Genomic DNA, 113,948 nt, shown 5'->3' with positions numbered 1-113,948 from the left:
TTTCCGCCTGGCGAGCGTTCTTTTCGCCAATAGCCGCCGCGACGCGGGCCCGGTCGGCACCCCACAAATCGATGTTCAGCGTCGCGCCGACGCCCACGGTATTGAGCGTGTACCACGGGCCGTTTTTATCAACCGGCAGAGAATAGGAGTAGGGCCAGCTAAAGGATTTATCGGTTATACGCATCCGATTCTGCGCCGCCACGGCGGTCGCCTGCACGCCCATTGCCGACTGCGCCAGCTCGACGGTGGATTGCGACTGTGAAATGCGTAGCCGCGCCGCCTGCATGGTCGGCGAATTTTGCAGCGCGCGGTTTACCAGCATGTTGAGCTGGGGATCGTGATACCCCTCCCACCAGCGGGCCGCCGGCCAGCCGCTATTCGCCAGGTGGATCACCTGCGCCAGCTGCGCCTGTTGCGGATTAACAATGGGCACTTCGCCAGGATCGTCCTGAATCAGCGCGCATCCTGTCAACAGGCTGATGACGAAGGCCAGCGGTGAGTAGCGCAGAAAACGTGCTGCGGCATTCATTTTTATCATGACGGTTCTGCCTGTCGCGTAAATTCAGAAGGTTTGTCTGACCAGTCCGGCAGGGTGGTCAGTAAAGCCGCCAGCGGTGCGCCGAACGGATTAGCCGGATCGACAACCAGCGGCGCGACGGGCGCCGTCGGCTGCTGACGTTCAATATCATCGGCATACGCCTGTAACTGTTCGGCACAGCGGCTTAAGAAGGGATCTCCCGGCGCGGCGTACAGCCGGTAGCCCTCGCTCAGGCGGACTATCTCCTGCGCCTGCTGCCAGGTGGCTTTGCTCGGCCAGGATTTCGCCTGCGGCCACGGATGCGCAAAAGTGCCCAGCGGCTCGGCGGCGACCCGATGCAGCAGCGTTTCGCTGGTAGTCAACGCCTGGAACAGCGGCACCATCTGCGGCTTATCATCTTTTGTGCGCAGGAAGTCGGCTATCTGGCGATAGAGTTGCGCTAGCCGCGATTTCAGCTGCGGCGCTTCGCTATCCGGCCATAGATAAAGATGGACGATCGACGAGACCAGTACGCCGAGCAAAATACCGATGACGCGGTCGCGCAGTTCCGTCAGGTTGGTCAGTGGACCAAACCAGCTGAGGAATGCCAGCGAGAAGGTAAAGCCGATTTGGATCCCGGCGTAGGCAATACGCTCTGAGCCGGCGGCAATCCACGCCGAGAGCGCCATTACCGGCAGAACCATCGCCAGCAGGCCGACGATGGACTCGGTCCACGGTTGCACGAAGACGATCAACAATAGCGCCAGCAGCGTGGCGAGCAGCGCGCCTCCGATACGCAGCCAGGTTTTTTGCATCGTCGCCCCCAGCCCCGGCTGGGCGACAATCACGCAGCTCAGCATGATGGTGTGGATCCCTTGCCAGTCCGCGGCGGTATAGAAGACGTAGCACAGCAGCGTCGCCAGCAGGGTTTTCAGGGCGAAATGCAGATAAGCGGGATTGCGCCAGGCATCCGGCAGCAGCAGCGGCGACTTCTCGGCTTCACCCTGCGGCAGGTCGATGGCTTCACCGCGCGCCAGTTTCGCCAGCACATCAGCCATCTCTTGTAAAATCCGCGTATTGGCGCCGCGATCATCAATGGCCGGCGCGGAGAATGAAAACGGCGTACCCTCGTTCATCGAGGGCGGCAGCGCCTGTAACGCGGTGGCTATCTGCTGGCGCGCCGCGGCGCGATCGTCGCCCGGTTGCAGCAGCGCCGCGAGGTGATAGCAGCGCAGGGTGGTCGCCATCAGCGCCTGCCAGCGCGACGGATCGGCGGCAATTTCCGGCGCCGCAAAGCGCGCCTGCTTAAACAATCCTTGCAACTGATTAAAACGCCCGGCGATCTCTTTGAAGGTCGGCGGCGCGGCGTTCCGCGTCAGCACGTCAGCGACCTGCCGCTGCATCACCACCAGCTGAGCGCGGAATTGATAGCCGGGAAAGGCCTGGCGAAAGCAGGCGTTGACCAGGAGCGTGACCAGCGTTGCGGTATTGATCGCCACCCAAAGCCACAGCAGCAGGCGCACCAGAACTTCACTTTGGCTGGTCATTGACGGGAAGGTCTGGGCATAAATCACCGCCAGCGCCACCACGAAAAACGCCAGCCCGAGTTTGCCCAGCACGCGCATCAGATACATCGCGCCAAAGAACAGGCATACCGAAGCGACCAGGCGAATCAGCGGGAAATCATAGGTCCACTTGATGATCAGCAGCACCAGCCCCAGCGCCACGCTGATGGTGACAAAAAACAGGACGCTGCCCAGCTTAATCATCAGGATGTTCGGCTGACTGACGTAAAACACCACGATCAGCGCTACGGCGAGGAACGGGATCTGCAGGGTCATAAACAAGGTGATCAGCACCGCGCAGCTCAGCGTCAGGCGCAGGGTATAGTTGGCCCGCCCCGGCGCGTCGGCGAGTTCCCGTTGCAGAAACAACCAGAAGTTATGCATGCCGGACCCTTATTTCGCCTTCAGCACGGCGCTGGCGGAAGCGCCCATGCGGAACAGTTCCGGGTCGGGATCTTTCACCGCAATTTTGACCGGGAAGCGCTGCGACACATGTACCCAGTTGATGCTCTTCTGAATCACCGGCAGCCCGCCAATGACGCTACCGCCTTCCGGCAGTACGCCTGAGCCAACGGAATCGACGACGCCGTCAAAGGCGCGACTGTGGTTGGTCATCACCGTCACGGTTGCCGGCACGCCAGGCTGAACGTTTTGCAGGTCGGTTTCGCGGAAGTTCGCAATCACGTACCAGTGGTCGTTATCCAGCAGCGTGAAGACCGGTTTCAGGGCGGATGCATATTGTCCGACGGTGGTTTTCAGGGCGATAACCACGCCGTTAAACGGCGCGCGAACTTCGGTGAACTCCAGGTGCAGTTCCGCCAGGGCGATTTGAGCGACGATCCCGGCGCGCTGCGCGACCATCGCATCGACGCCGGTGACCGCGGCATCAGCCTGTTTGGCCTGCAGCAGCGTGGCTTCCAGTTCGGCGCGGGCGGCTTTTTCCGCGGTGCGCGCCTGATCGAGATCTTCCTGCGCGGCGAATCCCTGCGGCACCAGCGGTTCCAGGCGGATACGGGTCGAGGTGGTCTGTTTCACCAGCGCCTTCGCACGCTCTACCGCGGCGCTCACTGACTGGGCGTTATACTGCTGGGCTTTGATGGTGCGCTGGGTCAGCATAATCTGCGCATCAAGCGCCGCCAGCCGTGATTTGGCATCGTCCAGCATCGCCTGGTAGGGGCGCGGATCGATGCGGAACAGCAGATCGCCTTTCTTCACCTGCTGGTTATCGCGGATCGGCATTTCAACGATCCGCCCGCTGGCTTCCGGCACCACATCGATGGTGTCGGCGTAGACGTAGGCGTCGTTGGTTTCCGGCGAAGTCTGCAACTGCCAGATAACCACGATCAGCGCCACAATGGCGGCGAGGACGAGAGCCAACAAGGGCCATTTTTTCCGTAAAACGCTTGGGCTGGATTGAGTCATAGGTATTTAATGTGCGAAAAGAAGAAACCACAGAATAGTGGCAAATAGAAACATTAACGCCAGGTAACTTAATACCAGCGGGGAAAAGCGCGCCTGCCAGCCTTTACGGGCAATCAAGATATGGCAAGGGATCAGCAGTAATGCGCCGCCTAAAAAGCAGAAGAACCAGCCGGGGAATGCTGCGCCTAATACCGGTATGGCGGGGGATAAAGAGCAACCGGAGACCGCCAAAAGAAGTAATAACAATGCCGGGCGCGCCCGTTTTACAATTTGCTTCAAAGGAAGATACCTGAATGTTCATGCCATTGAACAATTGAGTTTATTCGTTGTTAGCGAAATAACCCCTCATACACCGCCTAAATTATAGCGCTGATGGTTTGCTTAGCCGAGTTATGGTTATCCTCTGATAATAGTTTAATTTCGCGTAGGTATTAAAAAGTCGCTTTATCATTAGCGATATAATTGAAATAGGGCGTTTCTCATTTCTCCATAGTCAGCGGCTATGCCGCGAGCTATTCTTAGAGCCTATCCCAGTAGGCGTAATTGGCGCAGCCAGTTTGAACACGGACAGCGCGCAGAAACCGGAGCGTACACGTAGTACGTGAGGATTTTGAGCACTGCCCAGGTTCAAAATGGCAAGCAAAATAGCCCTAATGAGATAGGCTCTTAGGTAAACATAATAAAAATACTGAGGCAATGTCATGGATAAAGAACTACTGGAAGCGGGCTACCGGGTCTATACCGGCGAGAAGATAGATGTCTATTTCAATACCGATATCTGTCAGCACTCGGGTAACTGCGTGCGCGGCAGCGCGAAGCTGTTCAATCTTAAACGTAAACCGTGGATCATCCCCGATCAGGTGGATGTGGCGACGGTGGTCAAAGTGATCGATACCTGTCCCAGCGGCGCATTGAAGTATCGCCACAAATAAGCGAGGAAATGATGGAAATTCTGGAAGGCCATAACAAGTTCTACGTTAATGACGCCGAGGGAAACCAGGTGGCGGAAATTGTCTTTGTTCCAACCGGTGAACATCTGAGTATTATTGAGCATACCGATGTCGATCCCAGCCTGAAAGGCCAGGGCGTGGGTAAACAGCTGGTAGCGAAAGTGGTCGAGAAAATGCGCCAGGAACAACGCAAAATCATTCCGCTGTGCCCGTTTGCCAAACACGAATTCGATAACACCCGCGAGTACGACGACATTCGCGCCTGAAATACGGCGCCGGCTGTGGCTGGCGCCTTCTTTATGAACTGTGGAAGCGTTCTGCTACTTCTGAAAAATAGCTTAAAAGGCGATTATCGTGCGCTGGCATTCTTTCATGAGCTGGCGTGACAACGCCCATGAGCAGATAGCGTCCGGTCTCCCACATATGTTCGGTGTAGACTAAGTAGTGATTTGACGTACGACGAAAGTTTTCCTGGCGTTCTGTCCAGGTTCGTTCGTAACGTAGATTTATATGAACATGATGGACATTTGCGTCCGATGCAAATGTTGGGAAGTCAAAAGGGGTATCTCGCCCAAGAAGATTCGAGGGTGAGCCTGTTTGTTTGAAGGTAAGGAACTCTGTTAATAATTGTTCTTGTAGTTCAGGGAACTCTTGAAAGGTTGGGGCAAAAAAATCGCCCCATGTCTCCTGGCTATATTCAGCAGTTATAGCCATTTACGGGCAGCCTCTTCTCCTGTTTTTGCGAGGTGAGCCACTGCCGCTGAATTGATACCTGAATCACGCACTTCAGTTTTATGGGTTAGTTGTTCAATAAGGCTGATGTAGTTTTTAGCCTCGTTATCCATCTGTTTTACAGCTTTGAAAAGCATAAATTCAGGCGAATTCTTGCTGTAGGACAGAATGATGTGCTTTTCTGGCAGCATCACGACTAACGAATCAGTTAGAGCAGCCATATGAGCTGCATCATTTTTTGTCGTTTCCGAGACAACGATCGCCTTTTCCAGATTTGCACTGGCAAAGTTTGAAAGTTGCATGCGCGCATCACGTAGCTGTCTGACCAGATCGTTAAGCGCAATAGTAACTTCCAGAATGTCTTTGTGATTAAAGGTCGCACCCATCTGAGTGACTTTTTCAACAATCAACGGCTGGCATTCAGCCGCTTTGGGCTGTGGCTGTATGCCGGCAAGTACCAGCACTACAGCAGCATGTAGGTACTGAATGTTGAATTTCATAATTAACTCCAAAGACCCCGTTTAACTTTTGGGGGCGCGTTATTTTACTACCCGATTTGACTATAATCTAACACATTTACTGTTACCATCGTTGGCCCCTCTTTTCCAGGGCATCACCCGGCCAACCGACAGGTGGCATGATCCGGTAAAAAGCGCTGAATGATCTCTCCCAGATGCTCGCGAGTGACCGGTGGTGAGAACAGATACCCCTGGAAACGATCGACCCCCAGCGCTTTTAGCTGATTAAATTTCTCCAGACTATCCACTCCCTCGGCAATACAGCGGCTCTGCGTCAGCTGGCAGTAGTAGACCAGGCTTTTAATCAGCACCAGCGCGTGCGGGTCGCGCTGAAAATCATTGACGATACTCATATCCAGCTTATAGCCGCTAAAACGCGCCGTGCGCACAGGGAACATGACGCTGCTGTGCGAGAAGCAGTCGTCGAGAAAGATGCGAAAGCCTTGCTGCTGAATATTGCTCATATTCGCTACCGCGTTTCCTTGCTGCTGTAAATCGACGGTTTCAGCAAATTCCAGCACCAGTCGGTCGGCCCACAGTGGGTTCTGCAGTTGTTGCCAGGCGGTTTCCATCATACGGGCAAGATTATCGTGATAGGCGATACAGGGAGGGATATTGACCGAAAAATAGAACTCGCCCTGATAGCGATTGATATTCTGCACCGCTTCCTGCAGGACAAAGGCGGTCAGTAATAGCCAGGCGTATTCGGAGTGGATATGCGGTAGAAACTCGCCCGGCGGCAGTACCACGCCATCTTTGCGCCAGCGCGATAATATCTCGATGCCCTGCAGGCGTATGCGGTCGTCGACAATCGGCTGAAAGACCGGAAAGATCTGCCGTCCATGAATGGCATGAATAAACTCACGTTCGAAGGGAGTCAGCGCAGTGATGCTCTGACCGGCAACGCGTTTGCTTCGGCTGCCCGGAAACCGGCTCGCCAGATGCGGATGATACTCCACCATCTTATTTAGTCCTGAGGTTCTTTGGTTGTAGAGCGTTTTCTGACTGACGCCGCGGATCTGCGCCTGACTGGTGATGCTGTGGCCATACAGCAGGGCGAGGGTGGCGTTAAGTTCGATTTTGCTTAAGCCCGACGGCGGCTTGCCGCGCGCCAGTGCCTCGATGGTAGAAAGCTGTTGCAGGCCGGGGTAGCCGACCAGGCCGCCTTTCAGCAATGCCGCCAGACGGCGGCAGGGTAGATCGGAGGAGACCGCCTGTACGGCGGCCAGCAGGCGGCGGTCGTTGACCTGGTGCAGTAAGGTTTGCCACAGCCACGGCGCCGGGCTGCGGCTTAAGATCACCATGGGCAAAGGCCGTTTGGCCTGGTTGAGTAACCAGGCGGCTTCGCGCAGGACGAACAGTAGCCACCAGGGATCGTCGGGCAGAAAAACCACAATTTTCCGGACGTCGGCGGGCGCAGATATCGACAGCATGGTCTGCATCCGCGGCTGTAGCCATACCAACTGGCGGCAACCGTCGTCGACCATATCAGCTAATCCCGCCGCCGCCATGGCGCAGGGCGACAGGATGTAATCCGTCGTCGCCTGCGGGGTATCGACTTTACTGGTAGACAAACGTCACCCCAATAATCGACTGTACATTACCCGCCGTCACCTGACCGCTGGTGCGCGCATAGGTGGCGGTCAGCCCGAGATTCACCGGCGAAGTGCCAACTGTACCCAGTGAGACATTGCTGTTGGCCGGAACGACGGTACCGTTGCGCGTCATCTGGACGCCAATACCCTGCGCCGGCGAAGCGGAAGCGGTATTGGTGAAAATGGAGTTGGCGCTATCGGCGGTAGTGCCGGAAAGGTAATAGCCAAGATTCTGGTTTTGCGCGCAGTGGACGGTGACCGGCACCGCCATCGAACCCGGATAGTCGGGTAGGGTCACGGTCACATCGCGTGCGGAGACATCGCAACCGCCGGTCGGCACGACAACGTCGTTATTGGCGTATATATTCCACACGAACTGGAAGGAGTCGCTGTTGTAGTTGTTGGTTTGATGCAGAATCAGCACGGCAATCAGCGATCCGGCGGTAATCGCCACCCCGCCCGCGGTACTGACCGGAGTCAGATAGAGTACGGTCGGCCAGGGTTTATCGGTGGTCGAATCGTAGATTACCCGCGAGGTTTCCGTGGTGGTCGGAAACGGATAAGAGGTACCGTTATATTTTACGGTACCGGAAAAGCTCGATAGTACGCCGCCGTAGGCGGATCCGCGCTGTAGCGTCACATAGTCGGTAATGGTTTGCGGGTAGTCGTTATGGCAGAAAATTTGCGTCGACAGGTCGACCACCAGGTTTTGCCCTACGTTGACGGCCGGGGTCAGGTTGACGTAAACGTTGGCCGAGCCGCCGCCGATGGGGATAGTTGCGCCGGTGGCGGTCTTACAGGCGAAGGACCAGGCGTTAATCGACCAGCCCATCAGCAGCAGGGTGGTTAACAGAGCGATGGCTTTTTTCATAAACAAACTCTCCTGACTCAGGCGTAGGTATAGGTGACGCTTATCACCGCCTGAATGGTTCCCTGGGTGGCGCCGCCGTTAACCGACAGGGCCCTAACCTGCAGCGGAAAACGCGCCGACTGCGAGCTATCGTCGACCTGAACCGACTTTTGCGCCCCGTTATTGAGCGTGGTGCCGCTGTCGTCCTGTAGTTCGAGCTGGATATTTCCTGCGGTACCCTGATTCTTGTAATAGCCGGTGCTGTCCGCGGTGCCGCTAAAGGTGGCTACGACGCGCGATGTGCCGACCGGGCAGTTGCTTAAATCAAGCGCGGTGCTGTGCCAGGCCGAAGCGGAACCCGCCGACACCAGGCTGAAGGTATAAAGATCGCCGAGGTCAACGTTGGCATTGGTCGTGGAGACCGTACACGGCTTGGCTACCACTTTGCCGTTCACCGTGATGGTGATGTCGGCGGCCTGCAGCGGGATAATGTTTAACGCCAGCGCGCCTGCCAGAAGCCATCCTGCGTAGTGTGCTTTCATCTCAGCCTCCGGTTACTGGAATTCAAGGGTAAAGGTGGCGGTGGCATAGACGTGACCGGCGGTCACCGGTACGCGGGTTGCCATCAGCCGGGCGTAAAAACCGAGGGTGTTGGTCTGCCCCGGCGTTAAGGTGGTCCAGGCGATCGACGAAGAGGGCGCGTTGACCGGCAGCATCGTCTGCTGGCCGTTGAGGATCTGCACCGCCATCCCCGCCGCCGCGGAGGCGCCGCCGTCGATTTTTAACAGATCGTTATTGTCGCTATCCGGAGTGCCGTTAAAGCCGACTTTGACCGCCGTCACCGAGCTGCCGCAGGGCGACAGCACGATACGAAACGGCACCAGCGGCGTGGTTGCGCCGACGGCGTTAAACTGCTTCGCGGCGTTATCCATCAGATCGACGGTAAACTCTTTCGATTCGGTGGCCACCGCGCAGGCGTTGTCGCGCACGTAGCCGCTGATGGTGATGGTGCTGTCCGCCGCAAAGGCGTTGGCGCAGACCAGCGTCAGGATGGCGCCGAACAGGTTAAGTGGTTTTTTCATCATCATGCGTTCCTTAACGGCACTCTGCCGATAGCTGGCTCAGCGCCTGCCGCTGACTCTCTTCCGGCAGGCGGTAGCTGGCCACGCAGCTGGCGTCCGCGCCTTCGCCCCATTTCACCTGCACGCTGCCGGCGAGCGGCATCCCGCTCAGGTAGACCTGGCCATTATCGGCCACGATACTGCCGCTCTGGTTGCTGCCTGAGGTGACCATCGCGCCAAACGGCACCGGTTTGCCGTTATGGTTCAACGTCATCAGTAACTTGACCCCGACGTGGGCTTTGAAGTCCGCCCGCACGATAGCGCCGTGGGTAGGGACGACGCTCACCACCGCGTCATCGAGATCGACGTTATCGGCAAGGGTATTGGTATCCAGCGCCACCCGGTTTTCGCGATATTCGGTGGCGTAAGGCAGTACCGCATAGCCGCGCCAGTCGGTACGTACCCCGGTCTGGTTTTCCACTTTTACATCACCGGCGCCCGGCGCTTTCACCAGCACCACGGTGTCATTCAGCGGCTGGCTCAGGGTCACGCCGTTAGCGTGGGCCAACACCCCGCCGCTGACGCCGTAGTACAGCTGTTTGAAACCGTCGCTGCGGCTGTAACCGACGTTGGCGTTGCCGTAGCCGCCGCGATAGTTCAGCGCCGCGTAGCCGGTGCCGCTGCTATCGCCTTCGCCGCCGCTGGCATAGCCGGTCTGCACGCTATAGCTCAGGTTATTGTCTTCCAGCAGGGTGCCGTAAAGTCCCGCCAGATTGGTCATCCGGCCATTAAGATCGTGCGACATGCTGTAGCTGGCGCTGGCGTGCCGCCATACCGATTTGCTGTCGGAGCGCAGCCAGTGGCTGAACGGAATATTGACGTTGACCGCCAGCATCTGGTCGCGGCCCTGCTGCCAGGCGTTTTTAGTCAGGCTGTAGCTCAGCGTCCAGTTGATGTCGTCCACCGCCGCGTTGAGTCCGGCCTGCAGCTGCTGGTCCGCCTTGCCGGTCGACCAGTAGGTCTGATGACTGCCGCTCAGATAGAGCGTGGCGGTACGCCCCAACTGTTGGGTCACGCTCAGTTGCACTTTGCCGCGCTTGTTATAGGCGAGGTTGTAGTAATCGGTGAATTTCGGCTTCACCTGGATCACGCCATCCTGGGTCTGTACGTCGTAACCGCTCATCCGGCGGTAGGTAGTATCGGCAAAGCTGTAATAACCTTTAGTGGAGTAGCGATAGCCCACCAGTTGGATATTGGTGCCGACATCGCTCAGCGACTTGTTATAGAGGAAGCGAATCGACTGCCCCTGATGATCGCTGTCGTCGGGTAGGGTGGCGTTGGCCTGGGTGACATCCAGCGAGACGGCGCCGAAATCGCCCATGTTTTTCCCCACGCCGAGATTAAAGGCGCGGTAGCGGTCGGCAAGTTGCGTACCGCCATACAAAGTCCAGCCCGCAGGCAGGCCGTGTAACAGGGTGCTCTGAAAGAACTTCGGCTCTTCCTGCTGATCGTTGCCGCTGCGATATTCGCCGGCGGTCAGCGCGTACCGGGTATGCCCTTCGCGCTGCAGTACCGGCACCGTTGACCACGGCACGCTAAAGACCTGGCTGGTGCCGTCGTTTTCTTTAATCGTCACCTGCAGATCGCCGCCGTTGCCCGCAGCATAGAGATCGTTAATGGTGAACGGGCCCGGCGGGACCGTGCTCTGGTAAATCTCATAGCCGTTTTGTTTGATCGACACCTGCGCGGTGCCGCGGGCGATACCGTGGATCACCGGCGCAAAGCCCTTCTGGCTATCCGGCAGCATGTTGTCATCGCTCGCCAGCTGGGCGCCGCGGAAGTTAATGCCGTCGAAAACATCGCCGTTGGTGTAGCTGTCGCCGAGGGTCAGACGCGAGCGCAGCGGCGTGATGTCGCGCTCAAGCCAGGTGTTAACATGCTGCCATTTGTTCTCATTGCTGGAACTGCTGCCGCCGCTGCTGTAGCTCCAGGTGGTGTTATCACGCAGTCGCCAGGCGCCAAGGTTAAGGCCGCTTTGTAGATTTAAATAGGCGTAGTTGCTGCTGCCGCCGGTATCGTTATGGACGTTGTTGCCGGTGAAGTTGTAGTTCAGCAGTCCGGCGTTGATACCGTCATCCCACATTTCTGGCGGAATATAGCCGCGCGCGCGGTTGCCCATAAAGGCCTGCGGTACGGTGAGATACAGGCGCTGCTGGCCGACGTCGAAGCGCGTCGTGGCATCGGTGATAAGTTCGGTCAGCGGCACGCAGGCGTCGGCGGCGAGGGCGTTCATCCCGGTCACCGCCGCGGTGTTGACCCCCATTCCGGCCAACTGCCCGCGGGTCAGACACGGGCTTAGCCCATGGCCTTTTTCGCCGCGGTTAAAAGTGACATCGCGAGTGGTCATAAAGCCGTCGTTAAGATAAATATCGACTCGGTAGGTGCCGGGCGGCACCTCTTGCCCGTTTTCGAAACCGGAAAGATCGGCCACCGCCGCAGGGTCGTCAGCCAAAAAACGCGGGTTAAAATAGAGTTCAGCCTGCGCGTGGCCCGCCTGCAGGACAAAACAGAGCGCCACGGGGAATTTCGCCATGGCCAAAATAGCGCGTGGGCGGAGCCTGGCGCTGCGGGAACCAAAACGGTCCAGTCCATATTTGAGATGTGACATAGTCCCTCCGGTCTCAATTCGCCCGGCTGTCAGTTCTTATTGTTATGCGCGGCATGGCCCGCCCGGCGGGCCAAACCTGTGTTAACGCAGCACGCCAGTCATTTTTGGGGTCAGCGCGCCGTAATCATTAATCGTGCGATAAGTTATGTTGCTACCGGCATCCGGCGGCAGCTTGACGGAGGTTTTACCCATTGGCGGCACCAGCGCGTTTTCCAGCACCCGAGTGCCGGCGTTAAGTTCGGTGACGGTCAGGTAATAAGGGGTAGGGTTAGTCAACGTTAACGACGAACCGCTGCGGCTAAAGCTCAGCTTTTCCGCCGCCTGATCCGGCGGTAGCGCCAGCTTCGCCGGGCGATAGTAGAGCTTGATGCGGCTGATAATCGCCAGTTGCAGGGTATTTTCGCTCAGCTTGGATTTATCCATCGACGGGATGGCTTTCACGTTAATCCAGAACAGGCTTTCGCGATCCTGCGGCAGTTGTTTATTGGTGGCGTCAATGATGCGCAGGGTATTTTCTTTTTTGCCCTGCATGGCAAACAGCGGCGGCGTAATCACGAAGCGGCCATCTTTGCCGCCGTCAGCGTTTTCCACCCAGGACTGAATCAGATAGGTGCTGCTGTCATCATTATTGGTTACCCCTAACTGTACCTGTTTTTGCCCGGCCGGATAGATAACCCGCGTGGCGCCGAGCGCAACGCCGGCCTGAGCCCAGGCGGAGTAACCGCTTGCGGCCATCATCAATAATCCCGCCAGTAGTCCGCGCGTCATCCCCAGTCTCTTTTTCACGTTTACCCCTTTTGTACTCACCGTTGTTTCCTGTTTCCGGATGTCTGCTGGTTAATTACTGATAGGTCAGAGAGAACCAAACTTGCGCGTTTGCCGCTCCTCCGGTGACCTGATTGCCGGTCGCCCGATATTTGGCTACAAAATGTAGCGTGGTGGGGCCGGTATACAGCCGCCGCCAGGCGCCCGGCGGGCTATTCAGCGGAATCAATTGATCTTCATTATCAAATAACGCGATGCCTACGCCGGTGGCGATACCCGGTCCTTCGCCAACCGAGAGCACATCCGGATTTTTGCCATCGGCCACGCCGCGAAACGACACGCCGACATGCTGGCTGACTGCGGTGCTGCAATCCTGAAGGTGAATATCGAATGGCACGGGGTTGGCATCTTCCCCGGCTGAATGAAAGCGATTGCTGCTGATCTGCCCCATATTGACGGTCATCTGCTGGTCGCCGGCTTCAACGCGGCAGGACTCGGCGATGATGACGCCCTGAAAACGCATGTTTCCCCCGGCGACCGTGACGTTCCAGTGGTTGCCGGCTTGCGCCAGCGGCGAAAGCAGAAACATCAGCAGACCTGTCTTCACTCCTTGCATCGTTATCACCCCAATCCCGTAGTGGATAACGGGCCATCCTGGCCCGGAATGCTTCCCTGTCTGATGTTTGAATTACTCGTATTGCACTTTGAAGGTGGCGTCTGCGTTAGCAGTACCGGCAGTAGCCGCGCCAGTGGCGTAGTAACGCGCCTGGAAAGGAATGATGTTGGTGCCGTCGTTCAGCGTGGTGGCCGCGCTGAAGGTTGCGCCATCCAGGCCCAGCGGAGTGCCGGTTTTGTCGAGGATCTGTACGCCGACGTTGGTCGCGCCGCCAGCAGCGGAGCTCTGCAGTGCCAGAACGCTGGTGTTGGTGCTATCAACCGCGGTACCGGAGAAAGCGACAGAGGCTTTGGTCGCGACAGTGGTATCACAGTCATCTAACTGAATGTTGAAACCGACTGCGGAGCTGGTGCTGCCCGCGGTAGCCAGTTTTGCCGAACGAACCTGGCCTAACTGAACGGTCTGATCGATAGAACCGGCATCGACTGCACAGGCTGCGTTGACGATTTCTCCTTTAAAATGCACTGTACCGCCATTTACCGTGGTGGTATCGGCCAAGGCCGCCGCGGAGCTCAGGGACAGAGCTGACAGAACAACGATTGCCAGTGTTTTGATTTTCATGCTGTTTTCCTTTAAACAAAATCGATATTACGAACCAAAATTGGCAGCCGTTTTGCCTTCCAGGCATTCCATAAATCAGCCGAATGGTGCGACTGCCGGTTCTGCACAGTTTTCGCCCCTACTGATGAGTCAATTGGGGCCATTTTGACTCGTCGGGATTTATGGCTTTTATTTTGTTTATGTTGGTGTATTCTTGGATTTATATACTGATTTTTTTTATTTAATGGATTTAAAAACTACAGCTCTGCCGGGTATGGAAAAACGACGTGCTTGAGTTCAATGCTGAGAAGTGAGTGTGTGGTAGATAGTCGGAGGAGGATAAGTAAAGAAAGGTCGTTATAGAAGTTAATGTAAATCAATAAGATAAGATTTTTTTTGATGAAATATGCACTTGTCAGTTGCAAAAGATTACAAAACATTTTTATGATATAGACAGTTTGGCCCCAATTGACTTGTTCAATCTTAAAAATTTTCATTTTTATCAATTGGTTATCCTATTTCTTCCTCGCTTGTAGATTTTCCTCTAAAAGGTTGTTTCTTTCCCATATCCCGGCAAAACGCGCTGCATTACTGGCGGTATAACGGACAGTGTGGCGAATATTACGATGTCCGAGATAATCCTGGATCAAACGGGTATCAGCCCCTCTTTCAGCTAGCTCATAGCCGCAGGCGTGGCGCAGCATATGTGGATGCGTATGCGTCACGGTTCCTGCCTCTTCCCCGGCGGCGCGGATAATACGATAGGCCTGTTGCCGTGAAAGCGGAGTACCGCGGCGTGAGATAAATAGCGCGTCGCTTTTACCTGCTGCTTTCCAGTTGGCCCGTTGTTGCGTCCAGCGTTCTATCGCTTCGCGTTCATCAAAACGCAGCGGATGTACGGTAGAGAAACCGTTCTTTAAGCGGCGGACATTGATGCGTCCTTCGTTAAGGTCGAGATCGCGATAGTGCAGATCGAGTAATTCGCTGATACGCATCCCGTGACGAAACGCCAACAGGATCAGACAGTAATCTCGTTCGCCGGTTGGGCCGTGCTGGGCCGCCTGCATCATTGCCTGTACTTCTTTGGCGGTGAGAAAACGACGTCGGTTCACAATTTTAAGCTCCTGAATTTAAGTTTACTCGCAAGGAACAGCCTGAGAAAAAATCTCAGGATGCATAAAAAATAATCTGAATGGAAAGCCCGTATTATTTGAGAGGGATAAAGACCAACAGGTATCACATTACATTTACACAAACATAAATTACCGCTACGCGATAATTCTTATTTTTATCTATTTTATTGTTTACCACAATAGAGCTGTGCCAGGTCGCGGGCAGGTGCATAAAATAGCAAGGAAAAAAGTTAATGCCAGCTATTTATTGAACGGAAAACATGTGCTGAAAGGATTAATTTAACAATAAATAACGAACTAATATCCTGATGGTTTACAGGTGCATAGGAACGTTTTTTTTCATGTTCTAAATAAGAACTTTTAAGAACAATAAACATATTTAACGTATGGTTAATTTTTATTAATGTTTCGCAAGAAAAAATCTATATATGAGGAAAGCTGCATTTTATCGCAGCCTAAACAGAGCAAATTTGCAACAGCCAGACCGTGGGAAGGGTTTGCAATGTCTGCAGGGGGAAATGCAATGCACCGATAACGAAACGCCATCCGTGGCGTAAGGTTACCTTACTGGAAAAGCGACGTTCTCTGCTTCTCGCGGGATTTATCCCAAATCCCGTAAAAGCGTCCGGCGTTACTGGCCGTGTACCAGACGGTATGGCGAATGTTACGGTGGCCGAGATAATCCTGGATAAGACGCGTATCGATGCCCATATTGGCCAGCGCAAAGCCACAGGAGTGACGCAACATGTGCGGATGAATTTCCAGCGGTAGTCCTGCCTGATCGCCAGAGGCGGAAATAATCTGGTAAAACTGTTGGCGTGAAAGCGGGTTACCCTTACGTGATAGAAATAACCACTCGCTGGTGGATTGTGGATATTCATCACGAATATCCAGCCAGCGCTTTAGTGCCAGAATCTCTTTATTCAGCAACGGGTGTGTCGTTGAGAACCCTTTTTTTAAACGGTGGATGTAAATACATTTTGAACGCAAATCAATATCCGAAATTCGCAGTCGGCAAATTTCACTGGCACGAAATCCATGAATAAAGCAAAGCAATGTCAGGCAATAATTACGAGCAGCATGTGGTCCACTATTGGCAGCGTTAAGTAGTGACTCGATTTCATTCTGAGTCAGGAAGTTCCTTTTTTTTATTTCGCTATTATTCTTCATTATGTTCCCTTTCTATTGCAGGCGTACATTACTATCCCATAGGCTCTGGTTGGCCTATTACAGGATCCGAAGATAGGTTTCGCATTTTATAAGTAAGCATGATGCGGATCGTTTTTAATATTCCTCAAGTAACAAGGACCGTGTCGCGGTAACGCTGCGCGAAATCCAGTGGGTATAATGAAGTCTCCCCGCCGTCGGAGTGGAGTGCGCTGGCGAATTTTTGATGCGATGCGCTCAGGCATTTGATGTATATCGATTTTCCTGGGGGGTTACACGTCCTGTTCATCCTTTCTCCTCTTGAGTATGCGCGCTTACAGCAAGGTCATTGACTACCGGCTGATAAACTGAGTCCTGGCTGGATAACGCTATGACCGTTATCCATGAGGATAATTGCCTCAATAAACAGGTTGGTATTGCGTAAATGTTTTACCGTAGGCAAACAGCGTCCGGCGATTGTTAGCATTCACTGCAACACTACAACAGCGATTAAACCATACTGCAAAAATCGTAGGGAGAATAGCGTTAATAAATGTGCAGACGTTTCAAAGAGAGATTTTACTTATTATCGAGCAGTCGGAATTTTCCGCTCAAGTAATCAGTTAACGGGGGGCTTAATCGGAGTTTTTCAGCAATTTTAGGAAGTTATCGATGTTGGTCACTCAGCCGTAACCGCTTATGATGCATAGATAATTCATCTTCAGGAGCTCATGAAAATAGATGAGCTAGCTTCCCTGGTTTAGCAACATAATAGCTACCTGTAACCCACGATTATATTAGTTGGTAAGACGGTGCGGCGCTAAAGAAGTTACCCTATGAGCGCCGTCGCTTACGAATTATCTTAACTGCTGGTAGAACAGGATAATAGCGATGGCAATCATGATAAGCCCTGAAACCATGCTTACTCCCTTCGCCGCCTGCGGCCGGGCTGCCAGTACCGCGCGTGAACCGTATCCGACCAACAGATAAATTAGCGTACAGGTCATCAGATGCATCGCGCCCAGCGCCGACATCTGCAGTGCCAGCGGCCAACTGCCGTGGGGATCGGTAAACTGCGGTAGCAGGGCGAGGAACAACAGAAAGACTTTTGGATTAAGGCCGCTAATACATAACCCTTTAACCGCCCATCTATTCCAGCTGCCAGCCGATTGTTTCGCCGCGCTCGGCGCCGCCGGATGGCGTAATATCATGACCCCGAGCCACAATAGATAGACCGCGCCCGCCAGCGTGATCGCTGATAGCGCCAGCGGATGGCCGGCGATCAACACGCCGACGCCAGCGACGACGACAATGGTCGCCAGCAGATGACCTGACATCAGCCCCATCACTGCCGGGACCACGCGACGACCGTTGATACCGGCGCTAATGGCATAGGCCCAGTCGGCACCGGGAGTCATAATCAACAGAAACGAGACTACCCAGAAGCTGGCGATCAGGCTCATTTCCATCAGCAACGCTCCTTAATGATATTAGACATCACACACTCGCAAAATTAGGTTATCGTGTGAGAAAGAATATCGACATAGAAGCGAAATGAGCTTTCAATGTTATGTCCTGAACCGGCGTTTAAAGAGAAAATCTTCCAAATGGATAGCATAGATCGAAAAATTCTTGCTGAGCTGCAGGCGGATGGTCGTCTGTCGATAACTGAACTGGCGGAGCGGGTAAACTTGAGCCTCTCTCCCTGCCACCGGCGACTACGCGCGCTGGAGCAAGAGGGGGTGATTACCGGTTATCGCGCCAATCTCGATCCGGGAAAAATGGGATTCAATTTTCTGGCTATCGTTTTCGCCACGTTGAAAGAGGGCGATAAGAAAGCGGTCAGCGCTTTTGAGGAGGCGGTGGCGGAGATCCCGCAGGTTGTGCTGGCGCAACGTTTGTTTGGCGATCCGGATTATCTGATGCATGTCGTTACCCGGGATCTTCCCGCATTTCAGAAACTCTATGATGACAAACTGTCGGCGATGCCCGGCGTGCAGCATTTACGTTCGACGCTGGTGATGAAAACCGTGGTGCAAGATCGCCCTTTTCCACTGGAAACGTTAAACGCTTCCCGCTAACGCCCTGCGGCCAGGGCATTGCAGTATGGTGATTACCACTTCTCATCACGCGCGTCGCGGCGGCCTTCGCGCCGATTTTCTCGCTTATCTTCGCGACAGCGCATATTGCTCTTGTCGTCATTTCTCACGCATTCACGTTTTTCTTCACGTCCACTCTGGCGCGCATCCTGACGGATATCGCGAGCATCCTGGCGTTTTTCCGCGCGGTAGGTGGCGTGCGCGGTGAGGGTCGGCAGCAACAGGGCGGCGGTAAGCAGAGGCAGGATTATTTTTTTCATTGTCGGAACCTTAAATATAAAAATAAATCACGGAAGGTTATAATTGTGGTTCGTAATCTTATGTAAATCGATACAAAATGTGCTGAACTCTCTTTTTTTTAGTTTATTATTAAACAAGCCCGGTAAGTTCTCATTTTATTATTCTCGTTGCTACGTATTTTAGCTTATTACGCTAAAGAGATTACGAATATAGCATCAGGGCTCATTCGCTTTAAGTATTTGCCTTGATTTTTATCAACGATCCTTATTCATCCGGTTGTGGCGGATATTTGGCCGTGCGATGCTCGCGGCATGAGATTTTTCTCAGTCCCCGAGAAGTTAAATGGAATTGTTAATAAAAGGAATATTATATGAAGCGTTCAATTATTGCTGCTGCAGTATTTTCAACCGTGCTGATGAATGTTAATGCTTTTGCTGCGGCGCCAAATGAAGAGCAGGGCGAGTTAGTTATTATTGGTAATGTTATTAATTCTTCCTGTCGTTTTGAAACCGATTATAGCAGTACAATTCAGTTGGCTGATGTTGATGCAACCCGTTTTGCCGGCATGGCGGCCGGTGAAGTCTTATCCGGTAATTTCGCCACCAGTAGCGATCCATTAACTATCGTTTGCCCGGAAGGCACAGTATTGAAATCGATTGATATTAGCGGCGGGACCTATACTACCGGCGGCGTACTTAATCCTATCGCGACGACAACTTCTGCTAATGGTGTCGGTTTTAAATTAAAACTGGGTGATTCGGAGATTAATGAAAATACCATGTATGACGTTAATAATTTGCCGCGGGCGGTGACTTCTGTGGGCAATGGCGTCTATCAAATGAACTTCTCTGCGCAATACGCCAGAATTGATGCCGCCACTCCGGTGACCGCCGGTGAAGTCCGCTCGGTGTTAACGATTGCCGTATCTGCGGAGTAAGGACCTGTGCCGGCGCTTCGCCGGCTATTATTGTGCTAAGGGTGTGGTGCTATGAAACGGATTTTATTAGCAGGTTTATTTATCGCTATGCAGCCCGCGCATGCCGGAGTGGTGATTTTCGGTACCCGGGTGGTTTATCCGGCTGAGAAACAAGAAGTGGTCGTACAGTTGATGAATCATGGCGCCCGCTCTTCACTGGTGCAGTCGTGGATTGACGATGGCAATACTTCATTGCCGCCGGAAAAAATCAACGTGCCTTTCCTGCTGTCGCCGCCGGTGGCGCGCATAACGGGTAACTCCGGTCAGCAGCTGCGAATTAAAAAGTTAGCCAACAAACTTCCGGCGAACAAAGAGTCGCTGTTTTATCTCAACGTACTCGATATTCCTCCGAATACACCAGGAAGTGAGGGGGCGAATACGCTGCGGTTTGCCATGCAAAACCGCATTAAGCTTTTTTATCGCCCTAAAGGTATCGCGGCGGTAAATAAAGATACGTTTAAAAGTATTTCGTTGTCTTCGCGCAAAAACGCTCTGCATATTGCCAATGGTTCGGCAAATTGGTTGACGATTACTGAAATTAAAGTAAGCGGTGTTAAAGTCAATGAACGCAGCGTTATGCTCGCGCCGTTATCCAGTCAGGACCTGGTTTTAAAAAATTACCTCGTCCGCCAGTATTCGCTAACGATGATTGATGATAATGGAAACTTTATTAGCGACAGGCTCAATGTAAAATAATAAATAATGGAGTTGGCCATGTTAAGGATGACGCCGCTTTCCTCAATGATATTGTTGGTTTTATTATCCGGCCAGTTGCAGGCCGCTGAGGAGACTTTTGATACCAATTTTATGATCGGCGGAATGAAAGGTGAGAAATCGTCAAGCTTTCGCTTCGCGGATAATCAACCGCTGCCTGGGGAATATGAATTGGATATTTACGTCAATAAACAATGGCGTGGTAAATATCCAGTCGTAGTCGCCAGTAATCCGGATGATACCTGCTTGTCATCGGCATTATTAAATCAGCTGGGAATCAAAGCGGATAGCGCGCAGATGGTGAAAGATAACCAGTGTATGACGCTAAAATCTGCGGTGCGGAGCGGCAGTTATACCTTTAATATCAATATTTTTCAGCTTGATTTAGAAATTCCGCAGGCCTACGTTCTGGATCTTGAGCGCGGCTACGTCGCGCCGGAAAGTTGGGACCGCGGCGTTAACGCGCTGTATACCTCTTATTATCTGAGCCAGTATTACAGCGACTATAAAGACAGCGGCAATAACAAAAGCACCTATGCCCGTTTCAACAGCGGGCTGAACCTGTTGAGCTGGCAGTTGCACTCTGACGCCACCTACAGCAAGGCCGATAGCGGCGGTGGCGACTGGAAGAGCAACACCCTGTATCTGGAACGCGGCTTCGCGCCGATTTTAGGCACCTTGCGCGCGGGCGACATGTATACCTCAGCGGATATTTTCGATGCGGTACGCTTTCGCGGCGTTCGTCTGTTCCGCGACATGCAAATGTTGCCAAACTCAAAACAGAACTTTACGCCGATCGTACAGGGGATTGCCCAGAGCAACGCGCTGGTGACTATTGAGCAGAACGGCTTCACCGTCTATCAGAAAGAGGTGCCGCCGGGACCGTTCGCGATTGCCGATTTACAACTCGCCGGCGGCGGGGCGGATCTCGATGTCACTATCCGGGAAGCCGACGGCTCGGTAACCACCTACCTCGTGCCTTATTCCTCGGTACCTAATATGTTGCAGCCGGGGGTATCTAAATATGACATTGCCGCCGGGCGCAGCCATATCGAAGGCGCCAGCAATCAGGAAGACTTTATGCAGGCTAGCTATCAATATGGCCTGAACAACCTGCTGACCCTGTATGGCGGTACCATGCTCGGCACCGACTATCAGGCTTTCACCATGGGAACCGGGTGGAATACCCATCTTGGCGCGATATCCGTCGACGGCACGTGGGCGCGCAGCGATCAGGATAACGGGACTTTTGAAGGGCAAAGTTATCAGATTGCCTACAACAAATATCTCACCCAGACTAAAACGCGTTTCGGTATGGCGGCTTATCGCTATTCAACCAGCGACTATCGTACCTTTAACGATCATGTCTGGGCGAAGAACCGTAATAGTTATCACCATGATGATAATGACGTTTACAACATTGATGATTATTACCGTTATGATTTTGGCCGTAAAAATAGCTTATCCGCCAATATTAGCCAGTCGTTGCCGGAAGGATTAGGGTCTTTCTCACTGAGCGCTTTATGGCGTGATTACTGGGGAAAAAGCGGCAGTAATAAAGATTATCAACTGAGCTACACCAATAACTGGCAGCGGGTTTCCTGGACCATTTCGGCCAGCCAGACCTATGATGAGGATCATCATGAAGATAAGCGCTTTAACCTCTTCATTTCGATTCCGCTTATCTGGGGAGAGAGTGATAGCGTGCTGGCGCGTCGTCTGACGTTGTCGAATTCGACGACTTTCGATAACGACGGTTTTGCCTCCAATAACACCGGCATCAGCGGAACCGGCGGCCAACGAGACCAGTTTGACTATGGCGTGAACCTAAGCCGGCAGCAGCAAAATCATGAAACCACCGCCGGCGGCAACCTTACCTGGAACGCGCCGCTGGCGACGCTGAGCGGCAGCTACAGCCAGTCGTCGAAATATACCCAGGCCAGCGGCAGCCTGTCTGGCGGGGTGGTAGCCTGGTCCGGCGGCGTCAATTTCGCGAACCAGCTATCGGAAACCTTCGCCATTATTCAGGCGCCGGGCCTGGAAAATGCTTTCGTTAATGGTCAGAAATATCGCACCACCAACGGTCAGGGAACGGTCATTTTCGATCATGTATTGCCCTATCGCGAAAGTTCGTTACTGCTGAATACCGCCAATACGCAGAGCAAAACCGAGTTGATTGGCAACCGTAAAGCGGTCGCTCCGTACCGCGGCGCGGTGGTGCTGGCGCGTTTCGATACCGATCAACGTCAACCCTGGCTTATTCACGCCGAACGCCCGGACGGTACGCCGCTGAAATTTGGCTATGAAATTGAAGATAACGACGGACAGAATGTCGGCGTCGTCGGTCAGGGCAGCATGCTGTATATCCGCACCGATAACGTACCGCCGTCGATAACCATCGCGGTCGATAAGCAGCAGGGCCATTACTGCACCATTACATTTAAACATACCATTGATGAAGGTAAGACCTATGTCTGCCGCTAAAAGGACGATTTTCATGAAATGGATAATTTTGCTGGTATTAAGCTTATGCTCTTTTTTAGCGCGGGCGGGGAACTGTGATGTCACCCCGGATGTTAAATCGCTGACGGTTGACGCTAGTGGTAATTACACATTTAAACCGCTGGCCGCCAGCGGTGAATTGAATGTCCAAAACAGTGATATTCAGGCCGACGGATTTCACTTTATCTGCAACAGTACGCAAAATGTCAGCGTCTCGGTGGCATCGTCGCCCCCTGACAATAAAGACTTCTACGTGGTGGTCGGCAGTAAAACCTACGTGATGGAGTTTTCTCTCGATCCTGCAAAACTCAACGCGCTTGCGGATGGTAATATCATAAAAAATCAGAGTTATAACTTAGCGGATATCTTCAACAGCGTGATCGGTATTCGCTATACGATTAAAGAAGGCGCGGCGGTCGGGACGCAGGTGAGGCCAGGAGAATCCTTTCCACTGCTTTACTCGATGCGCTTTGAGTACTGTAAAGGCAATAAAGATTGCCATGTGATAACCATCAATTACACCTTTAACGTCACCCTGCAGATTAATATTATGACCTGCGGTTTTGACGTCCCGAGCCGTCTCATCAATATGGGCGATTACAGCTACTTCGACATTAAAGAAGACAAAGCGCAATATCGCATGGAAAGCGTTGATATCGACTGTAGCCAGAACGAGTCGGCGGTATTCGAACTGACGCCCGGCAAAATTGATTATTACTTTGTCGCCGCCTCCGGCTTTGCCGGCACCAGCAAAATATTGAAGAATGACGATCAGGATGCCGCCACCGGCGCCGGCGAAGTCGGTTTTCATCTGCGCGATAGCCAGGGCGGGGAACTCCAGTACGGCAGCGGTTTCCTTTATCACTCCGACGAGGAGGCCCGGCATGGCAGCAACAACCCGATCTATCTGCAAATCAAACCGATGAAATATGGCGAGAATATCCGCGGCGGTACGATTAAAAGCCGGGTCATTATCGTGGTGAACAATAACTAACCCTCTGTACCGCGCGCCTTCCTTTGCGCGCGGTGTACGTGGTTTACGTGGTTGCGACCGGTTCAGGTCGCAACTGCTGCTGGCGAATACTCACCAGCGCCACCAGCGCCAGTAGCGCGAAAGCCAGCAGCATCAGCGCAATGGGGATATAGCTATCCCACATCATGAGAAAAGCCACCGCCAGCATCGGGCTAATACCGCCGGAAATCACCGCCCCAATCTCATGTCCCAGCGCCAGCCCGGTGTAGCGTACCTCCACCGGAAATAGATCCACCATCAGACACGGCTGCGCGGCAATCATCGCGCCATGGCACAATGGCAATGCCAACAGCATGGCGAGCAGCATCGCCGGGAAGGTGTGCATATTCAGTAGCCAGAAGAAGGGGAAGGCCACCAGCGCCATGCCTATCACGCCGATGTAGTAAAGCCGCTTACGGCCAATGCGATCGGAAAGCCATCCCCAGCCGAGAATCGTGGCGATCTCCACCGTCATAGCGATGGTGACCGCCGCGATCAGGTCGCGGGTGTCGATGCCGATATGTTTGCAATAGACCACTGAAAATGTGAAGAAGATATACACCGCGCCGTTTTCCGCCAGCCGCAGGCCGATCGCCTGCAATATCGCTCGTGGATGATTTTTAAAGGCGCTGAGTACCGGTAAATGATGGGCCTCATTTTGGCTGTCGTTTTCTGCTTTGCGCGCCACGAATTCCGCGTTTTCCTGGATGTTACGGCGAATATAGACGCCGACCAGAAAGATAAACAGGCTGAGCAAAAACGGAATACGCCACGCCCACGACATCACCTCTTCCTGTGGTAGCAGCTGTACCAGATAGAATGCCAGCGAAGAAAGAACAAACCCGCCGCAGACTCCTACCTGGCTCCAGGCGGTGTAGTACCCTTTCTGGCTTTCCGGCGCGTTTTCGCTGAGCATCAACACCCCGCCGCCCCATTCGCCGCCAGAAGCCACGCCCTGTACAAAGCGCAGCGTAATCAAGGCGATTGGCGCCAGCACGCCGATGTGGGCGTAGGTTGGCAGCAGGCCAATTAAGAACGTACTGGCGCCCATCAGCGTCAGGGTGATGATTAGCGTCATTTTGCGACTGTAGCGATCGCCGAGATGGCCGAATATCACGCCGCCGAGCGGGCGGGCGATAAAGCCGATGGCGAAGCCGGAAAAGGCTAAAAATGAACCGAGCAGCGGGTCATTCGTGGCGGGGAAAAACAGTGGCCCGAAGACCAGCGCCGCCGCGGTGCCGTACAGAAAAAAATCGTACCATTCCAGCGAGTTGCCGAGAAAAGACCCGATGATTAATTTGCGCATAGGTTGCGCCGGGGGGACCGTTGTACCGCTCACAGCTCCAGACATAAGGTTAACTCCAGTGCAGGTGAATCAGGCGGCGCCTGCTGGCGCCGGGCGATGGGTCGGCTGGGTTTTTATGGTTATGATGAAACTTAACGGCACGACGCCATGCTAAGGGTGTGGAACTGGCGATTAAACCAGACCAGCCCGTCGCTGGGGTTGCCGAAGCGGATCTGTTTGACCTCGCAGTAAAATACGCTGTGGCTGCCCACTTCGTGGCTGTCGGCAATGACGCAGTCGCAGTTCGCCACTGCGGAAGCCAGCGCCGGCGAGCCGGTCTCCAGCGCCAGCCATTCGTCGTGCAGGAAGCGCTCTTCAGAGCGGATTTGGCCATTGGCGAAAATCCCGGACAATTGCTGATGCTGACCGGAGAGCACGTTAACGCACAGCACGCCGTTGTGCTGGAATTTGCCGTGCGCGAAGGACGAGCGGTTCATGCATACCAGCAGCGTCGGCGGTGAATCCGTCACGCTACACACCGCCGAGGCGGTAAAGCCGAAGCGGCCCGCCGGGCCATCGGTGGTAATGATGGTGATCGCGCTGCCCAGTTGCGCCATGGCATTACGAAAATCAGATGTCAGGTTCATAGTCATACCCGTTATTTCAGTTTGACGTATTCGAAGCCTGCAATAACCAGCCGCGGGGTTTTGGCCCGCGAACAGCACAGCAGGATCTGGTCGTTGTCTTCGCGTTCTTCTTCGGTTAAATACTCGTCGCGGTGGTCAGGTTCGCCGCTGCAAACGTTGGCGAGGCAGGTGCCGCAGACGCCCTGTTGGCAGGAGACTTTCACTTTGATGCCGGCCTTTTGCAGCGCGGCGACGATGGTCTCGTTTTCGCCGACGGTAACCCTAAGGTTGAGTTCCGGAACCTCAACCTCAAAGCTGCCGCCGCTGGTTTCGACCTCGCGGTTGAAATACTCCTGATGCAGCCGCTCCGCGCTGAAACCGCATCCCTGCGCCGTTTCATTAATCCACGCCATAAAACCCTCCGGACCGCAAACGTACAGGTGGCCGGCGGCGGCATGAGGCGTCAGGAGTTCCTGAGGGCGGATCCTGCCGTTTTCATCGCTGATATGTAGCTGAACGTGCGCGCTAAAGTGGCAATCCGCCAGCTCGGCCAGAAACGCCATTCCCTCACGGCTGTGGCCGCAGTAATGCACTTCGAAGGATTTCCCGGCGCGAAATAGCGTATCGGCCATCGCCAGCATCGGCGTGATGCCAATGCCGCCGCCGATCAGAATGCTATGAGGCGCCGACATCTCCAGCGCGAACAGGTTGCGCGGGGGGCTAATTTGCACCTCGTCGCCGGGCTGTAAAGCATGCGCCGCCAGCGAACCGCCGCGCGAGGCGCGATCCTTGAGGATCCCCAACCGATAGCGCTGCGGGTGATGGGCGCTGCCGCACAGCGAATACTGGCGCACGATGCCATCGCCAAGATGCAGATCGATATGCGCCCCGGCGCTAAACGAGGGCAGGGGAGCGCCGTCCGGCGAGGCCAGCGTCAGGACTACCACCTCGGCTCCCTGAATTTCGCGTTCTGTGACGCGTACCGTCAATGTTTCAGCCATAGTTTTTCTCCACCCGCGAAGGGCTTAACGCATATAAATGCCGCCGTTGATGTCCCAGGTCGCGCCGGTGATAAAGGTGGCGGAGGGCGCCGCCAGCAGTTCTACCGCGCGGGCGACCAGCAGCGGATCGCCAAGCCGCTTCATCGGGATCATCTCCAGCAGCGCCGGCATTTTCTCTTCCGGCACCGCGGCGCGAACGGAAGGAAGATCCAGCGGCCCCGGCGCAATCGCGTTGACGCTCACCCCGTCGTTGCTCAGGGCGCGGGCGAAGACTTTGGTCAGCGTAATAATGCCGCCCTTGGAGGCTGCATAGTGGGCGCCGGAGGCGGTGCCGCCGTTTTGCCCGGCCAGCGACGCGAGGTTAATAATGCTGCCCCGCTGGCGCTGGCTGAAATAGCGGCCGATGGTCTGGCAGCCGACAAAGGTACCGCGCAGATTGGTGCTGGTGACGCGATCGAACTCCTCCACGTCGATCTCCATGATCGGTGTGGTCAGGGTTAAGGCGGCGTTGTTGACCAGCACGTCGAGTTCGCCGAAGCGTGCGCGGATCTGCGCCAGCGCGTCGCTGAACTGTTGCGGCTGGCGAATATCCAGCGCCAGCGGCAGCAGCCGCTGCTGGCTGGGATCGATCTCCTGAGCGCTACGGGTGACCGCATCGAGGTTGAGATCCGCCATCGCCACCTGATAGCCCTGTTGCCAGAGATGGCGGCTAATAACCAGCCCGAGGCCGTTGGCCGCGCCGGTAATAAGTACGCTACGTGTCATAAAGTCCTCACAGGATGTAGCCAATGCTATGCAGGTAATCGTCGCCGTTAATCAGGCGCACGACCTTTTGCAGGATGCGGAAACTGTCGCCCTCCGGCGCCAGCGTCCAGGTGACGTCAGCGGCGTAGTGCTGTTCATTGCCCTTGCGATACTCGTAAAGGAATTGGGCGCAGCGTACTTCGACGACCTCATCGCTGACGCCGAGCAGGCGATAACGGCCGCTCATGCGGATAGTGCGCGCGCGCGGGGTGGTGGAGATCGATTCGCCGCTGTATAAACGCTGCACGCGTTTTTCCCGCATCTCGTGGTTGTCGTAGGCGTAGTTGAGCACGTTGGCGAAATCGGTGGTCTGCTGGTCGATGGGAATGATGTACATTCCCTCGGTGCGCCACAGCGCCAGCCATTCACGAAATTCGCCTTGATCGAGCAGGTCCGCTTCCAGGTTAATAAACTGAATGGCGGCGTTGAGGATAGGTGATGTGTTCATTATTGCCCCCGATTGTCAGCGGTCATGTACTTTTTCCATTGTTGGTAAGCGGCGCGCATGCCGGTTTCGGCGCTGACGTCGCTGCGCAGGCCGTCGGCGGTGCGGACTTCGCCGGGCAGGCCGCGATTGAGCATGATCCACAGATCGTCGCCCGCGCCGCCGCCGCGCTGCACCCGCTCCCAGGCCTCTGAATCATCGGGGGTACCGAAGCCCATCGGACCCTGGAAGTGTTCGTGCAGCCGCAGGCGCGCCTGGTTGGCGATCGCCGGGCCATCTTTCATGGTCAGCACCATGTGATGAATTTCCGTCTCTTTTACCGATATCGGCTGCAGCACGCGGAAGAAGGCCATTGAACAGGCGACATTGGGAAACAGGTTAAGGTTAAAACCGCTGCCGCCGACCGCGCGTACGATGCGCCGCACCTGCTGCTCGTCGTGGCCTTCCTCGCGCAGGGCCTGGGCCAGCTCGCTAAAGCGCTCCGGGATTGGCGCATCGAGATTGGCTTCCAGATCGATAAGCTCGGGGATCATCACCATCACGCTGTGGCCGTTGCCGAGATCTTCCACGAAGCCTTTGCCGTCGACGAAGTTGAGCATCTCTTCGGTCTGTTTATCGACCGAGCTTAAAAACGACTTATGGACGATAGGGAAGTGATAGCCGTCGGTGGTATTTTCCAGCTGGATTTTCCAGTTGCCGGGAAAGCGAAAACGGTGCGCGGTGGTAGCCTGCAGCGCGTAGCCAGCCCCCTGTTTCATGAACAAATCCATCCATTTCATCGCCGGGCCGAGGAAGTCGGTCAGCGGTTCAATGTCGTGGTTGAAGCTGGCGAAAATCATTCCGGCGTAGCTTTCAACGCGCAGGCGCACCATGCCGAGCTCAGATTTGTTCAGCGTATCGCCGTAGCTCTCTGGATGCGGTACCCCGCGCAGCGCGCCGTCGAGGCCATAGCCCCAGCCGTGATACGGGCAGGTAAACCCGTTCGTTTTCCCGCTGCGATGTTCGCAAACGGTGGCGGCGCGGTGGCGGCAGCGGTTGAGCAGCACGTTGATATTGCCTTTGCGATCGCGTACGACGATTACCGGCTGGGTACCCACCATCGAGGATTTATAGCTGCCGGCGTCAGGGATTTCGCTCTCGTGGGCGACCCACACCCAGGTACGGTTAAAAATGTTGTCGATCTCGAGGTCGAAAATTTCCTCGGAAGTATAGAGACAGGTATGGACCCGGTCGCTTTGCACCAGTGCCGCCAGCGTTTCGGCGGTATGGCGGGTATCGATATTTTTTACCGGAATACATTCAGACATTGTCACTCTCCACATATCTCTTTTAATGACCATCAGGCACCGGTAAATCGGCGAGCGAATGCCAGTCAGCTACCGGGCGGCTAAATAAATTACGGGTGGTAAAATGATGAATTAACCACTGTTGATCTTGTTTAATAAATTCAATGACGAGCTCCGCGCTATTTAAATGCGAGCCGCCGCGGCGAAACGTCGAAGCCTGCAGCATTTTCCAGCGGCCAACCGCGCGGTTATTTTCGCCAACGCAAATATGCTCGGCCGTTAAATAATGTACGTTAATGGCGAAGTGTGACGGTTCGCTAATATAAGCGTTCATCATCCCGACGATCGCCGCTCTGCCGCAATGGCGCCCGAGCTTTTGTTGATATAATTCGCCGATACCTTCCCAAATAGCCGTTTCGCTAAATAGCGCGCCAATTTGCCGGGCGGTATCCGGATGCGTCAGGTCATCACAGAGATGCATATACTGGCTGATGGCGTTTCGGATCTGCACTACGGCTTCCAGCTTCTCCAGGCGTTGCAGCATTTCTTCATTCATTGCCGGCTCCGTGTTGACTTATAAATAGCCGGGCTGCGGCGAGTGGCCGAAGAACATATTGCCGGCGTTGATGTAGGTCAGCTCGCCCATAAAGGCGTGCTGGGTGATGACCATGGAGTCGCGGGCATAGCGCTGCAGCGGGCTACGCATTGAAATGCCCGGCATCCCGGCCAGTTTCAGCGCGCGGGTGGTAACCGACGCAGAAACTCGGGTAATGTGGGTGGAAGAGAGGCGCATGGCGTTAATCCGCTCTTCTCCCGGTTCATCGCCGCGCAGAATCGCCTGCCAGACGTCGTCGATGGCGTCATAGAACCAGCAGCGCGCCGAACGCAGTTCCGCTTCGCAGTGGGCGATTTCCATCTGCGCGAATTGACGATCCGCCAGGCACGGCGCGCCGGTGACCGAGCTCTGGCGTTCGGCAATGGCGTAAATTTCCGATAACGCCGCGCGGGCGATACCCAGCGCGACCACCGACAGTACCTGAGTGGCCAGCGACAGTACCGGGTAGCGATACAAAGGGCCTTCGAGGTTAAGTTCGCCGCCGCGAATAAAGGTCCACTCCTGCGGCACGAAGGCATTATTCAGCACTACGTCATGGCTGCCGGTACCGGAGAGGCCGACCGTATTCCAGACCGGATCGATAGTGAACTCCCCGGCGGGTAGCACCGCGATGCGCGGCAGCGGACGATCGCTGCCGTCATCGGTCAGAATGCCCACGCCGATAAGTTCGGCGCCGCTGCAGCCGCTGGCGAAGCTCCAGCGCCCGCTGACGCGGTAGCCGCCATCCTGAGTCGTCGCTTTTTGCGGCGGGAAGATCCCGCCGGCAAAGACAATATCCGGCCCGTGGCGGTAAAGCTCATCGAGACTGCTCGGCGGCAGGCCGCCAAGATAAAACGGATTCATGCCGAAGCTCGCCACCCAGCCGGCAGATCCGTCCGCCGTTGAGAGCGTTTCAATTAACTGACAAAACTCCGCAGGTGATATTTCATCGCCGCCGTAGCGTTTTGGCACCAGCGCGCGATAAACACCAATCTTTTTAAAGCGGGAAATGATATCTGCCGAGATATATTTCTGCTGCTCGAACTCCTCGCTGCGTTTTTTAATATCCGCGAGTAATTCGGCAAATTCTATTGTCGTGGCGTGCAGGGTCTTTTCCGCACGCGAAGTTGCAGAGGGGTTTAACATGCGATTTAGCCTCTTCCAGTTAATGAAAGTACGGTTTTATTATTTTAATTTTTCCAGCAAATACTCAGCGTAATTAAGTAAATCGAACTCTTTATTTTTATTGGCGACTAATTGCAGAGCCACCGGGCGATGATTAACTTCGCCAAGCGGCAGGCTCAGGGCCGGATGACCGCTTAAATTAAATGGGCGCACCAGGCGAGTCAGGTTGACCACTTTGAGCGGATCCGCCGCTTCTTCCAGCGTTGGCGGGCATTCTGGCAGGGTCGGCAGCAGAATCAGCGGGGTTTTCGCCAGTTGCGCATCCACCGCGGCGCTGAATTGTTGACGCACGCTTTCCGCAGCCTGCCGCTGCTGAGGGCCGATCTCCGCGCCAGCGCGGATCCGCTGGGCGACGTCCGGCGCCAGATTCGGCGCGTCGATAATGTTGTGAAACGCCAGCCAGTTTTCCTGGCTTATCACCGTAAGCCCGGCCTGATGCGCTTCGTTGAACCCCGGCAGTTCAGCGCGAGTCCATGTCAGACCCGCCTGCTGCAGACGTGAGACGATCAGTTGCTCAATTTCCGGCGTTGCCATGCCCGCCAGATAGCTTATCGCGGGGGCTTCCCGGCGCGCAGGAGACACTGATTCCCCCAGCGCTTTTGCCAGCGCCTGACGCAATGTGGCGATATCGCGGGCGAACAGGCCGACGCAGTCGAGCGAACTTTCAGTCGGCATGACGCCAGCGCGGCTAAGACGGCCAAAGCTCGGCTTCAGGCCAGCCACGCCGCAGCAGGCCGCGGGCATTCGCACCGAGCCGCCGGTATCGGTGCCGACGGCGAAGTCGACTTCACCGGCCGCGACCACGGCGGCAGAGCCGCTGGACGAACCGCCGGGGATTAACTGCGGATAATGCGGATTACGCGGCGTACCGCTATGCGGGTTAATGCCGGTAACGCCAAAGGCCAGCTCGTGTAGGGTCGTTTTGCCGCGCAGCTGGCAGCCGTTATCCAGTAGCGCCGCGACTACGGCGGCATGGCGGACGGCAGGCGGCGCATCCTGCAATACCGGGCTGCCGGCGCGGGTCGGGAAACCGGCAATATCGAGGCTGTCTTTGACCGCAAACGTCAGCTCGCCGTCGCCAAGGGTAAAGCGCGAGATAAACCCGGATTGTGCGTTTTCTGTCTCTGTACGATGTTCAGTAACCATGTTTCACAACTCCGTAAGGGGTGATAATTACCGCGCTAAATGACTAAAAAACGACCCGCTGGCGTTTGAGATAATCTTGTCAGTAAAACTTGAAATTTCAAGTAATTTGTCACCCGTTTTTTACATCGAAATTCATGATAAGACGACGCTATGAAGGCAATGATTTTTATTAATGTATTGATTTTTATGGATAAAAAATTGTGTTTGAATTTTAATCTCTTGAGGGGCGTCACAAAAATAAATGAAAAATATAAGTTAAAAAAATGATAAAAAAGTGTGCGAAAAACGCAGGGGAGGGCAAAATAAAAAGAATAACCATTTATAGAGAATGGTTATTATTGCAGGGGATTAGTCATCGAGATTATGCAGAATGAGCGTCAGCACCTGATTCATCTTTTTTTCCTGCGCTGGGGTGATGCCCTTGAAGGCTTTAGCAAACACGGTTTCCGCTAACGCCCGGGCTTCGGCAACTTTGGCTTCACCGGCGGCGGTAAGTTCCGCTTCGGTGACCCGACCATCGCTGACGCTAACGTGGGTCGTGAGCAGGCCATCATCGCGCAGACGGCCAACAATTTTGGTCACCGTTGGCATCTTACTAACGGCATATTCGGTGATCCGCGAAATACTGGCGCGGTGGTACTGATGCACCAGCATCAGTACGCGAAAGCGGGAAAGGTCGATGTCGATTTTTTTGAGCTCGATTTCCATTAATTGGGTATAACGGGCGTAAACGTTAACCACCCAAAAGAAGGGAAACTCTTCTTTATGAAAGCGGCTTTCGTGGCTCTCTGGCGGGGTCGAAGAGTGAGTCTTATCCACAAGCATCTCCTTGCCTGACGACGATAGAATGTGCAGATGGTATGCGTATTTGGCGGTTATTGCAAAACGCAATACGCTGTAATAAGGCCCTGCGATGCTGAGGTGATTAAGCTGACTTCGGCACAATGCGAGACCTCTAAAAGGTGACGACATTATGTTAGCCATACGTTATTTAAGCCGCGAAACACGCTTGCTGCTGGCGGGCGTGCTGGGGGTTGCGCTGCTATGGGCCGCCATGACGCTGCATGCCCATTGGGGAGTGTTTATTCAGTGGTGTCTGGCGATGCAAATTACCCTGCATCGCTACCTGGTCATGTACCTGTTGCAGCTCAACGATAACCAGTACAGTGGCGGCGTCTGGCTGCTGGTTGGGGCATTTCTCTATGGCGTGCTGCACGCAATTGGACCAGGGCACGGTAAATTCATCGTCACCACGTACCTCAGTACCAACCAGGAGAGCGTGGCGGCAGCGCGGATTGTCCCGTTCCTTGGCAGCCTGATGCAGGGAGTGAGCGCCATATTATTCGTCTTTATCCTCGCGGTTGGCCTGAACCTGGCCTCTGGCGACCTTAGCGCCAGCCGCTGGTACGTGGAGAAAATTAGCGCCCTGATGATTGGCGCCTTTGGCGCATATGTTATCTACCGGGCGCTGGCAAGCCTGCGCCCGCGCAAAATGACGATTAACGCAGTGACGTCTTTGCATGGGCATGATGCACAGTGCGGCTGTGGCCATCATGGCGTTGGGCGCGAATTACACGGCGTCGACTGGAAAACTCGCCTTGGCGTCGTGCTGGCGATTGGCGCGCGTCCCTGTAGCGGAGCAATCATGATCCTGATGTTTGCTAATGCGCTGGGAATTGTCAGTTGGGGCATTGCCGCGGTGATGACCATGGCATTAGGCACCGCGCTTTCAATCCTCGGATTGTCGCTGGTGGTACGCTATGCGCGCAATCGGGCGATCAACTTGTTCATCGCCGATAGCCGTCAGCTACGCTGGCTGGTGCCGTTGGTGAAAATGATCGGCGGCGTGCTGCTCCTCTTGTTTGCTACAGTGCTGTTTCTAACTGTCATCCCGGTCAGCGCCAACGGCGATTTTATTGCCGCCGGATGTTAGTCGTTTTCCAGCAGGCGCATCAATACCCGCAGCGCCTCGTCTAACTGCTGGCGTTGGGGGACGGAAAGCCCCGCCAGCAGTTGTTGCTCATTCGCCACGTGGGTGGCAACCGCCTCATCGATCAGCGCTCGTCCCTCTGGCGTTAACGCTACCAGCATGCTGCGGGCATCCTGAGGATTTGCTAAGCGGGTAATCAACCCTCGTTTTTCCAGCGCCTTGAGGCGATGAGTCATCGTGCCGGAGGTAATCATCAGTGTCGAAAAGAGCTGGGTCGGCGACAGCACGAATGGCTCGCCGGCGCGGCGCAGCGTCGCCAGCATGTCGAACTCCCAGCGTACCAGAGAATGTTTGATGAAAGCCGTCTCAACGCGCGGCTCCAGCAGCATGGCGCAGCGTTTCAGGCGGCCGATTGGCCCCATCGGGCTGCAATCCAGATCCGGGCGCTCGCGCTGCCATTGGGCGAGAATGCGGTCAACGGCATCCGTTGGCGGTAATTTGTCCATGCGTGCTCACTTATCTTGATATCAAGATATTTATCGATACATACTTGCTACACAATTTAACTTGATATGAAGATAAAATCATGGCCTTTTTTACTCGTCATCTGGCGGTCGATCTGCTGCTGACCGCGCTGGCTCCCGCTATCTGGGGGACCACCTATATCGTTACTTCGCAGTTCCTACCGCCGGACCGTCCTTTTATCGCCGCGCTGTTGCGGGTGTTACCTGCCGGAATTGCGTTGTTACTGTGGAGCCGTCAGTTTCCTCAGCGTGGTGAGTGGTGGAAGCTGATCATCACCGGAATATTAAATATCGGCGCCTTTCAGGCGTTACTGTTTATCGCCGCTTATCGTCTTCCCGGCGGGTTGGCGGCGGTGATCGGCGCGATTCAGCCGCTGCTGGTGATGCTGCTGGCCTGGTGCGTGGATCGCCAGCGTTCGCCGTGGCTGGCGGTGGTTTCCGCCTGCGCCGGGATCATCGGTATGGCGATGTTGCTGCTTTCTCCGCGCACGGTGCTGGATTCGTTAGGTATCGGCGCCGCCTTTCTTGGCGCCGTTAGTATGGCGCTGGGCACCTGGCTGTCGCGGCGCTGGGCGCTATCGTTGCCGGTCGTGGCGATGACCGGCTGGCAATTGCTGATTGGCGGGATCGTTTTACTGCCTATCGCGCTGCTGGTGGACCCGCCGCTGCATAACGTTACCCTATTACAGGCCGCGGGTTATGTCTGGCTGTGCGTAGCCGGGGCGATGCTGGCGTATGGCTTATGGTTTCGCGGTATCAGTCGATTGTCGCCGGTGGCGGTATCGGCAATGAGCCTGCTAAGTCCGGTGACGGCGGTACTGCTGGGATGGATTTTTCTCGGTCAGAGAATTGAGGGAATGGCGTTGGCGGGGCTGATTGTGGTGCTGGCGAGTGTGCTCTCTATTCAGCGCGCGCTGGCGAAACGTTGACGTGAAAAAGCCCCATGAAGGGGCTCGACATTGCCGTATTTTTTTACGTGGCGGGAGCCAGACCAGCCGTCCTCAGACGACCTGTCCGGCAGCTCCCTCTGCGACCATTCGGTTATTTAGACAGTTCCGCCGTCATGTGTACCTGATTACCGGTATAGGCTTCGGTAATGTGGTAAGAGGCGCCCTGATCTTTAGCGATAGCAGCGATTTTTGCTTCTGCGTTGTCCAGGGTATCAGAGGTCACGCTTACCGGGTGAGCCGCAAAGCTTGCGAAAGAAACCAGAGACAGCATACCAGCAGCAGCAAGTAATTTTACGTTTTTCATGGTGTTTATCCTTTTAACTTTTATGGTGGAAAGCGTTGTGCTTTCGATGGGTTTATAATAAGTCTGCTAACTATAACGTACGTTGCAAAAAGTGCGATTTAGATCACATTTTTGTGACGGTTGCATGACTGCAAATGGAATTTTTATTGAAAAAAACTTTAAAAACAGAATGTTATATCTCATCTTCGATAATGCTAATTTCCGTTGACCCGCGTTTAAGCCTCGCCAGAATTTTGCTTGGCATTCATTGTGTGAATGGTTTGGTGGTTTTTTGGCTTTCTGTAACGGTGATACTTCGCCCGCTGGCGAAGCATTGCTAGCCATCGGCGCGCTACAGTGCTGCTTCATTCGTTACTGGAGGAAAAAACCATGATTGCGGTACTCTTTGAAGCACAGGTCACGCCAGCGCAGCAGGAACGATACCTTGCGCTGGCGGCACAGCTGAAACCGCTGCTGGAGACTATCGACGGCTTTATCGCCATTGAGCGTTTTCAAAGCCTCAGTGCGCCGGGGAAGATATTGTCGCTGTCCTGGTGGCGGGATGAGCAGGCGGTGGCGGACTGGAAGCGCAATATTTGTCATCAGGCGGCGCAGCGGGAAGGGCGGGAGTCTATTTTTGCTGATTATCAGATTCGCGTGGCGCAGGTGCTGCGTGAATATCAGATGCAGAGTCCGCGCTCTGCGTAACCGACATTAAGCGGAGGCGTTATGCTGCAACCTGCGGTTGTGATTAATGATGACGAAGCGCTGGCCGTGGCGATGGCGGCGGTTGCTTCGGCGATGGCTGACCCTTCACGAGTGAAAATACTCTGCGCGCTAATGGATGGCCGGGCATGGACAGCGACTGAGCTCTCCGTCGCGGCGGACATTTCGCCGTCGACCGCCAGCGCGCATCTTAGCCGGTTAGTCAGCAGTCGCTTACTGATCTGCCTGGCGCAAGGGCGGCATCGCTATTATCGCCTGGCGGGTGGTGATGTCGCCGGATTGCTGGAAAATATGATGACGATGGCCGGAAAAAGCGCGGTGCCGCTGGCCACACGGACGCCGGGGACGCTGCGTATGGCGCGTACCTGCTACGATCATCTGGCGGGTGAGGTGGCCGTCGCCATCTATGATTTTCTGCAACAGCAAGCGTGGCTCACGGCTAATGGCGCAGCGCTTACCGCGACGGGGGAGGCGCATTTCGCCCGCTTAGGTATTGCGTGCGATGGCGGCTCCCGCCGCAAAGCCTGCTGCGCCTGCCTCGACTGGAGCGAGCGCCGTTTTCATCTTGGTGGTGCCGCGGGCGCTGCCTTGTTGCAGTGGGGCGTGCAAAAAGGTTGGTTCATGCTGGTGCCCGGCTACCGAGAAGTGACAATTAGCGAGCCCGGTAAGCGGGCGCTGCGTCAACACTTTGGTTTGGCGCTGTAGACCCGGCAGCGGTATGCCCGTTCAGCAGTGATTCATATTGACGATTTGCTTATGCATCACCTGCGAGCTATTCATTCCCAACTTTTTCATGATGTGAATGCGATGGCTGTGCACCGTCTTATGGTCGATATTCAGCAGCGAGGCAATTCGCTTATTGTTATTGCAGGCGATAATAAGTTCCAGTACCTGCAGCTCTCTGGCCGTCAGCTTTCGCTGCGTGCGCAAATACCGGGACTGCGGGTTTTCATCCTGCGTTCTGGTAATTGCCGAAAATGCGTCTAAGGAAGATTTTTCCGTCAGGATTAACAGGTTTTCCAGATCTATTAATTCCCGGCACAGATTGGCGATATCGCTTTTTACCATCAATACCAACAATGTACAGCGCGAGAAATGAAAGCGCAGCTTGTTGAGTAATACGACCGTATCGGCAGCGGATATATCCTTGTGGATCATATTGAGGATCACCGTCTCAGCCAGGGGCGCGACGCCCCCTTGTACGATGTCCTGATAACTGGCCTGGGTGATATCCTGGTGAATATCGCTCAGATAATCGTGAATAGATTGGCCAATGATATTGTCGTCGGTGTACAGCAAGATATTGTTCAAGGGCATTAAACTCTCTTCTTCCGCTTGGCTTCCAGAATCAAATCGATCAGCGTTTTTTCTATTTTCTTCCTGTCGTCGCTGCGGCGGAACTTAAACTGACAGGAAATCTGATAGTAGTTTTCCTGATTCTTCTCTTCGCTATCCAGCGTGACCATCGCCACGTTCTTGATAACCAGATCAACGGTGATTTCGCCATATTCCGCCAGAGACAGAATGGCGTTTTTCAACGTTGAGTTGTTGGCAAGGAATTTCAGGTTTGGACTTTGCGCAATCAGCGCGCAGCCGCCATCAGAAATATCTTTGATATCAAAAGCATAGTTTTCGCCATTTTTGTGGCGGCCATGACAAAAGAAATCATTCTCATCGCGCAAACGAAATCTGGGATCTCGTCGTCTTTGTACAACCTGGATGCATTCTGGTAACGCAAATGCCACCTTATTGCTATTCTCCGCGCCGCCAGCGGAATTCTTCTGCCGCTGGGAGGTGAACTCGATCTTTCCTGAATCGCTATGCAGAATAAATTTGAATTTATTCCCCGCCGGGATTTTGCTCTCGCTGCGGATATGGAATTCGGCAAAATCGACACGCGCAATCTGAGTACTGATGCTTTTGTTATTAAAGAAAATTTCTATCTCTGTTTGCTTTCTCTGTTCCTCTCTGAAAATAGCAATGATTTCATACTTACTGGTTTTTATCGTTCCCTCTATCATGGGTAATCCTTGTTGAATCGTTACTGTGCATAGTTAATTTTTTTTACAGCAATAGCGACATACTGATTATGTTAACCAGATGTTTTTGTGAACGTTCGATGATATTGACTATCTTTGTGGCCAAATTGATTTGTATAAACGTCGAAGCCGATATTGTTTTTTCCTGTAATCAAGAGTGTTAACAAAAACCATGGAACAATACAAACGACAACAGCCTCCCAATTAGGAGGCCTAAGAAATAACGTAACTCAATGCAATTTATAAGGTTATTGCCCGGATAAGGAATCAGCAAAACCCGATTTGTAGGATATATAGTGCCAGCAGAGATGGCCTAATTCCAGCTTAATATTAAGGGGATAACCCTTTACGACAAACGCCGTAAAGGGGGGAGTTGACGCCATCAGCGGGTGATGCTATCCAGCGTCGCCAGCGCCTCGGCGGGCAGAGAAATCGTCGCGGCGGCGAGATTTTCCCTTAAATGCGCCACCGATGAGGTGCCCGGAATCAGCAAAATATTCGGCGAGCGCTGCAGTAACCACGCCAGCGCCACCTGCATCGGCGTGGCGTTGAGCCCGGCGGCAACCTCGTTAAGCTCCTGCGCCTGTAGCGGCGTAAAACCACCCAGCGGGAAGAACGGCACGTAGGCGATGTTTTGCTGCGCCAGCGCGTCGATTAACGCGTCGTCACCGCGGTTAGCGATGTTGTATTGGTTTTGTACGCAGACGATGGGCGTCAGCTTCTGCGCATCGGCAACCTGTCTGGCGGTGACGTTACTCAGACCGATGTGACGAATCAGACCGCGGGCTTTTAGTTCCAGTAAGGTCGTTAGCGGTTCCTCCAACGAACCTTCCACCGGGCCGTGGGTGCCGAGCATGCTGCGCAAATTAACCACCTCCAGCCTCTCCAGGCCGAGGTTACGCAGGTTATCTTCGACGGCCTGGGTGAGTTCCGCCGGCGACATCGCCGGTAGCCAGTTGCCTTTCTCATCGCGGCGGGCGCTGACCTTGGTGACGATACACAAATCATCGTCATAGGGATGCAGCGCCTGGCGAATTAGCTGATTGGTGATATGCGGGCCGTAGAAATCGGAGGTATCGATATGATTCACCCCGGCGGCGACGGCTTCTTGCAGAACGCGAATGGCGGCGTCGGGATCTTTTGGCGGGCCAAATACGCCGGGGCCGGCGAGCTGCATGGCGCCGTATCCAAGCCGATAAACCTGACGGTCGCCTAAGATTGCGACCCCGGATAATGTTACGTTGGACATAATGACTCCCTCCGATGATAGGCAAGGAGTAAGTGTAATCCCGTCAGGGAGAGGTAATGGGCGAGAATGTTGGCAGAACGTGCGGCGACGCTGAAGGCGTCGCCGCGAGAGCGATTTAACTGAAGAACATCACCGAGACGCAGAGCAGCCCGACGATCAAGGTTATGAGATTACCCAGTGAACGATAGGGCTTGAGCGCCGGGATAATGTAGGTCGACAGCGTCGGCATGATGAACAGAATCATGGCGATAAGCGGGCCGCTGATGGCGTAAATCATCGAGATGGCGTTCGGATTGATAAAGCAGACGATGAAAGTCAGCGCCGAGACCAGCATAATCGACATGGCGCGGTTAAAGGCGCGGCTCTTGCGAATGCCGAGCTGGCCGAGAGACGTTTTAACGATCTCGCTGGCGCCTTCGATCACCCCAAAATAGGTGCCGAGGAACGATTTCGACATCGCGACCACCGCGACGATAATGCCGGTCACTGCAAGCCAGCCCGGCGCGCCCGGCGCCATGGAGAGCGCAGAGAGAATCGTCACCCCTTCATTACGCGCGGCTTCGATGTACGGCAGCGGAATGGACAGCAGGCAACTGAAGACAAAAAACAGCACGCTGGCGCAGATGATGGTGTAGGCCACCTTCATGATTTTTTTGCATTTACCCATGGCCAGCTCACCATATTTCTCCTGCTGATCGATAGCGAAGGTCGAAATAATCGGCGTATGGCTAAAAGCGAAAACCATCACGGGAATTGAGATCCAGATTTGGTGCCAGGTCTTTGCGTTCAGCTGCATCTGACTGGTGAGGTGTTCCGGTTGCCAGCTGCCAATCAGGTAGATGGAGAGGAACAGGAAACAGCCAATCAGCGGGAAGACGAGGAATCCCATCACTTTGATGGTCATATGGCGCCCCATCAGGAAGATCAGATTCAGTACCAGCACCACGGCGAGGCTCAGCAGAGCGCGTACCCCAGGGGTCATCGCCACGTGTCTCGCCAGTTGTTCAGCCAGCGAATTAGTGATTGCCACGGCATAGATCAGGATCACCACGAAGAAGGCGAGAAAGTACAGGCTGGTGATCAGATTGCCGACTTTTTTGCCGTAGTAATGATTGACCGCGCCGGTGATCCCTTCACCGGCCGCCACTTTTGCCGACAGGATGAATTGACACAGCGCTCTGTGCGGCCAGTAGGTTAACGGCCAGGCAACCAAAGCGGTAAGGAACAGCACGATGGCGCCGGCCGAACCGAGTTGAATCGGCAGGAATAGGGTGCCGGCGCCTACGGCAGTGCCATATAGAGCAAAACTCCATAGAGTTTCTTCTTTAGACCAAATTTTAGACATTATGCGAATTTATCAACCGTATAACCCAAAAAAAGGAGTGCAATTTACCACATTTATGAATCGTTTGCGGTGATAGTTTTCGGCGATAAATAAACCTGCGGATCGCCAAAGGGTTAGGCGATCCGCGCGATCGAGAACGTTAATTATTCGGCAGACTCTGCGGCTGGCGATACTTCAGGACGCGCATGCGCAGCGTATCCCACGCCCAGTTAAAGAACATGGTGTAGGGCAGGAAGAACAGCATAAAGCCGATTTCCAGCATAAATGCCTGCACCAGCGACACGCCGAGTACCAGCGCGACGACGGTGACGCCGATGATGATAAAGCCGCACTCAAAGCCGATGGCGTGCAGCGCGCGCACCCACAACGTACGCGCCAGTCGTGAAACCGGCCACAGACGGTCGAAGGCGGCGTTATAGATCAGGTTCCAGACCATCGCCATGGTGGCGAGCAAAATGGCCAAGCCGCCCATTTCGACCACCGATCGCTGCATTAACCAGGCCGCGGTCGGGGCCAGAATTAACGTGGCGAGGCCTTCAAAGCTCGCCGCGTGGAGTACGCGTTCCAGTAGCGTCTTACGTTGCAGGTTATTGGTTTTCATTTTGGGATACCTCGTGTTAGTTCTGTCATCCAGATTTACCCGGCATTTTATGGAAAAATGTGATAAACAAAAGATAGATTCCATCGATAAAATAGATAGGTTATGCATTATTCTCCCGAAGCTCTCACCGCCTTTGTAGAAGCCGCTGCCAGCGGTTCGTTCTCCGCCGCCGCCCGGCGGATGCGTAAAAGCCAGTCCACCATCAGTACCGCGATTTCGAATCTTGAAACCGACCTTGGGGTGGTGCTGTTCGATCGTTCCACTCGCCAGCCGACGCTGACCGCTCAGGGCGAGCAGGTGTTGGGCTATGTGAAAGCAATACTGGCCGCCAGTTCGCGGCTGGATGAGCTTGCCCGCTCCTTATCTGGCAATACTGAACCGCGATTGACCTTCGTTTTGTCGGACACTCTGCACCCGGATGTACTGGAGAATTTGCTGGAACAGTTCGATCGGCGTTTTCCGCATACCGAGTTTGAATGTCTGATTGGCGAAGATGAAGACGTGGTGGATCTGCTGCAAAAAGAGCGCGCGCAGGTGGGGCTTATCGAAGCCAGGGACAGCTATCCGATGGAGATCGGCAGCATGCGCTTACCGTTGCAAACGGCAATGGGGATTTATGTTGCGCCGGGGCATCCGCTGGCCGGTCAGGAACGGGTTTTCTGGGATGATCTGCACGGCTGGCGTGAACTGCGTCTCAGCACTTATCTTGAGAGCGCGCCGGATCCCTCTCGCGGCCAGGTATGGTCGGCGCCCAACTATTTACTGCTGCTGAGTATGGCGGTGCAGGGCTTTGGCTGGTGTATTTTGCCCTGCGCGCTAGTGGAAGAGTTCGCCGGTAGCGGCAAGCTTAAAGCGTTGAATATCGCCGGCTGGCCGCGGTCGATCTCGGTGGATCTCCTGTGGAATAAGCGGGCACCGCTGGGGGAAGCGGGCAGCTGGCTGCGCCAACACCTTGAAGGGCAAGGCCGCGAGTCGTGACGGCGAACTTTGTGAACCGCCTCACTTTTTTTAAACAATTGCGAAATTTTTTGATAACAATTCTCTACTATAACGGCATCTATTGATGGTTCTTTGCGCAGAAGGTAAAGGATGAAAGATGTCGTGATCGTCGGCGCGTTGCGTACGCCCATCGGCTGTTTTCAGGGAACGCTGGCGCGTCACTCGGCGGTGGAATTGGGCAGCGTGGTGGTGAAGGCGTTAGTCGAGCGGAGCGGAATCGATCCGCAGTGCATTGATGAAGTGATCCTCGGTCAGGTGCTGACCGCGGGCACCGGGCAGAATCCGGCGCGTCAGTCGGCGATCCGCGGCGGGCTGCCGAATACCGTTTCGGCGATCACCATCAACGACGTTTGCGGCTCCGGACTGAAAGCGCTGCACCTGGCGACTCAGGCCATCCAGTGCGGCGAAGCGGATGTAGTGATTGCCGGCGGCCAGGAAAACATGAGCCGCGCGCCGCATGTGCTTACCGACAGCCGAACCGGCGCGCAGCTGGGCAATAGCCAGCTTATCGACAGCCTGGTGCATGATGGGCTGTGGGACGCTTTCAATGATTACCATATGGGCGTAACGGCGGAAAATCTGGCGCGAGAGTATGGGATTAGCCGAGAATTACAGGACGCCTGGGCGCTTAGCTCGCAGCAAAAAGCGCGGCGGGCGATAGACTCCGGGCGGTTTCGCGATGAAATTGTGCCAGTCGCCACCGAGCATAACGGCAGTAAACGGCTGGTGGATACCGATGAGCAGCCTCGGATGGATGCCAGCGCTGAAGGGTTAGCCAGCCTGATGCCGACCTTCGACCAGCTTGGGTCGGTGACCGCGGGTAATGCATCGAGTATTAACGATGGCGCGGCGGCGGTGATGATGATGAGCGAGTCAAAGGCCCAGGAGCTGGGGCTGCCGATTCTGGCGCGCATTCGCGCCTTCGCCAGCGTCGGCGTCGATCCGGCGCTAATGGGTATCGCGCCGGTACATGCCACCCGGCGCTGCCTTGAGCGCGCGGGCTGGCAGCTGGATGAGGTTGACTTAATCGAAGCTAATGAAGCTTTTGCCGCCCAGGCTATCTCCGTTGGCAGAGTGCTGGAGTGGGATGAACGGCGGGTTAACGTTAACGGCGGGGCTATCGCCCTGGGGCATCCGATTGGCGCGTCCGGCTGCCGTATTCTGGTGTCGCTGGTACATGAAATGATTAAGCGCGATGCGCGTAAAGGGCTCGCGACGCTGTGTATCGGCGGCGGTCAGGGCGTTGCGCTGGCGGTGGAGCGCGCATAATACGATCTCGCGCCGTCTTTGGCGCGAGGTCCATCATCCTCACCGATCTTCCTTTCTTCGTTTTTCTACCAGATTTTCATTCTCTGCGCTTATTTTTCAAAGATAAGCTAACCAGTTGTATTTTAAGTGTTTACACAGGTCACCGCTCCCTGGCGATGTGATCCGTTTTGCGTTTTTATCATTTTTAATCATAAAAAATGAAACGTTGTTTTAATTGTCATTGAAAATGATTTTTCCGCGGTCTACTATGTGAGCATTAGCAAAACGGAACTCTGTTTTATTTTTATGATGGGGATGTTCCAGGAGTTCTTCTTAACCTCAGAACCTTGCCTGTGGTGAGCAGGCCGTGAAAGAAAGGAACCAGATATGATTCTTGATGCATTCTCTCTTCAGGGGAAAGTCGCGGTAGTGACCGGCTGCGACACCGGTTTAGGCCAGGGCATGGCGGTTGGGCTGGCGGAAGCGGGCTGCGATATCGTCGGTATTAATATCGTTGAGCCAACGGAAACCATCGAGCGCGTTACCGCGCTGGGGCGTCGTTTTTTGAGCCTCACCGCCGACCTGCGGCAGATAGATGGTATTCCGCAGTTGCTTGAGCGCGCGGTGGCGGAATTTGGCCACATCGATATTCTGGTCAATAACGCGGGGCTAATCCGCCGTCAGGATGCTATCGAATTCAGCGAGAAGGACTGGGATGACGTGATGAACCTGAACATCAAAAGCGTCTTTTTCATGTCTCAGGCCGCGGCGAAGCACTTCATCGCTCAGGGTAACGGCGGCAAGATCATCAATATTGCCTCCATGCTGTCGTTCCAGGGCGGGATCCGCGTGCCGTCCTACACCGCCTCGAAAAGCGGCGTCATGGGCGTAACTCGCCTGCTGGCCAATGAATGGGCAAAGCATAATATCAATGTTAACGCCATTGCCCCCGGCTACATGGCAACCAACAATACCCAGCAGTTACGCGCCGATGAACAGCGCAGCGCGGAAATTCTCGACCGTATCCCGGCCGGCCGCTGGGGCCTGCCGAGCGATTTAATGGGGCCGGTGGTGTTTCTCGCCTCCAGCGCATCCGATTACATCAACGGCTACACCGTGGCGGTAGATGGCGGTTGGCTGGCGCGCTAACAGACATAGTCGAACAACCCGCCAACCGGCGGGTTGTTTTCTGAACAATGATCGTCCATATCATGAGGTTTAAATAATCCATACTCGTTAGTAATGGAAAATAAAATACTCGCCATTCATCAGGGTTGTTTTGACGATCGGACAGCATTTTTTGCATAAGATAAAGTTTAATGTCCATCACAAAAACAATGCTGCCAGCCGTTTTATCCATATCTTCGCCATCTCCCGCCTGACACCTTAGCCCTGCGATCCCGTACTTTCACTGCACGCATACTCTGTTGAGGCAGGAAAAAAATGACTTCATTGACCACCGATCCGGGTTTACTCCCCAATGCGCAGCGCAACACCCGGCGCATGAACCAGTTTGTCTCCATTGCCGCCGCGGTGGCGGGTTTGTTATTCGGCCTTGATATCGGCGTGATTGCCGGGGCGCTACCTTTCATCACCGATCATTTCGTTTTATCCAGCCGTCTGCAGGAGTGGGTGGTCAGCAGTATGATGCTTGGCGCGGCGATCGGCGCGCTGTTCAACGGCTGGCTCTCTTTCCGTCTTGGCCGTAAATACAGTTTGATGGTTGGCGCGGTGCTATTTGTGGCGGGCTCTATCGGCTCGGCATTCGCCACCAGCGTCGAGATGCTGCTGGTGGCGCGTATTGTCCTTGGCGTCGCCGTCGGTATCGCCTCTTATACCGCACCGCTCTATCTTTCTGAAATGGCAAGCGAAAACGTTCGCGGCAAGATGATCAGCATGTATCAGTTGATGGTCACCCTTGGCATCGTGCTGGCCTTCTTATCTGATACCGCCTTCAGCTACAGCGGCAACTGGCGGGCGATGCTTGGCGTGCTGGCGCTGCCGGCGATATTGCTGATTATCCTGGTGGTGTTCCTGCCTAACAGCCCGCGCTGGCTGGCGGAAAAAGGCCGCCATATCGAGGCCGAAGAAGTGCTGCGCATGCTGCGCGATACCTCGGAAAAGGCGCGCGATGAGCTGAATGAAATCCGCGAAAGCCTGAAGCTCAAGCAGGGCGGCTGGGCGCTGTTCAAAGTGAACCGCAACGTGCGTCGGGCGGTATTCCTCGGCATGTTATTGCAGGCGATGCAGCAGTTTACCGGCATGAATATCATCATGTATTACGCGCCGCGGATCTTCAAAATGGCCGGCTTTACCACCACCGAGCAGCAGATGATCGCCACGCTGGTGGTCGGCCTGACCTTCATGTTCGCGACCTTTATCGCGGTGTTTACCGTCGACAAGGCCGGGCGTAAACCGGCATTGAAAATCGGCTTTAGCGTGATGGCGTTGGGCACCCTGGTGCTGGGCTACTGCCTGATGCAGTTTGATAACGGTACCGCCGGCAGCGGCCTCTCCTGGTTATCGGTGGGAATGACCATGATGTGTATTGCCGGGTACGCGATGAGCGCCGCGCCGGTAGTCTGGATCCTGTGCTCCGAGATCCAGCCGCTAAAATGCCGCGACTTCGGCATCACCTGTTCGACCACTACCAATTGGGTGTCGAACATGATTATTGGCGCGACCTTCCTGACGCTGCTGGACGCGATTGGCGCGGCAGGCACGTTCTGGCTCTATACCGCGCTGAACGTGGCCTTTATCGGCGTGACCTTCTGGCTGATCCCGGAAACCAAAAACGTGACGCTGGAGCACATCGAACGCAAGCTGATGTCCGGCGAAAAGCTGCGTAACATCGGCAACTGATCACATTGATTCGCGCGGCAGCCACGGGCTGGGAACCTTAACGGTATCCCGATGGCTGTCGCCGTTAATGATATGCAGGGCGCTCAGGCGGCCAATTTCATAATGTGGTAACTGCACCGTCGACAGCGGCGGCAGGAACAGATCGCCAATCCCCACCATGTTGTCATAACCCACCACCGCCACATCTTCAGGAATTCGCAGGCCCTGCGCCAGCAGCGTCTGGTAGACCATAAAAGCGATGCGATCGTTGCCGCACACCACGGAATCAAACCGCGGTTTACCTTGCTCAATATGGGCCAGCAGCTGGCCGGGAATATCGCGATAGTGTTCGTCACCGTAGGTCATATAGCCGTGATCGAGCGTATCCGGATCAATCTGCGCCTCACGGCAGGCGCGTTCCAGCCCCTGTCGGCGGCGTATCGTCGCCAGATGCCTTGCCGGAAGATGCAAACAGAGCGGGCGGCGATAGCCGGCGGCCAGCAGCGCTTTCACCGCGTCGTACTGGCCCTGTTCATCATCCGGAATATAGCTGGCGACGTTCTCGTTCAGGCTTTCGCAGTTGGCCAGTACACAGGGCAGCGTCAACAATTTTGCCGGTAGCGGAACCTGGCGCAGCCCCATGGTGGTGTAAATGATGCCGTCCGGGCGATGGGAAAGCAGCAGGTCGAGAATGGCATCAGGGTTGTCATCCGAGAACATGTTGACCACAAAACTGTTCCAGCCGTGGGCCCGCGCCGTCTCTTCGATAGAGAGCGTTATCTCTACCGAGAAAGGGGTGGTCACCGTGTCCAGCGCCAGTACGCCGATGGTGCTCGGCGTTGCCCGGGCGCCGCGAATTTTCTTCGCCGACAGGTCGGGGACGTAATTGGTCTGTTCAATCGCTGCCTGTACGCGGGCGAGCGTTTCCGCCTTCAGGCGCTCCGGGCTGTTCAGCGCGCGGGATACCGTCATCAGTGAGACGTTGGCTAGCTTCGCTACATCTTTCAGGGATGCCATGGTGATTACTCCGGTATACAACTAAGTCGCTGATGTAAAAGGATCATACGATAGTCTATCCCAGCCCGATGGTGAAGCATGGCGAGGAATAGTTGATCGCGATCTCATCTCCATTATGTTAACGTTAACTTTTGTGATTAACATCATGAATCGTCACAAAATCAGATGAGAGTTGTTTTTTGTTAACGTTACCATTTGCGCATTACTCCAACACGAGAATGTCATGATGAAGACACATCACTCTCACAGCTACCCCTTACTCAGTGCCTTACTGTTTTTCTTTTTTGTTACCTGGTCTTCTTCCGGCTCGTTGCTTTCCATCTGGCTACATCAGGAGGTAGGGCTGAAAGCCGGGGATACCGGCATTATCTACGCGGTGCTGTCGGTCTCGGCGCTATTCGCCCAGATTTGCTACGGCTTTATCCAGGATAAACTGGGGCTGCGCAAAAACTTACTCTGGTATATCACGGTCTTACTGATCCTTTCCGGGCCGGCCTATCTGCTGTTTGGCTATCTGCTCAAAATCAACGTGCTGCTCGGCAGTATTTTTGGCGGCATCTATATCGGCCTGACCTTTAACGGCGGCATTGGCGTGCTGGAGTCCTATACCGAGCGCGTGGCGCGGCAAAGCCAGTTTGAATTCGGCAAAGCGCGGATGTGGGGATCGCTGGGCTGGGCGGTGGCGACCTTTTTCGCCGGGCTGCTGTTCAACATTAACCCACAGCTGAATTTCGCCGTCGCCAGCTGTTCCGGTCTGGTTTTCTTCATGTTGCTGGCGCGGCTTAAGGTTTCTTCAGCGCCGCACGCCATGCAGGAGGCGGTCAGTGGCGGTAAAGTCACGCTGGAAGACGCGCTGCGCCTGCTGACGCTGCCGCGCTTCTGGGCGCTGGTGTTTTTCGTCGTCGGCACCTGTATTTACGGCGTTTACGACCAGCAATTCCCGGTCTATTTCTCTTCGCAGTTCGCCACGCTGCATGAAGGGAACGCGATGTATGGCTATCTCAACTCATTCCAGGTGTTCCTCGAAGCGGCGGGGATGTTCTGCGCCCCGTGGCTGGTCAACCGCATCGGCGCGAAAAACGGCCTGATCTTCGCCGGCATGGTGATGGCGATGCGCATGGTGGCCTCCGGGCTGGTGGAAGGCCCGGTTCTGATCTCGATTACGAAACTGCTGCACGCCGTGGAATTGCCGGTGCTGCTGGTTTCCATCTTTAAATACAACAGCCTGAACTTTGATAAACGCCTTTCTTCCACCCTGTACCTGGTTGGTTTCGCCTGCACCAGTTCGGTTATCGCCACCGTACTGTCGCCGCTGGCGGGCTATAGCTATGAAAAATACGGCTTCGCCGACTCCTATTTGATCATGGGACTGCTGGTGTTCTGTACCACCTTCATCTCCATCTTCCTGCTGCGATCCAATAAGGCCTCTTCGGATTCGCTCATGTCGCAGCCATCCACTATCTGACTGAAAAGAGAAATGAATATGATGTATTCCATTAGTAACGCGGAGCGGGAACTGCAGACGAAAAGCGTGGATCTCAACCCGCGCTGGTATCCGCGTTATCACCTGGCGGCCCGTGCCGGCTGGATCAACGACCCCAACGGGCTGGTATGGTTCGACGGCTGGTACCACGCGTTTTATCAGCACCACCCGTATTCAAACCAGTGGGGGCCGATGCACTGGGGCCACGCGCGCAGCAAGGATCTTGTGCATTGGGAACACCTGCCGGTGGCGCTGGCGCCGGAAGGGCCGGAAGATAAAGACGGCTGCTTCTCCGGCTCGGCGGTGGTTGATGGTGATACGCTGGCGCTTATCTACACCGGCCATAAATTTCATGGCGATCCCGCTGATGAAAATAATCTGTACCAGGTCCAGTGTCTGGCGACCAGCCGCGATGGCATCCATTTTGAGCGCCAGGGGATGGTCATTGATACCCCGCCGGGGATGCACCATTTTCGCGACCCGAAAGTATGGCGTGAAGGTGAAAGCTGGTACATGGTGGTCGGCGCGCGGGTAGACGACGTCGGCCAGGTGCGGTTGTACCGTTCCGCCGACCTGCGCCACTGGCAGGACGCCGGTATTCTTGCCCAGGCCGAAGCGGGGATGGGCTACATGTGGGAGTGCCCGGATTTCTTTGAACTCGATGGTAAGCGGGTGCTGATGTTCTCGCCGCAGGGGATGGCCGCAGACGGCTTTGCCCGGCGCAATTTATTCCAGAGCGGCTACCTGCTGGGAGACTGGCAGCCGGGGCAACCTTTTGTCCGCGAAGAGGCGTTTGTCGAACTCGACAGCGGCCACGATTTCTATGCGCCGCAAAGCTTCCTCACCCCCGATGGCCGACGAATTGTTATCGGCTGGCTGGACATGTGGGAGTCGCCGCTGCCGGAGCAGCAGGACGGTTGGGCCGGTATGCTGTCGCTGCCGCGCGAGTTAAGCCTCGGCGCGAATAATCGGTTATTGATGCGTCCGGCAAAAGAGGTGGAAGGCCTGCGCCGCGACTGGTTCCCGTGGCCGGTCAGTTCGTTGAAGAATCAGCAGCTGACGATGGTAGAGCACTGCGAAACCATGGAGGTCAACCTGCATTGGGATAAGGCCAATAGCTGCGCCGAGCAGTACGGTTTGAGCTTTGGCGAAGGGCTGAGGGTATATGTCGACAATCAGATGCAGCGTCTGGTGCTGGAGCGCCGCTATCCGCAATATGGTTTGTGCGGCACCCGCAGCGTTGCGTTACCGGCCGGTTCGGCGTTGAAGCTGCGGCTATTTTTCGATAGCTCATCCGTTGAGGTTTTCGTCAATGATGGCGAAGCCTGCCTCAGCAGCCGTATTTATCCTGATGCCCGGCGCCGGGAATTAGCTTTATTTTCCTGGAGCGGCAGAGCGGCATTAATTGATGGCGGAGCGTGGAATATCTAATTAAAGAGTCATTAACCAGAATCACCCGTTAGCAATCGCTGGCGGGTATTTAATATTTACCAAAATAATAAAACAATACCTTTAATATATAATAAGCAGGGTCTAACGATGAATAAAATCTGGGTTGGATGTCTTATCTCGTCTTTATTTATTCCCGCCGCCGGCGCGCAGCAAACGCTTTCGCTTGAGGAGCGCCTGGCGCAGATGGAGCAGCGCTTAAAAGCCACCGAGCAGCGTGCGCAAAACGCCGAGGCGGAAATCCGCGAACTGAAGCAGCAGGAGCGCACGACGGCTAAAAGCAGCGCGCCAGCGCCCGCGACGGTTGCCGCGCCCGCGCTGGCGGTGAATAAAGATGTCGATTTAAAATTTTACGGTGATGTTGAATTTAATATGGATGGCGCCAGCCGAACCGGCAGCCTGACCTCGGTAAAAACCAGCGCGAATAAGAACTGGGCGCCGGGGGATAAAGAACGCTGGGATATCAATGGGCGTATTTTGTTAGGGTTCGATGGCTTACGTAAAGGCGCGAATGGTAAATACTCCGGCTTTAGCGTACAGCCGCTGGCGGATATGACCGGGAAAATGAATCTTGATGATGCCGTATTTTTCTTTGGTCAGGAAAATGACTGGAAAATAAAAGTGGGGCGCTTTGAAGCCTACGATATGTTCCCGCTGAATCAGGATACGTTTATTGAATATTCTGGTAATACCGCCAACGATCTCTATAGCGACGGTTACGGTTATATCTACATGATGAAAGAGGGGCGCGGGCGTAGCAGCAGCGGCGGTAATTTCCTGCTGAGCAAATATCTCGATAACTGGTACTTTGAGCTCAACACGCTGGTGGAAGACGGCAGCTCGTTATTCGTCGATCAAAACTATCACGGCAACGCGCTCGAAAATCATAAAAACGTGGTCTATGTGCGGCCGGTGGCGGCCTGGCAATCCGGCCCGTGGTCAGTGGCGGCGGCGGTTGAGAGCAACCTGGTGAACAATGCCTATGGCTATCAAAACCAGCATGGACGCTGGGTCGATCAGTCCAACCGTACCGGCTACGGACTGACCATGAGCTGGAATACGCTGAAAACCGATGCCGAGGATGGCATGGTGGTGAACCTCAGCACCGCTTATCTGGATGCGGCGGATGAAGAGGATTTCAGCGCCGGTATCAACGCGCTGTGGCATCGCGTCGAGCTGGGATATATCTACGCGCACAACAAAATCGACCAGTTCAACATGGCGGGGGTCAGCGGCGAGTGCGATGGCGACTGCGCGATCCTGACGCCGGGCCGCTATGACATCCACACGATTCATACCTCCTGGCAACTGCCGAATATCATGGATATGCCGAACTTTAATATTTATCTCGGCGCCTATGCCTCATGGCTGGATTCGTCGGCCCAGCAGGGCGGGAACGCCGACGAACGCTATGGCGCGCGCGTGCGCTTTAAATATTTCTTCTGATGTGGCCGCCGCCCAACAGCAACAGTGGAAAGTTATCGGCAGGTTTGCTTCACTGGAGCAAACCATAAAGGAGCAGATAATGAAAACCATCGGCCTGCTGGGCGGCATGAGCTGGGAATCCACCATTCCCTATTACCGGTTAATTAATGAAGGCATTAAAGCGCGGCTCGGCGGCCTGCATTCCGCCAGCCTGTTGCTTCATAGCGTTGATTTTCATGAGATTGAAGCCTGCCAGTCGGCAGGGGAATGGGATCGCGCCGGCGAGATCCTCGCCGCGGCGGCGCTGGGGCTACAGCAGGCCGGCGCCGAGGGTATCGTGCTGTGCACCAACACCATGCATAAGGTGGCTGATGCGATTGAAGCCCGCTGCGAGGTGCCGTTCCTGCATATCGCCGACGCCACCGGGCGGGCTATCAGCGCTAAAGGCCAGCGTCGGGTCGCGCTATTGGGTACCCGCTACACCATGGAGCAGGATTTTTATCGCGGCCGTCTGCAGCAGCAGTTTGCCATTGAGACGCTGATCCCACAGGCCGACGATCGGGCGCGCATCAATCAGATTATTTTTGATGAGCTGTGCCTCGGCACCTTTAGCGACGCCTCGCGCGACTATTATCTGCAGGTCATCGAGGCGCTGGCGGCGCAGGGGGCGGAAGGCGTTATCTTCGGCTGCACCGAAATCGGCCTGTTGGTACCGGAAACGAGTAGCCCGTTGCCGGTATTTGATACCGCGGCGATCCATGCCGCCGACGCGGTGGAATTTATGCTCTCTTAAGTACCGCCGCCAGCGGCTGTTCGATACGCGGCAGGCTGGTTTGCAGATGCTGGACAAAGGCGTCGACCAGCGCGGAACCGGGGCGATGTAGCGGGCGGATTAGGCTGACGGTAAAGGGCACATCGACGCTGAATCGCCGCACCACCACGCCGCTCTCAGCGTAGTCGAGGGCGGTGAGCGGGTTGACCACCGAAATGCCCGCTCCGGCGCGCACCATCGCGCAGATCGACGCCGCGCTGTGGGTTTCCACTACCATCCGTCGTTTTACCTGGTGCTCCATAAACAGCGCATCAAGCAGCTGGCGGTAGCTGTCGGTGCGCGACAGGCTGATATAGTTTTCGCCGTGGAAGTCGGCGGGGGTGAGTTCGGTTTTCGCGGCCAGCGGGTGATCCTGTGGCAGTACGCAGACCTCATTTAAGGTCAGCAGCGGCGTGCGCTCGGTGCCGGCCGGCGTATGCAGCGTTTCCGTTAACCCTAAATCGTGGCGCTGGGCGGACAGCCACTCCTCCAGCAGCGGCGACTCCTGCGGCACGATCTGCAGGCTGACGTCCGGATAGCGCGCGAGGAATGGCTGTAGCAGCAGCGGTAGAAATGACTGCGAAAAGACCGGCAGACAGGCTATCGACAGCTCTCCCTGGCGGAATTCGCGCAGGCTCTCCGCGGCGCTAACGATGCGATCCAGCCCGTACCACGAGCGCTGTACTTCTTCAAACAGTCGCAGCCCCTGGACCGTCGGCTGCAGACGGCCGCGGGCGCGGTCAAACAGCTTTAAGCCGAGTACTTTCTCAAAGCGCGCCAGTTCACGGCTGACCGTCGGCTGCGAGGTGTGCAGCATCCGCGCCGCTTCGGTCAGGTTGCCGGTGGTCATCACCGCGTGGAAAATCTCAATATGGCGTAAGTTGACGGCAGGCATGGGCGGCTCCCGGTTAGCATCAGATAGCCATATCATTTTTGCATAGACTCGCGACAAAACGATATTTTTTATTCTCTTCCCGCTGTGGCGTAATCGGAAAAAACATCGACAAACACACGCACGCACCGGAGTCCTTATGCCACGCTCGCTGAACGCCACCGATACCGATCTGACCGCTGACAATCTACTGCGCCTGCCCGCTGAGTTCGGCTGCCCGGTATGGGTCTATGACGCGCAGATTATCCGCCGCCATATTGCCCAACTTAGCCAGTTTGACGTAGTGCGTTTTGCGCAGAAGGCCTGCTCCAATATTCATATTCTGCGTCTGATGCGCGAGCAGGGCGTGAAGGTGGATTCGGTGTCGCTTGGCGAGATCGAACGCGCGCTGGCGGCAGGTTACGATCCCGTGCAGCATCCGGACGATATCGTCTTTACCGCCGATCTGATCGATCGCGCGACCCTCGAGCGGGTGAAAGCATTACAGATCCCAGTGAATGCCGGATCCGTGGATATGCTTAGCCAACTGGGTGAAGTCTCGCCGGGCCACCGCGTCTGGCTGCGGGTCAATCCAGGATTTGGCCACGGCCACAGCCAGAAGACCAATACCGGCGGCGAAAACAGCAAACACGGTATCTGGTTCAGCCAGCTGCCGCAGGCGCTGGAGGTGATTCGCCGCCATTCGCTACAGCTGGTCGGCATCCATATGCATATCGGCTCCGGCGTTGATTACGGCCACCTTGAGCAAGTATGCGGCGCGATGGTGCGCCAGGTGGTGGAGTTTGGTCAGGATCTGCAGGCGATCTCCGCTGGCGGCGGATTATCGATCCCGTATCATGAAGGCGAAGAGGCGATCGATACCGATCACTACTTTGGCCTGTGGAATGCGGCGCGCGAGCAGATCGCCAAACATCTGGGGCATCCGGTGAAGCTGGAGATTGAACCGGGGCGTTTCCTGGTGGCGGAGTCCGGCGTGCTGGTATCACAGGTGCGTAGCGTGAAAGAGATGGGCAGCCGCCACTTCGTGCTGATCGACGCCGGCTTTAACGATTTGATGCGCCCGGCCATGTACGGCAGCTATCATCATATTACCGCGCTGGCGGCGGACGGGCGCGACCTGAGCGGCGAGCCGCAGCTGGAAACCGTGGTCGCGGGGCCGCTGTGCGAATCCGGCGACGTCTTTACCCAGCAGGAGGGCGGCAAAGTGGAAACTCGCCTGCTGCCGGCGGTCGCGCCGGGGGATTACCTGGTGCTGCACGATACCGGCGCCTACGGCGCATCGATGTCTTCAAACTACAACAGCCGCCCGTTACTACCGGAAGTGCTGTTTGATAACGACAGCGCGCGCCTGATTCGCCGTCGCCAGACCATTGAAGAACTGCTGGCGCTGGAGCTTATTTAAAGAATGGCCCCGTCGTCACCGATTCACGCAGTACCAGCGTACCGGTGAACGGCGGGATGGTTTCGATCGGCTGTGCGTTGGCGAGCTTAATCGCCTGGTCGATGGCGGTGGTAATCATATTGTCGATCGGCAGATAAACCGTTGATAATCCCGGCTCCAGCCACTTCGCGCTAGGAGCGTCGTCAAAGCCGAAGAGCGATACGTCCTGCGGAATGCGCAGCCCCGCCTGATATAGCGCTTTCGAGGCGCCCAACGCCATATCATCGTTACAGGAGAAGAGCGCGCTAAACGGCGTTTTCTCTTCTAATAATTCCCGACACAGCTCATAACCGCGGGTCATCGTTGAATCGCCGTATTTGACCCGCGCCGGTTCCCACGCAATTCCGTGTTTTTCCAGCGCGCTGCGGTAGCCCGCCAGGCGCGCTTTACCCGTTGGGGTATGCATCGGCACGGTCAGGCAGGCGATATCGCGATGCCCCTGGGAAATCAGATAGTCGACGGCCTGAAACGCCGCTTCCTGCTGTTCAAAGAACACGCAGCGTTCCCGCGCTTGGCTAACATCGCGATTGATCACCACCAGCGGCGTTTCAATGGTTTCGATAAGCGACATGATTTTCTGTTCGCTCATATGGCGGGTGTAGAGCACGATGGCGTCACACTGACGGTCGGCCAACATTTGCACCGCTTCTTCTTCCCGCTCGGGCGCATCGTGGCCATCGGTGACGATAAGCTGCTTGCCCCAGGCTTCCGTTTGACGCGAGGCCTGCTGCAGTAAGCGGCCAAAGTAAAAACCGTCGAATGTCGATACCACCAGGCCAATGCTGTTGCTGGTGCGATTCGCCAGCGAACGGGCGAGAAAATTAGGCCGGTAGCCCAGCTCTTCCATCGCTTTGAAGACCTGTTGACGGGTACTCTCTTTTACCTGACCTGTGCCGTTCAACACGCGGGAAACCGTCGCTTTCGAGACGCCTGCGCGTATTGAGACATCCAGCATTGTTGCCATTCGTCGATTCCTGATAACCGGTGATAGGGCGCAGTTTATCACAGTCATTCAGAGGGATATGAACCTGACGACGGCAAAGACTATCGCGATCACGCTTTTTGCGGAAATCCTGTTGAAGGCATTTTCAGACCCTTGATGCGCGGGCGGGCGCGGCGCGCTAGAATTCATCGATTCACAGGGGGAAAAAATGCAGATTCAACCGTTGTACGCCGCGCCGCAGCATGGGCCGCAGGTGGCGGAGTGGCTATGGCAGGCTTTTGCCGGCGATGCCTTACCGCAGGCGTTTTTTAGCAGTATTGTTGAACATAGCCAAACGCCGGGGGCGCTGCCGCTGACCTTTATCGCCACCGAAGGCGAGGCGCTGCTGGGGACCGTAGGGCTGTGGCGTTGCGATTTGCTCAGCCGTCAGGATCTGTTTCCCTGGATGGCGGCACTGTTTGTCGCCGAAACGGCGCGCGGGCAGGGGCTGGCTGGGAAGCTGCAGCGGCACGTCATCGACTATGCCCGCCAGTGCGGTTATCCGCAGCTTTATCTCTATTCCGCCTGCCGCGACTTTTACGAACGCTTTGGCTGGCGCTATATCGGCGAGGGCCTGGATTACCCGGCCACCGCCGTGAGCCTGTACCGCTACGACTTGTCACTTTCCGCGGGCGTTATCACTGAGTGACGGCGCACCAGCGTCGGGCTGAAGAGGTGAGTGATTTCCGGCGCCGGGCGCTGTTCCGCCAATGCCAGGGCCAACTCCGCCGCCTGGGTCGCCATGGTGACGATCGGATAACGCACGGTGGTCAGGCGAGGGCGCACGTAGCGCGAGATCAGCACGTCATCGAAGCCAATCAGCGAAATTTCCTGCGGCACCTCGATACCGTTATCGTTGAGCACCCCCATTGCGCCTGCGGCCATTGAATCGTTGTAACAGGCGACGGCGGTAAAGTTTCTGCCGCGGCCTAATAGCTCGGTCATCGCCAGCTCGCCGCCGCTTTCGTCAGGCTCGGCGAGGGTGACCAGCCGGTCATTGACGGGCAGGCCGCTCTCTTTCAGGGCATCGTAATAACCTTGCAGCCGGTCTTCGGCATCGGAAATCGCGTGGTTAGAGCAGATATAGCCAATGCGGCTGTGGCCCTGCTGAATCAGATGGCGCGTCGCCAGCCAGGCGCCGTAGCGGTCATCGAGCGCCACGCTACGCTGTTCGAAACCCGGTACGATGCGGTTAATTAACACCATGCCGGGGATCTGTTTCATCAGCCCCGCCAGCTCGTCGTCGGGGATCATTTTAGCGTGCACTACCAGCGCCGCGCAGCGGTGGCGGATCAGCTGTTCAATTGCCTGACGTTCCTTTTGCACATTGTGATAGCCGTTGCCGATAAGCAGAAAATTACCGGTGCTGTAGGCCACCTGCTCGACGGCTTTAACCATCGCGCCGAAGAAGGGATCGGAAACGTCGCCCACCACCAGACCGATGGTTTCCGTCGACTGCTGCGCCAGCGCGCGGGCGTTGGCGTTGGGGTGGTAGTTCAGGGTTTCCATCGCCGCCGTTACCGACTGACGAGAGGCTTCACTCGCTTTTGGCGAGTTGTTGATAACGCGTGAGACGGTAGCGACGGAGACTCCTGCGAGTCGGGCTACATCCTTAATTGTCGCCATACCTGACCTTTTTTAGGGTAAGCGTTTACATGATAGTTATGTTACGGGAAAGCGCAGCGGATTCAAGGCTACGGCCATTCTGGTTGATACAAATGTGACGCAGACAAGGATTAGCGGTGACAAAGTTACACAGCACAATGCGTGGGATGCAACGGTGAAAAGAGAATTCTCATCTTTGCTTACACTTTGCGATTAGCTGTTGCGAATGTTCGCTGGTTTCGTTGAGTGCTGCATTGATACTCTGGCTATCCCAGAGGTATTGATAGGTGGAGTCAACGTCACGTTGACCACTTAATTACACCAACCTGCGCAGATGCGCAGGTTTTTTTTTGCCTGTTATTCATGCTGTTACAGATAGCGAGAATCGTAATACCTGGTTGCACTTAGGCTCATTCCCTTGCGTTTTCGCGCTGGCGCGATCGCGGGTAAAAACGCGACAATCAGGGTCCCAGAGGTATTGATTGGTGAGTTTCTTAAGTACGCACTTCGTACTGATTATCTTGCACCGACCTGCGCGGATGCGCAGGTTTTTTTTATTCTGAATTTTCTTCCCCCACACTGCTTTTCCCCGCCTTCTCATGTAACCTGCTCGGAATACTAAATCAGCCACGCGGAGTCGTTATGCTGTTGGGATTTTTTCGATTACTGTTCAAAGGATTGTACCGGGTACGATTGACCGGAGACACTCAGGCGCTCTATCAGGAAAAAGTATTAATTACGCCAAATCATGTCTCATTTCTCGACGGTATTTTACTGGCGCTCTTTCTGCCCGTTCGGCCGGTGTTTGCGGTCTATACCTCGATTAGCCAGCGCTGGTTTATGCGGGCGCTGACGCCGCTTATCGACTTTGTTCCGCTGGACCCCACTAAGCCGATGTCAATTAAGCATCTGGTGCGCTTGATTGAGCAGGGGCGCCCGGTGGTTATCTTTCCGGAAGGGCGTATTTCGGTAAGCGGTTCGCTGATGAAAATCTACGACGGCGCGGCGTTTGTGGCGGCGAAGTCGAAAGCGACCATTGTGCCGCTGCGAATCGAAGGCGCCGAACTTACGCCGTTCAGCCGTCTTAAGGGGCTGGTAAAACGCCGCCTGTTCCCGCGTATTCAGCTCCATTTACTGCCGCCGACGCATCTGCCGATGCCGGAAGCGCCGCGCGCCCGCGATCGGCGAAAAATCGCCGGCGAAATGCTGCACCAGATTATGATGGAAGCGCGCATGGCGGTGCGCCCGCGTGAAACGCTGTATGAGTCGCTACTGGCGGCGCAGGACCGCTTTGGCGCGCGTAAAAACTGCGTGGAAGATATTAATTTCCAGCCGGATACCTACCGGAAACTGTTGACCAAAACGCTGTTCGTCGCGCGTATTCTGGAAAAATACAGCGCGCAGGGCGAGAAAATCGGCCTGATGCTGCCTAACGCCGGTATCAGCGCGGCGGTGATTTTCGGCGCGATTGCCCGCGGGCGTATCCCGGCAATGATGAACTATACCGCCGGCGTCAAAGGACTCAGCAGCGCGATTACCGCCGCGGAAATCAAAACCATTTTTACTTCCCGTACCTTCCTCGATAAAGGCAAACTCTGGCACCTGCCGGAGCAGCTGACTCAGGTGCGCTGGGTGTTTCTGGAAGATCTGAAAGGCGATGTCACTACCGCCGACAAGCTGTGGATATTTGGCCATCTGCTGGCGCGGCGTCTGGCGCAGGTCAAGCAGCAGCCGGAAGATGCGGCGATGATCCTCTTTACCTCCGGTTCGGAGGGGAACCCAAAAGGGGTGGTGCATAGCCATAAAAGCCTGTTGGCTAACGTGGAACAGATTAAAACCATCGCCGATTTTACCGCCAACGATCGCTTTATGTCGGCGCTGCCGCTGTTCCACTCCTTCGGCCTGACGGTCGGCCTGCTGACGCCGCTATTCACCGGCGCGGAAGTGTTCCTCTATCCAAGCCCGCTGCACTATCGGGTGGTGCCGGAGCTGGTCTACGATCGTAACTGTACCGTGTTGTTCGGCACCTCAACCTTCCTCGCCAACTATGCCCGCTTTGCCAACCCATATGATTTTTATCGTCTGCGCTATGTGGTGGCAGGGGCGGAAAAACTGCAGGACAGCACCAAACAGCTGTGGCAGGACAAATTTGGCCTGCGCATCCTTGAAGGCTACGGCGTGACCGAATGTGCGCCGGTGGTCTCCATCAACGTTCCGATGGCGGCGAAAGTCGGTACCGTCGGGCGCATTCTTCCGGGGATGGATGCCCGATTGCTGGCGATGCCGGGCATCGAGCAGGGGGGCCGCCTGCAGTTGAAAGGGCCAAACATCATGAAAGGCTATCTGCGGGTAGAAAACCCCGGCGTGCTGGAAGCGCCGACGGCGGAAAACCAGCACGGTGAAGTGGAGAGCGGCTGGTACGACACCGGCGATATCGTCGTCTTTGACGAGCAGGGCTACGTCCGTATTCAGGGTCGCGCCAAGCGATTCGCCAAAATCGCCGGCGAGATGGTCTCGCTGGAGATGGTCGAGCAGGTCGCTTTGGCGGTCTCGCCGGACAAAATGCACGCCACGGCCATTAAGCAGGACGCCAGCAAAGGCGAGGCGCTGGTGCTGTTTACCACCGATAATGAACTCAATCGCGAAAAGCTGCTGCGCTACGCGCGTGAACACGGCGTACCGGAGCTGGCGGTACCGCGCGATATTCGTTGGCTGAAACAGCTGCCGGTACTGGGCAGCGGCAAGCCGGACTTTGTCACCCTGAAAGGCATGGTTGAAGAGGCGGAACATACACATGAGTGAGTCAGTGCACACTAACGCTTCACTGTACTCGAAAGGGATGATGGCGGTGATCTGCGCCCAGTTCCTGTCGGCCTTCGGCGATAATGCGCTGCTGTTCGCCACCCTGGCATTGATGAAGCAGCTCTACTATCCGGAGTGGAGTCAGCCGGTATTGCAGATGTTGTTTGTGGGCGCTTACATTCTCTTTGCGCCGTTTGTCGGGCAATTTGCCGATAGCTTCGCCAAAGGCCGGGTGATGATGGTCGCTAATGGCCTGAAGCTGCTCGGCGCCGGGTGTATTTGCTTTGGCGTCAATCCGTTTATCGGCTATACGCTGGTGGGTATTGGCGCGGCGGCCTATTCGCCGGCGAAATACGGTATTCTGGGCGAACTGACCACCGGCGATAAGTTAGTGAAGGCTAACGGACTGATGGAGTCGTCGACCATCGCGGCGATCCTGCTGGGCTCGATGGCGGGCGGTATTCTTGCGGACTGGCACGTGCTGGCGGCGCTTATCGTTTGTGCGCTGGTTTATGGCGGCGCAGTGGTTGCTAACCTGTGGATCCCGAAACTCCCGGCGGCTCGTCCTGGGCAGTCGTGGCGTTTCAGGCCGATGACGCATAGCTTCTTCAGCGCCTGTAAGACGTTGTGGCGTAATAGTGAAACGCGTTTCTCATTGATGGGCACCAGCTTGTTCTGGGGGGCGGGGGTGACGCTGCGCTTCCTGCTGGTGATTTGGGTGCCGGTGGCGCTTGGGATCACCAGTAACGCGATGCCGACCTACCTCAATGCGATGGTCGCCGTCGGGATTGTGGTTGGCGCTGGCGCAGCGGCGAAGCTGGTCACGCTGGAAACCGTCTCGCGCTGTATGCCCGCCGGGATATTGATTGGCGTCGCGGTGATCGTCTTCGCGGTACAGCAGTCGCTACTACCGGCATTTGGCCTACTGCTACTGCTTGGGGTGTGTGGCGGCTTCTTTATCGTACCGCTGAACGCGCTGCTGCAGGAGCGCGGGAAACATACCGTTGGCGCAGGTAACGCCATTGCGGTACAGAACCTCGGTGAAAACGTGGCGATGTTGCTCATGCTGGGGCTGTACTCGCTGGCGGTCAGCGTTGGGATCCCGCCGGTTGGCGTGGGGATAGGATTTGGCGCGGTCTTTGCGCTAGCCATCGCTGCGCTGTGGTGGTGGGGACGGCGTAAATAATCCCCGGAGAGGGACGGATTCACAAATGTCTGCTCTCCGGTAGCCCGGGTAAGGCGTTAGCCGCTACCCGGGGTTTTTACCCTCTTATGGCGCCGGGTAGGTATACACCTTATGCACCGCCTCAATCTCCGCTAACACCTCTTCGCTCAGCTCAAGATGCAAACTTTCGACGTTGGTCTTGAGCTGCTCCATAGTCGTGGCCCCGAGCAGGGTGCTGGCGACAAACGGCTGGCGACGCACAAAGGCCAGCGCCATTTGCGCCGGATCGAGATTGTGGCGTTTGGCAATGTCCACATAAGCGGCCACCGCTTTCTGCGCCTGCTCGCCGCTGTAGCGGGTAAAGCGGCTAAATAGCGTATTGCGTGCGCCAGCCGGCTGCGCGCCGTTGAGGTACTTACCGGTCAGCGTACCGAACGCCAGGCATGAATACGCCAGCAGCTCAACGCCCTCATATTGGCTCACTTCCGCCAGCCCCACTTCGTAGCTGCGGTTAAGCAGGCTGTACGGGTTTTGAATCGTGACGATGCGCGGCAGGTCGTGCTTATCGGCCAGATGCAGATAGCGCATGACGCCAAAGGCGGTTTCGTTAGAGACGCCGATATAGCGGATTTTACCGGCGCGCTGGAATTCGGTGAGGGCTTCCAGCGTATCGAGCAGGGTGACCACCGGCGCAGAGTCGCTCCAGGTATAGCCCAGCTTGCCGAAACAGTTGGTCTGGCGCTGCGGCCAGTGTACCTGATAGAGGTCGAGATAATCGGTTTGCAGACGTTTGAGGCTGTCGTGCAGCGCGTCGCGAATGTTTTTGCGATCCAGCGCGTGATTCGGGCGAATGCTGCTGTCGTTATTGCGCGCCGGACCGCTGACTTTAGAGGCGATAATCAGCTTTTCGCGGTTGCCGCGTTTCGCCAGCCAGTTGCCGACGTAGGTTTCGGTCAGACCCTGGGTTTCCGGGCGCGGCGGGACAGGATACATTTCGGCGACATCAATCAGGTTGATTCCCTGACTTACGGCGTAGTCGAGCTGTTCATGAGCGTCGGCCTCGCTATTTTGTTCACCAAACGTCATTGTGCCCAGCCCCAGCGTGCTGATTTCAAGAGAACTGTGTGGGATACGGTGATACTGCATAGCCGGCTTCCTTATTTTTATCAACAAGGTCAGGAGTTTCCCGACAAAACTATCTCCCCACAAACTTCAAAGCGCTTGCAGGCTGATGGGAATAACAACATGGCAGAGGGAGAGAAAAAGAGAAAGGGAAAATATCAAAAAAGCCGGGTCTGGAGATCCTGAAGGGGGCTGCCCTGGGGATATAGCAGGGGGATCCCGACTCTTTTCTGTGGCTGTGGTTGTCGGAAAATATGCGGTTAACCGACGAAAAAGCTTAACGCTTAATAATTTGTGACACGTCGTCGCGGTTGATCTGCATTTTATTGCCTTGCTGATCTTCGTAGCTTATCAAACCGGTGTCATCGTCAACCGCCGGTTTACCGTCGGTAAGAATCATACGTCCATCTTTTGTCGCCATGACATAATCGCTGCTGCAACCGGAAACCGAGAACGCCAGTCCTACGGCGGAAATCAATACTGCCCATTTTTTCATCGTCATTACCTCTCTTATGGCCGCACCTCGTACCAGTATATTAATAGCCTGATTTGTGAGACATAAAAAGCAGTAAAGTCTTAAAAAGGATTGCAGCCCGCTTTCGGACTGCAATTTTGTGGCTTACAGCGGGTTTTTCTTATTGCGCATCAGGTTGAGCGTTTCGACCGCAATGGAGAAGAACATCGCGAAGTAGATGTAACCTTTCGGGACATGCACATCGAAGCTCTCCAGCATCAAGGTGAAGCCGACGAGGATCAGAAACGACAACGCCAACATTTTGACCGACGGGTGACGGTCAACGAAGTCGCCGATCGGACGCGCGGCAAACATCATCACTCCAACCGCAATCACCACCGCGGCCATCATAATGAACAGATGATCGGAGAGACCCACGGCGGTAATGACTGAATCAAGGCTGAAGATGATATCCAGCAGCATGATCTGCACGATGGCGCCAAAGAAGGAGTGGACGTTGGTTTTAAGACCTTCTTCCTCGCCTTCAATAGATTCGTGGATCTCTTTACTCGCTTTCCAGATAAGGAACAGGCCGCCGAGCAGCAGGATCAGGTCGCGAAACGAGATCTCCTGCCCGAATATGGTGAAGAGCGGGTTGGTGAGCTTAACGACCCAGGCGATAGACGCCAGCAGGCCGAGACGCATCAGCATGGCTCCCATTAGCCCGATACGCCGCGCATGGGCGCGTTGAGCGGTGGGAAGCTTAGCGACAACCAGAGAGAGAAAAATAATATTATCGATCCCGAGAACGATCTCCAGCAGCGTCAGCGTGCCGAGCGCCAGCCAGGCGTTAGGATCGGTTATCCATGCAAATAACATTGTTCAAAGTCCTGCAAAAAATAAAGTGGTAATTATATGCAGGCGTTATGGCAGAACAAAAAATTATTCATGGCCTAAGAGAAAATGACGCGCAAGCAGCGCGGCGGTGAAGTTTTTTTTCAGATAAAAGCCGCGCGGTAGGGTGAGGATCGGCTCGCCGTGGGCGCCGATCGCTTCCGTTAGCGCTTTGCTGTTGGCCGCTTTTGGGCGCAGTTGCAGTACTTCGCCGTGGCGGGCGGTGATTCGTTCAACCTGGCCGAGCACGATAAGATCCATCAACTCCTCCCAGTCCATACGCAACTGGCGATCTTCTTCCTCGTCCGGCGTCCACAGCAGCGGCGCGCCGACGCGGCGTTCCGCCAGCGGGATTTCGCGCTCGCCTTCTACCGGGATCCACAGCACGCGTTGCAGCTTATGCCGTACGTGGCTGCTTTCCCAGGTCACGCCGCTATTACCGGTTAGCGGCGCTACGCAAACAAACGTGGTCTCCAGAGGTCGGCCCTGACGGTCAATGGGAATGGTTTTCAGCTCCACGCCTAAGGCGGCGAAATCCTGCTCGGGTTTGCTTCCGGCGCTGGCGCCCAGCCAAATCTCCAGCAGGATGCCAATCCAGCCCTTATCGCGTTTCAGATCGCGAGGAATAGGGATCCCTGCCAGCGCCGCCAGTTCACCCAGCGAATAGCCCGCCAGCCGCTGGGCCTGAGCAAGAAGTTGCTCCTGACTTTGCGGCGGAGCGGTAAGCGGAGCGATGGCTGGCATGATAGAAAACCTCTGGTCAAAAAATGAGCGCTATTTTTGTGCGTTGTGGATAGAGTTTACCTTTTTATGGGTAACTATACCAATTTGATGATTTATATATGTTTTTTATCCCACTTTTCCGTTTGTGAAAACAGTGAAAACGGGTTTTCCAGAACTGGTCACTGACAATGAACAGGATCTTACACCATGTTATCCACAGAAAAATGGGATAACTGGGGAAAAGCCTCACTACTGGTTCGATTTACAGCCTTGACGTGCGACGAAAATCGAATTTTTAGACAAAATGTGCCCGACGAATGTGCTTTATCTGTGGATAAAAGCGGCATTGTTCGATCTTTCATCAGTTGCCGGATCGCATATGTGATGATCATCACGTTATGCTGTAATTTGTCGGCGAGAAGTATGATAACTTAATGAATAGTATGTCATTATTAAATGGTTCCATCTCTACGTCGTTCGGACTACTCCGGGTTTTCCCTGGTTAATTCCGTACTTCTTCACAACTCTATCCACAGAAAAAGTGAATAAAATGGCCCGGGGATGGCGTTCACTGTTTATAACTCGGGTGATTACTGTGAGTTATTCAAATGTTATTCGTTATCACGCCACACAGAGAGTGGTTTACCGTTTCCAACGAGTGTGAAACAATCATTCACATTGAAGCTTATTTTGAGGTAGTCCGGTGATTGATGACGATGGCTACCGCCCAAATGTCGGCATTGTAATTTGTAACCGTCAGGGCCAGGTGATGTGGGCCCGGCGTTATGGTCAGCACTCGTGGCAGTTCCCGCAAGGGGGCATTAATCCAGGCGAGTCCGCCGAGCAGGCAATGTATCGGGAATTGTTCGAAGAGGTTGGGTTAAGCCGCAAAGATGTGCGGATCCTGGCCTCGACCCGTAACTGGCTGCGTTACAAGCTGCCTAAACGTTTGGTGCGTTGGGACACAAAGCCGGTTTGTATCGGTCAGAAGCAGAAGTGGTTTCTTCTACAACTGGTCGGCAGCGATACGGCTATTAATATGCAAACCAGCAGTACACCTGAGTTTGATGGCTGGCGATGGGTAAGCTACTGGTACCCGGTTCGTCAGGTGGTGTCGTTTAAGCGCGACGTTTACCGCCGGGTGATGAAAGAGTTCGCGGGCGTCACGATGTCGCTTGCTGAAACCACACCCAAGCCGCAAAGCGCGCCTGCTTATCGACGTAAAAGAGGTTAAGCCACGCACATTATGCTCACTCGGTTGCGAGAAATAGTCGAGAAGGTCGCCAGCGCGCCGCGTTTAAACGAGGCGCTGGATATCCTGGTTACGGATGTCTGTAAAGCGATGGAAACGGAAGTTTGTTCGGTTTACCTGGCTGACAACGATCGACGCTGCTATTACCTGATGGCCACGCGCGGGCTGAAAAAACCTCGCGGGCGCACAGTCGCACTCGCATTTGATGAAGGTCTCGTGGGGCTGGTGGGGCGTCTGGCCGAGCCTATCAACCTGGCCGATGCGCAAAAACATCCCAGCTTTAAGTATATTCCAGCCGTTAAGGAGGAACGCTTCCGCGCCTTCCTTGGCGTGCCGATTATCCAGCGGCGTCAGCTGCTGGGCGTGCTGGTGGTTCAGCAGCGTGAACTGCGCCAGTTCGATGAAAGCGAAGAGTCCTTCCTTGTCACCCTCGCCACCCAGATGGCCGCTATTCTCTCCCAATCGCAGTTAAATGCGCTGTTTGGGCAGTATCGCCAGACCCGCATCCGCGCGCTGCCGGCATCATCCGGGGTGGCGATTGCCGAAGGCTGGATGGATGCCAGCCTGCCGTTGATGGAGCAGGTCTACGAGGCCTCGACGCTGGATACCGCTTCCGAGCGCGAACGTCTCACCGGCGCGCTGGAAGAGGCGGCGAATGAGTTTCGTCGCTACAGCAAGCGCTACGCCGCCGGAGCGCAAAAAGAGACGGCGGCTATTTTTGACCTCTATTCGCACCTGTTATCCGATGCGCGCCTGCGCCGTGAGCTATTCGATGAAGTCGACAAAGGCTCCGTCGCTGAATGGGCGGTGAAAAAAGTCATTGAGAAATTTGCCGAGCAGTTTGCCGCGCTCAGCGATGGCTACCTGAAAGAGCGGGCGGGGGATTTGCGTACTCTCGGGCAGCGGCTGTTGTTTCATCTCGACGACACCACCCAAGGGCCGAATACCTGGCCTGAGCGCATTATTCTGGTGGCCGATGAACTGTCGGCAACCACGCTTGCGGAAGTGCCGCAGGACCGTTTAGTCGGGGTGGTGGTGCGCGACGGCGCGGCCAACTCCCACGCGGCGATCATGGTGCGTGCGTTGGGCATCCCGACGGTAATGGGCGCCGACATTCAGCCGTCACTGCTGCATGGCCATACGTTGATCGTTGATGGCTATCGCGGCGATCTGTTGGTCGATCCCGAACCGGTGCTGCTACAAGAGTATCAGCGGTTAATCAGCGAAGAGAACGAGCTGAGCCGGCTGGCGGAAGACGATCTTGAACGCGCTTCCGAGCTGAAAAGCGGCGAACGGGTAAAAGTGATGCTCAACGCAGGCCTGAGCCCGGAGCATGAAGAGAAGCTCGGCAGCTTTATCGATGGTATCGGGCTTTACCGCACCGAAATTCCGTTTATGTTACAAAGCGGCTTCCCCTCCGAAGAGGAGCAGGTCGCCCAGTATCAGGGCATGCTGCAGATGTTTAACAGCAAGCCCGTGACCCTGCGAACGCTGGATATCGGTGCCGATAAACAACTGCCGTATATGCCGATTAGCGAAGAGAACCCGTGCCTTGGCTGGCGCGGGATCCGTATTACGCTCGATCAGCCAGAGATCTTCTTGATCCAGGTGCGCGCTATGCTGCGCGCTAATGCCGCCACCGGCAATCTCAGCATTCTGCTGCCGATGGTCACCAGCCTCGAAGAGGTTGACGAAGCCCGCCGCCTGATCGAGCGCGCCAGTCGCGAAGTCGAAGAGATGATTGGTTACGCGATTCCGCGCCCGCGCCTTGGGGTGATGCTGGAAGTGCCGTCAATGGTCTTTATGCTGCCGCAGTTGGCAAACCGCATCGACTTTATCTCCGTCGGCACCAATGACCTGACGCAATACATCCTCGCGGTCGACCGCAATAATACCCGCGTCGCCAATATGTACGACTGCCTGCACCCTGCGGTATTGCGGGCGCTGGCGATGATTGCCCATGACGCCGAGCGTTTTGGTATCGATCTGCGCTTGTGCGGCGAAATGGCCGGCGACCCGATGTGCGTCACCATCCTGGTGGGCCTCGGCTATCGCCATTTGTCGATGAACGGCCGTTCGGTCGCGCGCGTGAAATATCTGCTGCGCCGTATCGATATCGAAGAAGCGCAGGAGCTGTCACGGCGCAGTCTGGAAGCGCAGATGACCACGGAAGTGCGCCACCAGGTGGCGGCGTTTATGGAGCGCCGCGGTCTCGGCGGCCTGATCCGCGGCGGACGGTAACGTAGATGCTGTTATCGGTTTGCAACTTTTTTGGTCCGGGAAAAACAGTTGTTTTTTATTATTTCAGAGCAGATTGCGCTCCCGATATTTCTTCTGCGTTATGTCTATCATGGCGCAGGGAGCGCACAAAGGGCGGCCAGTCGCCGCCGCCCTCTGTACTCCCGGGCTCTGGCCGCCAAAATCGCCACTTCGTGGTACCTTCGACTTATCCCGGCAGGCTTCGGGTCGGGCCGAGGCAGCGTCCCTGCAAGTCACGGCCCTCAGCCCGCATCCCTGCGGGCTGCCCCGGCCTGCCGGGAACGTCTCAGCGATTTTGAGGCCACCAACACCGGCAGTTTCAGTAGCCATGGGGACAAGGTAGAGATCTTAAGCTCGCAATGGCACGGACCGTAGCTCGGGTAAGGCGTTAGCCGCCACCCGACAAAAAAACGGCACCGCGTAGCGAGCCCGGGGGAAAACCGCACGCTGTTAGCATCCTTATACATATCTTTTACACGTTCAGCGCGGATCGCCCTACACGCTTATGCTATCATTCGCCTCCTTCGGAGTGCCCGTTTTAAGCGGGCACGGATCATCACCGCTGTCCACTTTCGGCGGAATAACAAGTCTTTATGGTGACAGATGAATAGTGGCTACCTGCATTTTCCGGAGTTCGATCCGGTAATATTTTCCATTGGACCGGTCTCTCTCCACTGGTACGGCTTAATGTACCTGGTTGGTTTCGTCTTTGCGATGTGGCTGGCCACCCGTCGGGCCAATCGTCCGGGCAGCGGCTGGACGAAAAATGAAGTGGAAAACCTGCTCTACGCGGGCTTCCTCGGCGTATTCCTCGGCGGCCGTATCGGCTATGTGATGTTCTACAACCTGCCGGTCTTCCTTAGCGACCCGCTATATCTGTTCCGCGTCTGGGATGGCGGCATGTCGTTCCACGGCGGCCTAATCGGCGTGATTCTGGTGATGATTATCTTCGCCAAACGCACCAAGCGTACCTTCTTCCAGGTCTCCGATTTTATCGCGCCGCTGATCCCGTTTGGCCTCGGCGCCGGGCGTCTGGGCAACTTTATCAACGGTGAGCTGTGGGGCCGGGTTGACCCGAGCTTCCATTATGCGATGATTTTCCCGGGCTCGCGCGCTGAGGACCTGGCGCTGCTGCCGTCGCATCCGGAATGGCAATCATTATTCGATACCTACGGCGCGCTGCCGCGTCACGCCTCTCAGCTTTATGAGCTGGCGCTGGAAGGCGTGGTGCTGTTCCTGATCCTGAACCTGTTTATCCGTAAACCGCGCCCGACCGGTTCCGTTTCCGGCCTGTTCCTGATTGGCTACGGCCTGTTCCGCATTATCGTGGAATTCTTCCGTCAGCCGGACGCACAGTTTACCGGCGGCTGGGTGCAGTACATCAGTATGGGGCAGATTCTTTCGATCCCGATGGTGCTTGCGGGTATCATTATGATGGTTTGGGCTTATCGTCACCGTCCGCAGCAACAAAACTCTTGAGGAACCATGAAACAGTATCTTGATTTGATGCAGAAAGTGCTCGCTGAGGGCACGCCAAAAAATGACCGCACCGGCACTGGCACCATCTCTATCTTCGGCCATCAGATGCGTTTTAACCTGCAGGAAGGCTTCCCGCTGGTGACCACCAAGCGCTGTCATTTACGCTCCATCATCCATGAACTGCTGTGGTTCCTGCAGGGCGACACCAACATTGCCTATCTGCACGAAAATAACGTCACCATCTGGGACGAGTGGGCGGATGAGAATGGCGATTTGGGGCCAGTTTACGGCAAACAGTGGCGTTCCTGGCCCGCGCCGGACGGCCGCCATATCGACCAGATCGGCACGGTCATGGAACAGTTGAAAAATGACCCGGACTCCCGCCGTATCATCGTGTCGGCATGGAACGTCGGTGAGCTGGATAAAATGGCGCTGGCGCCGTGCCACGCGTTCTTCCAGTTCTACGTCGCCGACGGCAAACTCTCCTGCCAGCTGTATCAGCGCTCCTGCGACGTGTTCCTCGGCCTGCCGTTCAACATCGCCAGCTATGCGCTGCTGGTGCATATGGTGGCGCAGCAGTGCGATCTGGAAGTGGGCGATTTTGTCTGGACCGGTGGTGACACTCATCTCTACAGCAATCACCTGGAGCAGACTAACCTGCAGCTGAGCCGCGAACCGCGTCCGCTGCCGAAGCTGGTCATTAAGCGCAAACCGGCGTCGATTTTCGACTACCGTTTTGAAGACTTCGAAATTGAAGGTTATGACCCGCATCCGGGAATTAAAGCGCCTGTGGCGATTTAACGTCTCTGTAGTGATGACAAACCGGCGCCAGCAGCGCCGGTTTTTTTATGCCCTTTGCAGAATTTTGCGAGCCTGATTCCTGACGCCGCTCAATATCCTGCAACTGGCGAATTTTTTCCCGAGCCGCGACGCGAACCGTAGATTTACCATTCGAATGGATGATCGGAGCAACGCATACTCGACGCCATGAACAGACAGCATGGCTACACCCTAATTGAAATGCTGGTCACCATGATGCTGGTGGTCATCCTCAGCGCTAGCGGTATGTACGGCTGGCAGCGCTGGCAACAGCAACAGCGCTTGTGGCAGGTCGCCTGCCAGGTGCGCGATTATCTCGTGCTGCTGCGCGATGACGCCAACTGGCACAACCGCGACCGCGTCATTAGCATCGGACAATCGCCCGCCGGCTGGTGTCTGAGCGCAAGCGGGGGGGAGGCTGACTGTCACGCGAAAACGCCTTTTACCCTACAGCCGCTATGGCCGGGAATTACGCTGCAACATTTGACGGCGGGCATCGGTTTTTACGGCCTGCGCAACAGCGCCTGGGCCGGACATATCCTGTTGCAAGGCGATGGCGAAGCGTGGCGGATTGTTGTCTCTAACTGGGGACGCATACGCCTGTGTCGGGAAGGGGAGGAATTATGCCAGTAGCGGCGCGCGGTTTTTCGCTCATTGAAACGCTGATTGCTATGGCGATTGGCTCGGTATTACTGCTCGGAGCCGCTCGTTTCCTTCCGGCGCTACAGCGCCAGATTCTTCGCCAAACGCAGCAGCAGGCGCTGGAAAATGAGCTATGGCAGCGGGTTTATGCGTTAGCCAAACATTTGCAGCGCGCCGGATATTGCGCGGGTCACTGTAATGGTCAGGCGCTGGTGATTGCCGACGGCGGGCAGTGCGTTATTGTTCGCTGGGATGGCAACAGCAACGGCATTTGGGAGCTGGCGCCGGAGGCCGATGCCGATTCTACCGGTTTTCGCCTGCGCGATGGGGCGCTGGAAACGCGGCGCGGCGTCACTGACTGCGGCGGTAAAAATTGGGAGAAAATGACCAATCCCGCAGCCATAACGGTAACGAGTTTTCACGTTGAGCGGCAGGCGATAAGCGGGTTCTCTCCTGAACTTATCGTTACCCTGGGGGGGCAGGCGCAATCGGACTCGCGTATTTCCACCGAGGCGCAATATCGGGTAACGGGGTTCAACCTGTGAAACGCCAGCGTGGAGTTTCATCGCTACTGATGGTGCTGCTATTACTGGCGCTGGGCAGCCTGCTGCTGCAGGGAATGAACCAGCAGCAGCGATCGCTGCTGGCGCAGGTGAGCGCCGAAACCCAGGCGATTCGCGATACGGCCGCCGCGCAGTCGGCGCTGCAATGGGGCAAAGGGGTGAACTGGCCGCTGCAGAGCGATGTGGTGTGTCAACAGGAGAACAGCCAACGCTGGCGCGCTTGCCTGCGGCTTTTTAATGATGGCCGCGCGCTGCTTATCGCCGGCAGCGGCACAGTACAGCTGTGGCAGTCAGCATGGGTTGAACAGGGCGTGCTGCGCTATTTAGCGCATGGATGGAGCGATTTTTGCCCGTTAAAGGAGAGTGCGTTATGCCTGATGCCGTAGCGCGCCAGCGTGGTTTTAGTCTGGCGGAGACATTATTAGCGATGGCGCTGTTAATCATGACTATCGCGGCGCTTGGCGGTTATCATCGGGGGCTAGCCGGCGGCGCCGCTCAATTGAACGCCTATCGCCAGCAGTGGCGGGAAGCGTGGCGCTTTAGCCAGCTCATTCCCCCGGCACAGCCCGCGAAAGGGCAAATAAGCCGTTTGCAGACATCCAGGCAAAGTTGTGTCAGCATCACGGTAACGATCACCATGCCCGCCGCTAAGCGGGTGCAGATGAACCGGCTACATTGTCCGGTAAATCAGTAGTCAGGAGCGAATATGTTAAGGGTGTACCACTCAAACCGTCTGGATGTGCTTGAAGCGTTGATGGAGTTTATCGTCGAGCGCCAGCGGCTGGATGACCCTTTCATGCCGGAAATGGTGCTGGTGCAAAGTACCGGTATGGCGCAATGGTTGCAGATGACGCTGGCAAAGCGCTTCGGTATTGCGGCGAATATCGAGTTTCCGCTGCCGGCCAGCTTTATCTGGGATATGTTCGTTCGCGTGCTAGACGATATTCCCGGCGAGAGCGCCTTCAGTAAACAGAGCATGAGCTGGAAGCTGATGACCCTGCTACCGCAGTATCTCGACGATGAAGCCTTCACATTACTGCGCCACTATCTGAGCGATGATAGCGACAAACGTAAGCTGTTCCAGCTTGCCGCGCGGGTGGCCGACCTGTATGACCAGTATCTGGTTTATCGCCCGGAGTGGCTGATGCGCTGGGAGGCCGATGAACGGGTGGACGGGCTGGGCGACGCTCAGCAGTGGCAGGCGCCGCTGTGGAAAGCGTTAGTCGAATACACCGCAGAGCTTGGGCAACCGCTGTGGCACCGCGCCAATCTGTACCAGCGCTTTATCAGCGCGTTGGAAAATGCTGACCAGCCGCCAGCCGGGCTGCCGTCGCGGGTCTTTATCTGCGGCATCTCGGCGCTGCCGCCGGTGTATTTGCAGGCCCTGCAGGCGCTGGGTAAGCATGTCGATGTCTATGTACTCTTCACCAACCCCTGTCGCTACTACTGGGGCGATATTAAAGATCCAGCGTTTCTTGCCAAACTGATGTCGCGCCAGCGCCGCCACCACCGCGAGGCGCGCGAGCTGCCGCTGTTCCGCGACACTGAACAGGCGCCGGGATTGTTTAATGATGATGGCGAGCAGGATGTCGGCAATCCGCTGCTGGCCTCGTGGGGCAAGCTCGGGCGCGATTATATCTATCTGCTGGCAGGGCTGGAGCGCTATGAAGAGCTGGACGCCTTTGTCGATATCGCCCCCGATAACCTGCTACATAATCTCCAGGCCGATATTCTGGAACTGCGCAACGCCGCGGTGGCGGGACGCACCGCGCAAGAGTTCGCCAGCAGTAAGAGTAAGCGTCCGCTGGCGAATGACGACCGCAGCCTGGCTATCCACGTCTGCCATAGCCCGCAACGTGAAGTGGAAGTGCTGCATGACCGACTGCTGGCGATGCTGGAAGAAGACCCGGCGCTGACGCCGCGCGATATTATCGTTATGGTCGCCGATATCGACAGCTACAGTCCCTATATTCAGGCGGTTTTCGGCGCGGCGCGCGGCGAACGCTGGCTGCCGTGGGCGATTTCCGATCGACGGGCGCGGGAATCGCACCCGGCGTTACAGGCGTTTATCACGTTGCTTTCTCTGCCGGACAGCCGCTTCGCCAGTGAAGACGTGCTGGCGCTGCTGGATGTGCCGGTGCTGGCGGCGCGCTTCAATATCAATGAAGAGGGGTTGCGCTACCTGCGCCAGTGGGTCAATGAATCCGGCGTACGTTGGGGCATGGATGACGATAACGTGCGCGAAATGGATCTTCCGGCGACCGGCCAGCATACCTGGCGTTTTGGGTTAACGCGTATGCTGCTGGGGTATGCGATGGACAGCAGCCAGGGCGAGTGGCAGTCGGTGCTGCCCTATGATGAATCCAGCGGACTGATTGCCGAGCTGGTGGGGAATCTCGCGTCGTTACTGATGCAGCTCAATCTATGGCGCCGCGGTCTGGCGCAGGATCGCCCGCTGACAGAGTGGCTGCCGGTGTGCCGCGATCTACTCACAGATTTCTTCCTGCCGGATAGCGACACCGAAGCGGCGCTGGCGCTGATTGAACAGCAATGGCAAGCCATCATCGATGGTGGGCTGGATGCGCAGTACGGGGCTGCCGTGCCGCTATCGCTGCTGCGTGATGAGCTGGCGCAGCGCCTCGATCAGCAGCGGATTAGCCAGCGTTTCCTGGCCGGTCCGGTGAATATTTGCACCCTGATGCCGATGCGTTCTATTCCCTTCAAAGTTGTCTGCCTGCTGGGGATGAACGACGGCGTCTACCCGCGTACTCTCGCGCCGCTGGGTTTCGATTTAATGAGCCAAAAACCGCAGCGCGGCGACCGTAGCCGTCGCGACGACGACCGCTACCTGTTCCTGGAAGCGCTGATGTCGGCCGAACAGAAGCTATACATCAGCTACATCGGCCGCTCAATTCAGGATAATAGCGAGCGCTATCCTTCGGTGCTGGTACAGGAACTGGCGGACTATATCGGTCAGAGCCACTGCCTTGAAGGCGATGAAGCGCTGGACTGCGATGCCAGCGAACGGCGCGTTAAAGAGCACATTACCCATCTGCATACGCGTATGCCTTTCGATGCCGCCAATTATCTGCCGGATGAAGATCAGAGCTATGCGAAAGAGTGGCTGGCCGCCGCCAGCCAGCAGGGAGAGGCGCATAGTGAATTTATCCAGCCGCTTGCGCCGTTTGCTATCGACACATTGCCGTTTGAACAACTATTACGCTTTTGGCAGCATCCGGTGCGCGCTTTCTTCCAGCAGCGTCTGCGGGTGAATTTCCGCTCTGAAGAGAGCGAGATCCCCGAAGATGAGCCTTTCGTGCTTGAAGGGCTAAGCCGTTACCAGTTGAACCAACAGTTGCTGAATACGCTGATTGAACAACAGGATGCGTCAGCGATGTATCGTCGTTTTCGTGCGGCGGGTGAGCTGCCTTTTGGCGCCTTTGGCGAACTGGCATGGGAGGCGCAGCGTCAGGAAATGCAGAACCTGGCTGAGCGGGTTATCGCCAGTCGTCAGCCCGCGCAAAGTATGGAGATCGACCTACAGTGCAATGGTATCAATCTCACCGGCTGGCTACAGCAGGTACAGCCGGATGGGCTATTGCGCTGGCGGCCGTCGCTGCTGAGCGTCTCTCAGGGCGTGCAACTTTGGCTGGAACATCTTGTCTATTGTGCTAGCGGCGGTCTCGGCGAAAGCCGCTTGTTCGTGCGCAAGGAAGGCGAGTGGCGTTTCCCGCCGCTGGCGGCGGAGCAGGCGCAGGCGTATCTGAATGATCTGGTAGAAGGCTACCTGCAGGGGATGTCAAAACCGCTACTGCTGTTGCCGGAAAGCGGCGGCGCGTGGCTAAAAGCCTGTTATGACGCGGAAAAGGATGTCATGTTAATGGATGACGAAACGCAACAAAAAGCGCGCAGTAAGTTCCTTCAGGCCTACGAAGGTAATATGGTGGTGAGCGGCGAAGGTGCCGATATCTGGTACCAGCGCCTGTGGCGCACTCTTGAGCCTGCGTACTATGAAGAGATTATCGCGCAGGCGCAGCGTTATTTGTTGCCGATATTTCGTTTCCATCAGTCCGAATAAAATTGTAATAGTATAAAAATTGCGCAAAAGAAGGTTGTTCATTTATTATGCGCAACGAATCACGGACTGATGTTGTAAATACCTTGAAGATGGCGTTTTGCCTGATGATGGGTATCCACGCTGACGCTATGCAGCGCGAAGTTTGTTAATGATGAGGTCCGTGAATGCCCCGCAGTTTATGGTTCAAAGTTCTTGTTGTAGTGGTCGCCCTCTGGGCGCCGTTAAGTCAGGCAGACACCGGATGGCAACCGATTCAGGAAACCATCCGCAAAAGCGAAAAAGATCCCCGTCAATATCAGGCCATTCGCCTGCAAAACGGCATGGTCGTGCTGCTGGTATCCGATCCGCAGGCGGTAAAATCGTTGTCGGCGCTGGTGGTGCCGGTGGGTTCATTACAGGATCCGGCCGATCATCAAGGGCTGGCGCACTATCTCGAGCATATGACCTTAATGGGCTCGCAGAAGTATCCGCAGCCTGACAGCCTTGCTGAATTCCTCAAAATGCACGGCGGCAGCCATAATGCCAGCACCGCGCCGTATCGCACCGCGTTCTACCTTGAAGTGGAAAACGATGCTCTCAACGGCGCTGTCGATCGGCTGGCCGATGCCATTGCTGCGCCGCTGCTGGATAAAAAATATGCCGAACGCGAACGTAACGCGGTCAACGCCGAATTGACCATGGCGCGCACCCGGGACGGGATGCGCATGGCGCAGGTGAGCGCCGAAACCATCAACCCTGCGCACCCGGCTTCACAATTCTCCGGCGGTAACCTCGATACGCTGAGCGACAAGCCTGGTAGCCCGGTGCTTGATGCGCTGCACGCTTTCCGCGACCGCTGGTACTCGGCAAACCTGATGAAGGCGGTCATCTACAGTAATAAGCCACTGCCTGAGTTGGCAAGCATTGCCGCCGCGACCTACGGACGGGTGCCAAATCACGACATCAGTAAGCCGGAAATTACCGTACCGGTCGTGACCGATGCGCAGAAGGGTATTGTGATTCACTACGTGCCGGCGATGCCGCGTAAGGTGCTGCGCGTTGAATTCCGCATCGATAACAACAGCGCTCAGTTTCGCAGCAAGACCGATGAGCTGGTGACCTATATGATCGGCAACCGCAGCCCTGGCACCTTATCCGACTGGCTGCAGAAGCAGGGGCTGGCGGAAGGGATTCGCGCGGATTCCGATCCGGCCGTCAACGGCAATAGCGGCGTGCTGGCGATCTCCGCTACCCTCACCGATAAAGGCCTGGCGCACCGCGATGAAGTTACCGCCGCTATTTTCAGCTACCTGAATTTGCTGCGTACACAGGGTATTGATAAGCGCTACTTTGATGAATTAGCCCACGTGCTGGAGCTCGATTTCCGCTATCCGTCGATTAGCCGCGATATGGATTATGTGGAGTGGCTGGCCGATACCATGATTCGCGTGCCGGTAGAGCACGTACTGGACGTGGTTAATATCGCCGACCGCTATGATGCTCAGGCGATTAAAGACCGTCTGGCGATGATGACGCCGCAAAATGCGCGTATCTGGTACATCAGCCCGAATGAACCGCACAATAAAACCGCTTATTTCGTCAACGCGCCTTATCAGGTTGATAAAATTAGCCCCCAGACCTTCACCAACTGGCAGCAAAAATCTGCAGCCATCAAGCTGCAACTGCCGGCGCTGAACCCGTATATTCCGGATGATTTCACGCTGATTAAGAGCGATAAGGCGTACCCGCATCCGGAGCTTATCGTCGATGAGCCGACGCTGCGCGTGGTGTACGCGCCCAGCCAGTACTTTGCCAGTGAACCGAAGGCCGACGTCTCGCTGGTGCTACGTAACCCGCAGGCGATGGACAGCGCGCGCCGACAGGTGATGTTCGCGTTGAATGATTACCTGGCCGGAATTGCTCTCGACCAGCTTAGCAACCAGGCCGCGGTAGGCGGGATAAGCTTCTCGACCGGCGCCAACAACGGTCTGATGGTTAATGCCAATGGCTATACCCAGCGCCTGCCGCAGCTCTTTACCGCGCTGCTGGATGGCTACTTTAGCTATACGCCGACCGAAGAGCAGCTTGAGCAGGCGAAGTCCTGGTATGCCCAGATGATGGATTCGGCGGACAAAGGTAAAGCCTATGACCAGGCGATTATGCCGATTCAGATGCTGTCGCAGGTACCCTATTTCGAGCGTAAAACACGTCGCGATTTACTGCCGTCAATCACCTTGAAAGAGGTGATCAACTACCGCGATAACCTGAAAGCAAGAGGGCGGCCGGAGCTGCTGGTCGTCGGTAACATGAGCGCCAGACAGTCCACCGATCTGGCCCACCAGATCCAAAAACAGCTTGGCGCCGATGGCAACGAGTGGTGTCGAAACAAAGACGTGCTGATCGACAGCAAACAGCTGGCGATGTTTGAGAAAGCAGGCAGCAGCACCGACTCCGCGCTGGCGGCGGTTTTCGCGCCGCCAAACGTCGATGAATACAGCAGCATGGCCGCCAGTTCGCTGTTAGGGCAGATTATTCAGCCCTGGTTCTATAACCAGTTACGTACTGAAGAACAACTCGGCTATGCGGTCTTCGCCTTCTCAATGAATGTTGGCCGCCAGTGGGGGATGGGCTTCCTGTTACAGAGTAGCGATAAACAGCCGGCTTTCCTCTGGCAGCGCTTCCAGGCCTTCTTCCCGACGGCGGAAGCCAAACTGCGGGCGATGAAACCGGAAGAGTTTGCTCAGATCCAGCAGGCGGCGATTAGCCAGATGCTGCAGGCGCCGCAAACGTTGAGCGAAGAAGCATCAAAGCTGAGCAAAGATTTCGATCGCGGTAATATGCGCTTCGATTCACGTGATAAAGTAGTGGCTCAGATTAAACTGCTGACGCCGCAAAAACTTGCCGATTTCTTCCATCAGACGGTGGTGGATCCGCAAGGCATGGCACTGTTATCCCAGGTTTCCGGCAGCCAGAACGGCAAGACGGAATACGCCGCCCCTGAAGGCGGTAAAGTATGGGAAAGCGTCAGCGCATTGCAGAAATCCTTACCCCTGATGCGAGAGAATGAATGACCGAAACCGCTGAGTCTCTTGACCCACTCCGCTTGCCCCTGACGGGCGAGCGGCTGATAGAAGCCTCCGCGGGCACCGGAAAAACCTTTACCATCGCCGCGCTATATTTACGGCTGCTGCTGGGGCTGGGGGGAGAATCCGCTTTCCCCCGGCCGGTCAGCGTGGAAGAGCTGCTGGTAGTTACCTTTACCGAAGCGGCGACGGAAGAGCTGCGCGGGCGTATTCGCAGTAATATCCACGAGCTACGGATTGCCTGCCTGCGCGAAAGCGCCAGCGATCCGCTCTATGCCTCTTTGCTCGCGGAAATCGCCGATAAAAACCAGGCGGCGCAAACGCTGATGCTGGCGGAGCGCCAGATGGACGAGGCGGCAGTCTTTACCATCCATGGTTTCTGTCAGCGAATGCTGAGCCTCAACGCCTTCGAGTCCGGCATGTTGTTTGAACAGCAACTGATCGAAGACGAGTCCCGCCTGCGTTATCAGGCCTGCGCCGACTTCTGGCGTCGCCACTGCTATCCGCTGCCGCGCGATATTGCCGCGGTGATCCATGAACAGTGGAAAGGGCCGCGTGACCTGCTGAAGGCGATCGACCGCTGGCTGCAGGGCGAAGCGCCGCAGCTAAAATCGCCGCCGCCCGCGGAAGAGACGCTGGCAAGCCGCCATCAGCAAATCCTGGAACGTATCAATGCGCTGAAGCAGCAGTGGCGGGAACAGGTGGGCGAAATTGAAAACGTGCTGGAAAGCTCAGGGCTCGATCGCCGCAAGTTCAACCGCGGCAACCAGGGCAAGTGGATCGAAAAGGTAAGCGCCTGGGCGCAGGAAGAAACGCTGAGTTATCAGTTGCCTGATGCGCTGGAAAAATTCTCGCAACCGTTCCTCATTGAGCGCACCAAAGACGGCGGCGAACCACCGTTGCATCCCTTATTCAGCGCGGTAGAAGCGCTGCTCGCCTCACCGCTTACCTTAAACGATCTGGTTATCGCCAGGGCGATGGTGGAGATCCGCGAAGCGGTCGCCCGCGAAAAACGGCGTCGAGGCGAACTAGGCTTTGACGACATGCTCAGCCGCCTGGACGACGCGCTGCGCGGCGACAGCGGCGAAGCGCTGGCCAGCGCTATTCGTCAGCGTTTCCCGGTGGCGATGATCGATGAGTTCCAGGATACCGACCCGCAGCAGTATCGCATCTTCCGCCGCATCTGGCGCCGTCAGCCGGATACGGCCCTGCTGCTGATTGGCGACCCGAAACAGGCGATTTACGCTTTCCGCGGCGCCGATATTTTTACCTATATGAAAGCGCGCGGCGATGTCGCTGCCCACTATACGCTGGATACCAACTGGCGTTCGGCGCCAGGCATGGTACAGAGCGTAAACCGCCTGTTCGGCCTGAGTGATAATCCATTCATGTTCCGCGAGATCCCATTCTTGCCGGTGAAGCCTGCCGCTAAAAATCAGACGTTGCGCTTTACCATTGATGGGAAGCCGATCCCGGCGATGAACATGTGGTTAATGCCTGGCGAAGCCGTCGGTTCTGGCGATTATCAGTCTTTTATGGCGCAATTGTGCGCGACGCAGATCCGCGACTGGCTCAGCGCCGGCCAGCAGGGGCGCGCGCTGCTGTGGCGCGGCGAAAAAGCCGAGCCGGTGCGCGCCTCCGATATCACCGTGCTGGTGCGTAACCGTCTCGAAGCGGCGCTTATTCGCGATGCGCTGCAGCTCTTGTCGATCCCGTCGGTCTATCTCTCAAACCGCGACAGCGTTTTTGAAACCCCGGAAGCGCAGGAATTACTGTGGGTTCTACAGGCGGTACTGGCGCCAGAGCGTGAAAACACGCTACGCAGCGCGCTGGCAACGTCGATGTTTGGCCTTAATGCGCAGGATATCGAAAACCTCAATCAGGATGAACGTGCCTGGGATGCGCTGGTAGAGGAGTTCAGTGAATACCGTCACATCTGGCGCCAGCGTGGCGTGATGCCGATGCTGCGCGCGCTGATGGGGGCGCGTCATATCGCTGAAAACCTGCTGGCGACCCACGGCGGCGAACGCCGTTTGACCGATATTTTGCATATCAGCGAATTATTACAAGAGGCGGCGAATCAGCTGGAGAGCGAGCACGCGCTGGTGCGCTGGCTGACGCAACATATCGCCGAACCGGACAGCAATGCTTCCAGCCAGCAGATGCGTCTGGAGAGCGATAAGCACCTGGTGCAAATCGTCACCATCCACAAATCAAAAGGACTGGAATATTCGCTGGTCTGGCTGCCCTTTATTGCGCGCTTTCGCAAACAGGATCAGGCGTTCTACCACGATCGCGATTCCTTTGCTGCGGTACTCGACCTCGGAGAGGGGGAGAATAGCCTTGAGCTGGCGGAAGCCGAGCGCCTGGCGGAGGACTTACGCCTGTTGTACGTCGCCCTGACCCGCGCGGTGTGGCACTGTAGTCTCGGGATCGCGCCGTTAAGTACCCGTCGTAGCGACAAACCTGGCAACAGCGATTTTCATCATAGCGCCCTCGGCCGCCTGCTGCAGGACGGCGAGCCGATGGACGCGGCGGGATTGACCGCGCGATTACAGGCATTGTGCAACGATGATATTGCGCTATGTATTCCCGATACCATGGACCAGACGCCGTGGCAGGCGCCGGAAAACGCGCTACCGCCGCTTTCGGCGCGGACGCTTGAACGTCAGGTTATGGACGACTGGCGGGTGACCAGTTATTCCGGCCTGCAGCAGCATGGTTCCAGCGCCGGTCAGGACCTGCTGCCGCGGCTCGATATCGACGCCGCGGGTGTTGGCGAGGTGGCGGAAGAGCCGCAGCTCACGCCTCATCAGTTCCCGCGCGGCGCGTCGCCGGGGACTTTCCTGCATAGCCTGTTTGAAGATCTTGATTTCAGCCAGCCGGTACCGGTTGACTGGATGGCGCAAAAACTACAGTTGCACGGTTTTGGCGAAGAGTGGGCGCCGGTGTTGAGCGAATGGCTGGACGGTGTGCTGCGAACACGCCTGCCGGGGGCGGAAATCGCTCTGAATCAGCTGGGCGCGCGGGATAAACAGGTGGAAATGGCCTTCTATCTACCGATTGAACAACCGCTGGATCCGCTGCGGTTGGACGCGCTGATCCGCCGCTATGATCCGCTCTCGGCTGATACCCCGGCGCTCGATTTCCGCCAGGTCCGCGGGATGCTGAAAGGGTTTATCGATCTGGTATTTCGTCACGATGGCCGCTATTACCTGCTGGATTACAAATCGAACTGGCTGGGCGAAGACCGCGAAGCCTACACCCAGCAGGCGATGATCCAGGCGATGCGCCTGCATCGCTATGATCTGCAGTACCAGCTGTATAGCCTGGCGCTACACCGTTATCTGCGTCACCGTATTGCCGATTATCACTACGAGCGGCACTTTGGCGGCGTCATTTATCTTTTTTTACGCGGCATGGATGGGCAGGAAGGCGGGCAGGGGATCTTCACCACCCGTCCGGCGCAGCCGCTGATTGACGGTCTCGACGCGCTATTTGCCGGCGTTACCCTGGAGGTGGACTCATGACTATGGATGAACTGCTGCTGGCCGCCGCCGAGCAGCGCCTGCTGCGACCGTTGGACGTTCAGTTTGCGCTGATGGTGGCGCAGGATGCCCCTCCGGCAGTGAAGCTGGCCGCCGCGCTGCTGAGCCGGGATGCCGGAGAAGGTCATGTCTGTCTGCCGCTGTCGCGCCTCAACGCTGAAGAAGCGCTAAGCGGCAAGGCCGGCGAGATCCGTGACCAGTTGCTGGCAATGGCCGGAGAGCCGCAGGACTGGCCTCAATTGTTGCTTTCTTCGTCAGCGGTGAGCCGCGGCGACGAACCGACGCCGATGATTTTATGCGGCGACAGGCTGTACCTGAACCGCATGTGGCGTAATGAACTCACCGTCGCCCGCTTCTTCAATGAGACGAACCGGGTGCTTGAGGTCGATGAAGGGCGGCTAACGGCAACCCTGAATGAACTCTTTCCGGCAACCGACGATATCGACTGGCAAAAAGTCGCCGCGGCGGTGGCGCTGACCCGGCGCATTTCGGTGATCTCCGGCGGCCCGGGTACGGGAAAAACCACTACCGTCGCGAAGCTGCTGGCGGCGCTGATTCAGATCAACGACACGCCGCGTTGTCGAATTCGGCTGGCGGCGCCGACCGGCAAAGCCGCAGCGCGTCTGACGGAATCCCTTGGGGCGGCGTTAAGAAAACTTCCGCTTAGCGAGGAGCAAAAAGCGCTGATTCCCGCCGATGCCAGTACGCTGCATCGCCTGTTGGGCGCGCAGCCCGGTAGCCAGCGCATGCGCTACCACGCCGGTAATCCGCTGCATCTGGATGTGCTGGTGGTCGACGAAGCGTCTATGATCGACTTACCGATGATGTCGCGCCTGATTGATGCTTTGCCGGAACACGGGCGGGTGATCTTTCTCGGCGATCGCGATCAGCTTGCCTCCGTGGAAGCCGGGGCGGTGCTTGGCGATATCTGTGCCTGGGCGACGTCCGGCTATACCGCGGCGCGAGCGCAAGAGCTGTCGCGGCTGACTGGCGCAACGGTGCCGGCGGGCGAGGGGCAGATGGCCGGAGCGCTGCGTGATAGTCTGTGTCTGCTGCAAAAAAGCTACCGCTTTGGCAGCCATTCCGGTATCGGCAGCCTGGCGCGGGCGGTCAACGCCGGTGCGCGTGCGGACGTGAAAGCGACGTTACGCCAGCCGTTTGAGGATATCGTTCTGCAGCCGCTCAGTACCACCGAGGAGTATGAAGCGATGCTGATGGCGGCGCAGGAGGGCTACGGCCGTTATCTGCAGCTTCGCCGCGAGCAGGCCGCGCCGGAACAGATGATTGCCGCCTTTGGCGAATTTCAGCTGCTGTGCGCGCTGCGTGAAGGGCCTTATGGAGTAAGCGGCGTGAATGAACAGCTGGAGCAGATGCTCCACCGTAAGCGGGCGATTACGCTACCGCGCCATTCACGCTGGTACGATGGCCGTCCGGTGATGATTTCCCGCAACGATAGCGCGCTGGGGCTGTTTAACGGCGATATCGGTATTGCGCTGGAAAGGGACGGCGAACTTCGCGTGTGGTTCCCGATGCCGGATGGCAGTATTAAATCGGTGCAGCCAAGCCGCTTGCCGGAACATGATACCGCCTGGGCAATGACGGTGCATAAGTCGCAAGGGTCGGAGTTCGATCATGCGGCGCTGATCTTGCCTTCTCGTAGCGTACCGCTGGTAACCCGCGAGCTGGTTTATACCGCGATAACCCGTGCCAAACGGCGCCTGTCGCTTTACGCCGACGAGCAGGTACTGGCGCAAGCCATCGTGACGCGGACTGAACGGCGCAGCGGCCTGGCGGAGATTTTCGCCGGACACGGGTAGGGGGGAAGGGCGTGAATACGCTCTTCACCTCTGATTAGTAAGCAAATAAAAGTAATAGCCAGAGTAAAGAGACTGAGTTCATGGCAAAGAAATAGGCTACATAGCTTTTGGGAGTACTTGGTGTTGATATATCAGCAATAACAATAATTACCACTGAAATAATAAGATTAACGATGGATAAAACGATAAATAAAAGAATAACCATAGCGGCAGCGGCAAGGGCTGCATAGGCCGGTCCACTGTTCATCATTGCTAAAAGTAATAATATCCAAGGGTAAATAGAAATCACGGCGGTGATTTTTTTTATGTTTCTGGTAATTACGTTGGTTTTCTTTTTCATTGTTAACCTTTATCTTTTGGAGTGGCTTGTTAATATAATTAAAGAAGTCGTTCTGGTCTGATTTGCTTAGTAAATTAGTGACATTAATATCATCCACGCCACAGATATTGAATTCATGCATAAAAAATATAATGTTGCACCATTTCTTAGTGGTGGCTTGGAATTTTTTACAATAATAATGATGATTGTTGAAATGATTAAGTTGGCTATAGCTAATAAAAAGCTAACCATCAAATAGCCGAAAAATGCTGCAACGCCACTATTCGTTAAGTGCACCAGCAGTAAGCAAAACCAGGGATACAATGCAATAAATGTTGAAATGCATCCTATGTTTCTGACCAGCCAATTGCCTTTCTTTTCCATAATAAGTATATATCCTTATGTATTATTATACTTTAAAGAGTTAATGCTATAGTCATTATGATTATTATTGCCATAAAAGCATAAGAATTATCCATGATGCTGAAATCGAATTCATGGCGAGAAAATAAGCAGGCGAGCCTTTGGCGAGCGGAGGTTTTGATTTTTTGGCAGAGATGATAATGATTGATGATATAATTAAATTAAGAACAGATAAAATTATGCTTAAAAAGAATATGGCCACAACTTCACCTATCGCCGCATAACCGCTTATGGAATGCTGATAGCAATCCAAAATTAATGCAATAATAATAATCCACGGGTAAATTGATACTGTGAAAGTTATTTTCTTTATATGTCTGACTAGCCAATTAGGTTTCTTTTCCATAATTATACCTGTCCTTGATGGCGTTTTTGAACTATTCTTACCGGAAATATATCGTAATTTGCTGTTAAGTATAAAGATATAGCCAAAGCGGTAACATGGTGTTCATTGCGCAGAAATAGATTTTTAGCCTTCTCGGTTTTAGCAATGTAAAAACGCTCATGCATCCGATAGTGATGAGCGAAAGCGTAAGGTTAATAATCGATAATAAAGTGATAAGAGCCAGTAGATGTAATCCATCTTCCGTAAAATTGTCGGGGGTGAGACTCTGATTAATATGTACTATCAATATTATTAACCATGGATATATAGCAATGGTGGAAACAACCTTCCGCGATCGACTAGTAATCCAATTATCAGATTTAGGCATTATCCATCATGTTTATCAATAATGTTCTGGGATTTCATTCGTTAGGGGGGATCATAGCGTTGATGCAGTGAGAAAGATATACATCGATATTAAACCAGGAATAAAGCCCGGATGCTGGAAATATGTCACTGATGTGGCGGTGATAGAACAAAATTACTGTTCTGAAGGCGTGGGATATGCCTATTTGCAGTCAGGTAGCCCGGATAAGGCGCAAGCCGCTATCCGGGGGAGTATCCGTCAGCCGAGGTCAGCCATCAACACCTTCGAACGACGCTGATAGTTGTACATCTGTTTTTTACTCTCCGGCAGCAAATCAATATCCACCGGGGTAAAGCCGCGTTCCTGGAACCAGTGAATACTGCGGGTGGTCAACACGAATAGCTTGCTGAGCCCCATCTGCTTCGCCTGGGCGGCGATACGGCTCAGCAGTACCTCGCCGCGTGACGAACTACGGTAATCCGGGTGCACCGCCACGCAGGCCATTTCGCCGATTTTCTCTTCCGGGAACGGATAGAGCGCGGCGCAGGCGATGGTGGTGTTGTCGCGCTGAATAATGGTGAATTTATCTATCTCCATCTCCAACTGTTCGCGCGAGCGACGCACCAGAATGCCTTGCTGCTCCAGCGGGCTGATAAGATCGAGGATGCCGCCGATATCGTTAATGGTTGCCCGGCGGATCTGCTCGGCGCTTTCCATGACGATCTGCGTACCGATACCGTCACGTGAGAACAGCTCCTGCAGTAGCGCGCCATCTTCCTGATAGCTAATTAAATGGCAGCGGCGCACGCCGCTGCGGCAGGCTTTCACCGCCCCGCGCAGGAAACGTACGGTACCGGAATTATAATCTTCTTCCGCTTCCAGCTCCTCTACCCGCGCCTGCGCCTCGTTAGGGAACAGCTCGGAAACGATCTCGCCATGCTGGTCGTAGACCCCCTGCGACGAGCAGAAGCCGATCATCTTTTCAGCTTTCAGCTTTACCGCCAGTTGGGTGGCTATCTCTTCAGAAGTGAGGTTGAAGCTCTCGCCGGTGACGGATACCGCGACCGGGCCCATGAGCACGATTGCGCCGCTGTCCAGTTGGCGATGAATGGCTTCTTCATCGATGCGGCGAATACGGCCGCTGTGGCAGTAATCCACGCCATCATCGACGCCAAGGGGTTGAGCGATAATAAAATTGCCGCTCACCACGTTGATATGCGCCCCCTGCAGGGGCGTATTGCCGAGGCTCATCGACAGGCGGGCGGTAATTTCTAACTGCAGCATACCGGCGGCCTGCTTAACCAGCTCAAGGGTTTTGGCGTCGGTGACGCGGGTCTGCTTGTGATAAACCGGCTCGTGGTGATGTTCTGCGAGATTGGCGTCAATCTGCGGGCGGGCGCCATAGACCACCACCAGGCGAATACCGAGGCTGTGCAATAAGCCAATGTCATTGACTATGCTGGAAAAGTTATCGTGCTCGATGGCTTCTCCGCCCAGCATGATGACAAACGTTTTTCCCCGGTGCGCGTTTATATAGGGAACAGAATGGCGGAATCCCTCGACCAGTTCAGTGCGACGCTCCTTCACCATGATAAACCCTCAATGCATGATTATTCGTAATAAGTGTATTTTTATTCTGTTTTGCTTCGTGGCGCAACCCCTAATTTGTCACTAATTTGCGAAAACATTGTGACAAAACCTTGGGTGTCAAAGTTTGTTTACCCTTTTATAGATGACAGGTTATGCGGCTTTAGTTAAAGTTTCTGGTCAATCTGTTCATTTTGGCTTCAAACGCGTTTTTTTGCTTGGGAGTGGCATGTCGGGATACAAGTCGGGATTAAGCCGCCGTCGTTTTTTACAAGGGGCGGGCGCCATGTGGTTAATGAGTGTAAGTCCGGTCGGTTTGGCCGCCGCCGCGCAGGTTGTCGCGGTGCGTATCTGGCCGTCGTCGACCTACACCCGCGTCACGGTGGAATCCAATCATGTACTGAAATATCGGCAGTTTGCGTTAAGCAATCCTGAGCGAGTGGTGGTTGATATTGCAGGCGTTAACCTGAATTCGGTCCTGAAAGGGATGGGCGGGCAGATCCGCGACGACGACCCTTATATCAAATCCGCGCGCGTGGGCCAGTTCGACCCGCAAACCGTGCGGATGGTGTTTGAACTGAAACAAAACGTCAAACCGCAGCTGTTTGCGCTGGCGCCGGTCGCCGGTTTTAAAGAGCGTCTGGTGATGGACCTTTATCCCTCTACGGCCACCGATGTGCAGGATCCGCTACTGGCGTTACTGGAAGATTACAACAAAGGCGATCTGGAACGTCAGGTACCGCCGGCAGAGAGCGGGCCTCAGCCGGGGAAAGCCGGGCGCGATCGTCCTATCGTTATCATGCTCGATCCCGGCCACGGTGGTGAAGACTCCGGCGCGATTGGTAAATACCGTACTCGTGAGAAAGACGTGGTGCTGCAGATTGCCCGTCGATTGCGCGCGCTCATTGAGCGTGAAGGCAATATGAAGGTCTTTATGACCCGTAACGAAGACGTGTTTATTCCATTGAAGGTGCGTGTCGCCAAGGCGCAGAAGCAGCGTGCCGACCTGTTCGTTTCGATTCACGCCGACGCCTTTACCAGCCGTCAGCCGAGCGGCTCTTCGGTGTTCGCGCTCTCGACCAAGGGCGCGACCAGTACCGCCGCAAAATACCTCGCGCAAACGCAGAACGCCTCGGACTTAATCGGCGGCGTCAGCAAGAGCGGCGATCGTTACGTCGATCACACCATGTTCGATATGGTGCAGTCATTGACCATCGCCGACAGCCTGAAATTTGGTAAAGCGGTGCTGCAAAAAATGGGCAATATTAATAAGCTGCATAAAAATCAGGTGGAGCAGGCGGGCTTTGCGGTGCTGAAGGCGCCGGATATCCCTTCGATTCTGGTCGAAACGGCCTTTATCAGTAACGTCGAAGAAGAGCGTAAACTGAAGACCGCGAAATTCCAGCAGGAAGTGGCGGAGTCGATTCTGGCGGGGATCAAAGCCTACTTTGCCGATGGGGCGACGTTGGCCAGACGCGGATAAAAAAATAGCGCCTTCGGGCGCTTTTTTTGTAGCGGTATTTACGGATGGCAGAAACAAAAAAACACCCTTTAGGGTGTTCAATGTGTTGGTTGCGGGGGCCGGATTTGAACCGACGACCTTCGGGTTATGAGCCCGACGAGCTACCAGGCTGCTCCACCCCGCGTCCGTCTTTACTCTTCCATCGAGTAAATTTGCTTCTGATTGTAATTGGTTGCGGGGGCCGGATTTGAACCGACGACCTTCGGGTTATGAGCCCGACGAGCTACCAGGCTGCTCCACCCCGCGTCCGCGTCTACTCTTCCATCGAGTAGATTTACTTCAGATTTTAATTGGTTGCGGGGGCCGGATTTGAACCGACGACCTTCGGGTTATGAGCCCGACGAGCTACCAGGCTGCTCCACCCCGCGTCCGTGGAAGCGCACTATACTCCGCTAGCGTTCTGATGCAACCTTTTTTCGTAGAAATCGTCAATTTTGTAAGGGGTGGCGGCGAAATAGACAGTGATGGGCGGATTTTTACACAATTTGGGCTGCGGCGCGCTTTCGCGCATTTCATTAGCCGCATGGGTTTGTTATCTTCATCACGCACTAAGGCTTAGCAGCAATAAAGAAGAGATACCATGAAAGGACGTTGGGCAAAATATGTAGCGACGGGGGCAATGCTGGCGATGCTCGCCGCCTGTTCCTCGAAACCGACCGATCGCGGTCAGCAATATAGTGATGGCAAGTTTACCCAGCCGTTTTCATTGGTAAACCAACCTGATGCGGTAGGCGCGCCGATTAACGCCGGCGACTTCTCCCAGCAGGTTGGTCAGATTCGTAGCGCCTCTCCGCGTCTCTATAATAGCCAGAGCAGCGTCTATAACGCGATTCAGGAGTGGCTGCGTTCCGGCGGCGATACCCGCACGTTACGCCAGTTTGGTATTGATGCCTGGCAGATGCAGGGGGCTGATAACTACGGCAACGTGCAGTTTACCGGCTACTACACCCCGGTCGTACAGGCCCGCCACACTCGCCAGGGCGAGTTCCAGTATCCTATTTACCGTATGCCGCCGAAAAACGGCAAGCTCCCTTCCCGCGCCAGCATCTATGCCGGAGCGCTCAGCGATAACTACGTGCTGGCCTACAGCAACTCGCTGATGGATAACTTCATCATGGACGTGCAGGGCAGCGGCTATATCGATTTCGGCGACGGTTCGCCGCTTAACTTCTTCAGCTACGCCGGGAAAAACGGCTGGCCTTACCGTAGCATCGGTAAAGTGCTTATCGACCGCGGCGAAGTGAAGCGGGAAGATATGTCGATGCAGGCGATCCGTGAATGGGGCGAAAAGCATAGCGAAGCGGAAGTCCGCGAGCTGCTGGAACAGAACCCCTCTTTCGTCTTCTTTAAACCGCAGTCCTACGCGCCGGTGAAAGGAGCGAGCGCGGTACCGTTGATTGGCCGCGCGTCGGTCGCCTCTGACCGTTCGATTATTCCGCCGGGAACCACCTTGCTGGCCGAGGTGCCTCTGCTGGATAATAACGGTAAGTTTAATGGTCAATACGAGCTACGCCTGATGGTGGCGCTGGATGTCGGCGGGGCGATTAAAGGCCAGCACTTCGATATCTACCAGGGCATCGGCCCGGATGCGGGTCATCGCGCCGGTTGGTATAACCACTATGGCCGCGTGTGGGTGCTGAAAAACGCGCCAGGCGCCGGTAGCGTCTTTAGCGGTTAAGGTTTAAACGTCCGTATGTTTCTAACCCGGATCAGCGCAACGCGCCGGTCCGGGGTCTCCACTTTATTCTGAGGTTTTATGTCTGTAGTAATCAGCGATGCCTGGCGCCAGCGGTTTGGCGGCACGGCGCGTTTATATGGCGAAAAGGCGCTGCAGTGTTTTGCCGAGGCGCATGTTTGCGTGGTCGGGATCGGCGGCGTCGGTTCATGGGCGGCGGAAGCGCTGGCGCGAACCGGGATTGGCGCGATTACGCTGATTGATATGGATGATGTCTGCGTCACCAATACCAATCGCCAAATCCACGCCCTTGGCGGCAACGTTGGGCTGGCGAAAGCGGAAGTGATGGCCGAGCGTATACGTCTGATTAACCCGGAGTGTCGGGTCACGGTTATTGATGATTTCATCACGCCCGAGAACGTAGCGGAATACCTGGGAGCGGGCTTTAGCTATGTTATCGATGCGATCGATAGCGTCAGGCCAAAAGCGGCGCTGATCGCCTGGTGCCGTCGTTATAAAGTCCCGTTGGTGACGACCGGCGGAGCTGGCGGGCAAATTGATCCGACGCAGATCCAGGTCGCCGATTTGGCGAAAACAATTCAGGATCCGCTGGCGGCGAAACTGCGTGAGCGGCTGAAAAGCCAGTTCGGCGTAGTGAAGAACAGTAAAGGAAAGCTGGGCGTCGATTGCGTCTTCTCGACCGAAGCGTTGGTCTACCCGCAGGCGGATGGCAGCGTATGCGCAATGAAAAGCACGGCGGAAGGGCCGAAGCGGATGGATTGCGCCTCCGGTTTTGGCGCGGCGACTATGGTGACGGCGACCTTTGGTTTTGTCGCCGTATCCCATGCGTTGAAGAAGATGTTGGCGAAAGCGCAGCGTCAGGGGGAATAGCCCGGCAGGCGTTTCCCCGGACGGCGCAGAACCGTAGCCCGGCTCAGCGTAGCGCAAGCCGGGGAGACGGCGTTTGAATTAGTTCTCGCGGGCGGCGGCGAGCACCGCGTCGCTTAGCGCCTGCAGCCCCTGGCTGCGCGAAGCGCTAAGCTGCCCGCGCAAACCCAGCTCATCGAATAACGCCAACGGATCTTTCGCTAAAATCTCAGCGGCGCTTTTTCCGTCGCAGGCGGCTAACAGCACCGCCAGCAGACCGCGCACGATACGCCCTTCGCTATCGCCAAAGAAGCGCATCTTGCCCTCGGCATCAACCTGATACCCCAGCCAGACGCGGTTTTCGCAGCCCGCAATCTCTTTCGCCTGCGCCCGCTGGTCATCCGTTAATGGCGGCAGTTTCTTACCCACTAAAATCAACTGGCGGTACTTATCTTCCCACTGGGTCAGCGGGGCGAAGGTCTGGCGCAGCGTCGCTTCGCTGAGCGCGGCGCTTAAAGGTTGGGAAGTCATCATTAATCCACCAGTATTTCCAGCGCGCGGTCGATAGCGTGCACCAGCGCATAAACATCATCTTGCGTATTGTACGGCGCGAATGAGGCGCGCAGCGTACCGCTGACGCCTAATGCCGCCAGCAGCGGCTGCGCGCAATGTTGCCCGGCGCGTAGCGCAATGCCGGACTCCGCCAGCAGCGTAACCATATCGCTATGGTGTACGCCCTCGAAATCAAAGGCCAGCAGGCTCGAATCCTGGCAGCGGAACGAACGAAAGCCGGGCCGTTTTGCCAGTTCATCTTCCGCAAGCGTCGCCAGGCTACGGCTCCAGTTTTCCGCCTGTGCAAGATCGATCTCCTGCAGCCATTCCAGCGCGGCGCTGAGGCCGATAACGCCGGCGACGTTGGGCGTCCCGGCTTCAAGCCGCCAGGGGGCGGGCTGGGTTTTAAAACCATCGAACGAGACTTCAGTAATCATTTTGCCGCCGCCGAGCCACGGCGACATCTCCGCCAGCAGGTCGCTTTTGCCATACAGCGCGCCAATACCCGTTGGGCCATACAGCTTGTGGGCGGAGAAGGCATAAAAATCGATATCCAGCGCCTGCACGTCGGCGGGGAAGTGCACCGCCCCCTGCGCGCCATCAACCATCACTATCATTCCCGCCTGATGGGCGAGAGCAATAGCATGCTGCAGGTCGGGGCAGCCGCCGGTGACGTTAGACATCTGGCCAATCGCCAGCACCCGGCTGCGCGGAGAAATAAGCGAAGGGAGTTGCGCGACATTCGGCAGACGATCGGCGCCCAACGGCAGCTTGACCACCCGCGCGCCGGTTTGTTCGGCAACCATCAGCCACGGTACCAGGTTGGCGTGGTGTTCGGCTTCGCTGACGATTATCTCATCGCCAGGATGCAGGCGCGGGCGCACGTAACTCTGCGCGACCATATTGATGGCTTCGGTGGTGCCGCGGGTCCAGACGATATCTTTGCCGGAAGGCGCGTTAAGCCAGTTGGCGACGCGTTCGCGCGCCGCCTCGTAGCGCTCGGTAAGATGCTGGGCGGCGGCAAACTGGCTGCGGTGGACGTTGCCGGCGCTCAGGCGATAAAACTGGTCGCTGGCATCGATCACGGCCAGCGGTTTTAGCGCCGTCGCCGCGCTATCCAGGTAGACGCCGGCATCCGCCAGGGCTGGAAACTGGGCGCGGAAATGGGCGGGATTGAATGCGTTCATGGAATTCCTCATATCGATATCACGATCGTCGCGCAAATTCCCCATTAGGGCAAGGCTGGTGATAGCGAGGAGGCGGGGAGAACGGTGATTTTTCGGCAAAAAAAAGCACCGCGCATTGCGGTGCTACATTAAATCACTATGGACAGACAGGGTAAATGTACAGGAAGTGAAAAGGTAGCCTTGCTACCATGGTCTGCAAACCCAGACCAATTGCAAACACAACAACACAACATCACAACCGTAAGCCAAAAGCTTGTTGGAACACGCATTCCAAAAAAAGCTTTTCGTTCCGGCTCAGGAAGTGCCGCCACTATAGGTATTTGCTGGTAGAACCTCAACGGACAATTTATAATGGCTCAGATAAAAAAAACTAATAGGTTAACTGTTGTTTCCTATTTGTTAAAACTCGTTAACATCTCAGTCAGAATAACCATGTCGAAGCGATTACCACCTCTGAATGCATTACGTGTTTTTGATGCAGCCGCACGTCATCTTAGCTTCACTCGCGCAGCCGATGAGCTTTTTGTGACGCAGGCCGCAGTAAGTCACCAAATCAAGTCACTAGAGGACTTTCTGGGCCTGAAGCTGTTTCGTCGACGCAATCGCTCGCTGCTGTTAACGGAAGAGGGGCAAAGCTATTTTCAGGATATTAAAGAGATTTTTTCGCAGCTCACCGAAGCGACGCGTAAACTGCAGGCGCGCAGCGCGAAAGGAGCGCTAACTGTTAGTTTATTGCCCAGTTTCGCCATTCAGTGGCTGGTGCCGCGACTCTCAAGCTTTAACTCAGCTTATCCGGGGATCGATGTGCGTATCCAGGCGGTGGACCGTCAGGAAGATAAACTGGCCGACGACGTCGACGTGGCGATTTTCTATGGCCGCGGCAACTGGCCAGGGCTGCGTGTTGAAAAACTGTACGCCGAATATTTACTGCCGGTTTGTTCGCCGTTGTTGTTAACCGGTGACAAAGCGTTGAAAACGCCTGCCGATCTGGCGCAACATACGCTGTTACATGATGCGTCTCGCCGCGACTGGCAAACTTATACCCGGCAACTGGGTCTAAATCATATCAATGTGCAACAGGGACCGATATTCAGCCACAGCGCGATGGTGCTGCAGGCGGCAATCCATGGACAAGGCGTCGCACTGGCCAATAACGTTATGGCCCAGTCCGAAATTGAAGCAGGCCGTTTGGTCTGCCCGTTTAATGATGTTCTGGTCAGTAAGAACGCGTTTTACCTTGTTTGTCATGACAGTCAGGCTGAACTGGGTAAAATAGCCGCTTTCCGCCAGTGGATTTTAGCGAAGGCGGCGAGCGAACAAGAAAAATTCCGCTTTCGTTACGAACAATAACGGCCTGATGACCAGGCGTTAACTGACTTTGTAGGGTATCAACATGACCAGCCGTTTTATGCTGATTTTTGCCGCCATCAGCGGCTTTATCTTTGTGGCTCTGGGCGCCTTTGGCGCACACGTATTAAGTAAATCGCTGGGTGCGGCCGAAATGGCCTGGATCCACACCGGCCTTGAGTATCAGGCGTTTCATACGCTGGCGATTTTAGGCCTGTCTGTCGCCATGCAGCGGCGGATAAGCATCTGGTTTTACTGGAGCAGCGTGTTTTTGGCGCTGGGAACCGTGTTGTTCAGCGGCAGCTTATATTGCCTGGCGCTGTCGCATTTACGCCTGTGGGCGTTCGTTACCCCGGTAGGCGGCGTCTGCTTCCTAGCCGGTTGGGTATTAATGTTAATTGGTGCAATTCGTCTGAAACGTAAGGGCGTTGTTCATGAATAAGGTTGTCCTCTATTGTCGCCCCGGGTTTGAGAAAGAGTGCGCAGCAGAAATTACCGATAAGGCAGCCCGCCTTGAGGTATTTGGTTTTGCCCGGGTCAAAGACGACTCCGGCTATGTGATTTTTGAGTGCTATCAGCAGGGCGATGGCGAGAAGCTGGTGCGCGATCTACCGTTTAGCTCGCTGATTTTCGCGCGCCAGATGTTCGTCGTTGGCGAACTGCTGCGCGACCTGCCGCCGGAAGACCGCATCACGCCGATCGTCGGCATGCTGCAGGGCGTGGTGGAAAAGGGCGGCGATCTGCGCGTTGAGGTGGCGGATACCAACGAAAGCAAGGAGCTGATGAAGTTCTGCCGCAAGTTCACGGTGCCGCTGCGCGCGGCGCTGCGTGAAGCCGGCGTGCTGACCAACTATGAAACGCCAAAGCGTCCGGTGGTGCACGTGTTCTTTATCGCCCCCGGCTGCTGTTACACCGGCTACTCCTTTAGCAATAACAACTCGCCGTTTTATATGGGGATCCCGCGCCTGAAGTTCCCTTCCGATGCGCCGAGCCGTTCGACGCTGAAGCTGGAAGAGGCGTTTCACGTCTTCATTCCGGCGGATGAGTGGGACGAGCGTCTGGCGAATGGCATGTACGCGGTGGATCTCGGCGCCTGCCCGGGCGGCTGGACCTATCAACTGGTGAAGCGCAACATGTGGGTCTCTTCGGTCGATAACGGCCCGATGGCGCAGAGCCTGATGGATACCGGACAGGTGACCTGGCTGCGTGAAGATGGCTTCCGCTATCGTCCGAACCGCAACAACATCTCGTGGATGGTGTGCGACATGGTTGAGAAACCGGCGAAGGTGGCGGCGTTAATGGCGCAGTGGCTGGTGAACGGCTGGTGCCGCGAGACCATTTTTAACCTTAAGCTGCCGATGAAAAAGCGCTATGAAGAGGTGTCGCAAAACCTGGCCTATATTCAGGCGCAGCTTGATGAGCACGGTATTAACGCGCAGATTCAGGCCCGTCAGCTGTATCACGACCGTGAAGAAGTGACCGTACACGTGCGTCGCCTGTGGGCGGCGGTCGGCGGCCGCCGCGACGAGCGCTAATCAGCGCTCAGCAGCCCCGGCCACGCATCAGCGCGGCCGGGGATCACGCGGATGGCAAACGCAGCTGCTGCAGGTTGCCATCGAGCTGTAAATCCGTTTGCAGGCGGGCGATTTCCCGGCAGGTAAATGCCATCTCTTTATGCTCTTCAAGCTTCTTACGCCACTTCTCCGGCACTTCGGCAAGCCGCGCGTAGATGCCTTCTAAATCCTGATAATCCGTTAACAGCTGCGCCGCGCTTTTCGGCCCAATCCCGGCAACGCCCGGTACTTTCGAGCTGCTAATTCCCGCCAGGCCCCAGTAGTCCGGCAGTTGCTCCGGCATCACGCCGAATTCATTGGCGATAAACGGCGCATCCAGCCAGCGTTTCTGGAAATAGTCGCGGATGCGAATGGTCGGCGACAGCAGCTGACAGTAGCCTTTATCGGTCGAGACAATAGTCGCCTGATGCCCGGCCTGGGCAACTTTAACGGCGAGCGTGGCCGCCAGGTCGTCCGCTTCGCTGCCGGGCAGCGCCCAGCAGCGGATACCGCGCTGTTCGAAGGCCGCCCGCAGCGCCGGCATTTCCGCCTCCAGCGTTTCCGGCATCGGCGCGCGCCCGGCTTTATAGTCCGGCAGCCGCTGATGGCGCCAGCCGTGGGCGCGGTCTTCATCGTCGAACACCGCCACGGCGTGCGTCGGCTGGCTGTGGACGATAAGCTGTTCCAGGGCGTGCAGGCAGGTATCCGCGCAGGGTGAACCCTGTACCGCATGAATACGGCGGATCAGGTTGAGCGCGTCGACAATTAACAGATGAACAGCCACAAGATACCTCCCTTTGTTCTCAGGTTGTAAGGGTAACATCGGTGGCAAGGCGAGGCTATTGGTAGAGCGAAGTTCGGGAAGCAGGCTCGCAGAATGAGCCAGGGCTGGAGGAGAGTTGGCCCGACATACCGAAGCGTGCCGGGCCAGAGGCGTTAATCGCAGGCGACGATTTTCATCGCCAGGCCGCCGCGAGAGGTTTCGCGGTACTTGGCGTTCATATCTTTGCCCGTTTCATACATGGTCTCGATAACCTTATCGAGGCACACGCGCGGTTCGCTGGTACGGCGCAGGGCCATGCGCGCGGCGTTAACCGCTTTGACCGCCGCGATGGCGTTACGCTCGATGCACGGTACCTGCACCTGGCCGGCAACCGGGTCGCAGGTCAGGCCGAGGTTATGCTCCATACCGATTTCCGCGGCGATGCACACCTGAGCCGGGCTAGCGCCCAGCAGCTCCGCCAGACCGGCCGCGGCCATCGAGCAGGCCACGCCGACTTCGCCCTGGCAACCGACTTCGGCGCCGGAGATAGAGGCGTTCATCTTATACAGCGAGCCAATGGCGCTGGCGACCAGCATATAGCGGGCCAGAGAGTTAGCGTTCACCTTACGGATAAACTTGTCGTAGTAGGCCAGTACCGCCGGAACGATACCGCACGCGCCGTTAGTTGGCGCGGTCACCACGCGGCCACCGGCGGCGTTCTCTTCGTTTACCGCCAGCGCGAACATGTTGATCCAGTCCACGACCGCCATCGGGTCGCTGTTGGTATTGTCCTGGCTCACAAGCATGCGGCGCAGCGCGGCGGCGCGGCGCGGGACGCGCAGTTTGCCCGGGAGCACGCCTTCCGTAGTGATGCCGCGCTCGATACCGGCGCTCATCACTTCCCACACCGCGGCGAAGTGCTGTTCCAGCTCTTCTTTGCTGTGTAGCGCCAGCTCGTTCTGCATCATCAGCCCGGAGAGCGACAGGCCGGTTTCATTGCAGTGTTTCTGCAGGTCGGCGGCGTTTTTATACGGATAAGGCACGGCAACCGGCGCTTCGGTGGTCAGGCCGAAGTGCTCTTCATCGACGATAAAGCCGCCGCCGATGGAGTAGTAGGTCTGGCTGTAGAGTACCTTGTCGCCGCCCAGCGCGGTAATGCGCATGCCGTTCTCATGCAGAGACAGGTTGTCGGCATGGAAATTCATGCACTGGTCGACAGGGAACGCGACTTCGTGCTGGCCGTTCGCCAGCAGCAGGCGGCCGTGGGTGTTAACGTCCTGGATAAAGCCCGGGATCGCGTCGATGTCGACGGTATCCGGCAGATTGCCGGCCAGCCCCATGATAATGGCGATATCGGTATGGTGGCCTTTACCGGTCAGGGACAGGGAGCCGTAAACGTCAACGACGACTTTGCTGACGTCAGCCAGCAGGCCGCGCTCAATCAGGTCGTCAGTAAATTGTTTGCCCGCTTTCATCGGTCCAACGGTATGGGAGCTGGATGGGCCAATGCCGATTTTGAAAATATCGAATACGCTGATCATGATGTATTCCAGTACTGTCGGAAAGCGCGCCGCCGTTAAGCGGCGCGAGGGGAGGTCTTAAGAGAATTAGCTGAACAGAGAGTAGAAAATCGCGGAGATGGCAATCAGGCCCATAATCACAACGAAGACGTTGCTGATGTGGCCGCTGTATTTGCGCATGGCCGGAACTTTCTGGATAGCGTACATCGGCATCAGGAACAGGATCATCGCAATAATCGGGCCGCCCAGGGTCTCAATCATGCCGAGGATGCTCGGGTTCAGCGTGGCCACAATCCAGGTGGTGACCAGCATAAACAGCGCGGTCAGCTTGTTCAGTTTGTTGATTTCGATGGTTTTGCCTTTGCCGCGCAGAGACTTAATCACCATGCCGTTGAAACCTTCACGAGCGCCCAGATAGTGGCCGAGGAAGGATTTGGTGATAGCGATCATCGCGATGATCGGCGCCATCCAGGCGATAACCGGTGCGTTAAAGTGGTTCGCCAGGTAAGACAGAATCGAGATGTTCTGCTCTTTCGCCGCCGCCAGGTCTGCCGGAGACAGGCTCAGTACGCAGCTGAAGACGAAGAACATAACGGTCAGCACCATCATGATGTGAGCGCGCGCCAGGATGCTGGAGCATTTCTTCTCAGCGCCTTCGCCGTACTCTTCACGCTTCGCGACCGCGAAGGAGGAGATGATCGGCGAGTGGTTAAAGGAGAAGACCATCACCGGGATCGCCAGCCACAGAGTCATCAGCAGACCGTTACCGGTTGTTGTCGCGCTGCTCAGCGACAGGGTTTCCAGCGCCGCGCCGTTCCACTGTGGGATCAGATACAGCGCCAGGATCATCAGCGCGATAACGAACGGGAATACCAGGATGCTCATTGCTTTAACGATCATCTGCTCGCCGAAACGAACGATGGTCATCATGCCGACAATCAGGATCAGCGACAGAATGGCGCGCGGCGGCGGCGTCATGTGCAGCTGGTGCGCCATGAAGCTTTCGACGGTGTTGGTGATAGCCACGCTGTAAACCAGCAGAATCGGATAGATTGCGAAGAAGTAGAGCAGAGTAATCAGCTTACCTGCGCCCACGCCAAAGTGTTCTTCAACCACTTCGGTGATGTCTTCACCCGGGTTTTTACCGGAAAGCACGAAGCGGGTCATACCGCGGTGTGCGAAGAAGGTCATCGGGAAGGCCAGAATAGCCATGATAATCAGTGGGATCATACCGCCGACGCCGGCGTTGATTGGCAGGAACAAAACGCCCGCGCCGATCGCCGTGCCGTACAGGCCCAGCATCCACATGGTATCCGTTTTGCGCCATCCGCTGCGGGTTTCACCCGAAACGATAGTGCTGGTTTGTGTGGTTTCCATCTGTATCTCCTGGAGGAATCAACAAAATCTAGTAAATAAAAACGATTAAATAATATGAAATTCGTTGCTTTACGGTTTTTTAGAAATTTTCTCCGTAACAATTGGGCGGCAAGATACATTTATATGGAAAATACATCAGTGATCGGGATCCCAAATGCAATAATCCACTTTAAATCTGAACGTTTTTAGCCCAACAGTCTGTTTATGGTGATCAGCCAGATAAATGTGGCGCGAAGGCTATCATTTGCAGCACATGAGATAAAAGCTCTGTTACCAAATAACGAGGTTTTTGCTGCAAAAAAGTGATGTAAACGACGTTTTTTCGCCATAATGTTATTTTTATGGTGAATTTTATTGCTCTTTTTGGAAACGCAAACGATTGGCTATGTGGAAACTCTACGAATCATTAATTAGAAAAATTAATTAACTGGAAATTGCGGGCGGGAGTACCCGGGCAGGGTATCGACCGCCGCCCGGGAGAGGTATCACGTTATCAGGAGCAGATTTCGTAGCACGGAATGTAGGCGCTGCCGCCCGGAAGCTTCATGCGGTGCTGGGCAACGAAGCCCTGCAGCAGATCGTCCATGCGGCGCATCATTTCCGGATCGCCATGCAGCTTGTAAGGGCCATATTTCTCGATGGCCTGAATACCGACTTCTTTCACGTTGCCGGCGACAATACCGGAGAAGGCGCGACGCAGGTCGGCGGCCAGCACTTCCACCGGTTGGTCCGGATAAAGTTTGAGATTAGCCATATTGTCGTGCGTTGGCTCAAACGGCATCTGCAGGTCCGGCGAAATACGAATCGACCAGTTGAAGCTATAGGCGTCATCGGTTTCGCGGCGGCTCTCTTTGACCAATGGCATCGCTTTTTTCATCTGGCGCGCCACTTCCGCGGCATCGTCGATAATAATGCGGTAGTGGCGGCGAGCCGATTCGCCGAGGGTATGAACGATGAACTCGTCCAGCACGCGGAAGTAGTCGGCGCTCTCTTTCGGCCCGGTGAGGATAAGCGGCAGCACCTGTGATTTGTTATCCGGATGCATCAGGATGCCCAGCAGATAAAGCAGCTCTTCCGCAGTACCCACGCCGCCCGGGAAGATGATAATACCGTGGGCGATGCGTACGAACGCTTCGAGACGCTTTTCGATATCCGGCATGATGATCAGTTCGTTGACCAGCGGGTTTGGCGGCTCAGCGGCGATAATGGAAGGTTCGGTCATGCCGATAAAGCGGCTGTCTTTATAGCGCTGCTGGGCGTGGCCGACGGCGGCGCCTTTCATTGGCGCTTCCATGGCGCCTGGCCCGCAGCCGGTGCAGATGTTCAGTTCGCGCAGGCCAAGCTGGGTACCGACGCGGCGCGCGTACAGGTACTCATTTTCATTAATAGAGTGGCCGCCCCAGCAGACAATCATATTCGGCGCTTCGCCGACGTGCAGCGCGCGGGCGTTGCGCAGAATAGAGAACACCAGGTTGGTGATGTGAATTGAGCTTTCGAGATCGAGATTCGGGAAGCGGACGGTGTTGTGGATCTGCCCGTAGACGAACAGGATATCGCGCAGCACGGCAAACAGGTTGGCCTGCAGGGAACGGATAATACGGCCATCGACGAAAGCGTCTTCCGGCGGGTTGATCAGTTCCAGCTTCACGCCGCGTTCGCGGCGCAGCACGTTAATATCGAAGTTTTCAAAACGAGACAGTAGCTCCTTGCTGTTATCGGTCAGGCTCCCAGAGTTGAGCACAGCAAGCGAGCAGTTGCGAAAGAGTTGATACAGGTCACTACTGGCGGTGCGTTTAAGCATATCCACTTCCAGCTGTGACAGCATATCCATTGAACCAAGCGGGCTAACGTGTGTAATCAAGTGAACTCCTTACAGGACGATTATCGTCTTCCTGTGATTACAATAGCCCTGGCCGTAGTCTTTCCACAACCTTGCGTACGCGTTAACGCACGCAAAGTGTGAAAAATTTCGCTTATTGCCGCGCCAGACGGCCGGTTGCCGGCACGAATTCACCGTTGCTGCGCCACGGATTGATGTCCAGGCCGCCGCGGCGGGTGTAGCGAGCGTACACGGAAAGCGATTCCGGACGGCAGAAACGCAGCACATCATTAAAGATGCGTTCGACGCACTGTTCGTGGAATTCATTGTGGTGGCGGAACGACACCAGATAGCGCAGCAGTTTTTCGCGATCGATTTTCGGCCCGCGATATTGAATCTGTACCGAGCCCCAGTCCGGCTGGTGGGTGATCAGACAATTCGATTTCAGCAGATGGCTGACCAGCGTCTCTTCGACGACTTTACCGCTGGCCGCGTCCTGCAGGTAGTCGGCGCTGAACTGATAGTTATCAATCTCGATATCCTGATCGTCGATGCAGGCGCCATGCAGATGGGCGACCGGTTGCCCTTCCAGCTCATCGAGTCGGTACAGCGAAACCTTGACCTCGCCCTGGGCGCAGGCGCTGAGATCGCGGGTCAACGTCGCCTGGACTTCCTCCCAGTCGGCGAAGCGGGTCTGGTTGAAGCTGTTCAGGTACAGTTTGAAGCTTTTCGATTCCACCAGATTGACGGTGGTATCGCTCAGCTCCACGTAGCCGACGGCGACCTGCGGCAGGCCTTTGGCGTTCAGCCACGACAGCTCGTACAGCGTCCAGATATCGGCGCCGTGGAACGGTAGATTATCAGCGTGCAGGCCGAGCGGGTCGCGGTTCAGGCTGCGCGGCACGCCCTGCAGCAACGAAGCGTCATAGGTATCGCGGTAATCCGTTGATTTACCGAGCGTCAGGCCGGCCAGCGCCTGATGATTATCGTAAGAAGACATGTTTCACCATAGTAAAGCGGGTACACTATATGCCAAGTGTATCCTGTCTAACGTGAAGAGAGAAACCGGTGGATCATCAGACCATAGAAGCGCTGCAATCATTTACCCAACGTTACTGCGATGCCTGGCAGCAGCGTTATGCCAGCCTGCCGCGCAGCGAAGACCTTTATGGCATCCCATCTCCCTGTATTAGCGCCAGTGAAGACGATGCCGTTTTCTGGCAGCCGCAGCCGTTTACGTTAGAACACCATCTCGATGGAGTTGAACGAGCGCTGGAGATTGTGGTACAACAGCCAATTCATAGTTATTATACCACTCAGTTCGCTGGCGATATGCACGCCCGCTTCGCGGCACAGAACCTTACTTTGCTGCAGGCCTGGAGCCCGGATGATTTCCAGCGAGTGCAGGAAAACCTTATTGGTCACCTGGTGGTGCAAAAACGCCTCAAGCTATCGCCGACGCTGTTTATCGCCACGCTGGATAGCGAACTGGAGGTTATTTCGGTCTGCAACCTGAGCGGCGAAGTCATTAAAGAGACGCTCGGAACCCGAAAAAGAGAGACCCTTTCTCACTCGCTTGCGAGTTTCCTGAATCAGCTTGAGCCCCTTCTGTAATCCATTTACCCTGGTGGTTTGTGAGAGATCTCTTACAAGACCTGTAAGAGATCGTCATCATTTTCAGCAATTTTTTACGTAGTGATTACATCTAACTTATTGTTATAAAATGATTTGGTAATTATGTGGTCTTTTAGTTTGGCCACTAATCTTAAGAGATTGTCGTAGTAAGTCTTGTAAGAAGAGGCGGAATCAGTGATCCTATGTACGTCGACAGGAAGTCGCAAATGAAGAGAACATCAGGATGATGGCTCTTCTACAGGACCCGCCAGGATGGCGTTGCAAGGACAGGCTTCAGGATGAGGCAAGGATAACGCAGGAACGCGTAAAGGACACCTCCAGGATGGAGAACGAGAGCCGCTCAGGATGAACGGTGGATCAGGAAGATCTGGACACACTTAGGGATAAGTTATTTCACATCGGGGTGGTGTGAAAGCAGGATGCGCTAGTTTATGGATGAACTTGGTCAGGAGACCTCAGGAAAAGTTTTCAAGGACGAGCAGGGAGCACCAATGTAGCTGGAATGCTGCAAAACGAACCGGGAGCACTGTTTATACAGTGCTCCCTTTTTTTATTTCTCTCGCGGATTTGCTATCCTGCGCCCGGTTTACAATTCATCGAGGTTTCCCCATGACCCTTCACGCTAGCGTGCGCGATCGCTTGCACGCCATTGAAGCGCTGCTGCGCGAAACAAACCACTGGCAGGAACAGGCGCCGGATAGCAGCGCTTTCGCCAGCGAGCAGCCGTTTTGCCTGGACACGCTCGAGCCGCTGGAATGGCTACAGTGGGTGCTGATCCCGCGTATGCATCAACTGATTGCCAGCGGTATGCCGCTGCCGCAGAACTTTGCCGTCGCGCCCTACTACGAGATGGCGCTGGATAAAGCTCATCCGGCGCGCGAAGCTATCGTGGCTGAACTACTGCTGCTGGATGCATTATTCGCGGACGAAAACGCCTGATGCTGGAGATTATTTATCAGGACCAGTGGCTGGTGGCGGTGAATAAGCCTTCCGGCTGGCTGGTGCACCGCAGCTGGCTGGATCGCGATGAGAAAGTGGTGGTGATGCAGACCGTGCGCGATCAAATCGGCCAGCACGTCTTCACCGCTCATCGTCTGGACCGGCCGACTTCCGGCGTGCTGCTGATGGGATTATCGAGCGAAGCGGGCAGGCTGCTGGCGCAGCAGTTTGAACAACACCAGATGCAAAAACGCTATCACGCCATCGTTCGCGGCTGGTTGACTGAAGAGGCGGTGCTGGATTATCCGCTTGTAGAAGAGCTGGACAAAATCGCCGATAAATTCGCTCGTGAAGATAAAGGCCCGCAGCCGGCGGTGACCCACTATCGCGGACTGGCGACGGTAGAAATGCCGGTCGCCACCGGCCGTTACCCGACCACCCGCTACGGGCTGGTGGAGCTGGAGCCGAAAACCGGGCGTAAACATCAGCTGCGTCGCCATTTGGCCCATCTGCGCCATCCGATCCTCGGTGACAGCAAACATGGCGATCTACGGCAAAACCGCAGCGCCGCTGAACATTTCGGCTGCAATCGTCTGATGCTGCATGCCAGTCAGCTATCGTTAACACACCCGTTTACCGGCGAGCCGCTAACGATTCGCGCGGGTCTGGATGATGTCTGGATGCGCGCGCTGTCGCAGTTTGGCTGGCGCGGGCTTCTCCCGTTAAATGAAAGGGTTGAGTTTGCCGACGACAGCAGTCAGGATGAGAGTATCGCGGATAATCCAGGGAGATAATCACTATGGCAGAAGTCGGAATTTTTGTCGGCACGATGTATGGAAACTCGCTGTTGGTCGCCGAGGAGGCGGAAGCCATTCTGAGCGGGCTGGGGCATAAAGCGACGGTATTTGAGGACCCGGAAGTGAAAGACTGGGAATCCTATACCGGCAAATACGTGCTGGTCGTGACCTCGACCACCGGGCAGGGCGATCTGCCGGACAGCATCGTTCCGCTGTATGAAGGCATTAAAGATATGTATCAGCCGCATCTGCGCTACGGCATTATCGCGCTTGGCGATAGCACCTACGCTAACTTCTGCGGCGGTGGTAAAACCTTTGATGCGCTGCTGCAGGAGCAGGGCGCGCGTCGTATTGGCGAGATGCTCACCATCGACGCCAGCGAAGACCCGGAACCAGAAAGCGTTTCCAACCCTTGGGTAGAAGCGTGGGCTAAACTGCTCGAGTAATCATGTTAAGTACGCCCTCTCCCTACGTAGAGGGCGCGCTTAAGCCGCCAGTGGCCGGATAAACGGTCAGGGTTATCTTAACGTTCTCCATCGCGCCCGGCTTCGGGCATCTGCCTGATAACCACTTCATCGTTATGGCTTTTTTCTTTGCGTTTCCCCGGCGTCAAGAGAGCCGATTCACACTCTGAAGGTAATGTCGTTCATCGACCCATCAGCGGGCGACGGTTTTCCATTTCCGTGAACTACTCCCCACAACCTTAGGCATACGCCACAAACTAACGCAGTATCACCCGCTAAAGCTGTGTATATGCACGGTGAGCCCGCCGACGCCTCTTTTTATACTTTTCCTGCCAGTGACAAAAGCAGTACGCCAGATATAACGAAAAAAACACTAACACGTCATTCTGATTACCCTACAGGTTGTGCTGTTCAGAATGAACGTAGCTAAACGCTATGATTCAGGAGTACAACAATGAGTTCATTAAGTCAGGCTGCGAGCGCCGCTGAAAAGCGCACCAATGCTCGCTATTGGATAGTGGTGATGCTGTTTATCGTCACATCCTTTAACTATGGCGACCGCGCGACGTTGTCGATTGCCGGTTCTGAAATGGCCAGGGATATCGGCCTCGATCCTGTTGGCATGGGTTATGTTTTCTCCGCGTTTTCATGGGCCTATGTGATCGGACAGATCCCAGGCGGCTGGCTGCTTGACCGCTTTGGTTCTAAACGCGTCTATTTCTGGTCCATCTTTATCTGGTCCGTATTTACCCTGCTGCAGGGCTTCGTCGATATCTTTAGCGGTTTTGGCATTATCATCGCGCTGTTTACCCTGCGCTTCCTCGTCGGCCTTGCCGAATCGCCCTCGTTCCCTGGCAATAGCCGAATTGTGGCCGCCTGGTTCCCGGCGCAGGAGAGAGGGACGGCGGTATCGATTTTTAACTCCGCGCAGTATTTTGCCACCGTTATTTTCGCGCCGATTATGGGTTGGTTGACCCATGAAGTGGGTTGGTCGCACGTATTCTTCTTTATGGGCGGATTGGGTATTGTCATTAGCTTCGTGTGGCTGAAAGTGATCCACGATCCCAATAACCACCCAGGCGTTAACCAGAAAGAGCTGGACTACATCGCCGAAGGCGGCGCGTTGATCAATATGGATCAAAAGAGCAGTGCGCAGAAGGTGCCCTTTAACGTCAAAATGGGCCAAATCAAGCAACTGATCGGCTCGCGAATGATGGTCGGGATCTATATCGGCCAGTACTGCATCAACGCGTTAACCTACTTCTTTATCACCTGGTTCCCGGTTTATCTGGTGCAGGCGCGCGGCATGTCGATCCTCAAAGCGGGCTTTGTCGCCTCAATCCCGGCGGTGTGCGGCTTTGTCGGCGGCGTGTTGGGCGGGATTATTTCCGACTGGTTGATGCGCCGTACCGGCTCGCTGAATATCGCGCGTAAAACGCCGATCGTACTGGGTATGCTGTTGTCCATGACCATGCTGATGTGTAACTACGTCAACGTGGAATGGATGATCATCGGCTTTATGGCGATGGCCTTCTTCGGTAAAGGCATTGGCGCGCTGGGTTGGGCGGTAATGGCGGACACCGCGCCGAAAGAGATTAGCGGCCTCTCAGGCGGTCTGTTCAACATGTTCGGCAATATTTCCGGCATCGTCACCCCTATCGCTATCGGCTATATCGTCGGCACCACCGGCTCTTTCAACGGCGCGCTGATTTACGTCGGTATCCACGCTCTGGTGGCGGTACTCAGCTACCTGGTGCTGGTTGGCGATATCAAACGTATCGAACTTAAACCGGTTGCGGGGCGTTAATCATGAATACCCAATCCAGCCCAATCGTTACCGAAATGAAGGTGATTCCTGTCGCCGGGCACGACAGCATGCTGATGAACATCGGCGGCGCGCATAACGCCTGGTTTACCCGCAACATAGTGGTGTTAACCGATAACGCCGGGCATACCGGCGTCGGCGAAGCGCCCGGCGGCGAAGTCATCTACCAGACGTTGGTCGATGCCATTCCCCAGGTGGTTGGACAGGAGGTCGCTCGCCTCAACCGCGTCGTACAGCAGGTACATAAAGGCAATCAGGCGGCGGATTTCGACACCTTCGGCAAAGGGGCATGGACCTTCGAATTGAAAGTCAATGCGGTGGCGGCGCTGGAAGCCGCGCTGCTCGACCTGCTTGGCAAGGTGTTGAATGTCCCGGTCTGCGAACTATTGGGGCCGGGCAAACAGCGTGATGCGGTGACCGTGCTGGGCTACCTGTTCTATATCGGCGACCGCGAAAAAACCGATCTGGGCTATCTTGCGCGGACGCCGGGCGACCACGAATGGTACCGTCTTCGTCACCAGCAGGCGCTGAATAGCGACGCGGTGGTGCGACTGGCGGAGGCGGCGCAGGATCGCTACGGTTTTAAAGACTTTAAGCTAAAAGGCGGCGTGTTACCTGGCGAGCAAGAGATCGATACCGCCCGCGCGCTGAAAAAACGCTTCCCTGACGCCCGCATTACCGTCGATCCGAACGGCGCCTGGCTACTGGATGAAGCGATTACGCTGTGTAAAGGTCTGCAGGATGTCCTGACCTATGCCGAAGATCCGTGCGGCGCGGAACAGGGCTTTTCCGGCCGGGAAGTGATGGCCGAGTTCCGTCGCGCCACCGGGCTGCCGGTGGCGACCAACATGATAGCCACCAACTGGCGCGAGATGGGGCATGCGGTCATGCTCAACGCCGTCGATATTCCGCTGGCGGACCCGCACTTCTGGACGCTCTCCGGCGCGGTGCGGGTGGCGCAGTTGTGCGATGACTGGGGGCTGACCTGGGGCTGTCACTCGAACAACCACTTTGATATCTCGCTGGCGATGTTTACCCACGTCGGCGCCGCGGCGCCGGGCAATCCGACCGCTATCGATACCCATTGGATTTGGCAGGAGGGCGATTCGCGTCTGACGCAAAATCCGCTGCAGATTATCAACGGCAAAATCGCCGTGCCAGACGCGCCGGGACTCGGCGTGGAGCTGGACTGGGAACAGGTGCATAAAGCTCATGAGGCCTATAAGGCGCTGCCAGGCGGCGCGCGTAACGATGCAGGCCCGATGCAGTACCTGATTCCCGGTTGGACATTCGACCGTAAACGCCCCGTTTTCGGCCGTCATTAATTAAAAAGGATTACGCTATGACTACATCATCTTCAACGCCAATTGTGACTGCCATGCAGGTAATCCCGGTTGCCGGGCATGACAGCATGCTGATGAACCTGAGCGGCGCGCACGCGCCGTACTTCACCCGTAATATCGTTATCATCAAAGATAACTCCGGGCATACCGGCGTTGGCGAAATCCCCGGCGGCGAAAAGATCCGCCAGACCCTGGAAGATGCCGCGCCGCTGGTGGTAGGTAAGACGCTGGGCGAGTACAAAAATGTGCTGAACGCCGTGCGTAACCAGTTTGCCGACCGTGATGCCGGCGGCCGTGGCCTGCAAACTTTCGATCTGCGCACCACCATTCATGTGGTGACCGGGATTGAAGCGGCGCTGCTGGATCTGCTGGGCCAGCATCTGGGCGTGAACGTTGCTTCTCTGCTTGGCGATGGCCAGCAGCGGAGCGAAGTCGAAATGCTGGGCTACCTGTTCTTTGTCGGTAACCGCCACGCGACGCCGCTGGATTATCAAAGCCAGCCGGATGAACAGTGCGACTGGTACCGTATTCGTCATGAAGAGGCGATGACGCCGGAGGCGGTGGTTCGTCTGGCGGAAGCCGCTTACGAAAAATATGGCTTCAATGATTTTAAACTGAAGGGCGGGGTGTTGGCCGGTTTTGAAGAAGCCGAAGCGATTAGCGCGCTGGCGAAGCGTTTCCCTGATGCGCGCGTGACCCTCGACCCGAACGGCGCCTGGTTGCTTGATGAAGCCATCCAGATAGGTAAACAGCTGAAAGGCGTGCTGGCCTATGCGGAAGATCCTTGCGGCGCTGAACAAGGCTTCTCCGGCCGCGAAGTGATGGCCGAATTCCGTCGGGCGACCGGGCTGCCGACCGCGACCAACATGATCGCCACCGACTGGCGGCAGATGGGCCATACGCTGTCGTTACAATCGGTGGATATTCCGCTGGCGGATCCGCACTTCTGGACCATGCAGGGCTCGGTGCGCGTGGCGCAAATGTGTCATGAATTTGGCCTGACCTGGGGTTCGCACTCCAATAACCACTTTGACGTGTCGTTGGCGATGTTTACCCATGTGGCTGCGGCGGCGCCGGGTAAAATTACCGCTATCGATACCCACTGGATCTGGCAGGAGGGCAACCAGCGTCTGACCAAACAACCGTTTGAAATCAAAGGCGGTATGGTGCAAGTGCCGACAGCGCCAGGTTTGGGGGTTGAGCTGGATATGGACCGCGTGATGCAGGCTAATGAGCTATATAAGAAACATGGCCTGGGCGCTCGTGATGACGCCATGGCGATGCAATATTTAATCCCGAACTGGACCTTTGATAACAAACGTCCTTGCATGGTTCGCTAAGATAACGCCGACCCTGTTGGGGTCGGCAACTGCCGGTCGCCGGGGTTATTCATATTAAGGACACTTATGAAGATAGTGATCGCGCCGGATTCTTACAAAGAGAGCCTGAGTGCGCTGGATGTCGCTACCGCGATAGAAACGGGGTTTCGCGAGATTTATCCCCATGCGGAGTACGTTAAAGTCCCGGTTGCCGACGGCGGTGAGGGTACCGTTGAGGCGATGGTTGCCGCGACGCAAGGGCATATCGTACAGGTCAGCGTTACCGGGCCGCTTGGCGAACCGGTCGAAGCCTTTTATGGCCTGTCCGGCGATATGCGCTGCGCCTATATCGAAATGGCGGCGGCCAGCGGACTGGAAAGCGTGCCACCCACGCGACGTAATCCGCTACTGACCACCTCCTGGGGAACCGGCGAGCTGATTCGTCACGCGTTGGATGCAGGGGTTTCGCAGATTATTATTGGTATCGGCGGTAGCGCGACCAATGACGGCGGCGCCGGTATGGCACAGGCGCTGGGGGCGAAATTGTTGACCGCTGGGCAACAGCAAATTGCCCCTGGCGGCGGCGCGCTGGAGACGCTGGCGCGGATCGATCTTAGCGAGTTGGATCCGAGATTGGCGGATTGCCGGATTGATGTCGCCTGCGACGTCACCAACCCGTTAACCGGCCCGCAGGGGGCAAGCGCGGTGTTTGGCCCGCAAAAAGGGGCGACGGCGGCGATGATTGAGCGTCTTGACCACGGCCTGCAACACTTTGCGCAGATTATCGCCCGCGATTTGGATATCGACGTGCTGAGCCTGGAAGGGGGCGGCGCAGCGGGAGGTATGGGGGCGGCGTTGTATGCGTTTTGCGGCGCCAACCTGCGCCCGGGTATTGAGATTGTGACCGACGCGCTGGGGTTGGCAGAGCTAGTGGCTGATGCCGATTTGGTGATTACCGGTGAAGGGCGTATCGATAGCCAGACCATTCACGGCAAGGTACCGGTGGGAGTGGCGAAGGTCGCTAAACGCTTCAACGTGCCGGTGATTGGAATTGCCGGCAGCCTGACCGCCGATGTTGGCGTCGTGCATCAGCATGGTTTGGATGCGGTCTTTAGCGTGTTGTATACCGTCTGTACCCTGGAAGAGGCGCTGGCGAACGCCGCCGCCAACGTGCGGATGACGGCACGTAACGTGGCCGCGGTATTGCAGATGGGCGGTAAGCGGTAACCCGGCCGGCGCAGTGGTATTTGTAGCCCGGATAAGGCGCGTAGCGCCGCGATCCGGGAACCCTCCCCGGTGGCGCTTACGCTTACCGGGGCTACCAACCAAGTACCGGACCGTGGCGCCGTGATCCGGAACACCGAATCACACTCCCATCTTGCACGCTTCGCGGGCGACGTTATCCATCTCGTCTAACAGTTCCAGCAGTTCCGGCTCCAGCTCTTCCGGCGCGGTACCGGCGCGCAACTGGCTTTCAAGGGTATGGCACAGTTTTTTCAGCCGCGGTACGCCGCTGTAGCTGCAGCTACCGTGCAGCTTATGGATTAAATCCAGCAGGCCTTCCGGCGTCTCGCCAACCAGCTGTTCTTCAACTTTATTGCGCACCTCCGGCATAAAGGCGAGCAGCATCTGCAGCATCTCCCGAGCGAGGTCTGGTTTCATGGCCGCCTGACGCAGCGCCAGCTGCCAGTTGAGCGTGACGTTATGATCGATAACCGGCTCCACCGGTTCAGCGATTTGCGGGGCGGCGACGTGCATGCCGGGCTGATAGCGCAACAGCAGGGTGCTGAGCTTATCTTCTTCAATCGGCTTCGCCAGATAATCGTTCATCCCGGCGGCCAGCAGTTTCTCGCGTTGCCCCTCAAGGGCATGAGCGGTCACCGCGATCACTGGAGTCTGCTGCTGATGCGGGAGCTGGCGGATCAATTCGCAGGCGCGAATACCGTCCATATCCGGCATTTGAATATCCATCAGAATGAGATCCAACTGCGACTGTTTGGCCTGCTCTACGGCATCCTGGCCGCTATCGCACAGAATGACATGCTGCACCAGATCGTCCAGCAGCGCGCCAATAAGCTTAAGGTTGGCCGGGTTATCATCTACCGCCATTACCGTCATCGCCAGTTTATCGCTATCGATATAGGGCTGTGGCACCGGCGGCTGCGCGCGGCAAGAGGCCATCAGCACCGGGAAAAGCCGCGTGGAGGTCAATGGTTTAAGCAGGCAGGCGGTAACACCGTTTCTTTTCAGCTCTTCGGCGCTAACCTGCGCGTGGCAAGGTAGCCCCAGCACCAGGGTTTCGGATAGCGAGCAGGCGCGGACCAGCTTATCCCGCTGGTTGCTGAGATCGCGCATCGACACCGGAATACCGGCCAGTAAAATATCGTAGTGCGCATCCGGCAGCGCTGATAGCGTCGGGCTGTAGACCACTTCCAGCGGCGTGGTCGCCAGCAGTTCCATCGTGCTTTGCGCGGCGGTAGCATTGGCTTCAATGTAGGCCAGCTTCTTGCCCGCCAGGCAATGGGTATCGAAACCGTCAGTAATGGCGTTCGGATTCAGGTCAAGACTGATATGGAACCAGAAGGTGGAACCGCGGTTCGGCTGACTATGGAATGAGATATCGCCGCCCATCTCTTTGACCAGCCGCTGGGTGATAACCAGCCCCAGGCCGGTGCCGCCGTGGCGGCGCGAGATACTGGCATCGGCCTGGCGGAAGGCCTGGAACAACCGCGACTGATCGCGTTCCGGAATGCCGATACCGGTATCATGGATCTGTACTTCAATTTGTACTCTGGAATTGCTTATCGCCCGCTGTTCAACCAGCACATCAATATTGCCGTGCTCGGTGAATTTAATCGCGTTACCCACCAGATTTGTGATCACCTGCTGCAGGCGCAGCGGATCGCCAATCACATTATCCGGGACATCATTTTTGATGTTGAGGGTGAGCTCAAGCCCTTTATCGTGCGCCGAGTGCGCCAGCAAGGTCACCACTTCATCCAGGGTATTGCGCAGCAGGAAAGGAATGCTTTCCAGAATCAGCTTGCCCGCTTCGAGCTTGGAGAAATCCAGCACGTCATTGATGATGGCCAGCAGATTATTCGCCGAACGTTCGATGGTGGTCAGGTGGTCGCGCTGGGTAGCGTTGAGATCGGTTTTCAGCGTCAGGCGGGTAAAGCCAATGACGCCGTTAAGCGGGGTTCGTAGCTCGTGCGACATATTGGCAAGGAACTCGGACTTGATGCGCGCGGCCTCCTGGGCGCGCTTTTTCGCCAGATCCAGCTCGACGTTCTGAATCTCCATCTGCTCCAGCGTTTCGCGCAGATCCGAAGTCGCCTGATCGACATTGTGTTGCATCTCCTCGTGGTATGCCGCAAGCGACATCGCCATCGAGTTAATGCCGTTTTTCAGCATATCCAACTCGCCGAGCATAAAACCTTCAACGCGGCTATCCAACTGGCCGCGGCGGATGCGGTCAACGGTGTTGACCATATTACGAATCGGCCCGGTCACGTCGCGCATCAGGCGCCAGCCGAAAATCAGCGCAATGCCGATACAAAACAGCATCATGACGCTTGAGATAAATATCTCTTTGTACTGCTGCAGGCGCACAGATTTAAGGTCGAGCTCCAGCGCCACATAGCCAAGCATGTTTCCCGGCATTTTAGCATCGCTTTCCGGCGACTCATCGGGCAGATAGCTTTCTGACACAATAGGCGTGCGCAGCACCATGATGTCGCCGTGGCGGGTGACGCTCAGGCGGCGAGGGAAGGGCGCGCCGCGCGGGAGCTGTATTTCTCGCGGATCGAGCTGGAAGTTAGAGGTAACGAACAGCCGGTTTTTAGCATCA

105 protein-coding genes and 3 tRNA genes (2 of these 108 running past the window's edge) are annotated in these 113,948 nt (G+C 55.7%); 49 read left to right on the top strand and 59 right to left on the bottom strand.

The features are described from left to right. The 4 genes in view from PGQ95_RS01070 to PGQ95_RS01055 are tightly spaced (at most 9 nt apart) and all read right to left on the bottom strand, a layout consistent with a single transcriptional unit that may run on beyond the window. A protein-coding gene (locus tag PGQ95_RS01070) for an MdtP family multidrug efflux transporter outer membrane subunit (protein ID WP_411325280.1) crosses the window boundary here: on the bottom strand, positions 1-529 show its 5' portion. It extends 935 nt beyond the left edge of the window; the window shows 529 of its 1,464 coding nt (coding positions 1-529); it begins with the start codon at positions 527-529; the stop codon falls past the left edge of the window. Between the two features lie 5 nt (positions 530-534). After that, positions 535-2,466 carry an FUSC family protein gene (locus tag PGQ95_RS01065; RefSeq protein ID WP_430916737.1) on the bottom strand — a complete coding sequence of 644 codons (1,932 nt, stop codon included), beginning with the start codon at positions 2,464-2,466 and terminating at the stop codon, positions 535-537. Positions 2,467-2,475: 9 nt separating this feature from the next. Next, the gene (mdtN, locus tag PGQ95_RS01060; RefSeq protein WP_430916735.1) at positions 2,476-3,504 is read right to left on the bottom strand and encodes a multidrug transporter subunit MdtN; all 1,029 of its coding nucleotides are present in this window, start codon (positions 3,502-3,504) and stop codon (positions 2,476-2,478) included. Between the two features lie 6 nt (positions 3,505-3,510). Beyond that, complete coding sequence (locus PGQ95_RS01055) at positions 3,511-3,783, bottom strand: YtcA family lipoprotein (RefSeq protein WP_015369860.1); 273 nt, start codon at positions 3,781-3,783, stop codon at positions 3,511-3,513. Positions 3,784-4,205: 422 nt separating this feature from the next. Between PGQ95_RS01055 and yjdI the strand changes: the two genes are divergently transcribed. Both yjdI and PGQ95_RS01045 read left to right on the top strand, forming a co-directional pair. After that, a complete protein-coding gene (gene yjdI, locus PGQ95_RS01050; protein ID WP_087859721.1) occupies positions 4,206-4,436 on the top strand; it encodes a 4Fe-4S mono-cluster protein YjdI in 231 nt (76 codons plus the stop codon). 11 nt (positions 4,437-4,447) lie between these two features. Next, entirely contained in the window at positions 4,448-4,720 is a 273-nt protein-coding gene (locus PGQ95_RS01045) for a GNAT family N-acetyltransferase (protein ID WP_015369862.1), read from the top strand. Positions 4,721-4,751: 31 nt separating this feature from the next. Here PGQ95_RS01045 and PGQ95_RS01040 read toward each other — a convergent pair whose 3' ends face one another. The 13 genes from PGQ95_RS01040 to PGQ95_RS00980 form a co-directional block, all read right to left on the bottom strand. After that, positions 4,752-5,168, bottom strand: coding sequence for a type II toxin-antitoxin system YafO family toxin (locus PGQ95_RS01040; protein WP_430916733.1), 417 nt, complete (start codon positions 5,166-5,168; stop codon positions 4,752-4,754). Beyond that, positions 5,159-5,686: a hypothetical protein gene (locus PGQ95_RS01035; RefSeq protein ID WP_430916731.1), complete on the bottom strand. Its 528-nt coding sequence runs from the start codon at positions 5,684-5,686 to the stop codon at positions 5,159-5,161. The genes PGQ95_RS01040 and PGQ95_RS01035 overlap by 10 nt, the downstream gene beginning before the upstream one ends. Before the next feature lie 113 nt (positions 5,687-5,799). Further along, complete coding sequence (locus PGQ95_RS01030) at positions 5,800-7,278, bottom strand: EAL domain-containing protein (protein WP_430916729.1); 1,479 nt, start codon at positions 7,276-7,278, stop codon at positions 5,800-5,802. Next, positions 7,265-8,170: a fimbrial protein gene (locus PGQ95_RS01025; RefSeq protein ID WP_430916727.1), complete on the bottom strand. Its 906-nt coding sequence runs from the start codon at positions 8,168-8,170 to the stop codon at positions 7,265-7,267. The genes PGQ95_RS01030 and PGQ95_RS01025 overlap by 14 nt, the downstream gene beginning before the upstream one ends. Positions 8,171-8,187: 17 nt before the next feature. After that, the gene (locus tag PGQ95_RS01020; RefSeq protein ID WP_087859719.1) at positions 8,188-8,691 is read right to left on the bottom strand and encodes a fimbrial protein; all 504 of its coding nucleotides are present in this window, start codon (positions 8,689-8,691) and stop codon (positions 8,188-8,190) included. Between the two features lie 12 nt (positions 8,692-8,703). Continuing rightward, complete coding sequence (locus tag PGQ95_RS01015) at positions 8,704-9,234, bottom strand: fimbrial protein (protein ID WP_020078007.1); 531 nt, start codon at positions 9,232-9,234, stop codon at positions 8,704-8,706. 10 nt (positions 9,235-9,244) lie between these two features. Next, positions 9,245-11,878 carry a fimbrial biogenesis usher protein gene (locus PGQ95_RS01010; protein ID WP_271032159.1) on the bottom strand — a complete coding sequence of 878 codons (2,634 nt, stop codon included), beginning with the start codon at positions 11,876-11,878 and terminating at the stop codon, positions 9,245-9,247. A gap of 81 nt (positions 11,879-11,959) precedes the next feature. Then, on the bottom strand, positions 11,960-12,646 hold the full coding sequence (locus PGQ95_RS01005) for a fimbria/pilus periplasmic chaperone (protein ID WP_183269119.1): 687 nt from the start codon (positions 12,644-12,646) through the stop codon (positions 11,960-11,962). Between the two features lie 73 nt (positions 12,647-12,719). Next, positions 12,720-13,259: a fimbrial protein gene (locus PGQ95_RS01000; RefSeq protein ID WP_123273292.1), complete on the bottom strand. Its 540-nt coding sequence runs from the start codon at positions 13,257-13,259 to the stop codon at positions 12,720-12,722. A gap of 72 nt (positions 13,260-13,331) precedes the next feature. Then, positions 13,332-13,880, bottom strand: coding sequence for a type 1 fimbrial major subunit FimA (gene fimA / locus PGQ95_RS00995; RefSeq protein WP_045373910.1), 549 nt, complete (start codon positions 13,878-13,880; stop codon positions 13,332-13,334). Between the two features lie 494 nt (positions 13,881-14,374). Continuing rightward, positions 14,375-14,971 (bottom strand): type 1 fimbria switch DNA invertase FimE, encoded by a 597-nt coding sequence (gene fimE / locus PGQ95_RS00990; RefSeq protein WP_087859713.1) that lies wholly within the window; start codon positions 14,969-14,971, stop codon positions 14,375-14,377. Positions 14,972-15,556: 585 nt separating this feature from the next. Beyond that, complete coding sequence (locus PGQ95_RS00985) at positions 15,557-16,162, bottom strand: tyrosine-type DNA invertase (protein WP_087859712.1); 606 nt, start codon at positions 16,160-16,162, stop codon at positions 15,557-15,559. Between the two features lie 833 nt (positions 16,163-16,995). Then, on the bottom strand, positions 16,996-17,607 hold the full coding sequence (locus tag PGQ95_RS00980; RefSeq protein WP_087859711.1) for a LysE family translocator: 612 nt from the start codon (positions 17,605-17,607) through the stop codon (positions 16,996-16,998). 138 nt (positions 17,608-17,745) lie between these two features. On the opposite strand from PGQ95_RS00980, the gene PGQ95_RS00975 reads away from it, so the two are divergent. Then, on the top strand, positions 17,746-18,219 hold the full coding sequence (locus PGQ95_RS00975; RefSeq protein ID WP_032706451.1) for an Lrp/AsnC family transcriptional regulator: 474 nt from the start codon (positions 17,746-17,748) through the stop codon (positions 18,217-18,219). A gap of 32 nt (positions 18,220-18,251) precedes the next feature. Here PGQ95_RS00975 and PGQ95_RS00970 read toward each other — a convergent pair whose 3' ends face one another. Then, positions 18,252-18,497, bottom strand: coding sequence for a hypothetical protein (locus PGQ95_RS00970; RefSeq protein ID WP_015369878.1), 246 nt, complete (start codon positions 18,495-18,497; stop codon positions 18,252-18,254). A gap of 350 nt (positions 18,498-18,847) precedes the next feature. On the opposite strand from PGQ95_RS00970, the gene PGQ95_RS00965 reads away from it, so the two are divergent. The 4 genes from PGQ95_RS00965 to PGQ95_RS00950 are packed head-to-tail and all read left to right on the top strand — an operon-like array spanning position 18,848 to position 23,663. After that, positions 18,848-19,414: a fimbrial protein gene (locus PGQ95_RS00965; RefSeq protein WP_271032160.1), complete on the top strand. Its 567-nt coding sequence runs from the start codon at positions 18,848-18,850 to the stop codon at positions 19,412-19,414. Positions 19,415-19,465: 51 nt separating this feature from the next. Continuing rightward, a complete protein-coding gene (locus PGQ95_RS00960) occupies positions 19,466-20,149 on the top strand; it encodes a fimbria/pilus periplasmic chaperone (protein WP_271032161.1) in 684 nt (227 codons plus the stop codon). Positions 20,150-20,167: 18 nt separating this feature from the next. Then, complete coding sequence (locus tag PGQ95_RS00955) at positions 20,168-22,651, top strand: fimbrial biogenesis outer membrane usher protein (protein WP_395226597.1); 2,484 nt, start codon at positions 20,168-20,170, stop codon at positions 22,649-22,651. Between the two features lie 13 nt (positions 22,652-22,664). Then, a complete protein-coding gene (locus tag PGQ95_RS00950; RefSeq protein WP_087859705.1) occupies positions 22,665-23,663 on the top strand; it encodes a hypothetical protein in 999 nt (332 codons plus the stop codon). A 43-nt stretch (positions 23,664-23,706) separates the two neighbouring features. Here the strand turns inward: PGQ95_RS00950 and PGQ95_RS00945 are convergent, their stop codons facing one another. The 10 genes from PGQ95_RS00945 to PGQ95_RS00900 all read right to left on the bottom strand — a co-directional run bounded on the left by PGQ95_RS00945 (position 23,707) and on the right by PGQ95_RS00900 (position 32,879). Beyond that, complete coding sequence (locus tag PGQ95_RS00945; protein WP_087859704.1) at positions 23,707-24,987, bottom strand: MFS transporter; 1,281 nt, start codon at positions 24,985-24,987, stop codon at positions 23,707-23,709. Between the two features lie 131 nt (positions 24,988-25,118). Further along, on the bottom strand, positions 25,119-25,613 hold the full coding sequence (locus PGQ95_RS00940) for a flavin reductase (RefSeq protein ID WP_015703350.1): 495 nt from the start codon (positions 25,611-25,613) through the stop codon (positions 25,119-25,121). A gap of 11 nt (positions 25,614-25,624) precedes the next feature. Next, positions 25,625-26,593: a PDR/VanB family oxidoreductase gene (locus PGQ95_RS00935; protein WP_395226595.1), complete on the bottom strand. Its 969-nt coding sequence runs from the start codon at positions 26,591-26,593 to the stop codon at positions 25,625-25,627. A gap of 24 nt (positions 26,594-26,617) precedes the next feature. Next, positions 26,618-27,358, bottom strand: coding sequence for an SDR family NAD(P)-dependent oxidoreductase (locus PGQ95_RS00930; protein ID WP_047044170.1), 741 nt, complete (start codon positions 27,356-27,358; stop codon positions 26,618-26,620). Between the two features lie 7 nt (positions 27,359-27,365). Continuing rightward, positions 27,366-27,845: an aromatic-ring-hydroxylating dioxygenase subunit beta gene (locus tag PGQ95_RS00925; RefSeq protein ID WP_271032164.1), complete on the bottom strand. Its 480-nt coding sequence runs from the start codon at positions 27,843-27,845 to the stop codon at positions 27,366-27,368. After that, positions 27,845-29,149 (bottom strand): aromatic ring-hydroxylating oxygenase subunit alpha, encoded by a 1,305-nt coding sequence (locus tag PGQ95_RS00920; RefSeq protein WP_047044172.1) that lies wholly within the window; start codon positions 29,147-29,149, stop codon positions 27,845-27,847. The genes PGQ95_RS00925 and PGQ95_RS00920 overlap by 1 nt, the downstream gene beginning before the upstream one ends. 22 nt (positions 29,150-29,171) lie before the next feature. Next, a complete protein-coding gene (locus PGQ95_RS00915; protein ID WP_047044174.1) occupies positions 29,172-29,684 on the bottom strand; it encodes a nuclear transport factor 2 family protein in 513 nt (170 codons plus the stop codon). A gap of 18 nt (positions 29,685-29,702) precedes the next feature. Beyond that, entirely contained in the window at positions 29,703-30,869 is a 1,167-nt protein-coding gene (locus tag PGQ95_RS00910) for an acyl-CoA dehydrogenase family protein (RefSeq protein ID WP_271032165.1), read from the bottom strand. A 39-nt stretch (positions 30,870-30,908) separates the two neighbouring features. Beyond that, entirely contained in the window at positions 30,909-32,054 is a 1,146-nt protein-coding gene (locus PGQ95_RS00905; protein ID WP_271032166.1) for an amidase, read from the bottom strand. A 348-nt stretch (positions 32,055-32,402) separates the two neighbouring features. Then, positions 32,403-32,879: a MarR family winged helix-turn-helix transcriptional regulator gene (locus tag PGQ95_RS00900; RefSeq protein WP_430916721.1), complete on the bottom strand. Its 477-nt coding sequence runs from the start codon at positions 32,877-32,879 to the stop codon at positions 32,403-32,405. 148 nt (positions 32,880-33,027) lie between these two features. Here PGQ95_RS00900 and PGQ95_RS00895 point away from each other — a divergent pair, with 148 nt between their 5' ends. Continuing rightward, on the top strand, positions 33,028-33,987 hold the full coding sequence (locus PGQ95_RS00895) for a nickel/cobalt transporter (protein ID WP_395226593.1): 960 nt from the start codon (positions 33,028-33,030) through the stop codon (positions 33,985-33,987). Here the strand turns inward: PGQ95_RS00895 and PGQ95_RS00890 are convergent. Continuing rightward, complete coding sequence (locus PGQ95_RS00890; protein ID WP_087859695.1) at positions 33,984-34,490, bottom strand: MarR family winged helix-turn-helix transcriptional regulator; 507 nt, start codon at positions 34,488-34,490, stop codon at positions 33,984-33,986. The two genes, PGQ95_RS00895 and PGQ95_RS00890, sit on opposite strands and share 4 nt — an antisense overlap. 80 nt (positions 34,491-34,570) lie before the next feature. Here PGQ95_RS00890 and PGQ95_RS00885 point away from each other — a divergent pair, with 80 nt between their 5' ends. Beyond that, complete coding sequence (locus tag PGQ95_RS00885; protein WP_087859694.1) at positions 34,571-35,437, top strand: EamA family transporter; 867 nt, start codon at positions 34,571-34,573, stop codon at positions 35,435-35,437. A 112-nt stretch (positions 35,438-35,549) separates the two neighbouring features. On the opposite strand, the gene PGQ95_RS00880 is transcribed toward PGQ95_RS00885, so the two are convergent. Then, positions 35,550-35,762: a YdgH/BhsA/McbA-like domain containing protein gene (locus tag PGQ95_RS00880; RefSeq protein ID WP_015369896.1), complete on the bottom strand. Its 213-nt coding sequence runs from the start codon at positions 35,760-35,762 to the stop codon at positions 35,550-35,552. Positions 35,763-36,131: 369 nt separating this feature from the next. Here PGQ95_RS00880 and PGQ95_RS00875 point away from each other — a divergent pair, with 369 nt between their 5' ends. Together PGQ95_RS00875 and PGQ95_RS00870 are read left to right on the top strand one after the other, a co-directional pair. After that, positions 36,132-36,449 carry an antibiotic biosynthesis monooxygenase family protein gene (locus PGQ95_RS00875; protein WP_271032169.1) on the top strand — a complete coding sequence of 106 codons (318 nt, stop codon included), beginning with the start codon at positions 36,132-36,134 and terminating at the stop codon, positions 36,447-36,449. Positions 36,450-36,470: 21 nt separating this feature from the next. Beyond that, positions 36,471-37,172, top strand: a complete 702-nt coding sequence (locus PGQ95_RS00870; RefSeq protein WP_113372974.1) for an ArsR/SmtB family transcription factor — start codon at positions 36,471-36,473, stop codon at positions 37,170-37,172. 21 nt (positions 37,173-37,193) lie between these two features. Here PGQ95_RS00870 and PGQ95_RS00865 read toward each other — a convergent pair whose 3' ends face one another. The 5 genes from PGQ95_RS00865 to PGQ95_RS00845 form a co-directional block, all read right to left on the bottom strand. Then, the gene (locus PGQ95_RS00865) at positions 37,194-37,778 is read right to left on the bottom strand and encodes a helix-turn-helix transcriptional regulator (RefSeq protein WP_045396712.1); all 585 of its coding nucleotides are present in this window, start codon (positions 37,776-37,778) and stop codon (positions 37,194-37,196) included. Between the two features lie 5 nt (positions 37,779-37,783). Beyond that, positions 37,784-38,488, bottom strand: a complete 705-nt coding sequence (locus PGQ95_RS00860) for a flagellar brake protein (RefSeq protein WP_045396640.1) — start codon at positions 38,486-38,488, stop codon at positions 37,784-37,786. A gap of 400 nt (positions 38,489-38,888) precedes the next feature. After that, complete coding sequence (locus tag PGQ95_RS00855; protein WP_430916718.1) at positions 38,889-39,755, bottom strand: aldo/keto reductase family oxidoreductase; 867 nt, start codon at positions 39,753-39,755, stop codon at positions 38,889-38,891. Between the two features lie 115 nt (positions 39,756-39,870). After that, positions 39,871-41,100: an amino acid permease gene (locus PGQ95_RS00850; protein WP_087859690.1), complete on the bottom strand. Its 1,230-nt coding sequence runs from the start codon at positions 41,098-41,100 to the stop codon at positions 39,871-39,873. A gap of 139 nt (positions 41,101-41,239) precedes the next feature. Then, positions 41,240-41,701, bottom strand: coding sequence for a multidrug/biocide efflux PACE transporter (locus tag PGQ95_RS00845; protein ID WP_430916716.1), 462 nt, complete (start codon positions 41,699-41,701; stop codon positions 41,240-41,242). A gap of 102 nt (positions 41,702-41,803) precedes the next feature. Here PGQ95_RS00845 and PGQ95_RS00840 point away from each other — a divergent pair, with 102 nt between their 5' ends. The 4 genes from PGQ95_RS00840 (at position 41,804) to araE (ending at position 46,810) form a co-directional block, all read left to right on the top strand. Next, the gene (locus tag PGQ95_RS00840) at positions 41,804-42,679 is read left to right on the top strand and encodes a LysR family transcriptional regulator (RefSeq protein ID WP_087859688.1); all 876 of its coding nucleotides are present in this window, start codon (positions 41,804-41,806) and stop codon (positions 42,677-42,679) included. Positions 42,680-42,790: 111 nt separating this feature from the next. Further along, the gene (locus tag PGQ95_RS00835; RefSeq protein WP_047039129.1) at positions 42,791-43,969 is read left to right on the top strand and encodes an acetyl-CoA C-acetyltransferase; all 1,179 of its coding nucleotides are present in this window, start codon (positions 42,791-42,793) and stop codon (positions 43,967-43,969) included. A 366-nt stretch (positions 43,970-44,335) separates the two neighbouring features. After that, positions 44,336-45,097, top strand: a complete 762-nt coding sequence (gene kduD, locus PGQ95_RS00830) for a 2-dehydro-3-deoxy-D-gluconate 5-dehydrogenase KduD (protein ID WP_015703339.1) — start codon at positions 44,336-44,338, stop codon at positions 45,095-45,097. A 294-nt stretch (positions 45,098-45,391) separates the two neighbouring features. Beyond that, on the top strand, positions 45,392-46,810 hold the full coding sequence (araE, locus tag PGQ95_RS00825; RefSeq protein ID WP_271032170.1) for an arabinose-proton symporter AraE: 1,419 nt from the start codon (positions 45,392-45,394) through the stop codon (positions 46,808-46,810). Here the strand turns inward: araE and PGQ95_RS00820 are convergent, their stop codons facing one another. After that, positions 46,811-47,806, bottom strand: a complete 996-nt coding sequence (locus PGQ95_RS00820) for a LacI family DNA-binding transcriptional regulator (protein WP_047077619.1) — start codon at positions 47,804-47,806, stop codon at positions 46,811-46,813. 223 nt (positions 47,807-48,029) lie between these two features. Between PGQ95_RS00820 and PGQ95_RS00815 the strand changes: the two genes are divergently transcribed. The 4 genes from PGQ95_RS00815 to PGQ95_RS00800 all read left to right on the top strand — a co-directional run bounded on the left by PGQ95_RS00815 (position 48,030) and on the right by PGQ95_RS00800 (position 52,956). Then, positions 48,030-49,271, top strand: a complete 1,242-nt coding sequence (locus PGQ95_RS00815) for an MFS transporter (protein ID WP_045373827.1) — start codon at positions 48,030-48,032, stop codon at positions 49,269-49,271. Positions 49,272-49,289: 18 nt separating this feature from the next. Beyond that, positions 49,290-50,720: a glycoside hydrolase family 32 protein gene (locus tag PGQ95_RS00810; protein WP_430916712.1), complete on the top strand. Its 1,431-nt coding sequence runs from the start codon at positions 49,290-49,292 to the stop codon at positions 50,718-50,720. A gap of 108 nt (positions 50,721-50,828) precedes the next feature. Further along, positions 50,829-52,184 (top strand): carbohydrate porin, encoded by a 1,356-nt coding sequence (locus tag PGQ95_RS00805; protein WP_113372970.1) that lies wholly within the window; start codon positions 50,829-50,831, stop codon positions 52,182-52,184. Positions 52,185-52,263: 79 nt separating this feature from the next. Beyond that, positions 52,264-52,956, top strand: a complete 693-nt coding sequence (locus PGQ95_RS00800) for an aspartate/glutamate racemase (RefSeq protein ID WP_046883046.1) — start codon at positions 52,264-52,266, stop codon at positions 52,954-52,956. On the opposite strand, the gene PGQ95_RS00795 is transcribed toward PGQ95_RS00800, so the two are convergent. Continuing rightward, positions 52,943-53,869: a LysR family transcriptional regulator gene (locus PGQ95_RS00795; RefSeq protein WP_087859682.1), complete on the bottom strand. Its 927-nt coding sequence runs from the start codon at positions 53,867-53,869 to the stop codon at positions 52,943-52,945. The genes PGQ95_RS00800 and PGQ95_RS00795 overlap by 14 nt on opposite strands. Before the next feature lie 136 nt (positions 53,870-54,005). Between PGQ95_RS00795 and lysA the strand changes: the two genes are divergently transcribed. Next, a complete protein-coding gene (lysA, locus tag PGQ95_RS00790; protein ID WP_271032172.1) occupies positions 54,006-55,268 on the top strand; it encodes a diaminopimelate decarboxylase in 1,263 nt (420 codons plus the stop codon). Here lysA and PGQ95_RS00785 read toward each other — a convergent pair. After that, a complete protein-coding gene (locus PGQ95_RS00785) occupies positions 55,261-56,262 on the bottom strand; it encodes a LacI family DNA-binding transcriptional regulator (protein WP_162750124.1) in 1,002 nt (333 codons plus the stop codon). The genes lysA and PGQ95_RS00785 overlap by 8 nt on opposite strands. A gap of 196 nt (positions 56,263-56,458) precedes the next feature. On the opposite strand from PGQ95_RS00785, the gene PGQ95_RS00780 reads away from it, so the two are divergent. Continuing rightward, positions 56,459-56,938 carry a GNAT family N-acetyltransferase gene (locus PGQ95_RS00780; protein WP_213316478.1) on the top strand — a complete coding sequence of 160 codons (480 nt, stop codon included), beginning with the start codon at positions 56,459-56,461 and terminating at the stop codon, positions 56,936-56,938. On the opposite strand, the gene galR is transcribed toward PGQ95_RS00780, so the two are convergent. Beyond that, complete coding sequence (gene galR, locus PGQ95_RS00775) at positions 56,899-57,915, bottom strand: HTH-type transcriptional regulator GalR (protein ID WP_213793501.1); 1,017 nt, start codon at positions 57,913-57,915, stop codon at positions 56,899-56,901. The genes PGQ95_RS00780 and galR overlap by 40 nt on opposite strands. A 621-nt stretch (positions 57,916-58,536) precedes the next feature. Between galR and aas the strand changes: the two genes are divergently transcribed. Then, positions 58,537-60,696, top strand: coding sequence for a bifunctional acyl-ACP--phospholipid O-acyltransferase/long-chain-fatty-acid--ACP ligase (gene aas, locus PGQ95_RS00770; RefSeq protein ID WP_430916709.1), 2,160 nt, complete (start codon positions 58,537-58,539; stop codon positions 60,694-60,696). Continuing rightward, a complete protein-coding gene (lplT, locus tag PGQ95_RS00765; protein ID WP_113372966.1) occupies positions 60,689-61,882 on the top strand; it encodes a lysophospholipid transporter LplT in 1,194 nt (397 codons plus the stop codon). The genes aas and lplT overlap by 8 nt, the downstream gene beginning before the upstream one ends. Before the next feature lie 84 nt (positions 61,883-61,966). On the opposite strand, the gene PGQ95_RS00760 is transcribed toward lplT, so the two are convergent. The 5 genes from PGQ95_RS00760 to PGQ95_RS00740 all read right to left on the bottom strand — a co-directional run bounded on the left by PGQ95_RS00760 (position 61,967) and on the right by PGQ95_RS00740 (position 65,304). After that, positions 61,967-63,007 (bottom strand): NADP(H)-dependent aldo-keto reductase, encoded by a 1,041-nt coding sequence (locus tag PGQ95_RS00760; RefSeq protein ID WP_213316470.1) that lies wholly within the window; start codon positions 63,005-63,007, stop codon positions 61,967-61,969. A gap of 253 nt (positions 63,008-63,260) precedes the next feature. After that, complete coding sequence (locus PGQ95_RS00755) at positions 63,261-63,479, bottom strand: YgdI/YgdR family lipoprotein (RefSeq protein WP_004867116.1); 219 nt, start codon at positions 63,477-63,479, stop codon at positions 63,261-63,263. A 123-nt stretch (positions 63,480-63,602) separates the two neighbouring features. Next, the gene (locus PGQ95_RS00750) at positions 63,603-64,316 is read right to left on the bottom strand and encodes a TerC family protein (RefSeq protein ID WP_213793500.1); all 714 of its coding nucleotides are present in this window, start codon (positions 64,314-64,316) and stop codon (positions 63,603-63,605) included. Between the two features lie 63 nt (positions 64,317-64,379). Continuing rightward, positions 64,380-65,075, bottom strand: coding sequence for a DNA mismatch repair endonuclease MutH (gene mutH, locus PGQ95_RS00745; protein WP_101705384.1), 696 nt, complete (start codon positions 65,073-65,075; stop codon positions 64,380-64,382). Positions 65,076-65,139: 64 nt separating this feature from the next. After that, the gene (locus tag PGQ95_RS00740; RefSeq protein ID WP_430916706.1) at positions 65,140-65,304 is read right to left on the bottom strand and encodes a hypothetical protein; all 165 of its coding nucleotides are present in this window, start codon (positions 65,302-65,304) and stop codon (positions 65,140-65,142) included. A 453-nt stretch (positions 65,305-65,757) separates the two neighbouring features. Between PGQ95_RS00740 and rppH the strand changes: the two genes are divergently transcribed. The 12 genes from rppH to recD all read left to right on the top strand — a co-directional run bounded on the left by rppH (position 65,758) and on the right by recD (position 84,573). Next, positions 65,758-66,288, top strand: a complete 531-nt coding sequence (gene rppH / locus PGQ95_RS00735) for an RNA pyrophosphohydrolase (protein WP_015703328.1) — start codon at positions 65,758-65,760, stop codon at positions 66,286-66,288. A 12-nt stretch (positions 66,289-66,300) separates the two neighbouring features. Beyond that, positions 66,301-68,547, top strand: coding sequence for a phosphoenolpyruvate--protein phosphotransferase (ptsP, locus tag PGQ95_RS00730; protein ID WP_047078964.1), 2,247 nt, complete (start codon positions 66,301-66,303; stop codon positions 68,545-68,547). 621 nt (positions 68,548-69,168) lie between these two features. After that, on the top strand, positions 69,169-70,044 hold the full coding sequence (gene lgt, locus PGQ95_RS00725; RefSeq protein WP_087858619.1) for a prolipoprotein diacylglyceryl transferase: 876 nt from the start codon (positions 69,169-69,171) through the stop codon (positions 70,042-70,044). A gap of 6 nt (positions 70,045-70,050) precedes the next feature. Next, positions 70,051-70,845 (top strand): thymidylate synthase, encoded by a 795-nt coding sequence (thyA, locus tag PGQ95_RS00720; protein WP_045373795.1) that lies wholly within the window; start codon positions 70,051-70,053, stop codon positions 70,843-70,845. Between the two features lie 186 nt (positions 70,846-71,031). After that, positions 71,032-71,496, top strand: a complete 465-nt coding sequence (locus PGQ95_RS00715; RefSeq protein WP_411325212.1) for a prepilin peptidase-dependent protein — start codon at positions 71,032-71,034, stop codon at positions 71,494-71,496. Next, positions 71,487-72,050, top strand: coding sequence for a prepilin peptidase-dependent protein (locus PGQ95_RS00710; RefSeq protein WP_430914653.1), 564 nt, complete (start codon positions 71,487-71,489; stop codon positions 72,048-72,050). Before PGQ95_RS00715 ends, PGQ95_RS00710 begins: the two co-directional genes overlap by 10 nt. After that, positions 72,047-72,454 (top strand): DUF2509 family protein, encoded by a 408-nt coding sequence (locus PGQ95_RS00705; RefSeq protein ID WP_032709042.1) that lies wholly within the window; start codon positions 72,047-72,049, stop codon positions 72,452-72,454. Before PGQ95_RS00710 ends, PGQ95_RS00705 begins: the two co-directional genes overlap by 4 nt. Continuing rightward, positions 72,439-72,762 (top strand): prepilin-type N-terminal cleavage/methylation domain-containing protein, encoded by a 324-nt coding sequence (locus PGQ95_RS00700; protein WP_087858615.1) that lies wholly within the window; start codon positions 72,439-72,441, stop codon positions 72,760-72,762. Before PGQ95_RS00705 ends, PGQ95_RS00700 begins: the two co-directional genes overlap by 16 nt. A gap of 12 nt (positions 72,763-72,774) precedes the next feature. Beyond that, entirely contained in the window at positions 72,775-76,146 is a 3,372-nt protein-coding gene (recC, locus tag PGQ95_RS00695) for an exodeoxyribonuclease V subunit gamma (protein ID WP_430916704.1), read from the top strand. Positions 76,147-76,310: 164 nt separating this feature from the next. Continuing rightward, positions 76,311-79,196: a pitrilysin gene (ptrA, locus tag PGQ95_RS00690; protein WP_430916702.1), complete on the top strand. Its 2,886-nt coding sequence runs from the start codon at positions 76,311-76,313 to the stop codon at positions 79,194-79,196. Then, positions 79,193-82,738, top strand: coding sequence for an exodeoxyribonuclease V subunit beta (recB, locus tag PGQ95_RS00685; protein WP_430916700.1), 3,546 nt, complete (start codon positions 79,193-79,195; stop codon positions 82,736-82,738). The genes ptrA and recB overlap by 4 nt, the downstream gene beginning before the upstream one ends. Beyond that, entirely contained in the window at positions 82,735-84,573 is a 1,839-nt protein-coding gene (gene recD / locus PGQ95_RS00680) for an exodeoxyribonuclease V subunit alpha (RefSeq protein WP_430916698.1), read from the top strand. The genes recB and recD overlap by 4 nt, the downstream gene beginning before the upstream one ends. Before the next feature lie 34 nt (positions 84,574-84,607). Here the strand turns inward: recD and PGQ95_RS00675 are convergent, their stop codons facing one another. The 4 genes from PGQ95_RS00675 to argA form a co-directional block, all read right to left on the bottom strand. Further along, positions 84,608-84,913, bottom strand: coding sequence for a hypothetical protein (locus PGQ95_RS00675; RefSeq protein WP_143115452.1), 306 nt, complete (start codon positions 84,911-84,913; stop codon positions 84,608-84,610). Positions 84,914-84,979: 66 nt separating this feature from the next. Next, positions 84,980-85,276: a hypothetical protein gene (locus PGQ95_RS00670; protein WP_430916696.1), complete on the bottom strand. Its 297-nt coding sequence runs from the start codon at positions 85,274-85,276 to the stop codon at positions 84,980-84,982. Between the two features lie 64 nt (positions 85,277-85,340). Further along, the gene (locus PGQ95_RS00665) at positions 85,341-85,661 is read right to left on the bottom strand and encodes a hypothetical protein (protein ID WP_430916694.1); all 321 of its coding nucleotides are present in this window, start codon (positions 85,659-85,661) and stop codon (positions 85,341-85,343) included. A 604-nt stretch (positions 85,662-86,265) separates the two neighbouring features. Beyond that, the gene (gene argA / locus PGQ95_RS00660; protein WP_015369939.1) at positions 86,266-87,597 is read right to left on the bottom strand and encodes an amino-acid N-acetyltransferase; all 1,332 of its coding nucleotides are present in this window, start codon (positions 87,595-87,597) and stop codon (positions 86,266-86,268) included. 226 nt (positions 87,598-87,823) lie between these two features. Between argA and amiC the strand changes: the two genes are divergently transcribed. After that, positions 87,824-89,077, top strand: coding sequence for an N-acetylmuramoyl-L-alanine amidase AmiC (gene amiC, locus PGQ95_RS00655; RefSeq protein WP_430916692.1), 1,254 nt, complete (start codon positions 87,824-87,826; stop codon positions 89,075-89,077). An 86-nt stretch (positions 89,078-89,163) separates the two neighbouring features. Here the strand turns inward: amiC and PGQ95_RS00650 are convergent. From PGQ95_RS00650 to PGQ95_RS00640, 3 genes are all read right to left on the bottom strand, one after another. After that, positions 89,164-89,240: transfer RNA gene (locus tag PGQ95_RS00650), tRNA-Met, on the bottom strand. A gap of 45 nt (positions 89,241-89,285) precedes the next feature. Continuing rightward, a tRNA-Met gene (locus tag PGQ95_RS00645) sits at positions 89,286-89,362 on the bottom strand. 45 nt (positions 89,363-89,407) lie between these two features. Further along, positions 89,408-89,484: transfer RNA gene (locus PGQ95_RS00640), tRNA-Met, on the bottom strand. A gap of 212 nt (positions 89,485-89,696) precedes the next feature. On the opposite strand from PGQ95_RS00640, the gene mltA reads away from it, so the two are divergent. Together mltA and tcdA are read left to right on the top strand one after the other, a co-directional pair. Next, a complete protein-coding gene (gene mltA / locus PGQ95_RS00635; RefSeq protein WP_045377497.1) occupies positions 89,697-90,794 on the top strand; it encodes a murein transglycosylase A in 1,098 nt (365 codons plus the stop codon). A gap of 78 nt (positions 90,795-90,872) precedes the next feature. After that, the gene (gene tcdA, locus PGQ95_RS00630; protein WP_072382456.1) at positions 90,873-91,682 is read left to right on the top strand and encodes a tRNA cyclic N6-threonylcarbamoyladenosine(37) synthase TcdA; all 810 of its coding nucleotides are present in this window, start codon (positions 90,873-90,875) and stop codon (positions 91,680-91,682) included. A gap of 78 nt (positions 91,683-91,760) precedes the next feature. Here tcdA and csdE read toward each other — a convergent pair whose 3' ends face one another. Continuing rightward, a complete protein-coding gene (gene csdE, locus PGQ95_RS00625) occupies positions 91,761-92,192 on the bottom strand; it encodes a cysteine desulfurase sulfur acceptor subunit CsdE (protein WP_213793488.1) in 432 nt (143 codons plus the stop codon). Beyond that, complete coding sequence (gene csdA / locus PGQ95_RS00620) at positions 92,192-93,397, bottom strand: cysteine desulfurase CsdA (RefSeq protein WP_213793487.1); 1,206 nt, start codon at positions 93,395-93,397, stop codon at positions 92,192-92,194. The genes csdE and csdA overlap by 1 nt, the downstream gene beginning before the upstream one ends. A 432-nt stretch (positions 93,398-93,829) precedes the next feature. Here csdA and gcvA point away from each other — a divergent pair, with 432 nt between their 5' ends. The 3 genes from gcvA to rlmM are packed head-to-tail and all read left to right on the top strand — an operon-like array spanning position 93,830 to position 96,279. Beyond that, positions 93,830-94,747: a glycine cleavage system transcriptional regulator GcvA gene (gcvA, locus tag PGQ95_RS00615; RefSeq protein WP_015369945.1), complete on the top strand. Its 918-nt coding sequence runs from the start codon at positions 93,830-93,832 to the stop codon at positions 94,745-94,747. A gap of 43 nt (positions 94,748-94,790) precedes the next feature. Beyond that, positions 94,791-95,186 carry a DUF423 domain-containing protein gene (locus tag PGQ95_RS00610; protein ID WP_015369946.1) on the top strand — a complete coding sequence of 132 codons (396 nt, stop codon included), beginning with the start codon at positions 94,791-94,793 and terminating at the stop codon, positions 95,184-95,186. Then, entirely contained in the window at positions 95,179-96,279 is a 1,101-nt protein-coding gene (rlmM, locus tag PGQ95_RS00605; RefSeq protein WP_015369947.1) for a 23S rRNA (cytidine(2498)-2'-O)-methyltransferase RlmM, read from the top strand. Before PGQ95_RS00610 ends, rlmM begins: the two co-directional genes overlap by 8 nt. A gap of 43 nt (positions 96,280-96,322) precedes the next feature. Here the strand turns inward: rlmM and xni are convergent, their stop codons facing one another. The 5 genes from xni to queF form a co-directional block, all read right to left on the bottom strand. Then, positions 96,323-97,081: a flap endonuclease Xni gene (gene xni / locus PGQ95_RS00600; RefSeq protein WP_047466376.1), complete on the bottom strand. Its 759-nt coding sequence runs from the start codon at positions 97,079-97,081 to the stop codon at positions 96,323-96,325. Between the two features lie 152 nt (positions 97,082-97,233). After that, complete coding sequence (locus tag PGQ95_RS00595) at positions 97,234-98,601, bottom strand: L-serine ammonia-lyase (RefSeq protein WP_087858604.1); 1,368 nt, start codon at positions 98,599-98,601, stop codon at positions 97,234-97,236. A gap of 66 nt (positions 98,602-98,667) precedes the next feature. Then, positions 98,668-99,957, bottom strand: a complete 1,290-nt coding sequence (locus PGQ95_RS00590; RefSeq protein ID WP_087858603.1) for an HAAAP family serine/threonine permease — start codon at positions 99,955-99,957, stop codon at positions 98,668-98,670. Between the two features lie 493 nt (positions 99,958-100,450). Further along, the gene (gene ppnN, locus PGQ95_RS00585; protein ID WP_045397613.1) at positions 100,451-101,818 is read right to left on the bottom strand and encodes a nucleotide 5'-monophosphate nucleosidase PpnN; all 1,368 of its coding nucleotides are present in this window, start codon (positions 101,816-101,818) and stop codon (positions 100,451-100,453) included. Between the two features lie 112 nt (positions 101,819-101,930). Beyond that, positions 101,931-102,776 carry an NADPH-dependent 7-cyano-7-deazaguanine reductase QueF gene (queF, locus tag PGQ95_RS00580; RefSeq protein WP_087858602.1) on the bottom strand — a complete coding sequence of 282 codons (846 nt, stop codon included), beginning with the start codon at positions 102,774-102,776 and terminating at the stop codon, positions 101,931-101,933. A gap of 68 nt (positions 102,777-102,844) precedes the next feature. On the opposite strand from queF, the gene syd reads away from it, so the two are divergent. The 8 genes from syd to PGQ95_RS00540 all read left to right on the top strand — a co-directional run bounded on the left by syd (position 102,845) and on the right by PGQ95_RS00540 (position 111,325). Further along, positions 102,845-103,390, top strand: coding sequence for a SecY-interacting protein (syd, locus tag PGQ95_RS00575; RefSeq protein ID WP_032712431.1), 546 nt, complete (start codon positions 102,845-102,847; stop codon positions 103,388-103,390). A 630-nt stretch (positions 103,391-104,020) separates the two neighbouring features. Continuing rightward, a complete protein-coding gene (locus tag PGQ95_RS00570) occupies positions 104,021-104,350 on the top strand; it encodes a YqcC family protein (RefSeq protein WP_113372950.1) in 330 nt (109 codons plus the stop codon). Next, complete coding sequence (gene truC / locus PGQ95_RS00565; RefSeq protein ID WP_113372949.1) at positions 104,350-105,144, top strand: tRNA pseudouridine(65) synthase TruC; 795 nt, start codon at positions 104,350-104,352, stop codon at positions 105,142-105,144. The genes PGQ95_RS00570 and truC overlap by 1 nt, the downstream gene beginning before the upstream one ends. 5 nt (positions 105,145-105,149) lie before the next feature. After that, a complete protein-coding gene (locus PGQ95_RS00560) occupies positions 105,150-105,593 on the top strand; it encodes a flavodoxin (RefSeq protein WP_087858601.1) in 444 nt (147 codons plus the stop codon). A gap of 472 nt (positions 105,594-106,065) precedes the next feature. Next, the gene (locus PGQ95_RS00555) at positions 106,066-107,418 is read left to right on the top strand and encodes an MFS transporter (RefSeq protein WP_087858600.1); all 1,353 of its coding nucleotides are present in this window, start codon (positions 106,066-106,068) and stop codon (positions 107,416-107,418) included. Positions 107,419-107,420: 2 nt separating this feature from the next. Further along, positions 107,421-108,761, top strand: a complete 1,341-nt coding sequence (locus tag PGQ95_RS00550; protein WP_087858599.1) for an enolase C-terminal domain-like protein — start codon at positions 107,421-107,423, stop codon at positions 108,759-108,761. A gap of 17 nt (positions 108,762-108,778) precedes the next feature. After that, a complete protein-coding gene (gudD, locus tag PGQ95_RS00545; RefSeq protein ID WP_087858598.1) occupies positions 108,779-110,119 on the top strand; it encodes a glucarate dehydratase in 1,341 nt (446 codons plus the stop codon). 66 nt (positions 110,120-110,185) lie between these two features. Further along, positions 110,186-111,325 carry a glycerate kinase gene (locus PGQ95_RS00540; protein WP_087858597.1) on the top strand — a complete coding sequence of 380 codons (1,140 nt, stop codon included), beginning with the start codon at positions 110,186-110,188 and terminating at the stop codon, positions 111,323-111,325. A 138-nt stretch (positions 111,326-111,463) separates the two neighbouring features. Here PGQ95_RS00540 and barA read toward each other — a convergent pair whose 3' ends face one another. Beyond that, positions 111,464-113,948 carry the 3' portion of a two-component sensor histidine kinase BarA gene (gene barA / locus PGQ95_RS00535; RefSeq protein WP_087858596.1) on the bottom strand. 266 nt of this gene lie beyond the right edge of the window, so 2,485 of the gene's 2,751 nt are visible here — the last part of the coding sequence; its start codon lies beyond the right edge, outside the window; it ends in the stop codon at positions 111,464-111,466.

Source organism: Klebsiella sp. 141240 (assembly GCF_050600805.1).
Taxonomy (GTDB): Bacteria; Pseudomonadota; Gammaproteobacteria; order Enterobacterales; family Enterobacteriaceae; genus Klebsiella; species Klebsiella aerogenes.
The sequence above is the reverse complement of the archived record's forward strand: the minus strand, read 5'-3'. Positions and strand labels throughout refer to the sequence as shown.

What these genes read in the sequence shown, in the direction of transcription:
- PGQ95_RS00700 (WP_087858615.1), top strand. Translation starts at nt 72,439, where the DNA reads ATGCCTGATGCCGTAGCGCGCCAGCGTGGTTTTAGTCTGGCGGAGACA.
- yjdI (WP_087859721.1), top strand. Translation starts at nt 4,206, where the DNA reads ATGGATAAAGAACTACTGGAAGCGGGCTACCGGGTCTATACCGGCGAG.
- PGQ95_RS00985 (WP_087859712.1), bottom strand. Translation starts at nt 16,162, where the DNA reads ATGAAGAATAATAGCGAAATAAAAAAAAGGAACTTCCTGACTCAGAAT.
- PGQ95_RS00940 (WP_015703350.1), bottom strand. Translation starts at nt 25,613, where the DNA reads ATGAACCTGACATCTGATTTTCGTAATGCCATGGCGCAACTGGGCAGC.
- PGQ95_RS00610 (WP_015369946.1), top strand. Translation starts at nt 94,791, where the DNA reads ATGACCAGCCGTTTTATGCTGATTTTTGCCGCCATCAGCGGCTTTATC.
- PGQ95_RS00975 (WP_032706451.1), top strand. Translation starts at nt 17,746, where the DNA reads ATGGATAGCATAGATCGAAAAATTCTTGCTGAGCTGCAGGCGGATGGT.
- PGQ95_RS01000 (WP_123273292.1), bottom strand. Translation starts at nt 13,259, where the DNA reads ATGCAAGGAGTGAAGACAGGTCTGCTGATGTTTCTGCTTTCGCCGCTG.
- csdA (WP_213793487.1), bottom strand. Translation starts at nt 93,397, where the DNA reads ATGAACGCATTCAATCCCGCCCATTTCCGCGCCCAGTTTCCAGCCCTG.
- galR (WP_213793501.1), bottom strand. Translation starts at nt 57,915, where the DNA reads ATGGCGACAATTAAGGATGTAGCCCGACTCGCAGGAGTCTCCGTCGCT.
- recB (WP_430916700.1), top strand. Translation starts at nt 79,193, where the DNA reads ATGACCGAAACCGCTGAGTCTCTTGACCCACTCCGCTTGCCCCTGACG.
- PGQ95_RS00835 (WP_047039129.1), top strand. Translation starts at nt 42,791, where the DNA reads ATGAAAGATGTCGTGATCGTCGGCGCGTTGCGTACGCCCATCGGCTGT.
- PGQ95_RS00780 (WP_213316478.1), top strand. Translation starts at nt 56,459, where the DNA reads ATGCAGATTCAACCGTTGTACGCCGCGCCGCAGCATGGGCCGCAGGTG.
- PGQ95_RS00945 (WP_087859704.1), bottom strand. Translation starts at nt 24,987, where the DNA reads ATGCGCAAATTAATCATCGGGTCTTTTCTCGGCAACTCGCTGGAATGG.
- truC (WP_113372949.1), top strand. Translation starts at nt 104,350, where the DNA reads ATGCTGGAGATTATTTATCAGGACCAGTGGCTGGTGGCGGTGAATAAG.
- PGQ95_RS00980 (WP_087859711.1), bottom strand. Translation starts at nt 17,607, where the DNA reads ATGGAAATGAGCCTGATCGCCAGCTTCTGGGTAGTCTCGTTTCTGTTG.
- PGQ95_RS00590 (WP_087858603.1), bottom strand. Translation starts at nt 99,957, where the DNA reads ATGGAAACCACACAAACCAGCACTATCGTTTCGGGTGAAACCCGCAGC.
- PGQ95_RS00880 (WP_015369896.1), bottom strand. Translation starts at nt 35,762, where the DNA reads ATGAAAAACGTAAAATTACTTGCTGCTGCTGGTATGCTGTCTCTGGTT.
- PGQ95_RS00905 (WP_271032166.1), bottom strand. Translation starts at nt 32,054, where the DNA reads ATGGTTACTGAACATCGTACAGAGACAGAAAACGCACAATCCGGGTTT.
- PGQ95_RS00960 (WP_271032161.1), top strand. Translation starts at nt 19,466, where the DNA reads ATGAAACGGATTTTATTAGCAGGTTTATTTATCGCTATGCAGCCCGCG.
- PGQ95_RS00845 (WP_430916716.1), bottom strand. Translation starts at nt 41,701, where the DNA reads ATGAAAACCAATAACCTGCAACGTAAGACGCTACTGGAACGCGTACTC.
- PGQ95_RS00810 (WP_430916712.1), top strand. Translation starts at nt 49,290, where the DNA reads ATGATGTATTCCATTAGTAACGCGGAGCGGGAACTGCAGACGAAAAGC.
- mutH (WP_101705384.1), bottom strand. Translation starts at nt 65,075, where the DNA reads ATGCCAGCCATCGCTCCGCTTACCGCTCCGCCGCAAAGTCAGGAGCAA.
- PGQ95_RS01065 (WP_430916737.1), bottom strand. Translation starts at nt 2,466, where the DNA reads ATGCATAACTTCTGGTTGTTTCTGCAACGGGAACTCGCCGACGCGCCG.
- rlmM (WP_015369947.1), top strand. Translation starts at nt 95,179, where the DNA reads ATGAATAAGGTTGTCCTCTATTGTCGCCCCGGGTTTGAGAAAGAGTGC.
- PGQ95_RS01025 (WP_430916727.1), bottom strand. Translation starts at nt 8,170, where the DNA reads ATGAAAAAAGCCATCGCTCTGTTAACCACCCTGCTGCTGATGGGCTGG.
- PGQ95_RS00555 (WP_087858600.1), top strand. Translation starts at nt 106,066, where the DNA reads ATGAGTTCATTAAGTCAGGCTGCGAGCGCCGCTGAAAAGCGCACCAAT.
- PGQ95_RS00970 (WP_015369878.1), bottom strand. Translation starts at nt 18,497, where the DNA reads ATGAAAAAAATAATCCTGCCTCTGCTTACCGCCGCCCTGTTGCTGCCG.
- lgt (WP_087858619.1), top strand. Translation starts at nt 69,169, where the DNA reads ATGAATAGTGGCTACCTGCATTTTCCGGAGTTCGATCCGGTAATATTT.
- gudD (WP_087858598.1), top strand. Translation starts at nt 108,779, where the DNA reads ATGACTACATCATCTTCAACGCCAATTGTGACTGCCATGCAGGTAATC.
- PGQ95_RS00850 (WP_087859690.1), bottom strand. Translation starts at nt 41,100, where the DNA reads ATGTCTAAAATTTGGTCTAAAGAAGAAACTCTATGGAGTTTTGCTCTA.
- argA (WP_015369939.1), bottom strand. Translation starts at nt 87,597, where the DNA reads ATGGTGAAGGAGCGTCGCACTGAACTGGTCGAGGGATTCCGCCATTCT.
- lysA (WP_271032172.1), top strand. Translation starts at nt 54,006, where the DNA reads ATGCCACGCTCGCTGAACGCCACCGATACCGATCTGACCGCTGACAAT.
- PGQ95_RS01020 (WP_087859719.1), bottom strand. Translation starts at nt 8,691, where the DNA reads ATGAAAGCACACTACGCAGGATGGCTTCTGGCAGGCGCGCTGGCGTTA.
- PGQ95_RS00540 (WP_087858597.1), top strand. Translation starts at nt 110,186, where the DNA reads ATGAAGATAGTGATCGCGCCGGATTCTTACAAAGAGAGCCTGAGTGCG.
- PGQ95_RS00550 (WP_087858599.1), top strand. Translation starts at nt 107,421, where the DNA reads ATGAATACCCAATCCAGCCCAATCGTTACCGAAATGAAGGTGATTCCT.
- PGQ95_RS00885 (WP_087859694.1), top strand. Translation starts at nt 34,571, where the DNA reads ATGGCCTTTTTTACTCGTCATCTGGCGGTCGATCTGCTGCTGACCGCG.
- PGQ95_RS00935 (WP_395226595.1), bottom strand. Translation starts at nt 26,593, where the DNA reads ATGGCTGAAACATTGACGGTACGCGTCACAGAACGCGAAATTCAGGGA.
- fimA (WP_045373910.1), bottom strand. Translation starts at nt 13,880, where the DNA reads ATGAAAATCAAAACACTGGCAATCGTTGTTCTGTCAGCTCTGTCCCTG.
- PGQ95_RS00675 (WP_143115452.1), bottom strand. Translation starts at nt 84,913, where the DNA reads ATGAAAAAGAAAACCAACGTAATTACCAGAAACATAAAAAAAATCACC.
- amiC (WP_430916692.1), top strand. Translation starts at nt 87,824, where the DNA reads ATGTCGGGATACAAGTCGGGATTAAGCCGCCGTCGTTTTTTACAAGGG.
- kduD (WP_015703339.1), top strand. Translation starts at nt 44,336, where the DNA reads ATGATTCTTGATGCATTCTCTCTTCAGGGGAAAGTCGCGGTAGTGACC.
- PGQ95_RS01045 (WP_015369862.1), top strand. Translation starts at nt 4,448, where the DNA reads ATGGAAATTCTGGAAGGCCATAACAAGTTCTACGTTAATGACGCCGAG.
- PGQ95_RS01040 (WP_430916733.1), bottom strand. Translation starts at nt 5,168, where the DNA reads ATGGCTATAACTGCTGAATATAGCCAGGAGACATGGGGCGATTTTTTT.
- ptsP (WP_047078964.1), top strand. Translation starts at nt 66,301, where the DNA reads ATGCTCACTCGGTTGCGAGAAATAGTCGAGAAGGTCGCCAGCGCGCCG.
- PGQ95_RS00715 (WP_411325212.1), top strand. Translation starts at nt 71,032, where the DNA reads ATGAACAGACAGCATGGCTACACCCTAATTGAAATGCTGGTCACCATG.
- PGQ95_RS00890 (WP_087859695.1), bottom strand. Translation starts at nt 34,490, where the DNA reads ATGGACAAATTACCGCCAACGGATGCCGTTGACCGCATTCTCGCCCAA.
- PGQ95_RS00760 (WP_213316470.1), bottom strand. Translation starts at nt 63,007, where the DNA reads ATGCAGTATCACCGTATCCCACACAGTTCTCTTGAAATCAGCACGCTG.
- PGQ95_RS00900 (WP_430916721.1), bottom strand. Translation starts at nt 32,879, where the DNA reads ATGCTTGTGGATAAGACTCACTCTTCGACCCCGCCAGAGAGCCACGAA.
- recD (WP_430916698.1), top strand. Translation starts at nt 82,735, where the DNA reads ATGACTATGGATGAACTGCTGCTGGCCGCCGCCGAGCAGCGCCTGCTG.
- PGQ95_RS00560 (WP_087858601.1), top strand. Translation starts at nt 105,150, where the DNA reads ATGGCAGAAGTCGGAATTTTTGTCGGCACGATGTATGGAAACTCGCTG.
- PGQ95_RS00930 (WP_047044170.1), bottom strand. Translation starts at nt 27,358, where the DNA reads ATGACACGTAGCGTACTTATTACCGGCGCGGCCAACGGCCTCGGGCTG.
- mltA (WP_045377497.1), top strand. Translation starts at nt 89,697, where the DNA reads ATGAAAGGACGTTGGGCAAAATATGTAGCGACGGGGGCAATGCTGGCG.
- PGQ95_RS00910 (WP_271032165.1), bottom strand. Translation starts at nt 30,869, where the DNA reads ATGTTAAACCCCTCTGCAACTTCGCGTGCGGAAAAGACCCTGCACGCC.
- PGQ95_RS00860 (WP_045396640.1), bottom strand. Translation starts at nt 38,488, where the DNA reads ATGATAGAGGGAACGATAAAAACCAGTAAGTATGAAATCATTGCTATT.
- PGQ95_RS00595 (WP_087858604.1), bottom strand. Translation starts at nt 98,601, where the DNA reads ATGATCAGCGTATTCGATATTTTCAAAATCGGCATTGGCCCATCCAGC.
- PGQ95_RS00820 (WP_047077619.1), bottom strand. Translation starts at nt 47,806, where the DNA reads ATGGCATCCCTGAAAGATGTAGCGAAGCTAGCCAACGTCTCACTGATG.
- PGQ95_RS00965 (WP_271032160.1), top strand. Translation starts at nt 18,848, where the DNA reads ATGAAGCGTTCAATTATTGCTGCTGCAGTATTTTCAACCGTGCTGATG.
- queF (WP_087858602.1), bottom strand. Translation starts at nt 102,776, where the DNA reads ATGTCTTCTTACGATAATCATCAGGCGCTGGCCGGCCTGACGCTCGGT.
- PGQ95_RS00915 (WP_047044174.1), bottom strand. Translation starts at nt 29,684, where the DNA reads ATGAATGAAGAAATGCTGCAACGCCTGGAGAAGCTGGAAGCCGTAGTG.
- recC (WP_430916704.1), top strand. Translation starts at nt 72,775, where the DNA reads ATGTTAAGGGTGTACCACTCAAACCGTCTGGATGTGCTTGAAGCGTTG.
- PGQ95_RS01015 (WP_020078007.1), bottom strand. Translation starts at nt 9,234, where the DNA reads ATGATGAAAAAACCACTTAACCTGTTCGGCGCCATCCTGACGCTGGTC.
- lplT (WP_113372966.1), top strand. Translation starts at nt 60,689, where the DNA reads ATGAGTGAGTCAGTGCACACTAACGCTTCACTGTACTCGAAAGGGATG.
- PGQ95_RS00875 (WP_271032169.1), top strand. Translation starts at nt 36,132, where the DNA reads ATGATTGCGGTACTCTTTGAAGCACAGGTCACGCCAGCGCAGCAGGAA.
- PGQ95_RS00710 (WP_430914653.1), top strand. Translation starts at nt 71,487, where the DNA reads ATGCCAGTAGCGGCGCGCGGTTTTTCGCTCATTGAAACGCTGATTGCT.
- PGQ95_RS00785 (WP_162750124.1), bottom strand. Translation starts at nt 56,262, where the DNA reads ATGCTGGATGTCTCAATACGCGCAGGCGTCTCGAAAGCGACGGTTTCC.
- PGQ95_RS00870 (WP_113372974.1), top strand. Translation starts at nt 36,471, where the DNA reads ATGCTGCAACCTGCGGTTGTGATTAATGATGACGAAGCGCTGGCCGTG.
- PGQ95_RS00805 (WP_113372970.1), top strand. Translation starts at nt 50,829, where the DNA reads ATGAATAAAATCTGGGTTGGATGTCTTATCTCGTCTTTATTTATTCCC.
- mdtN (WP_430916735.1), bottom strand. Translation starts at nt 3,504, where the DNA reads ATGACTCAATCCAGCCCAAGCGTTTTACGGAAAAAATGGCCCTTGTTG.
- araE (WP_271032170.1), top strand. Translation starts at nt 45,392, where the DNA reads ATGACTTCATTGACCACCGATCCGGGTTTACTCCCCAATGCGCAGCGC.
- PGQ95_RS01035 (WP_430916731.1), bottom strand. Translation starts at nt 5,686, where the DNA reads ATGAAATTCAACATTCAGTACCTACATGCTGCTGTAGTGCTGGTACTT.
- PGQ95_RS00920 (WP_047044172.1), bottom strand. Translation starts at nt 29,149, where the DNA reads ATGTCTGAATGTATTCCGGTAAAAAATATCGATACCCGCCATACCGCC.
- PGQ95_RS00955 (WP_395226597.1), top strand. Translation starts at nt 20,168, where the DNA reads ATGTTAAGGATGACGCCGCTTTCCTCAATGATATTGTTGGTTTTATTA.
- PGQ95_RS00665 (WP_430916694.1), bottom strand. Translation starts at nt 85,661, where the DNA reads ATGGAAAAGAAACCTAATTGGCTAGTCAGACATATAAAGAAAATAACT.
- gcvA (WP_015369945.1), top strand. Translation starts at nt 93,830, where the DNA reads ATGTCGAAGCGATTACCACCTCTGAATGCATTACGTGTTTTTGATGCA.
- PGQ95_RS00750 (WP_213793500.1), bottom strand. Translation starts at nt 64,316, where the DNA reads ATGTTATTTGCATGGATAACCGATCCTAACGCCTGGCTGGCGCTCGGC.
- PGQ95_RS00800 (WP_046883046.1), top strand. Translation starts at nt 52,264, where the DNA reads ATGAAAACCATCGGCCTGCTGGGCGGCATGAGCTGGGAATCCACCATT.
- PGQ95_RS00670 (WP_430916696.1), bottom strand. Translation starts at nt 85,276, where the DNA reads ATGGAAAAGAAAGGCAATTGGCTGGTCAGAAACATAGGATGCATTTCA.
- PGQ95_RS00815 (WP_045373827.1), top strand. Translation starts at nt 48,030, where the DNA reads ATGATGAAGACACATCACTCTCACAGCTACCCCTTACTCAGTGCCTTA.
- PGQ95_RS00950 (WP_087859705.1), top strand. Translation starts at nt 22,665, where the DNA reads ATGAAATGGATAATTTTGCTGGTATTAAGCTTATGCTCTTTTTTAGCG.
- PGQ95_RS00925 (WP_271032164.1), bottom strand. Translation starts at nt 27,845, where the DNA reads ATGAACACATCACCTATCCTCAACGCCGCCATTCAGTTTATTAACCTG.
- PGQ95_RS01010 (WP_271032159.1), bottom strand. Translation starts at nt 11,878, where the DNA reads ATGTCACATCTCAAATATGGACTGGACCGTTTTGGTTCCCGCAGCGCC.
- PGQ95_RS00570 (WP_113372950.1), top strand. Translation starts at nt 104,021, where the DNA reads ATGACCCTTCACGCTAGCGTGCGCGATCGCTTGCACGCCATTGAAGCG.
- PGQ95_RS01005 (WP_183269119.1), bottom strand. Translation starts at nt 12,646, where the DNA reads ATGACGCGCGGACTACTGGCGGGATTATTGATGATGGCCGCAAGCGGT.
- tcdA (WP_072382456.1), top strand. Translation starts at nt 90,873, where the DNA reads ATGTCTGTAGTAATCAGCGATGCCTGGCGCCAGCGGTTTGGCGGCACG.
- aas (WP_430916709.1), top strand. Translation starts at nt 58,537, where the DNA reads ATGCTGTTGGGATTTTTTCGATTACTGTTCAAAGGATTGTACCGGGTA.
- PGQ95_RS00855 (WP_430916718.1), bottom strand. Translation starts at nt 39,755, where the DNA reads ATGTCCAACGTAACATTATCCGGGGTCGCAATCTTAGGCGACCGTCAG.
- PGQ95_RS00755 (WP_004867116.1), bottom strand. Translation starts at nt 63,479, where the DNA reads ATGAAAAAATGGGCAGTATTGATTTCCGCCGTAGGACTGGCGTTCTCG.
- thyA (WP_045373795.1), top strand. Translation starts at nt 70,051, where the DNA reads ATGAAACAGTATCTTGATTTGATGCAGAAAGTGCTCGCTGAGGGCACG.
- PGQ95_RS00840 (WP_087859688.1), top strand. Translation starts at nt 41,804, where the DNA reads ATGCATTATTCTCCCGAAGCTCTCACCGCCTTTGTAGAAGCCGCTGCC.
- PGQ95_RS00895 (WP_395226593.1), top strand. Translation starts at nt 33,028, where the DNA reads ATGTTAGCCATACGTTATTTAAGCCGCGAAACACGCTTGCTGCTGGCG.
- csdE (WP_213793488.1), bottom strand. Translation starts at nt 92,192, where the DNA reads ATGATGACTTCCCAACCTTTAAGCGCCGCGCTCAGCGAAGCGACGCTG.
- PGQ95_RS00795 (WP_087859682.1), bottom strand. Translation starts at nt 53,869, where the DNA reads ATGCCTGCCGTCAACTTACGCCATATTGAGATTTTCCACGCGGTGATG.
- ptrA (WP_430916702.1), top strand. Translation starts at nt 76,311, where the DNA reads ATGCCCCGCAGTTTATGGTTCAAAGTTCTTGTTGTAGTGGTCGCCCTC.